The organism is Psychrobacter glacincola, from assembly GCF_904846215.1.
Classification (GTDB): Bacteria; Pseudomonadota; Gammaproteobacteria; order Pseudomonadales; family Moraxellaceae; genus Psychrobacter; species Psychrobacter glacincola.
Map to the genome: position 1 here is coordinate 1 of NZ_CAJGZK010000002.1, position 115,343 is coordinate 115,343.

The window sequence follows — 115,343 nt, forward strand, 5'->3', positions numbered from 1 at the left end:
CCGTTCTTCTTGGTGTGTTTGTCACGACAAAAAGGGCAGTTTTTTGATTCATGACGTTGATTCCTTGCAAATATAGACAGTATATAGCTTCAGAGCCTACACCAGCATGAATTTTGTCCATTACACCTGGGTTTATGATTATGCAGTGTCATGTTTAAAAGTCAGTCCATACTAAAGATATTCTCATTAGACCAATTTTGCCAATACGGCTTGTCCCATTTGCTGACAACCGACTTGTATAAGCCCAGTCTCGCTACGATCCAAGATATCGACCGTGCGTAAGCCATCATCAAGCACCTCACTGACCGCTTGCTCAATCGCTTGTGCTGCCACTTCTTGTTTAAAGGTATAACGTAGCATCATAGCGACAGATAAAATGGTGGCTAGTGGATTGGCTATATCTTGTCCTGCGATATCAGGCGCTGAACCATGACAAGGCTCATACATGCCTTTGCCCGCTTCATCAAGGCTTGCTGATGGTAGCATACCAATAGAGCCTGTCAGCATCGCCGCTTCATCAGATAAGATATCGCCGAATAAATTGCCAGTGACCATAACATCGAACTGTTTAGGGTCTTTAATCAACTGCATACAGGCATTGTCAGCATACATATGCGATAACGCCACATCGCTATATTGCGCCTGCTGTAGCTCAATCATGGTCTGTTTCCAAAGCTCAGTGACTTCTAATACATTTGCTTTGTCGATAGAGCAGACTTTGGCAGAGGTTCCTGCTGCCTGCGCGCGTGTTTGCGCTAACTCAAAAGCAACTTTGCCGATACGATTGATTTCGCTGGTGCTATACACCATGGTGTTATAGCCTTGCTGCTCACCATTTTCTAGCGTACGAATACCGCGCGGCTCACCAAAATAAATACCACCTGTCAGTTCACGCACAATAAGCAAATCTAGACCTGAGATAATCTCAGGTTTAATGCTTGAGGCATTAACAAGCTGCGGATACAGCTTTGCCACACGCAGATTGGCAAACAAACCAAGCTCGCTACGAATTTTTAGCAGACCGCGCTCAGGACGTTTACTACGTTCGATACCATCCCACTTAGGACCACCAACTGCACCCAATAACACCGCATCTGCTGCGCGTGCACGTTGTAGCGTCTCTTCTGGCAAAGGTTCACCCGTTGCATCAACTGCCACACCGCCGATCAATCCAGACTCAAGGGTCAAACCTAACGCAAACTTATCATTGACAGCGTTCAGCACATCAATGGCTTGGGTCATGATTTCAGGGCCGATACCATCGCCCGCTAATGTTAAAATCGTTGCCATACTGGTCCTTGAGGTTAAGTAAGTTTCTGTTATTTATTTTATGTCTGCTTTAGTTATCAGCTCATTAAAGACAGGCTTTTAATGATTATACTTTGGCTTTTACCTTTACCTTTGATGGCACTGATGCCGCCTTAACACTACCAGTTTCTACAAATTCTCCTTGATGCTCAGTGCCAATCTGCTTGCAGAAGCGGCGCTGCACGGTATTGCCTTGATAAAGCTCAACACACAAAGGCTCTGGTGATGCTGAATCTAACAAGCTACCGGAGCTTTGGCCAGACTTTTTTTGATAAGCACGTAGCTGATAGGTACCGGGGCTAGCAAAGTCATGAATCATGGCAAAACGCTCAACGTAGCCCAGATTGTTTTCTGGATAAAAATTAACGTGTACTTCACGTTTAGCAGGTTTGACCCGAGCATAATAGTTAATAAGATTTGGCATAGCAGACGCTGATAATGGCACAATTTTAATGGCATTATTATGAATAAGCGGCGTCATATCCATCGTCACAGCGGCTTGAGAATGCTTAGTGCCCGTGCGAGTTTTATTGTTTTCGCGCGCATCATTCATCGCAACCAGCATAGTAGCATTCATAGGTCTATGGGTTTCAGGCGATATAATCATTGTGCGATCTATCTTTACAATCTCGCAGTGGTAGGTGCCGACACAGGCAATATTTACTTCGTCAGCGATAGGCTTGATAGTACCCGTCCATACCTTTGCGCTTTCTGCTTTATCTATCTGTTGATAGCCTGTCAACGCCTGACAACCAGATAACAATAAGGTTACGGCAATAGCCGTGCTTGTCCATACCGCAAAACATGTTTTATTCATAATGATGGCTACTATTTATCAGATAAAAATATAATAATGTAAAAATAGATTATCGTTCATTTTAGCCACTTAATCACCATAACTCAACGCTGTATTAGCGCTAAGCTCGTTTTTATGGCAATTCATATTTTGTTGTTGATCGTTTACGATTGGCTATATTATTTTACGATGAAAGACTATGCTCTGACTTCATTGAATATCCAAGGCGTTTTTTGCATCATTTTTTGCTCGTAGTTCTTAATAGCGTCGCTCTGCTGTAAAGTCAGTCCGATATCATCAAGACCATTTAACAAGCAATGTTTGCGAAATTCGTCTACTTCAAACGCATACTCTTCACCCGTTGGCGTAATGACTACCTGTCTTTCAAGATCTGCAGTCAGCTCGTAGCCTTCGTTAGCAAACGTGGCTTTCATTAATGTATCAACGATTTCTTCATTTAATACAATCGGTAGCATGCCATTTTTAAAACAGTTGTTATAAAAGATATCGGCAAAGCTTGGCGCAATAACGGTACGAAAGCCATATTCAGACAACGCCCAAGGTGCATGTTCACGGCTAGAGCCACAACCAAAGTTACGACGCGCCAGCAAGATAGTTGCGCCTTGATAACGTGGCTGATTTAGAATAAAGTCAGGATTAATAATACGGGTGCTATTGTCTTGTCCCGGATACCCTTCATCGAGATAACGCCAATCATCAAATAAATTGACGCCAAAGCCAGTACGTTTAATAGACTTTAAAAACTGTTTTGCAATAATCTGGTCGGTATCGACGTTTGCGCGATCAAGTGGGCAAACGATACCCGTTTGGGTGTTATAAGCTTGCATAGTATTTCCTATCAAAGTTGTTCTTATTGTTGAATAAAGCGTGACGATTAAAACGTCCGCACATCCACAAAATGACCCGCCAATGCTGCTGCCGCTGCCATCGCCGGACTCACCAAATGCGTACGACCCCCATTACCTTGACGACCTTCAAAGTTGCGATTGGATGTCGAGGCGCAATGCTCTTGCGGCTCAAGCTTATCGGCATTCATCGCCAAACACATTGAACAACCCGGCTCACGCCATTCAAACCCAGCATCAGTAAATAAAGTATCCAAGCCTTCTGCTTCTGCTTGTAATTTCACTTGCCCAGAGCCCGCAACGACGATGGCTTCTTTAATAGTATCAGCCACTTTACGACCTTTAATGACGGCTGCTGCATCACGCAAATCTTCAATACGTGAATTCGTACAAGAACCAATAAATATACGGTCGAGCTGGATATCGGTGATTTTTTGACCCGCTTGCAAGCCCATATAGGTATAAGCGCGCAACCAACCTTCTTCTTGTGCGGCGTCAATAGCTTGATCAGGCGTTGGCACCGACTGGGTGATATCGACTACCATCTCAGGCGAGGTTCCCCATGACACTTGCGGCGCAATTTGACTGCCATCAATTTCAATCACGCTATCAAATACGGCATCATCATCTGAATAAAAAGTACGCCAGTAAGTTTCTGCTTGCTGCCATTGGTCAGCAGTTGGTGCATAAGGACGACCTTTAACGTAATCGATAGTTGTATCATCGACTGCAACCATGCCCACGCGCGCGCCTGCTTCAATTGCCATATTACAGACGGTCATGCGCCCTTCCATCGTCATGTCTTCGAATACTTGACCAGCAAATTCAATGGCATGTCCTGTCCCGCCAGCGGTGCCGATTTTTGCAATAATGGCAAGCACCACATCTTTTGAGGTTACGCCAGCGCCAAGTTTACCGGTGACGCGGATTTGCATATTTTTTGATTTCTTTTGAATCAAGCACTGAGTTGCCAATACGTGCTCAACCTCAGAGGTGCCAATGCCATGCGCCAAGCAGCCAAGTGCGCCATGTGTCGCCGTGTGTGAATCACCACAAACGACCGTCATGCCAGGCAATACCAAGCCTTGCTCAGGACCGACGACATGTAAGATACCTTGACGGGCATCATTAATGGTAAATTCAGCAATATCAAACTTGCTGCAGTTTTCATCTAACGTCAGTACTTGTAAGCGTGAGACTTTATCCTTAATACCTGCCACACCTTCTGAGCGCTCTTTGGTGACTGTAGGTACATTGTGATCAGGGCTGGCGATATTAGCAGATAGACGCCACGGCGCTCTATTCGCCAGCTGTAATCCTTCAAATGCTTGCGGGCTTGTCACTTCGTGTAGCAAATGGCGGTCGATATAAATTAGGCTCGAACCATCATCACGCTTGGTGACTTCGTGAGCATTCCAAAGTTTGTCATATAACGTTTGACCGGCCATGTTGCTATCCTTTTTAGTGGCTAATGACTTTATTTTTCGTTTATCAAATCGATAATGTGCTAGAGGTTTTATCTATTATTTAATCGTAATCGCAATAATCGATGTATAAAATAAGATTTATGGCGCAGATTATCAAGTAACTACAATAAATATGTCACAATACGTCTTGATGTCTTGTGATTATAGCAGGCTAATCCTATAATAATAATTGATGATTTTTTCATAGTTGCAAACTTTTATTTCTAATACATTATGACTAGGTCAGCCAACTTTTATTTATAGCTTGCTACGTAGCTAAGGACATCGGTGTGAATACCACAAATTTAACGACATTCGTTACTGTTATGCAAACAAGCAGCATTTCAGGTGCAGCAGAAAAACTGTTTATTACTCAGCCTGCAGTCAGTAAACGCATCAAAAACTTAGAAGATGAATTCAATATCACTTTATTCGATACGGTAGGCCGCGGTATTGTACCCACCCAAGCGGCTAGTGAGATGTTACCTCACGCCAAACGCTGGCTTGAAGATTATGAAAACTTCAAAATCAACTTGCAACATTCTAAACATATTGTATCCGGCAAGCTCGTCATCGGCACCAGCCATCACATAGGCTTACATCATCTAGCACCTGTACTCAAGCACTTTATTCAGGCCTATCCTGCCGTGCAGCTAGAAGTACATTTTGTAGATTCAGAAACCGCTCATAAAGCGGTGTTAGATGGCGACTTGTCACTGGCCTTTTTAACATTGCCCCCAGTATACGATAAGCGCTTGAGCTATCATACCCTATGGTCAGATCCCCTATACTTTATGACCGGTACATTATCGCCTTTAGCCACAAAGTCTAATGTGACACTAGAGCAATTGGCACGCTATCCTGCTATTTTGCCCTCTGCCAATACCTTTACCAGTCAGATTACTTTGGCCGAATTTGCGAAGCACAATCTAAAACCTTATGCCACCATGAGCACCAATCCGCTTGAATCTATTCGTATGTTGGTTTCTGTTGGACTCGGCTGGTCAGTATTGCCACAAACGATGCTTAGTCAAGATTTAGAACGTATTGACATGGCCGACAATATCGAATTGCAGCGTTATTTAGGCGTGGTCATCAATCCAAAACTAACACAATCTAACAACGTTACTGCTTTATTAGACTTACTTGCTCCGATCGAGTAATTAGATACAAGCTAAAAGCTTGATAATCGATATTAAAGGCTATTTAACAGAGCCTAGCTACTTAGAAAATTGCCTCATTCGCATTTGTGACTCTCATACGTTATAATACGCCTGACGTTTTTTATAACATAATTTTACCTAAAAAACACTGATAGTCATATATTGAACAGTTCTAGTAATATATGATAGTAAACAATAGGTTTGATGGTCTTAAATGATTGGTTATATAAGCGACTAATATCTATAAGTGATGAGCAGATGGGAGCAGTTAAAATTGCAAACTAGCAAGTATATTTGCAGTAGCCTTTTAATTATTGCTTTATAAGTATTAGTTCTAGAACAGCATTAATCATATAAAACTAACAGAAGATATCGAATCAAAGCCATTATGTCCTACTTAATGGCTTTTTTCGTCTTTAGATATTGTTTCTAAACATCGTCTTGTAATACTTAATTTTTCTCATTAAAAATAATGACAGCCAACAACGTTGGTTAAGGACAATTTATATGAACGGAGTTTCTAGTGGCGTACTGATATCACTTGGCGCCTATTTCTTGGTAATGATTGGGATTGGCATTTACGCTTATTTTAAGCAAGCCAATGACACTGAAGGCTATATGCTTGGCGGTCGTAGTCTCGGTCCTGCGGTAACGGCTCTATCCGCTGGTGCATCAGATATGTCCGGCTGGTTATTACTTGGCTTGCCGGGTTATATGTATGCCGATGGAGTCGTGAGCATATGGATTGCGCTCGGTTTGACCATGGGCGCCTTCTTAAACTATATTATCGTCGCACCGCGTTTGCGGGTTTATACTGAGATTGCAGACAACGCAATCACACTACCTGATTACTTTGCTAACCGCTTTGAAGACAAATCACATATGCTTCGGGTGTTCTCAGCAGTCGTTATTATCTTATTCTTTACGGTTTATACCGCAGCCAGCTTAGTTGGTGGTGGTAAGTTGTTTGAAAGCTCGCTCAACCTTCCTTATAGCACTGGTTTGTGGGTCACTGCTGGTGTGGTCGTCGCTTATACCCTATTCGGTGGTTTCTTAGCGGTCTCAATGACTGACTTTGTGCAAGGCATAATCATGCTATTTGCGATGGTGATCGTTCCTATCGTTGCCTTTACTGATCTTGGTGGTATATCAGCAACCACTGAAGCAGTTCGAAACATTGATCCAAATCTGCTTAATATTACCAGTGGTATGACAATCATGGGTATTATCTCCTTACTAGCATGGGGTTTAGGCTATTTTGGTCAGCCGCATATTATTGTACGTTTCATGGCAATACGTTCTGTTAAAGATATCCCAACGGCACGTAACATTGGTATGAGTTGGATGATTGTTAGTTTAATTGGTGCATTGATGACTGGTTTTGCTGGTCGTGCTTATGTACAAAAAACCGCAATGACCTTAGAGGATCCTGAAACTATCTTCTTAGTATTTACACAGTTTTTATTCACACCACTGGTTTCAGGTTTCTTATTAGCCGCTATTTTAGCAGCGATCATGAGTACTATCTCATCACAGCTCTTGGTCGTATCAAGCTCATTAACCAAAGACGTCTACAAATTATTTTTGGATAGAGATGCGCCAGAAGCTCGTCAAGTACTGGTAGGTCGTATCTCTGTTATATTAGTTGCTGTTGTATCCATCTTATTAGCCTCTGATCCAGAAAGCTCTGTGTTAAGCTTGGTCTCTAATGCTTGGGCTGGATTCGGTGCTGCGTTTGGACCACTAGTCATATTTAGTTTGACATGGCGCGGTATGAACCGTAACGGTGCTGCTGCTGGCATGGTCGTTGGCGCATTAACGGTCATCTTATGGATCTATGGTCCTTTCCAGGTGAATGGCATGGCACTCAATAGTTGGTTATATGCGATTGTCCCGGGCTTTATATTAAGTACTATCGCAATCTTTGCGGTCAGTATTATGACGGGTGGTCCAAAGGATTCAATTAAAGCGAAATTTAAAGAGATGGAAATGAACTTAGATAAGTAAGCACTTTCAACTGCTGTTGTTAAATTAGAAAACCTTGCTATCATGGCGAGGTTTTTTTATTGTCTGATTAAAGATCACTGGATTATTTAAATACTAACTAACCTTGTATAGTTAATCCACTTTTAAAAGGGCACAGAACTACTGGGGTTAATTTCTCTTGGTTGCTGCGCTTACGCAGACAGGGGCTGCAAAAAATTTATACCAGCAGTACCGTAGCGTTTTTAGGGTACTTTGACTATACAAATGAGATTTATCTTAATTCAGACAAGAAAAAGCGACCCATAACATAATGGATCGCTTTTTTATTTATACTTTAGTTATTTATAATAAGGTTTTACTTTCCTTGATAAGAAAGCTTCATACCTAGGATATAGCCGTCATTATCTTGGAAATCACCAACGATTTGTTGTGTTGGTAGCTTACCTTGAGCATCACCGAACCATAAGTATTTGCCACCAGCTGATACCGCCCATTCTGGGGTAACGTTGTATTTAGCGCCTAGACCAACACTGTAGTAACCATCGATAGGTCCTAGTGACGTTGTAGGATCGCCAGCACCACTATCCCAACCAACGGTACCACTAACGGCTAAGGCTGGTGCTAAACGTTTAGCGATACCGACTTCTACTTGGTACTGGTCGTCTTCATACTCAACAATGTTTAGGCCCTTGTCAGCGTATAATGGATTATTCTTACTAACTGCATTATATAATGGTGGCGTAATGACGAAATCACTCCACGGTACCCAACGTACTTTGGCCGTCGCTAATGTCGTTTTATTAAGACCAGTTTGAAAATCGAAGTTGACTGATTTAGGGGTAGTAAGCTCGTAATTGCTAACCTGAGTAGCTGCAGCAGGATTACCTGCTAAAAGTCCAGCTAAAGGATAAGTTTCAGATATCGTTACATCATGGTCAATCTCAGAGCGATACGTTAAAGCTGCTTTTAATGCAATCTCAGGTTTGCTATAAGAGAAGCCTGCTATGTAACCATAATCCATATCAGGATTACTGTTTGAGGTATAGCCAGTAGCAAGACTATAAGCACTACCACGTAGTTTTGTACTTGCTCGAATACGCTGTGCAACGGGGCCACCATAAACTTGGAACTCTTTCTTAGCACCGAACTTTGCGCCAAGAATAGCTGTTAAGTTTTCGCTGCGCACTTCAACCTTAGTATTTTCGGTATTAGAAAGCTGAGCATTGGCATAATTATCAAAACCTACTAATGGAGCTAATTTTGCTTCGCCAGCTGCAATTTGTGCTTGAGCGCCACTAATACGTTGTTGTAAAGCTGCTTGAACTGCTGGAATTGTAGTATTTTGAAGAGCTGCTTGTAATTGTACAACTCCAGCTCTAGCAGCAGCTAGACCTTGTTGAGACTGGTCAACAAAGTTACTTAATTGTTGAGCATTAGTAACTCCTGGCACTAATGGACCTACTCTTGTTGCAATTAGATCATCAATGGCTGCAGTTGGAGCACCAGTAAAATTATTATCGCCAGTGTATTCAGCAGATGCACCAAAAGGTTCATCGTATAAAACACCAACACTAAAAGTATCGTTGATGTCCGTTTTTACACCATAACGAAAGAAGTCATAGGCTTCAGCGATGTCGCCAGTGTCTCTACCTTTTTGGTATTGCTCTGAAGTTGAGCCGACGAGAGCATTATCATTACCACTCACATCAGCATCAATATAAGTATAAACAGCTTCAGCATAGGTGCCATCTTGTAAGAATGCTGTGACATCTTGACCTGAGCGATCAAGGCCTGCAGCATTAGACATACTGGCTATAGAAAGAGTAGCTATCGCTACAGCTAGAGTTTTTAAATGAAAAGTAGCGCGCATTGGGTATCTCCAAACATCCTAGTTGTTTAACCGCTTGCATAGTTAATATTCAGTATTGTTACTTGAAATATAATATTATGTAAACGACGTCCTGAAATGAATAGTAATGAATTTTTGACACTAAAACAACAGTTAAAACACTTTATTTCTTGCTAATGACTGTCCAGTACAACTTTCACAACCGATTATAGTTTATTCATAATAATATCTATGCCGTACATACTTACTATTAACAATATTTAAGTCCGATATTTTCTGATTTTAGATAGTTAATAAAAACATTTAACGAACATATTACATAGCGTTTATTTTGCTTAACATATAAAAAAGCGACCCCTTAAGGGTCGCTTTTTTTGCAGATAATGGCATCAACCTTATGATAAGTTAACCCCATAATCCTCTAGTTAAAATTTTGTTTGGCCTGGTAAGACAGTTTTACACCAACGATGTAACCATCATTGTCTTCAAAGTTACTAACGATCTTTTTGGTTGGTATCTGACCTTCGGCATCACCAAACCATAAGTATTTACCACCTGCTGATACCGCCCATTCAGGGGTAACGTTGTATTTAGCGCCTAGACCTACACTATAATAGCCATCGATAGGGCCTAGAGAAGTTGTAGGGTCACCTGCACCGCTATCCCAACCGATATTACCACTAATCGCAAGTGCTGGAGACAAACGTTTGGCAAGACCCAGCTCTACCAAATATTGATCATCATCGTAGCTGACTAGTGCTAGACCTTTATCATCCATAGTCCTACGTTTGCTAAATTCATTATATAATGGTGGCGTAATTTCAAAGTCGCTCCATGGCACATAACGCATTCTTAAAGTTGCTAGTGTTGTTGGGTTGATACCCGTTTGGAAGTCGAAGTTGACTGATTTAGGCGTGGTAATATCGATAGTACCATTCTGATTTGCAGCAGCTGGATTATTCTCTAAGATACCTACTATAGGATAAGTCTCAGATAACTGGGCGCTGTGATCAATCTCAGAACGATAAGTCAAAGCCGCTTTTAAGGCAATTTCAGGCTTACTATAAGATATACCTGCCAGATAACCATAGTCTTGTTCAGGGCTGATATGTGTCGTATAGCCAGTAGCAGGACCATAAGCGGTACCGCGCAGTTCCACATCAGCTTCGATGCGCTGAGCGACTGGGCCACCGTATATTTGGAAGTTTTTGTTTTCACCGAATTTCATACCTAGGATAGCGGTGATGCTTTCACTACGTACTTCGACGTTGGTTTCTTCCCCTGCAGTACTTGCTTCAGCGCCTGCTATTGCTGCTGCCGTACCAAAAAAAGTAGCTTGTTCACCAAGACTCCGTGCTTCTGCGGCTGATGCGGCGGCTTGAGCGCCAAAAGCTGCCGCTGCTTGTGGCGTTGTCGCTGTCGCTGCTTGTTGTGCAAAGCCTTGTGCTGCTGCACCCGCCGCTCTTGCTTGGGCTCCTAAAGTACCTGCTTGTAGTCTAGCATCGTTAAAATCACTAGCCGCGCCACCAGTTAGGGCCACTGTTGAAGCATTAATATCGCTTTGCGCCACAAAATTATTGTCGCCTCTATAATCAGCCGCTGCACCAAAAGGCTCATCATATAAAACACCAACACTAAAAGTATCGTTGATATCAGCTTTTACACCATAACGAAAGAAGTCGTAAGACTCAGCAATATCATCAATCTTTTTACCTTGCTGATAGCTATTATCATTTGGTAAAGAGTTAGCACTGTCATAACCAGTCACATCGGCATCGATATAAGTATAGACGGCTTCAGCGTATAAACCATCTTGTAAAAATGCCGTTATATCTTGTCCTGAACGATCGAGACCCGCCGCACTTGCGACGCTAGCGATAGAAAGAGCAGCGACAGCTACCGTGAGGGTTTTAAGATTAAAGTTTGCGCCCATTGTGTATCTCCAAACATTCACGTTGTTTACCGTTATACCGAACTTTGTCAGGTAGACGGTACTTAAGGTGAAGGATACTAATGTTTTTAATACACTAAAACAACATTATTTCTCTAATATGACTGGATAGTCACTGCAAGGTAGTTTTATCCGAAAATACACATATAAATTCATTACAAATGATTCAGCTTATTTGCTGTTCATGAACAGCGATTAGTAATGAGGGGGTCTATCTGCCATGACGTCAAATGGTGCTACGCCTCCTTCTTCATCTTGGCTTTCAACTTGTTTATAAATAAATTGTAATTGTCGTTGTAGCGTTTGGATATGTTTGTCTTGCCGAGTAATGACGTCGTCAAGGCGTTCTACCGTGAGCTCAAGATGAGACATATTCATCTGCAGTTCAACCAATTGCAATTGTAAATCAGCTTGTGTGGTTAAGCTGTCGATTTGAGGATTGGATACACTGTTGTTTTTTGGATTTGCTTCATTCATATTTTTCTCAATACTAGATACTATGGCTAACGAGGGCTAACGCCTTGATAAGATGTTCTACATTACTTGATAAATTAATCGTCATAAAATCGTGCTGATAAATCTATTTACGCACGCTACAGTTACGTGGCAGCATGTTATACTGCTGCAAATTTTGCAACAACCCCTACCTCACTATTATATAAGCTTAAGATACTCTATGGCACTGATACATTTAAAAGATATTCACCTTGCCTTTGGCGTCGCTCCTGTCCTTGATGGCATTGACTTTGCTATCGATGCAGGCGAGCGCGTGTGTTTAATTGGTCGTAATGGCGAAGGCAAATCTACCTTATTTAAGCTGATTAATGGCACCTTGTTGCCTGATAGCGGCGAAGTAATTATTAATAATAGCGTGCGCGTCGCTATGCTCGAGCAGGATGTACCTGAGACCAGCGGTAGAATTTTAGATATCGTTATGGGTGGTAGCCGCCGCACTGCCGAGCTACTGATTAACTATAATGCGCAAACTGATTTATGCGCCAATGGTGACATGGATGCCTGCGAGCGTATGGCAGACTTGCAGCATGATATCGATGCGGTACATGGCTGGGATTTAGAGCGTGAAGCTACCCGCCTTATCACGACGATGGGTCTCGATCCAGAAGATGATTTATCGTCTTTATCAGGTGGTCGTAAGCGCCGTGTTTTATTAGCGCGCTCTTTGGTGACTAAGCCTGATGTGCTACTCCTTGATGAACCGACCAACCATTTAGACGTTGATAGTATTGAGTGGCTTGAGCGCTTTTTATTAGATTGGCAAGGTCTGACTTTGTTGTTTGTCACCCATGATAGAGCGTTCGTTAATAAATTATCCACTCGTATCATTGAGCTTGACCGTGGTCAATTGACCAGCTATGACGTCACTCAAGGCGAAGGCGGCTATGCACGCTATCAAGAGCTAAAAGAGCTACAGTTATTAGCTGAAGAAAAGAACAATGCCAACTTTGATAAGAAATTGGCACAAGAAGAAGTATGGATTCGCCAAGGTATCAAAGCGCGCCGTACCCGTAATGAAGGTCGTGTCCGTGAGCTAAAAGCGTTGCGTGAAGAGCGTAGTGACCGCCGTGAGCAAGTCGGTAATGTCAATATTACCATGGGTCAAGGCGAGAAAAGCGGCAAGCTGGTCTGCAAAGTTAAAAATCTACATCTACAATATGATGACCATGTATTGGTCGATAACTTTAGCACCACTATCATGCGCGGTGACAAAATCGGTATCGTCGGTCCTAATGGCGCGGGTAAAACCACGCTTATTAAAGCCCTACTCGATATGTCAGACGATGATGTGATCAAAACTGGCAGTGTTGAATTGGGTACCAACCTAAAAATCGCCTTCTTTGATCAGTTGCGTGATCAATTAGATTTGGAAGCCAGTGTGGCGCAAAACGTCTCAGAAGGCTCTGACTTCGTCGAAGTGGGTGGTCGTAAGACGCATATTATGAGCTATCTACAAGACTTCCTATTTGCCCCAGAGCGTGCACGTACGCCTGTAAAAGCATTATCAGGTGGTGAGCGTAACCGTGTGCTACTTGCCAAGCAACTCTTAAAACCTGCCAACATTCTCGTACTCGATGAGCCAACCAACGACTTGGACATGGCGACCCTTGAGCTACTAGAAGAATCAGTCGCAAGCTTTGGCGGTACGATTTTGCTCATTAGCCATGATCGCTCCTTTATGGACAATGTCGTCACCTCTACTTGGGTATTTGATACGGATGAAGATGGCAAAGGCACAGTCAGCGAGTATGTCGGTGGCTATCAAGAATATTTGGTACAAAAGAATCGCGAAGAAGCTTCTAAGGCAGCCAAATCTTCTAGTAATAATACCGCCAACAGTAAATCTGCTACTAAATCAGCGGCAGTAGCGAAACCTAACAATGCGGCTAAAAAGCTTAATTTCAATGACCAACGTGAGCTTGATGCGTTGCCAAAAGAGATTGCGGCTTTAGAGGTGGAACAAACTCAACTAGAAGATAAGCTAGCCGACGGCACTTGGTTTAATCAAGACTTTGATGCGGCAACGGCTGCTAGTGAGCGACTGCTTGCTATTGAAGATGAGATGATGACTAAGCTTGAACGCTGGAATACGCTCGAGAGCTAATCTAGATCTTTATGCATGCAATTATCCCCATTTTATAATATAAAGTGGTGATAATTGCCTCACAGCGACTTACAGAGTAGTGATGTGCTGAAAGTTAGTGAACATTGTCTTAATTTCAAGTATCATTCCCTATTGCCGAATATCCTTATCATTTATAAGGTCATTATTCATAACATATTTGTTGATATAAAGCAGGTGTTAAACATTGATAATCAAGATGTTATGTCTTGATCGCCTTGTTTAACGCTGAAGTGTGCCCTATGGAGGTTGCTTTATTTTTAACACAATAATTTATTTTATGACCAAAATAGCTTAGAATAGCAACAATTAGCAAAATTAGGCACAGCTAACGTGGCTTGATAATTGTAATTTTCTAAGTCACAAACCCAGTGTGGGATAATCCCATTTCATTCACCTGGAGGAAGTATTAATGAGCCATGCCGAAGGCGTTAACGTACAACGCCGTAGAGTTCTTATTGCCTCGACTGCCGTAATTGGTGCAGCTGGGGTAGCTGCTGTGGCAACACCTTTTGTCCGCTCTTGGACCCCAAGTGCTAAAGCCGAAGCTGCTGGTGCGGCAGTGATGCAAGATATTGGTTCTATCGAAGCAGGACAAATGATCGTTGTCAAATATCGTGGCAAACCCATTTATGTGGTTAAACGTACTGAAGATATGCTAGACAAATTAGAGGATGTTAAGCCATTGCTGGTTGACCCTGATTCTAGCGAGTCTGTTCAGCCTGAATACTGTGCCAATCCTACGCGCTCTTTGGAGCCCTCCGTATTGGTGGTAGAAGGCGTATGTACACATTTAGGCTGTGCGCCAAATTACCGTCCTGATGTTGGTGCAGCCGACCTCGGTGGCAATGACTGGTACGGTGGATTTTTCTGCCCTTGTCATGGCTCTAAATACGATTTAGCGGGTCGTGTTTATAGTGGCGTACCTGCACCGCTTAACTTACCTATCCCAGAGTACAGCATGGATGGTACCATCTTGACGATTGGGGAGGCTTAATATGAGCATGGGTAAAAAGTTAATGCATTGGGTAGACGCGCGCTTTCCTGCGACCGAAACCTATGAATATCATATGTCAAAGTACTATGCACCAAAGAACTTTAACTTTTGGTACTTCTTTGGCGTGTTATCAATGGTCGTGCTGGTCAATCAGTTAGTCACTGGTATTTGGCTTACGATGATGTATAACCCAAGTGCCGAAGGGGCATTTGCGTCTGTTGAGTATATCATGCGTGATGTCAAAGGCGGTTGGCTCATCCGTTATATGCATTCGACTGGCGCGTCAGCGTTCTTCGTAGTGGTATATCTGCATATGTTCCGCGCCTTGCTATATGGTTCATACCAAAAACCGCGTGAGCTGATTTGGCTTATCGGCATGGGTATTTACTTGGCATTGATGGCAGAAGGTTTCTTCGGTTACCTACTTCCTTGGGGCAATATGTCATTTTGGGGTGCTCAGGTTATTCTAAATCTACCTGCAGCTCTACCAGTTATTGGTGACGGTCTTGCTGAATGGGTTCGTGGTGATTACATTATTTCAGGTATCACCTTAAATCGCTTCTTTGCTCTACATGTGGTTGCTATTCCATTAGTGCTCGTCGGCTTAGTCTTTATGCATTTAGTGGCACTGCATCATGTGGGTTCAAACAACCCTGATGGTATTGACATTAAGAAGCTAAAAGATAAAAACGGCGTACCATTAGATGGTATCGAATTCCATCCGTACTATACCGTACATGATATGGTTGGTATCGTTGTCTTCTTTATCTTGTTCTTTGCAGTGGTATTCTTCTTCCCAGAAGGCGGCGGCTTCTTCCTTGAGCCACCAAACTTTGAGACTGCGAACTCACTAAAAACACCAGCGCATATTGCACCGGTATGGTACTACACGCCTTTCTATGCCATCTTACGTGCGGTTCCTGATAAGCTTGGTGGGGTTATTGCGATGGGCGCTGCGATTGCCGTATTATTTTTAATACCTTGGCTTGATAGATCGCCTGTACGCTCGATACGTTATAAAGGCATTTTATCTAAAATTGCTTTAACCGTGTTTGCCATTAGTTTCTTAGTGTTAGGTTATTTAGGTGCGACGCCAACCACACCAACAGCAACGCTTATGGCCCGTATATTCACTGTCTTATATTTCTTGTTTTTCTTACTGATGCCAATTTATACCTCTATTGAGAAGTGTAAACAGCCACCAGAACGCGTTACCGGAGGTCACTAATGAGCACGCTAATTAAATCCTTAGCAGGTTTAGGCTTAGGCGCGGCATTAACTTTGACTGCTGGTAGCGCTCTAGCAGCAGGTAGTGGCTGCGGTACGTTTACCAATGCTGATGGTGTTGAAGAACACTTAGCTTGTAGCACAGCGCCTATTGATTTTACCAATAAAGGCTCACTACAAAATGGTGCCAAGACGTTTATGAACTACTGTGCTGGGTGTCACTCAGCAAAGTACGTTCGTCATTCGCGCATTGCTAAAGATCTAGAGATACCACCTGAGCTGGTCGAAAAATATCTGATGGTGACCACCGATCAAATCGGTGACCATATCAATGCTGAGATTGACCCTGAAGTACAAGCATCATGGTTTGGTGCCGCGCCGCCAGACTTGTCGCTTGAAACCAGACTGCGTGGCGATGACTGGGTTTACACTTACCTCTTGTCTTTTTACGAAGATCCAAGTCGTCCTTGGGGCGCTAACAACTTAGTGCTTGCAAACGCTGCTATGCCGCACGTCTTGCATAATATGCAAGAAGAGCTGAGTCAGGAAGAGTTTGAATCTGAAGTCGGTGACTTGGTTAACTTCATGGCATGGATGGCAGAACCTGTTCGCCATGACCGTAAAGTCATTGGTTTCTTTGTGATTTTATTCTTACTTGTCTTATTGATTCCCGTTTACTTGCTCAATAAAGAATTTTGGAAAGATGTCAAATAAGCGACATTGAGAATCGAGCAATTAAGCAAGATATTGGTATAAAAAAAGCATTACTTCGGTAGTGCTTTTTTATTGGTTTAAGGATTCATAAATTGGTCGCTAAAGATAAGCTCAGGGGCAATGTTTACTTATGTTACCTTGATAAATACAGCAAGTTTGTTTACGATGGCAGGCTTTACTATTAACATTAGGCTTTCATGATTGATGCGAATGACATTCCAAGTAGTCAGCTAATTTTATACGCTGATGACAGCTACGACAGTCATGTGGTACGCCTATTGCTTGAAGAAAAGAAGCTCGCTTATTATTTATCACGTTTGCATTCTGAGCGTCCTGAAGATTTAACAGAGCTAAACCCTTATCATACTTTGCCTGTCCTGCAGCAGCGTGAAATTGCGCTTTATGAGATCAACGTTATCTTTGAGTATTTAGAAGAGCGTTATCATGCCCATAAGCTCCTGCCTGATACGCCACAAGAGCGGGCACAATTTCGTCAGTTAGCATGGCGTATTCAGCGCGATTGGCTAGCACTCGGTAAGCGATTGCTGATGCATCCCGATAGTTTTAATAAAGCCCAAGCGGCTATGGCTAAAAAGCAACTTAGCGATTCGCTCATCACTATATCACCATTATTTGCTCATAAGTCTTACTTTATGGCAGATGAGTTTGGTTGGTGTGATGTGCTGCTAGCGCCTTTATTATGGCGATTAGAAGAAATGGGCATTGAGCTGCCTCGCGCTATCAGTCGTCCCCTATTTGATTATCAAACGCGCATATTTGAACGTCAAAGCTTTAAAAAAAGTGTGAGCTAATTAGACAAAGCGTGATGACTGCCCTAAAATAGACGCTACTAAAAAATGACTTTTTTGCTATAGCTGATCCACTTTTAAAAGAATACAGCAATGCTGGCGTTCCTTGTTCGCAGCCTCTGTCTGCGTAGGCACAGCAAGCAAGAAAAATTAATACCAGTAACGCGTTATAATATTGTATTTCTTTTATTTAGAACAGACTATATTAGGGCGTGTCCTCAATCTGAACGAAAGCGATTAAATGGGCTAAAAATGGCTAAATCTTGCCAAACTGCGTCAAATAGCTGGTCAATATCCTGATATTACCTGCGCTATTTTCCTTATTTGGCTGCAATTTATCTCATTTTTATCACCATTTTCAAAATGAGGACACGCCCTAATCAATAAAAATTGCAAACCAATAAAAATGTGTGGCAAATATCTTATTGACCATTACCTAATACCTTTATGATAGGAAACCAAAAGATGAGCGAAACCACATCCATAACCCCAACTCGTCCTTATATGGTGCGCGCCCTTTACCAATGGATAGAGGACAATGCGCTTACGCCGTATCTGATGGTCGATGCGACTGCTGATAACGTGCAGATTCCAACCGAGCATGTGCAAGATGGTCGCATTGTGCTCAATATTGCCAGCCGCGCCACTGGTAATATGAGTATGGAAAATGACTATATTCATTTTAGTGCGCGCTTTGGCGGTGTATCACAAGAGATTTGGGTACCGCTCACGGCAGTGCTAGGTATCTACGCAAAAGAGAACTCTCAAGGGATGTTTTTTGATCCCAATGAATATGATGACTATGTGCCTGAAGAAGATGCCGTTGCAAGTAGCAGCTCTAAAACGAACGTTGCCGCGCCTAAGCCCAAACGTGACAATAAAGCTGGCTTAAAAGTCTTAAAATAATCAAATCGGACACAAAAATAAGCCAGTCATATAAAGTATGACTGGCTTTTTTATTACTCTTCTAAATAAACCGAATGCTTAAAACAACCATTAAGTTCTTGGCAAAGTCACACCGCGCTGACCTTGGTATTTACCACCGCGGTCTTTGTAACTGGTCTCACAGACGTCATCAGCATCGCTTTGGAAAAACAGCATTTGCGCAACCCCTTCGCCAGCATAGATACGTGCAGGCAAATTGGTGGTGTTACTGAACTCTAAAGTAACATGACCTTCCCACTCAGGCTCAAGTGGCGTGACATTAACGATGATACCACAGCGGGCATAGGTTGATTTACCTAAGCAAATAGTCAATACATCGCGTGGAATACGGAAATATTCCATCGTACGCGCCAATGCAAAAGAGTTTGGCGGAATAATACACTCGTCACCGATGACATCAATAAAGCTTTTTTCATCAAAGTTTTTTGGATCTACAATCACTGAATGCACATTGGTGAAAACTTTAAACTCAGGCGCGCAGCGTACATCATAACCATAGCTTGAAGTACCATAACTGACCAAACGCTCACCGGCATCGTTAAAACGTACTTGACCGGCTTCAAACGGCTCAATCATGCCGTGTTCTTGAGCCATTTTACGAATCCAGCGGTCAGATTTGATAGACATTGTTGTTCCTTAGCAGATACAGAATAGGAGTTATGATACGAATGGTTTTTTGATAGCGACGATTATACGGAATTGAGCGCTCAATTTATAGGCTTGGCTACGTTTAAAATAAATCTATAGTCAATACGATACCTGCCTACCATTTGCAACATGCTCCTCTGCCCGTCCCATCATCTTATCAAGCGTTATAACCTCCTTCCTTTAACCTAGATTTTGATGGTCGCCAATACCAAACAGATTCGATAAGGTATAGTCAGAGAAAAGTAATATCGATACATCAAGTACTGCTGATATTAATTTTTCTTGCTTGCTGTAGCTAGCAGACAGAGGCTGCAAAAAATTTATACCAGCAGCACTGTAGCGTTTTTGAGATATTTTAACTATAACTCAATAATTTGCGTAAAACAGCATTGATTGACTTTTAGATGTTTACGCCAATTGGGGAAAGATTTTTCTAATATAAGAAGGCGATAATAGTCAAGATAGTGGATGTTTTGAGCTTTAGCAAAGACCCAATAGGTAGGTTGACCGTTTTGAACAAGCTAACTGAGAACGATGGGCTTGATACCACTGGATAGGCGCTTCGGATCTTGTCCGTTGCGATTTTGATTCATAGCCATGGCTAACCTAGCCAAATTTACACCTAGGTATTAGCTATTTTTTATAGGACATTAAAATAGTTTGCTACTATTTTATAATAGCAAACCATAGCCCATTAAACATTAAAACGCTGCGACTCTTAGCATTAAAGATTCGTTATTAAAAAATACGCTTATCATCAGCTGGTTTAGCAAACTTGTTAATATTGGTTTCGATATTTTTAGCAATGCTTAGATAGTAGGATGCAAAATCATCATCAACTAAGACGCTTGGCTCACCTTTATCTACCTGTGCACGGATAGCACTTGCCAACGGTAGCTGTCCTAGTAGCGGCACTTGATATTGCTCAGCGATTTTTTCGCCGCCGCCCGTACCAAAGATGGCTTCGGTATGATTGCAATTGCTACAAGTGTGCAGCGCCATGTTTTCAACCACGCCAAGCACAGGGATATTGGTTTTGTTGAACATCTCAATGCCTTTTTGGGCATCAAGTAACGCAATATGCTGCGGTGTCGTCACAATAACAGCGCCCGTCATCGGAATACGCTGAGCAAGCGTGAGCTGGATATCACCGGTACCTGGCGGCATATCAATCACTAAGTAATCTAACTGTGGCCAATTGGTTTGATTGTATAGCTGCATCAACGCACCGGTGGCTTTTGGACCACGCCAGGCGACAGGTGTATTGTCACCACCAAGTAAGCTACCAATCGATAACATCGCCAGTCCATGCGCATTGATAGGCACAAACTGTTCATTTTCAAGCTCAGGTTTGACACCAGCCACACCTAGCATCGCTGGCATACTGGGACCATAGATATCAGCATCCAATACCCCGACACGATTACCGAGCTTTTGTAATGCCAAGGCGATATTGACCGTGGTGGTTGATTTACCCACGCCGCCTTTACCAGAAGCGACGACAATGATATGACGAATACGCGGATGAGCGGACAATGATGCTTGGGTTGGAGCCGGCTTAGTGATGGGTGGTTCAGCATTTACTGCATTATTATTAGTCTTGGCGCCAGGATTACTTTGACTGTTCATCGCATTGGTGGTTTTTGGCATTGCTTTTGGCAAGCTTGAACCCGCACCTTTCATCGGCGCTGGTATCCTTACATTCATATGAATGGTTTGAATGCCATGCGGCTGCAATAGCTGACCAAGCTCTTTCTGAATGGTTTCAGGATCGCTTTCAGGTGGTAGGCGTAAGTCTAATGTGAGCTGATTACCACTGCGCTCAAGACCCGTGACCATCATGGCAATACTGCTATCACCAACCTGATAACCGAGCAATACTATATCAACAGCGGTATCAAGCGCCGCTTTCTGCTCTGGACTTTCCGTTTGTGCGGTGGGTTTTTTATTCATAAAGTTAAACATAGCGACCGTGACTGCCTATACAAGTGGGTTGGTATGCTAAAAAGTATTATTCATACTATAACGTGAATAATTAACGACAGAAGCCATAAACTTTTTAGCCAAACCTTTTATCGTATTAGTGTAGCGCAATTGCAAGTATAAAAAAACCATGATGCCAGTAGGACAGCGTTTTGCGTAACACCTCTAACCTGCGATGCCGTTAATTGATGACTAACTTATGAATCCCTTTAACCAATAAACAAAAACTGAGAAGCAATAAATAAACAAATAGATCAGCACACCTAGCAGCTGACGCGTCTCATCAACCCCATAAGTATGATAAATAGCTTGAGCATCCGGCGCCTCTAATCGCAGAACATCTAGTGCATCAGACACGGTCATCTGAGCCGCTAATATCTCATCATCAGAGCTCATAAGAGCGCCAGCAGTACATTCCTCATAAGCAAATATCCTAGAGCGATTGGGCAGCTGCTCCAATAGCTGCCAAGCAAGTTTGGGCTTAATCAATACTATGATATCGACAATATCAATAGGACGTAATGCCTTTACCGCATCAATTGCTTGCTTAAAATTCTGTTTTTCAATAGCTTAGCTTAACTTTACTGTGCGCCGCAAATAGCCCAGCGAGTGCTCATAAAAAAGAGCCAATATCATTGGCTCTGGTCAATATAAAGCTAAATCCTAATCGATTGGTCTTTTTTAGCAAGCTGATGCCTATGAAGCTATAGTCAAAATACTCTAAAAACGCTACGGTACTGCTGGTACAAATTTTTTGCAGCCTCTGTCTGCATGGGCACAGCAAGCAAGAAAAATTGATACCAGCAGTACATAATGTGTCGATATTACTTTTCACTGACTATAAAAGACCAAGTCATTCCTTAATTCATAAACCAGCCGTGGCTTGCGACAATGGATTGTCCGGTAAAAACATTGCTTGGAAATGCGGCTAAAAATAAAGCCAATTGAGCAATGTCATCGACAGTGGTGAACTCTTTATCCACGGTATTGACCAGCATGATGTCATTTACTACGGACGCTTCACTGATGCCTTTTTCAGCCGCTTGCTGCGGGATTTGTTTTTCGACCAAAGGTGTTTTGACAAACCCTGGGCATATCACATGCGTGCGCACATTGTAGGCAGCGCCCTCTTTTGCTAATACCCGGCATAGACCAAGCAAACCATGTTTGGCAGTGACATAAGGCGCTTTAAACATGGATGCTTCATGCGAGTGCACAGAGCCCATATAAATCACGGTACCACCTTTATCCTCTTTATACATATGCTGTATGGCAGCTTTGGTGGTCAAAAACGCACCATCGAGATGGATAGCGAGCATTTTTTTCCAATCATCAAACGCCATCTTATTGATGGGGTCAATGATTTGGATACCAGCGTTAGACACCAGAATATCAATACCACCAAAGGTATCGACCAATTTTTGAACACCCTCATTAACAGCAGCTTCAGACGTCACATCCATTGCAATTGCAAGGGCACGCCCGCCTGCTGCTTCAATAGCATCAACGGTTTGCTGAGCCGCTTCAATATTGATATCGGCAATACCGACCGCAGCGCCTGCCTTGGCATAAGTTTCAGCGATATCACGTCCGATACCGCTGGCAGCACCGGTGACTAATACCACTTTACCGGTCAAATCCTGTTGTAAGTGGGTCGCCATAAATTGTCCTTAATAATGATAAATTGAGCATCTACTCTTTATTGGTGCGCATACATAGCCATACTTAATGCGCTTTTTATTGATGAATGGTCACTGGCGTTTTCTCTTGTAGCTCATCGAAGCTCACACCATCCGCCAGCTCAACCAACTTTAGACCATTATCAGTCACATCAAGTACCGCAAGCTCAGTAATAATGCGATCAACGACCCCTTTGCCTGTCAATGGCAGCTCGCAATTGGCAAGGATTTTTGGCTCGCCGTGTTTATTTACTTGTTCCATCAATACAATCACACGCTGCACGCCTGCGACCAAATCCATCGCACCGCCCATACCCTTGACCATCTTTTTGGGAATCATCCAGTTCGCCAAATCGCCCTGCTCTGAGACTTCCATCGCGCCCAATATCGCAAGATTGACGTGACCGCCACGAATCATCGCAAACGACTCTGAACTACTAAAATAACTGGCGCCCGATTCGGTAGTGACAGTTTGTTTACCCGCATTAATCAAATCTGCATCGACGTTTTCTTCGGTCGGAAACTCGCCAATACCTAACAAGCCATTTTCTGACTGTAGCCAGACATCGACGTTTTTAGGGATATAATTGGCGACTAGCGTTGGTAGACCGATCCCTAAGTTGACATAATAACCGTCTTGTAGCTCTTGTGCAGCGCGCTGTGCCATCTGCTCTCTTGTCCATGCCATGGTAACTTCCTTAATTTTTACGATATTCTAGTATTATCAATTCGATTATTTATTAGTTCTTTGCAGCTCTAAGCGCCTTCAACTGCTTTAGTGGTGGTTTTTTCGATACGCTTTTCAGGATTGCTGTTCAAGATGATACGCTGCACAAAGATACCCGGCAAATGAATCTCATCAGGGTCAAAGGTACCTGTTTCTACGATTTCTTCAACTTCAACAATGGTTATCTTACCTGCCATCGCACAGTCTGGATTAAAATTACGAGCGGTTTTATTAAAAATTAAGTTACCCGCTTTATCGGCTTTCTGCGCTTTGATCAATGCCACATCAGCACGCAATGAATGTTCAAGCACATAGGTTCGACCATCAAAATCACGCGTCTCTTTACCTTCAGCGACCAGTGTACCGACGCCGGTTGCGGTATAAAATGCCGGAATACCAGCGCCACCCGAACGCAGTTTTTCTGCTAATGTACCTTGCGGGGTCAGCTCAACGTCTAACTCGCCTGCCAAGTATTGGCGCTCAAACTCTTTATTTTCACCCACATAAGATGAGATCATTTTTTTAATCTGACGCGTCTGTAACAGTAGTCCCAAGCCAAAGTCATCGACTCCTGCGTTATTACTGATACAGGTCAAATCTTTAACACCACTATCACGTAATGCTTCGATTAACGCTTCCGGAATGCCGCATAGACCAAAACCACCGATAGCAAGCGTTTGTCCATCGCTAACGATACCTTTTAGCGCCGCTTCAGCGCTGTCATACACTTTTGATTGACTCATGCTTATCTCCTTGCAAGTCTATTTTTTGTTATTAACTTCTATCATTAATAATTATGAATAGGTTATATTACTCAATATCTATATTAATACAATTTCTATCGATATATCATCTATAAGATTCTTATGCTAAGTTAACATATTATTCTCGTAGCGAGAAGAGAATAACAACAAGAACATACAGGCCAGCGCAGTAGTAGCATATACGGTAGGACAATATCGTCTTAAGACAGACTTACGTTTGATTAATTTTATTGACCGATATTGATATGCCGGGCATACTCGCTGCCTTAATTTTGCCAAGGAGGGCGATCATGTTTAGCACCTTTGCTATTGTCATTACTTTATTACTTTTGATGTTCTTTGCGTATCGCGGTTATTCGGTACTGATTTTAGCGCCGATTATGGCTGCTTTAGCCGTACTACTTTCAGGTGATTTTTTAAGCAGTATTCCTGCCTATACCGATGTATTCATGGGCGCATTGAGCGGCTTCCTACTCAAATTCTTTCCCATTTTCTTACTCGGCGCACTCTTTGGGCGTTTGATGGCAGACTCTGGGGCGGCAACAGCGATTGCCAAAACCGTGGTCGAAAAGCTTGGCGCCAGTAAAGCGATTTTGGCGGTTATCTTAGTTTGTGGTATTTTGACCTACGGCGGTGTATCACTGTTCGTTGTGGCATTTGCTATCTATCCAATCGCCAAAGATTTATTCAAAGCCGCTGATATTCCTAAGCGCTTGATTCCAGCAGCGATTGCACTAGGTTCGTTCACCTTTACCATGACTGCATTACCCGGCACGCCTGCCATTCAGAATGCTATTCCGATTCCTTACTATAATACCAACGTATTTGCCGCACCTATCTTGGGTCTTATTGGCGGTACGGTGATGTTTATCGGTGGCTGGCTATGGTTGCAATCACGAGCCAGAAAAGCCAATGCTGCAGGCGAAGGTTATGGTCAACATGACGAAGAGAATGTGGGCAGCGTTGGGGCAGCCAAACAAGAAACTGAAGTATTAAATACGCATCATACCTCATTCACCGTTGCGATGATTCCGCTGATACTGGTCATCAGTTTGAATGCTTTACTGACCTATTTTATCTTCCCATCGATGGATTTTAGTGGTCTACAGACTCAGTTTCCAGATTTGAATATCGCAGGCTCGCTTGGGCTATGGTCGATTATCCTCTCATTGGTTGTAGCTTGTATCGTGCTAATCGTCATGCGTCTCGGTCATTGGACCAACCTACAAAAAACCATTAACCGTGGTACTTATGACTCGATGTTGCCGATTTTTAATACGGCATCAGAAGTTGGCTATGGTGCCGTTATCGCCTCATTAGCAGGCTTTCTGCTCATTCGTGATAGTATCTTGAACCTAACACCAGACAATCCACTCATCTCAGAAGCCGTCGCTATGACCACGCTGGCTGGTATTACTGGCTCATCATCTGGTGGTTTGAGTATCGCCCTATCTACCTTGGGTGAAGACTATCTCAGAATGGCAGTCGCTGCTGGTATTGATCCAGAGCTGATGCACCGAGTGGCTGTGATGGCAGCGGGCGGTTTGGATACCTTACCACATAGTGGCGCGGTCATTACCTTGCTTGCGATTTGTGGTCTGACGCATAAACAGTCCTATTTAAACTTGGCAATGGTCACCATGGTGATTCCACTGATTGCTGTCGTCGTTGTCATTACCTTGGGCACGATATTTGGTTCATTTTAACTGGGTTGAGTTAGTGAAGCCTGTCATGAATTCAATTTAAAAAAGGGACAGTGCTACTGTTTTAAATTGACTATAAAACCCGCTAAGCTTTTGCTTGGCGGGTTTTTTGATGAGCGCTTTATAAGGTTTCAGGGTGTTTAACTTTGATGATATAGTGAGTTTATTACAAAAGTGTTATAGCGCTATTGGTATAAATTTTACTGGCGTGCTGCGTTCCCAGAGGCTGCGCAAAATTCATACCAATAGCGCGTTTAAATTTTCATAACATTTTTATTTTCATCTGAATATACACCGCGATGAATGAAGGGCACTTAAATTATAACGCACTACTGGTATAAATTTTACTGGCGTGCTGCGTTCCCAAAGGCTGCGCAAAATTCATACCAATAGCGCTGTACTCTTCTAAAAGTGAATCAACTATAGCGCTGATTACCGTATTAATTCATAAGGAATATCACAAATTTAGCCGAATTACGGTATCATAGGCACACTTTTTCAATTTCTATTGATAACCAACCCGTTTATACAAAAATATAGGTGATGAAAGTGCGTGAGATTCTAGTAACCAGTGCGCTGCCCTACGCCAATGGTGACATCCATTTGGGGCATCTTGTAGAGTATATCCAAACGGATATTTGGGTGCGATCGATGAAGGCGCAAGGTCATAAGGTGACTTATGTCTGTGCGGATGATGCTCATGGTACTGCAATCATGCTCAAAGCCGAAGACAATGGCGTCACGCCAGAACAGCAAATTGCCAATGTGCAAGCCGCTCATGAAGCCGATTTTGCCAAGTTTTTGATTAATTTTGACAATTATCATTCAACCCATTCAGAAGAGAATCGAGAATTCTCTGAGCTGATTTATCGTCGACTTAGAGATGCCGGTCATATCTCCACCCGTGACGTCGAGCAGCTTTTTGACCCTGAAAAGCAGCTATTTTTAGCCGATCGTTTTGTTAAAGGTACCTGCCCTGAATGCGGCGCTGCTGATCAATATGGGGATAACTGTGAAGTTTGCGGTACGACTTATGACGCGACAGAGCTTAAAGATCCGCACTCTACCTTATCAAATGCGACGCCTATTCTAAAAACCTCAAAGCATTATTTCTTTGATTTACCAGAGTTTGAGCAATTCTTAAAAGACTGGACGCGTAGTGACAATCGTTTGCAAACGTCGGTCGCCAATAAACTGCAAGAATGGTTTGACGCTGGGCTTACCAGCTGGGATATCTCACGCGATGCGCCCTACTTTGGTTTTCAAATCCCTGATACGCCAAGTGATGAGCCAGACAAATACTTCTATGTCTGGCTAGATGCGCCTGTCGGCTATATGGCAAGCTTTAAGAACTTGTGCGATAAGCGCGCTGGTACCGATGATGCGCTTGATTTTGATCATTATTGGGCGCAAGAAAACGAGCATAAAACCGAAGTGTATCACTTCATCGGTAAAGACATTGTTTACTTCCATGCGCTATTTTGGCCGGCAATGCTTGCTGGTAGTGAGCTGCGTACCCCAACTGGCGTCTTTGCTCATGGCTTCTTGATGGTCAATGGCGAGAAGATGAGCAAGTCACGCGGCACCTTTATTAAAGCCGACACTTATGCTGAGCATTTGCATCCTGAGTACTTGCGTTATTACTTCGCCAGTAAGCTGTCTGACAAAGTCGAGGATATCAACCTTGATTTAGAAGACTTTATGCAAAAGGTCAACTCTGACTTGGTCGGTAAAGTGGTCAATATCGCCAGTCGTAGCGCTGGATTTTTGGTCAAAAAATATGATGGTATGCTCACAGAGGTCTGCGCTGAGCCAAGTTTATTAGAAGATATTACCAAAACCGGTGATGAGATTGCTGCCGCTTATGAAAATCGCGAGTTTTCACGTGCCATGCGCCTAATCATGCAATGCGCCGATAAAGCCAATGAATACATTGATGAGAAAAAACCGTGGGCACTTGCCAAGGTTGAAGGGTCAGAGCAAGAAGTTCAAGATGTCTGCTCGGTTGCAATCAATATCTTCCGCCAATTAATGGTATATCTAGCGCCTGTACTGCCTGAGCTGACTGAAAATGCTAGAGAGTTTTTGAACATTGAGAATTTAAGCTTTGCCAGTCGTAATGAGTGGCTACTTGGACATAAAATCAATAAGTTCAAGCCACTCATGCAGCGTATTGAGGAAAAAGACATCGCAGCGATGGTTGATGCCTCAAAAGCGTCGTTAACGCAAACAGAGACGTCAATTACTAATAAAGATAGCAAACTATTCGAAAAAAACGAGCCTGCCGCAGCAACAGATGCTGAGCAAACAGACTATATCGGTATTGATGACTTTGCCAAAGTTGAGATGAAAGTTGCGCACGTTTTAGCCTGTAACCATGTCGAAGGCGCTGATAAATTGCTGCAATTTACCTTAGATGTTGGCGAAGACAAGCCGCGTAACGTATTCAGTGGTATTCGTAAGTTTTATGAGCCTGAGCAACTACAAGGTAAAAAGGTGATTTGCGTGACCAATCTTGCCCCGCGTAAGATGAAATTTGGCATCTCGGAAGGCATGATACTGTCTGCTGGTGACCCAAAAACTGGACTAACGGTCATTACCTTGGCTGATGATGTTAAAATAGGGACGACGTTGGCCTAAAAATATGAGGTGAGGGTTTGTCGAGCCTCTATTTGTGTAAGAAAAACTGTCTTTATCAACATAATGAACGCAGGGATTATCAGAATATTTACCCGTTCATTAGCGCAGATTGAGCCAATTTTTATACGAAAGTTATATAGTCAGGGAAAAGTAATATCGATACATCAAGTACTGCTGATATTACTTTTCCTTGCTTGCTGTAGCTAGCCGACAGAGGCTGCAAAAAATTTATACCAACAGTACTGTAGCGTTTTTGAGATATTTTAACTATAGTGAGTCTAAAGTTCATACCACTACTGTGCTAACGTGGTGAATGTCCAGCAAACCCCAGATAGCCATAAAGAACAACCATAAAAAAACGGTCTGTTTAGACCGTTTTTTTAAAATTGATTTATAAGAGTGGATAAAAAGTAAGCTTTACATTTATCTAGTCAAAATATCGATAATCTGCAACGTATCATTAATCACCGTCACAACTTTATTTTCTGGCGTGCGAATACGAACGTAGCCGTCTTCATTACGGTTTAAAACTACCGAACGATCATAAATGTCTCTGTCTATCTGGCCGACCACTCGGTAATCGTATTTATCAAGACCACGCTTAAATGAAGCGTTAGGATTGGCATGGTGATAAGCGTTAATGTTGGGTTGGGCGTTGCTGCTATAGCCATTTTTGAATTTGTATTTTTCCGACTGGTGACGCTTGAGCTGTACTTGTTCATACTTGTCTTTACTGACATAAGCAGATTTGTCCTTGCCATGCCCATTGCCGTGACCGTTACCTTCTTTTGCAATAGCAGGTAAACAAATCAATGAGGTGGCAGTTATGCCGGCGATGGTTAATAACTTAAGATTAGCAGTGTTCATAATGTCATCCTTAAAATATTCATTTGAGAAAGATTAAGTAGATGTTAGAGTCTGTTAAACATCCACCACGTCAACACAGTAGTGCTATTAACTTTAGACTCACTATAAATTTCGTATTAAAATTAGCTTACGTTAATTATAAAGTGAGTTCGTAATGGCTGCGTTGCTGGTTTGTATGTTTTTTAATCATGATTTCACCAAATAAAACAGTCTTAATAACACCTGCGACGAATACGCTTTAATTTTTTATTGTGATAAGTTACATTTACGACAAGTTATATTACTGTCATTATATGAACATAATGATCAATAGATTGATTACTTTGATGTTAGCCCGTTATCTCAGCATTTACATAACATTGACTTGGGTAACCTGCACTTTCTAACCTATGAGCCACTATAAAATGATTTTTGCTACTACTTTACGCTTTAGCCTATTTGGTGCTGCGATGAGCGCCGTGCTTGGATTATCAGCTTGCTCTAAGCCTGCAGACACGGCGACTACCGCCGATGACAGCGCCAATACTGCTCAAAAACCTGCCAAAACCTTGGCAATCACTCAAATCGTTGAGCACCCATCACTGGATGATATGCGCCGCGGTATCATCGATGAGCTGGCAGATAATGGTTATGTCGAAGGTCAGAATCTAACCGTTAATTTTCAAAGTGCGCAAGGCAATACGGCAACGGCAGGACAAATTGCTAAGCAGTTTGTCGGTGACAATCCTGATGCCATCGTTGCTATCTCAACACCCTCTGCACAATCTATCGTCTCTGCAACCACGACCATACCAATTATATATACTGCAGTCTCAGATCCACTGGGTGCCAAATTGATCACTGCAAATGGTAAACCCTTTCAAAGCAATTTGACCGGATTATCAAGCCAATTACCATTAGAGCCGCAGCTAGATTTGCTACAAAAAATCAAGCCTGACCTCAAAACCATTGGCTATGTATACAGTCCTGGTGAAGCCAACTCTGTATCCTTACGTGATGAGCTGAAAAAAGCGCTGCCAGCACGAGGACTGTCGTTACTAGACATTCCAGCCAACCGCCCTACTGATATCGGTATGGCGACACGCAGCCTACAGGGTCGCGCGGATATCATTTATACCTCATTTGATAATAATGTTGCTTCAGCATTTGAAGCGATGGCACAAGCTGCCAATGAGCTGAAGCTACCTATCGTTGCCTCTGATGAATTCAGTGTCCAACGCGGCGCGACCGCAGCACTTGGCGTCAACGATTATGACTTTGGTCGTACGACAGGTAAGATGGTCTATCGCATCTTAAATGGTGAAGCAGTCAGTAATGTTAAGCCTGAAGTCATGAACGAATTAACGCTTTATGTCAGCCCTAAACACGCTAAAACGCAAGGCGTAGTACTGTCAGATGAGCTGTTGAAAAATGCCATTAATGTCGATGAAAAAGCAAAAACTGCCAGCAAATAATAACTGGCAGATAATAATAAATACGCAGTAGATAGCTTATAATTTATAACAAGCACTGTTTATAACCGCAGTACGCAAGACCCTTTATTTATTTTTTATATAATGTACGGACACATTATTATTTTCAGGAGTCAGACCCATGTTGTATCAGAATCGTTTTGCCAAAGCTCTTTTATGGGGCGGTGTTTGTACCGCTATTTTGACTGGTTGTAATCAGCCGGCAAAAGAAGGTACCGCGACTGATGGTACTGCGGGCGCCGATACCACAACAGAAATGAAAACGGTTGCTATCACTGCGATCGTTGAACATCCAGCCCTTGATGCCGTACGCAAAGGCGTGATCGATGAGCTAAACGAGGCTGGCTTTAAAGATGGCGAGAACTTAAAAATCAACTTCCAAAGTGCTCAAGGTAATACCGCTACTGCCGGTCAGATTGCCAAGCAATTCGTCGCCGACAATTCAGACGTTATCATTGCTATTGGCACCCCATCTGCACAGTCCGTAGCGGCGGCAACCAGTAGTATTCCATTGGTATTCTCAGCAGTTACTGATCCGGTTGAAGCCAAACTGGTCTCAAAGCTTGACGGTTCTGGCACCAATGTCACTGGTGGTTCTGATGCGCTCCCTTATGAGCCACAAATCGACTTGATGCGCCAAATTATTCCTAGTCTCAAAAACGTCGGCTACGTCTATAGCCCAGGTGAAGTCAACTCAACGATTATCCTAAAAAATCTAAAAGAAAAACTGACGCCACTTGGCATCAAAGTACATGAAGCCCCTGCCCAGCGTAGTACTGATATTGCGATGGCAGCACGTAGCCTAGAAGGTAAGGTCGATATGATCTATACCTCAACGGACAATAACGTGGTTTCAGCTTACGAGTCACTATACCAAGCCGCTAAAGAAAGTAAGATTCCGTTAATTGCCTCTGATACCAGCTCAGTTGAGCGCGGCGCCATTGCCGCACTAGGCGTCAACTATTATGATCTTGGTCGTGAAACTGGCAAAATCGTGGTACGTATCTTAAATGGTGAAAAAGCAGGCGCAATTCCCGTATATACGCCAAAAGTTCTTGACTTATATGTCAGCCCAAAACATGCCAAAGAACAAGGTATTACTTTACCGCAAGCGGTTATTGATAAAGCAAAAGAAGTGGTAGAATAACTGCCTTTATATAATCAGTATAAAATAAATAGTAGCCGATAATGTGGATTGAGTAAGACCTCATTATCGGCTACATTGGCTTTACCTTGCTATTTATTGGTACAAATTATTGCTATAGTCAAAATACCCTAAAAACGCTACGGTACTGCTGGTACAAATTTTTTGTAGCCTCTGTCTGCGAAGGCACAGCAAGCAAGAAAAATTGATACCAGCCGTACATAATGTGTCGATATTAATTTTCATTGACTATACAAACAAAACCCAGCTATGTTTCAGTAGGCTGGGCTTGTTGTTTAAAGGCTTTCAATAAGCAAAGATTATGATCATTTATGACCGTGATCGGTTGCGCTTTACCCTAGCTGCAGATTATACAATCTGTTACATTCACCGCCTAAGTGTTTGGCTTGTAGATGACGCTATATACCACTCGTCTCCAGCTTGTAGTATATAGTTCGCTAAACACTTGGTTATGACTTACTGATCTCTTATGTCTTTAATTGCTTTTTTTGGTGCACTTGAAAGTGGTCTGATTTATGGCCTAGTGGCGCTTGGCGTCCTTATCTCATTTCGTACCCTCGATTTCCCTGACTTGACCGCTGACGGTAGTTTTCCGTTAGGCGGCGCTGTCGCTGGTATCTCTATTGTTGCTGGTGTCAATCCTTGGCTTGCTTGCGCCTTTAGTATGCTAGCAGGGTCAATGGCTGGTATCGTCACTGCTTGGTTGCACGTTAAGCTTGGTATCTTGCAGCTCCTTGCCAGTATCTTGGTGATGGTTGCGCTCTATTCTATCAACTTGCGGATTATGGGTGCGCCAAACTTGCCACTGTTGGGTGAAACGACTGTCTTTAGTACTTTGGTCAATGATGGCAATGGCTATTGGATGCGCTGCCTGATCATTGGTATTGTCGTGCTACTGGCCATGTTATTTTTAAATTGGTTTTATAGTACCGAAACTGGTCTTTCGATGCGTGCAACCGGCTCAAACCTACGTATGGCACAAGCACAAGGCATCAACACTTCATGGATGACCATCATTGGTATGGCAATCTCTAACGGTTTGATTGCCTTAGCTGGCGCGCTGTTTGTACAGACCCAAGGTGGCGCTGATATCTCAATTGGTATCGGTACCATTGTTATTGGTTTGGCAGCGGTCATCATCGGTGAGACGATTATTCCAGCTAAACGCATTTGGCTGATTACATTTGCGGTGGTCGTCGGTGCGGTATTGTACAAGCTGTTTATTCAAGTGGCACTATCGAGCGATACCCTGCGCAGTATTGGCTTTGGTCCGCAAGATTTGAACTTGATTACGGCGCTACTCGTGGTATTGGCATTGGTATTGCCAAAAGCTAAAAATAAATTTTTAAGTCGTAAAGTTCGGGCTTAATGTCAATGTGCACCCATAAGGAATCATAATTATGATGCAAGCTACAGATTTGCGGTTGACCTTTAATCCTGGAACGCCTATTGAAAACCCTGCCCTACGTGGTATCAATCTCAATATCGCTGATGGTGAATTTGTCACTGTCATCGGAACCAATGGCGCGGGCAAATCCACCTTTTTAAACGCGGTTAGTGGTACCACTCGCGTCGATAGTGGCTCAATCTTGTTAAATGGCATTGATGTCACCAAAAAGACCGCGCACCAGCGTGCCCATTGGGTGGCTCGTGTATTTCAAGACCCAATGGCGGGAACTTGTGAAGCATTAACCATCGAAGAAAACATGGCGCTTGCCTATAAACGCGGTGGCAAACGTGGTTTAAGTTTTGCTCTAAACCAAAATAACCGTGACTTATTTCGCGAAAAATTGTCAGTATTAAAGTTGGGCTTAGAAAATCGCTTGACTGACCGCATGGGTCTGTTATCTGGTGGTCAGCGCCAAGCCGTTAGCCTATTGATGGCATCACTACAGCCTTCTAAGATTCTATTACTTGATGAACATACTGCGGCGCTTGATCCTAAAACGGCGGCTTTTGTTTTAGAGCTAACAGATAAAATTGTCACTGACAATAAACTTACTACCATGATGGTCACGCACTCGATGCAGCAAGCGCTCGCTCATGGCACGCGTACCGTGATGCTACATCAAGGTCAAGTGGTGCTAGATGTGGCTGGTGATAAACGTCAAGGCATGACAGTGCATGATTTACTCGATATGTTTGAACAAACGCGCGGCGAGAAAGTTGACGATGATAGTTTGATTCTGAGCTAACCGATAACACGTGTTTCTTTGAATATAGATAAAAAACGCCTACGATGAAGTAGGCGTTTTTTAGTTTTGGTTTACTATAAAAATGATCAGCGACGGTTATCCCCATTAAGAATCTAACGTCACCAACTTTTGAATCAACTTACTTTTGATAGATCAAAGCCCTCTATTCATCAGCCACGACTAATTTGCTTTGAGGTTTTTGTTATTGATAAGTAATGATAGCGCCACTTTGCCACTAGCCATTATATAGTAAGCATTTATATATCTACTCTTAGTAAAATAGCCATTATCTATCAGCACTCGCTTATGAGGTTTGTCATGCGCAAAATTCCTGTTTATATCCACCCTGCAGCGGGTTGGCCTGCTCTGATTGCCTCTACGCGTACCTTGATGGATTACAAGGCTTTTTTGCGCGGCAGTATCAGCGTCTTACATAGCAATCAGCCAAAAGATGGCTTTGATTGTCCAGGCTGTGCGTGGCCCGATCACAAATCGCATAAAACCATTGATGTCTGTGAAAACGGTATCAAAGTCATTGCCAGTGAAACGATGAACAGACGAGCAGATGCGGCTTTTTTTGCTAAGAATACGCTCACAGCGCTACGAGGCTGGTCAGGTTATGAGCTTGAACACAGTGGACGCTTATCAGAACCCTTATATTATGATGCAGACCAAGATCGCTATCTGCCGATTTCTTGGCAAGTGGCTTATGAGGTTATCGCGGAGCAATTAAAACAGCTTGATTCGCCAGATGAAGCACTGTTTTATACCTCAGGACGGGTGACCAACGAGCCCGCCTTTATGTTTCAACTATTTGTGCGCTGTTTTGGCACTAACAACCTACCTGATTGCTCAAACATGTGCCATGAGCCAACGTCAGTGATGCTCGGTAAGCAGTTAGGCATCGGTAAAGCCACCGTGATATTGGAAGATTTTGAGCAGGCTAAGCTGATTTTATTGTTTGGGCAAAATCCTGCAACCAATCACCCACGTATGCTTGAGATGCTCGCGCACGCGCATAAGCAAGGCTGCCGCATTATTTCTATTAACCCCATGCGTGAACAGGGTCTAAGCAAGTTTAGAAATCCGCAAAAACCCTCCCATATGGCAGCAGGTCAAAGTGATGAGATGGTCGATGAGGTCATCCAAATACAAATCGGTGGCGATGCGGCTTTACTGACCGGCATCGCTAAATGGCTCACCAAAAACGGTAAAATTAATAATGATTTTATTGAGCAGCACACCTCAGGCTATGACGAACTGGACGCTTGGCTACGTCAGCAATCTTGGACAGATGTAGAGCTTGGCTGCGGTATTAGTAAAGCCGAGATTATTACGCTTGCAAAATTGGTTGCTGACAGCCCAGCGACCATTTGTACATGGGGTATGGGCATCACTCAGCATGTCCAAGGCGAGGATAATGTTGCCATGATTACCAATTTGCTGCTGCTAATGGGTATGATTGGCATTGATGGTGCAGGTGCATCGCCCGTTCGTGGGCACTCAAACGTGCAAGGTGATCGTACAATGGGTATTCATGAACGTCCTAAGCAAAGCCTACTTGACAGCCTTGAGCGCGTTTTTAAGCAGCCGATGCCGCAAGAAGATGGGCTTGATGTGGTCACCGGTGCAAAGGCATTAATAAAAGGCGACATCAAAGCCTTTATCAGTATGGGTGGCAACTATGCGGTTGCAGCACCAGACAAGAGTGCCATTCAAACTGCACTGACCTCTACGCAGCTGAACGTCTTTGTCGCAACCAAACTCAATGAAACCATGCTATATCCGGGTAAAAACAACCTAATCCTACCCTGTATCGGTCGTACTGAACGCTTGATTACTGTAAAAGGTGAGCAATTTGCTACTATTGAGGACTCGATGTGTCAGGTTGTACCGACTAGAGGTCGCCTTGAGCCTATCAGTAACACGCTAAAATCCGAAGCGCAAATCGTTGCAGACATGGCAACTCATGTGCTTGGGGCTGACTCTTCAATTCCTTGGCAAGCAATGAGCGCTGACTTTGATGTGGTTCGTGACTATATTGCGCAAGCGATTGAAGGGTTTGAAAACTTTAATCAGCGTATTCGTGCCGCTGAGCGTGGTTTTCATCTGTATCATTCGGCGCGCCATCGGGTATGGAATACCGAGAGTGGCAAAGCACAGTTTGAAGTGCCGAAATACCCGATTACCTACGTCGCCACGCAAATGCGGCAAACAACATCCAATTATCAAAATAATTCAGTAAACAATCACACCCTTGATATCAGACAGCCTGCTGAGCAAAAAGTATGGCAATTGACCAGCGTCCGTAGTCATGACCAATTTAATACCATGATATTTGGCTTTAAAGATCGCTATCGGCAGACTGATCGTCGTGACGTGCTCTTTATGCATCCAGATGAGATGAGCCGTCTGGGCTGGCAAAAAGGCGATCAGGTCATGGTATCGCGTCAAGACAGCCAGAATGCTAGGCGCACGTTAGGACCTTTGATACTTACTGAGATGGATATTGCGGCTAATGCCGTGGCAACTTACTATCCTGAATGTAATGACCTGCTTGATTTGGACAGTCATGCGCCAGACTCCAAAACGCCTGCTTATAAGTCTGTTACTGTGCTATTGGAGCATCTTGAACAAGGCAGTATAGCAACTGCTGTATGACAGGCATCTCGGCATCAGAACTTTTATTTGATTGACAATAAAGGCTAGTAAGCACTCACAATGGCAAACAAACCTCACTTGGCTGCAGAAGATAGCTTTACGAAAGATGCGCCATTATCACGGCTACATATAGCATATAAGCACAGCTATTTATCAGATACATTTTTGGATACTGCTAAGAAAAATGCGCCGATGAACATTGCTACTAAGTCAGCGATGTTAGCCGTTGAGGCAGCTATAGCCATCGTGATTAATGGCATTCATTACGCTGTTTTGATGGCAAGTCCTTATCAGCTTGAATACCTTGCTATTGGCTTTTTATATAGTGAAGGATTGATTCAGTATAGTCATGAGCTACTGGATTGGAATGTTACCCAACTGACAGACGTTGAAAGTTATCCAAATTTTACGCCTGATTCTTTTATTCAAAATTCTTTTAATGAAGACTCGCTCAGTTCTAGTGTGACTGACGAGCATATGAGCTTAAATCAGCTCACAGAGCAGCTGCAAGACTATGATGTGTATGTGGTTGAGTTGGTATTAAACCAGCGCTGCCATCAGCGTATTCAAGCGCAAAGACGCCAGCTGGCAGGACGCACAGGCTGCGGTATGTGCGGCATCACAGGTCTGAGGCAAGCACTGCCAGATTTAAGTGAATATCAGATAAACAAGCTATTGCTTAGTAGAGCGATGCCCAGTCTTGACGATTTACTGAGCATACAAGTACAAATCAATGCAGCGCAGCATACCCATCAGCTCACAGGCGCCGTCCATGCTGCTGCAACCCTACATAAGCAGAAACTGTACCTATTTGAGGACGTGGGACGTCATAACGCCCTTGATAAGCTCATCGGTTGGCAGTTGCGTCATAAGTCAGAGGTCAATTGCGTGGTGATGACTTCACGTCTATCGATTGAGTTGGTACAAAAATCCATTCGTAGCCGTATACCTTGGCTGATTGGTATGTCTGCACCGACCAGTACGGCGGTACGTGTCGCTGAGCGCTATGGCTTAGGTCTAGGGGGGTTTTTACGTGATAACCGCGTGACTTACTACACAGGTTATGCCGATACTTAAAGCCACCAATTTCTTGCCCAATCTCATGTATAAACACACTCTTTGTCTGACTATTTCTATTAAACTTTATTTTTTAATATCTTCCCCATCTGTCGAACAGACTTTTCAATGGTCAGTTTTATATATCGTTATTTACAAAATTGACAATAAAACTTGTGATTACTAAACTAATAGGTTAGTCTTAAGGCACAAATATGTTACTCATATTTAACATTGCTGTAGTTTTAATTATCAATGCTACGTGTGTCAGGTTAAATATAGTCAAAATACTCTAAAAACGCTACGGTGCTGCGGGTATAAATTTTTTGCAACCTCTGTCTGCTAGCTACAGCAAGCAAGAAAAATTGATACCCGCAGTACATAATGTGTCGATATTACTTTTTACTGACTATAGTTGGACAATTATACCTGCCATCACGATTACGGATTATGTGGATTAGACCATAAGTGAGTAAAACAATACTCGATGCATGGCTAAATACACCTGCTACACGCTATCTAAACCTAGCATAAGTCAAGCACTTACGACTTATCGCTCATCCGTATTATTGCTATAGACGCTTATACCAGCCTTTATGAGCAGCCAGCTATTATAAAATATGCATCATTTGTAGCGTAATGGTTCAGCCATTCACAGACGCATATCGAGCGTTGCCTCTATGATTTAGATGTTTTTCATCAAATCCTAGAGAGACGAATATTGTGCTTTCGCATTCATCTTGTGACGGTTCATATCGTTGCGTGCTACTTACGGTTGACCAATAGGCTGAATAGGTCTTTTTTGCATATCTCATATAATTGATCCACTTTTAAAAGAGTACAGCACTGCTGGGGTTAATTATTCGCAGCCTCTGTCGGCTAGCTACAGCAAGCAAGAAAAATTAGCCCCAGTAGTGCTTTATAATATTTGTATTTCTTTTATTTAGGACTGACTATAGTTTGGGAGAATACGTTTCAATCCAAATATTACTTATAACAATTGCGAGGTAGGAATTTGAAAACTGAGTCATTGTTCCAATTTTCAGCATTAACCATTATTTTGCTATTACTGGCGTTTTATGGTGGTACTTACTTTCTGTCTTTATTAATAAAAAAAGATAAGGAGACGACCTCAGGTTTTATGGTCGCCGGTCACAACGTCGGTTTTGGTATGGGCGCTGCCAGTATGACCGCTACTTGGATTTGGGCGGCATCCTTTTATGCAGCTGCCACGTCCGGCTATAAGTATGGCGTCTCAGGACCACTGCATTATGGTTTTTGGGGTGCCTTAATGATTTTATTCATCTACCCTTTTGGGATGCGATTTCGTGAACTTGCCCCTAATGGACATACCTTGGGTGAGCTTATTCACGCTCGCCATGGCTCATCAAGCCAATTAATTTTAGCCATATCTAACCTTATGGGCAGCTTAATTAGCTTGATGGTCAATTTTACCGCTGCTGGTGCATTGGTGTCAGTATTGTCACCTTTGTCATTCCAAACAGGGGTGATCATCGCCGGTGTCGGGGTGCTAAGCTATACCTTAACCTCTGGATTTCGTGCCTCTGTCTTTACCGATTTTGCTCAATTGGTCGCGTTAATGGCGATTGGTGTCGTCATCATTCCAGCGGTACTGTTTTCCATGGGTGGTCCTTCCGTCATGGTCAGCGGGCTTTCAAATCTAACCTTGCAGCAACAAGATTTTTTTTCGTCTGAAGCCTTTTTTCAGCAAGGTGCGCCTTATTTTGTCGCAGTATTGGCCTATGCTATTGGTAATCAAACCATTACTCAGCGTCTATTTGCCATCGATAAAACCAAGATTAAAGCGACCTTTATTACTGCTACTGTCGGCTATGCCGGTATTGTGATTGGTTTAGGTATGATTGGGCTGATGGCATTAACCATAGGTATTGAGCCGCTCAATGGTAATATGAATAATTTGATTCCGCAAATGGTCAGCACTTATCTGCATCCGGTATTCATCGCCTTATTCTTTATCTTAGTTATTGGTGCCCTGTCCTCAACGGCTGATTCCGATTTATCAGCACTATCTACCATTATGATGGCTGACATTTATGGCAAGAATATTGCCAAAAAAGGCGGCGTAAACCCAAAAACCATGATGCTTGTCGGTCGAGGTACGATGATTGTCGCTACGGCTGCTGGATTGATTTTTGCCAGCTTTAAGCTCGATATTCTCGTGATGTTAGTCTTTGTCGGTGCATTATGGGGTGCGATTGTCTTCCCAGTGATTGCCAGTGTGTTCTGGAATCGCGTGACCAATACTGCCTTTACCTCAGCCGTCATCGTCGGATTATTATTATTCTGTATCGCTCGCTTTGAGCTCATACCTATCATTGGCGTTACGGCGCTGTTTTTTGAAGTATTGGCAAGCGTTGGTGCTGCTGTGGTGATTGGACTGATGGTATTTGGCTTCTTGGGTCGAAAAATGGGTATGGCAGCTGCTGCAATCACTCTGGTACTGATGCTGATATTTGCCACCGGTTTCTTACGTCAATATATGGTGCTGCTTGCTTCACTGACCGCTTATGGTGCCAGTACAATCGTCTGCGTCATTATCAGCCTCATGAGCAACGAGCATTTTGACTTTGACCTTATTAAACAGCGCGTTGGCGACTATGACAATAAACCCAACATACCGCCGACAACCAACGTTCAAAACTAGATTTATATCTTATCGATGTTGTGATTACTTATTTTTCGTCATTTGCTTAATTCATCGTTAATTTTTAATAACTAAAATAAAGGAGTTCACATGGAAACCACATTTTTTTATGGGCTTTATGTCTTAATCTGGCCAGCAATCACGTTAGGTGTGCTGATACTTATTTGTACCGCCACTTATAGAGATGTGAAAAAAGCCGTCCATAACAACAAAAACATCGTTTAGTGATTTTATTGAAATAAGTTTATCGAAATATCGCTGTATTATTAATGAGTGAAAACTTAGCCATAATGCAGTGATAAGTGGTAGATATAGCATTTAAAGGTTATTTATCTATTGATATGGCGATAAATACCCATAACCTGATAAATAATCTGCCTTTATGCGAAAAAGGACTTGTAATTTAACTTAATTTTGCTAATATAGGCATCCTTGATTGGCTGGGTGGCAGAGTGGTCATGCAGCGGACTGCAACTCCGTTAACGCCGGTTCGATTCCGACCTCAGCCTCCAATTATTTAGGTCAAAATTATCTTAGTATCGTATTAATTTTAGCTTGCTTTATTAATATAAATGCTTATAATAGCGACCACTATCTAACAAGTAAAATGCTTATTTATTAGCGCTTACTTAGCAGATAATACAAGTTTTGCCCGGGTGGTGAAATTGGTAGACACAAGGGATTTAAAATCCCTCGCTAGTAATAGCGTGCCGGTTCAAGTCCGGCTCCGGGTACCATTATATAGTCCTATACTACCTTATAGAACAGCTAAAGCCCCTGATATCAGGGGCTTTGTTGTATCTAGCGTTCCATACCGTCCTATGAATCTATTCTAATCCATGCATCTGATGTACACTACTATGTACACTGGTTTTTAAATGTACATTGGGGTATCAGTCATGGAACAGCGTAAACCCATCAGCTCCGATAGGAGCATCAGTAGTCATAAAGCTGAAGACAAAGAATACTTGGTTCCTGTCAAAGGATGTCCCAAGCTGTATCTAATGGTTAGACCAAACAGCACCAAATCTTGGGTCTATCGCTACCTATCCCCTACTTACTCAAAAAACCGAAGGCTTTCCTTTGGTGTTTATCCAAACGTCTCGTTCGCTCGCGCCTGTGATATTTGGCGAGAGAATGAAGACGTCATTACTAAAGGCCTAGATCCAAAAGAGTATCGTGAAGAAATAAAACAAAGTCTTGTTAGAAAAACTAAAAATTCTTTTAATCACTTTGCTTGGGAGTACTTCGATACTCTTGAACAAACTCAAAAAGGTAACACTTTAATTCGTAAGAAAGGGCGCTTAGAGCTTATATGCTCCTACATAGGTAATGAGCCAATTAGTGAAATTGGCTCTCCTAGAATGCTTGAAGTGCTTTTAGATATTCAAGCTAAGTCTTTAAATAAAGACGACAAGCCTACTGATAAGGCTGAACGCTGTGCAGGTATCGCTAGTGACGTATTTGTGTACGCTGGTGCTCGTGGGTTTTGTAGTAGCAACCCTGCGGCGCTTATTAAAAGCCAATTAGCTAAATCTAGTTATGGTCATCGTCCAGCTGTTACCAAGCCGAAAGACTTAGCCAAGTTACTGCGAGCCATTGAAACAGTAGAAGGGGATTTGAATACGATCAACTCCCTTAGGCTATTAGCTTTAATCTTTGTTCGTAATGGCGATCTACGACGGATGAGATGGTCAGATTTGGACCTAGAGACTAGCAGATGGCAGTTTAAACCTTTAAAGGGACAAGGCAAAGTAAACATGGTTAAAGATATGGTTGTCCCCCTACCGAGTCAAGCAGTAGCAATATTACGTAAGCAGCAAAAGATTAATGGTCACACCGAATATGTCTTTTTTAGCGAAACGGCAAAAAAGCATCAGATCATATCAGATGCTACTGCTAATAATCGCTTACACGATTTGGGCTATCAAAATATACATTGTGTACATGGCTTTAGAGCGACTGCAAAGACCATCATGCAAGAGCAGCTCAAGTACCCTCTCTTGCTTGTGGAGATGGCATTAGGACATACCACTAAAGATCCTAACGGAACGGCTTACGGACGATTTGATTACGTTGACGATCGTAGTGATATGATGCAAAAATGGGCGGACTACTTAGATGCTTTACGGGAAGGTAGAGATATGGCAGAGTTTAAAGCAGATGCACAAAGTAAGGCTAATCCTCCTACCCAGCTGCAAGCATTAATTGGCCAGCTTGGAGAGGATAAAGTATTAGAACTATTAAGAAACAAGGAATAGTATTTTCATGTCTAAATAGATTGAAAAACACACTATATTTAAAAAATGCCTTTTTAGTATATATATATTCAGTCTTTTATAAATAAGATACAATACTTTTAAAATAAGCGAAGTGGCAGAAGAATACATGACCTATTCAGCATAAATAAAGACATGAGCATTCGTCAGGCTTATACTTTCTACAATATAAGTAAAACTACATTACAACGCTGGCTGAAAAACCCAAGCATCAAACAAACTCGGGATAAGCCACCAAGTAAAATACCTAATGAAGCATTACTGAAAGATGTGGAGCAGTATCCAGACGATTACATGTATGAACGCGCAAATCGTTTAGGTTGTAGTAAATCAGGTATTGAATCGGCTTTAAAACGACTTGGTATCAGTCAAAAAAAGACATTGGAACATCCAAAAGCTTGCCCAGCAAAGAGAGCTAAATACCTAAGTAAACTTAACGACTTCATCACTCAAAGATTTGCTATTGTATACATGGATGAAAGTGACTTTCGTGATGGATAATGCAAGTTTCCATAAACGAGTGCAGAGGTTGCTGAATAGGCATGGGCATCGACTATTATTTCTACCACCCTATAGTTATAATCTAAATCCCATCGAAAAAAAGTGGGCTCAGGCAAAGTTTCTGCGCCAAGGCTGGATGGAGAATGATTTGCCCAAACTGTTTCGCAATATGGGCTGTTGCAGTTTTATTGTAGATTCACCATATTTTAGTGCTTTAAATTCCGTAAAATACTAAAACATAAGAGAGCCCTCTAGAGGGCTCTCTTATTTCTTTGAATGACTTAATCATCATTTACAATTTTGATTGTATTTAAGATTTAACCTAAATTAATCTTTTTAAATATCACTCAGTACTTTTGGTTTATCTGATGAACTTGTCGGCATTTTGAATTCAATACCAGCCTTTTTAAATAGTTTTGGATATTCCACCAAAGCCATCGTTGAATTTTTAGCAATACCAGTGATATCTCCGACCACACCTTTAGCCTCAACTAAAGACATTCCTGTATTGGTCAAGCTTTTCGGATTTGCTATTAAACTCGTACCTACTTGTTTAGCGCCTATCGCCAATTCACGAGCGGTTAAACTTGCGATTACAAAGTTTCTTGCAGAGTCCAACAAATGCTGCTTCTGCTCCACATTCAATGCTGATAGCTTAGCGACTGTTCCGGCTTCATCTTTTTGAGAGGCTTCTAAAACAGCATTAGACAACACTACAATTTGTTTTTGAATTGCTTGTTGTTCTTTAGGATCAGAGGTCGTTTTCAGACTTTTCTGTTTTGCTTTTAATTCATCTGAATCTTGTTTACTTGCGAGTAACGAAGCTAAAGCAGTACGGCTCTGAGTAAACATTGCATTGGTTGCTTTAGCCTGCGTGAAGAAACCATTGATATCCATATTTGAAGAAGATACGCCAGTAACAGATTCAGATAATGACGATGCCATCTTACTCAGCGACCCAAAACCTGCATAGACGCTTGATGCTCCCATTGAAGCCGCTATTGCTAAAACAATTGCAATTTTTTTCATACCTTGTTATCCCTATTGTGAAGAATCGGCTTTTTGCACGATTTGATTTAAAATTTTTGGTAAAGCCTCAAACATCTGAATGTTATACATTTCGTGACGATGCTGATGATCTATACCCTTTAATGCGATTTCTTGTTGCAAACCATAAGCCCCTATTTTTTCAGACTTTTGGTTGAATATGCGTGCACCACTGGCCATAACCAATGTGGCGTCACAATTACTTTTGTCTGCATTACATTTAATACTGTCTTGTTTCACTTCAATCTTAATTACTGGCTGTAAACATTTATCTGTTGGAATATAAAAGTTAGCTTTCATATCTTTTTTAAACCCAGCATTTTCAGTCATAGCAATGACTGAATCTTTCAGTAGAGTCTGTCCTTTAAAGCCAGAACCTGTCGCATAAAATGGTCGTTTCGACTGACTGGCAAAAGCGTGGTAAATCAAAGGACCAAAACCATAAAATGGCACTTCACCGACTTGCTCGGTATGTAAGCTTGGACATAAAACACGCGATTGCTTCGAGTCACCCACTGGAGCAGAACTATCAAGCAAAATCCTGTCTCCAGAACGCACGGGTAAACGATCACTGCTGTTGACAGGGAAATCTAATTGCGCTGTAACTTTCGCACCTTGACGTTCCAAAATAGTCGCTTCCCATGTCGGAATCAGAATATTACGTCCTGCTGCCTTATCTGAATGATAAACATGGACTTTCATTCCGGTACTTAAGCGTTCCCCCGCATCATCAATGGTAATGTTATGACCACTTGAACTCGAGACTTTTAAATCAGAACGAGTAAATTGAATCCCTTTTTGAAATTGTTGACCTAATTTCAAAAGTGCATTTTTCAATACAACTTCTTTACGTGCCTCTAGAGAAAACCCCATTCCTTCTGAAATCACGTCTTTAATATCATCTGTTGCATGTGCTGAGTAGATCACTCGACCAGAACGATCAATCATTTCAGCAAAAACTTCACTATGGAGAACTTGTTGCTGAGTTATTTTCCCAATCTGCTGTTGATAAGCAATGACAGGAATGACATTAATCCGAATAAAAAATTCAGGTAACTCACGTTGGTTAATGTCTTCACTTTGCGCTAATGCAGTCTGTTCACTAACACTTTGTGCCATAGCACTATAACGTCGATTGACTGGAGTCAAAGTAAATGAGGCTTGCTCACCTACTGCATCAGAAAAGATTTGCTCAATTAAATCTTTTGATTCGCCTTGATAAGTCAGTACATCAACCACTAATGCTTTAGGCTTATTTATAGCCTGACGTGTATTGGTTGATACTTTACTAAAGCGCTTACTACGACCCTGCATCAATATTGGCACTGCCACAGCATAATCACTGTCCGCATGTACCACACGAATCAAATCGCCATCTATTGAACTCAGCTCATCTTGTGCTGCGATCCCTTGCTTAAAGCCTTTATCTAGAACCAAATAAGATTTCCACCGATCAATCACTTGGGTCTCAGTTTCAGAGATTTTAAGTTTCGATTTTAATTCTTCAGTCACTTGCTTAGTCAATGTCAACAAAGTACTTTGAAATTTCTGTTTAATGGCTGTTTTTGTTGTAGTGGAATCAATTTCAGTAGTAAGTACCTGAATCGGTTGCGACAACGTGGCACTGTCACTATAAATGACCTCGCCCGACAACACGTTAGTGAGTTTTAAACTTAAAGTGACTGGCAGAAAAATTTCTGCTGTCGAATCCTTCTTTACAATGTATTCACTCGCGCGTAACACTTCTAGAGATGCTATATAAGTACGATTTTTAGTTTTTTGCGAAATAGTATCGACAACTTGTTCACCGAAACTTTGTTTTAAACCTTGTACAAAAAATTGCTCGGTTTGTTTACGCATGACTTCATTGTCAATCGCTTGACTGAAATCACACACAATAGAAGAACCATTCGCTTCATATTTGCTAGGATCGGTACGACAACCTTGCTCCAATCCAAAAATACCTTTCGATGGGTAGATTTGAATATTCGCATTTGCCCATGCTGAAACAAGCATCGGCATAGCAAAACATAAGACTTTGAATGTTATGTGCACTGTGTACCACCGATGCAGAGTGTGATCGTATTTCCAGCTAGTAATCGCTCGGCGCTTGATAACGTTGGGCTTACTTTACGTAGCGCTTTAGCCAATTCTGCACTAATTGGCTTTTCACTCTTATAGGTCATGGTCATTTCAACCAATTTGCCGTCTTGAGTGCGAATATCGATATTTTCTGCGCCATCCATTTCATCTAAGGCAATATACAGATCATCCCCTAGACGTGAAGAAACATTACCAGAAACACTTTTCACAAAAATGGTAATTTCCTTACCGTACATAGAGCGATTTTTTGCATAACCTAAAATCTGTGGTCCAACTTGGCTAACTGCTAATTCACCTAGTTTCTTTGCTACATTGGTACGGCATGAATCTGTGGTCGCACCTGTCGATGACTCTGTACGAGTTTCCCCGCCCATTAAAGTCGAATCATCTACTGAATAAATTTTAAAACTTACCGCACCATCGCAGACAAATTGACCCGTGGCACTGGAACGACCACGATCATAAATATAAGAGCTACCAGCCATAAACCAGTCCGCTTTTTCTTTACGCGCCGCGATTACTAGCTTATTAAGCTCTACATCACTCATTAGTTGTTGAATCGTCATACTACGACCATTTAAATACTGACTTCTGAAACGGTCAGAGTCGAGCAACCGCAAATCATAACGAGAGGCAGAACTTGCAATTGAATTTAATGTTTGATTATTACGCTCAGCTTTAGTACTTGGTGTTTGATATTCCACATATTTCACAAAACTTTGGATATCCTTCTGACTTTCAGATTGGCTATATTTTGCCGACTCACTGGCATTGTAGCTACTTGAGGATGCTGATTTACCTGAATTATTATGGCTTGATGAGCGGGCAGCAACACCTACACCAGCCCCATAATAATTATCATAGGCATAACCTGCTGCGGCAGCCGAGCGTCCTTTTGATGAATAAGAATCTGACGCACTGGCTTTAGCACTTTCACTAGCTTTGTAACTTGCATCTTCATCATAGCTATAGCTACGATCTGAAAAATAAGAAGTAAATTCTTTAACTGGCTTAGAGTTATCTTTTGGTACGCCGAAGTATTCGTCCATCACAATCATAATCGGACTGGTTCGACTATTTTTCTTTGCCAATCCTAAATCATTAAGAATTGAACGAAATTCTTGGTCATCCATTTCCAGACTAACTTGAGTGACTAATTCATTGTTGCTGTTGGTACTACTGCCTCGGTTTAGCACATAGTTGCTGTCAACTTGTTTTACAATGTCATTTAAGTATTGATTCGCTTCATTCATCGCCTGCGGACCATTAATACGCTTAATGAGAGCAATGACAGCATCAGTTTTTGCATTGTTGTAGGCTTGATTACGTGTGCCATTCAGATCTTTTTTAATAATAGGTGTAGCACCTTCTCCATTCACTTTAATAATTTCAGCATTACTAACTTGAACAGCCAACAAACACAAAAGTGTCAATATAGCCTTTTTCATAACTCACCCTTTTAATTAGAATTTCTAGCTATTTTTATAATTTCTTTACTAAGTTTTAATTTCAGGGCTTACTCGATAATCTCTCTATCAGCAATTAAAGTCGTCTTCTTCAAAGATTACGTAAGTCATAAAGTCAGCACATTATATACAAAAAACACACATCCAGCAAACAAACGTTAGCATTAAATCTAAAAAATAACTCTAATTTTATTGATTTTTAAGAAAGAATCTCTTATAGAAAGCTAATTCAGCGTATTGATGGTACGAGGTTTAATTTACATAGAATGTAAAATATATATACTGAATCGCCCCGACTTTATCGGAAGCTGGTTTACTTGAATCAAGCAGAGATGTCTGACAGGATAAAGTATCTTAATACCGCTTCTCAAACTCAAAGAGGTCATACTAAATTATGTCTGAGTATAACTAAACCACCCTATTCTTCTTAAAGTTCTCAGCCTGCTCGAATATCTCTTTATAGACCTCTTTTGAATCCACAGGTGGATAGCCCCATTCATCGAGCAATATCATCAAATCAAACTGTAGCTCAGCTCTGATGTCGTCGCGTTTGTTCCAGTCGGTGTATTTAGCTTTCTCATCGATAAGCTTTTTCACTTCTTTTGACAGCTCAATCAGCTTGTCTTCAGGATAGGTAAAATCGTACTTATGCGCTAATGACAGCAGAATGTCGTAAAACGCCTTTTCTTCAAAGTCGATACCCATCTCACCAAACGACGCCATCTCTTCGCGCAGCTCGTGATACAGCTTTATGATCTCATCAGAGAAGTCGCCGATGACTTCGGCGCGCAGTACATCTTGCTCATCGCGGTCGTTATACTTTTCAACCAGCGCATTCATTTTCTTACTGAAATCAACGCCCTTAACCTTATTGGTCTTTTTCAGCTCACCAATGGCTTTAGCGAGTAGCTGTTGTAGCAGCTCCAGCTTAGTATTGGGCTGCTTAATCACCTCAAGCTTGGCTAGGTAGTCTTCATCGAAGATATCAATCTCACCGTCGGTGTTATCACCCAGCTTAAAGATCTCTTCAACACCATCACTCAGTAGCGCGTCTTTCACCAAATCCCGTACCTTTTGGTTCATCTGTTCGACGTCAGGAGCGCCACCAGTGGTTATTTTAAAGATGATGGTACGAATGGCTAGGTAGTAATGAATCTTGTCCTTGTGCGCCTTTGTGAGCTCACTGCTACCGACACAAATATCATAGGCAGACTTCAAACGCTTGGCCAAATCCATAAAGCGTTTTTCTAGCTTTTTAGATTGCAGCGCAAAGTCAGCCGCCGCATTTAAGCAGTTAAGTTGCTGCAGTGGCGTGCCATTAAAGTACAGGCTAGAGTCAAACTTATGGTAAACCGTATCCAGTAGGTTTAAATGGTCTTTGACCACCACCACTGACTTTTGGATATCTTCTAGGTTTTGAATCTGACCGCCAGTGTAATGCGAGAGCGCCAGGTTCATCTGCTTTTTGATGCCGATATAATCGACCACTAAGCCGCTATTTTTACCTTCAAACTTACGGTTGACCCGTGAGATGGTTTGAATCAGGCTATGCTTTTGCAAAGGTTTATCAATGTAGATGGTATCGAGAAAAGGTACGTCAAAGCCTGTGAGCCACATATCGACGACGATGGCGATTTTAAAGTTCGATTTGCCGTTTTTAAACTGACGGTCTAGCTCTTTGCGGTAGTCTTTATTACCAAGATTATCCCACATGCCTTTTTCGTCATCCTTGTTACGAGTCATGATCATTTTGACTCGCTCCATCGGTTTGACATTTTTCTTATCACTTTCCGATAAGGTTGAGCCTTCCTCGCACGCTCTTATCTCATCCCATTCAGGACGCAGGTCTATGATGTCTTTATATAACTGATAGGCAGCTTCACGGCTGCTACAGACAAACATCGCCTTGCCTTTTTGTGTGGTGCCCTCAGCGACGCGTGCTTCATAATGCTGAACGAAGTCTTCGGCGATGGCGCGGATACGATCAGGGTCACCAAGAATGGTGGACATGCTCGCCATGGCTTTTTTGCTTTTCTCTATCTGATATTCGTTGGTGCCAGCGTCGGCGCTTTCTTGATAGTATTTTTCTACTTCATCAAGTTGTTTGCTATCGAGTAGCACTTTGGCAGCGCGGCCCTCATAGACGATACGTACGGTGATTTCATCGAATACCGACTCAACCATGGTGTAGCTATCAACGACGGGGCCGAAGACATCAAGGGTGGCATCAATCGGCGTGCCTGTGAAGCCAACGTAAGTGGCATTGGGCAGAGAATCATGCAAGTATTTAGCGAAGCCGTAGGTCTTTTTAACCCCATCTTCGGTAACGGTGATTTTTTGCTGGAGATTGATTTGGCTACGATGCGCTTCATCTGAGATACAGATAACGTTGGTACGCTCTGTCAGTAAGGCTAAGTCTTCGGTGAACTTATGAATGGTGGTTAGGAACACACCGCCACTTTTGCGTCCTTTGAGCTCTTCTCGTAGCTCAGCACGACTCTCGACACTGATGATGTTCTCATCGCCGATATAGGTCTTGGCGTTGGTAAAGGTTTTGGATAACTGATCATCTAAGTCGGTACGGTCAGTGATTAAGATAATGGTTGGACTACCAAGCGCCGCGTCTTTCATTAGCAGACGGGCTAGAAACAGCATGGTAAAGCTTTTACCACAGCCAGTCGCGCCAAAGTACGTACCACCCTTCCCGTCACGTAAGCCATTATTGTTAATTAAATTGCCATGACTATCGAGCTGCTTCATGTGCTGCTTGATATTGTCGTATAGCTTGGTGGCGGCATAATACTGCGGATAGCGACAAACGATTTTTTCTTCCTTGCTTGATTTGTCAGGTACGTAAATAAAATTACGGATGACATCAAGCAAGCGCGCTTTATCGAATAAACCGCTCATCATGGTCAATAAGGAGTGGATACCGTCTTTCTCAAGCTTTTCTTCGCCTGTGACTTTGCGCCAGGAGTAATAGAATTCATAAGGGGCAAAGAATGAGCCCATCTTTGAGTTGACCCCATCACTGATGACGCATAGGGCGTTGTATTTAAACAGCTCTGGAATATCGCGCTTATAGCGAGTGGTCAGCTGGGTATAGGCATCAAACATGGTGGTATCTTCACGGATGCTGCTTTTAAATTCAAACACCACCAGTGGTAAGCCATTGATATAGAGAATGCCATCAGGAATACGCAGCTCAAAGCCTTGTATCTCCATTTGACTCACGATGCGAAAGCGATTGTTATCGAGTGCTTCATAGTCAATCAGCTGGATGTATAAATCTTTTTGAGTATAGTCCTCACGCTTCAAGAAAAATCCATCAGCGACAAACTTCATGATGGCTTTGTTGGTATCGTACAGATCAGACGCCGGAAGATATTCAAGCTTATGGATGATGGACTCAATCTCATACTCTGTGATCAAGTCATCTCTATAACGGGTCGCTAGAAACTGTCGAAGATCAGACTTAATCAGCACATCATTAGGATTGCGGTCGAGTGCTTCGCCTAGCGTATGTGGGTAGCCCTCGGCTGATAGCAACTCAATAATAGCTTGTTCAAGTCTGTCTTCGGTGAATTTCAATGCGTGCGTCCTTTTTATAAACTTAGCGTGTAAATCGAAACCCTAAGTACAATTTAAAGTTTCCTTCAGATAATCAAACAAGCGTTTTCATTTTTATCGCTAACATCAAAGAAATATTCATGCAACTTCTCTTTTTCATTAAATAAATCATAGAACGTTGATAGACCGCCTGAACCTTCTGAGTTCGTTTCAAGTAGGTATATATCCTTCTTATTTGGTGAGGAGAGTTCATAAGCTATTGAATAATTACCTCCCGTCATCTTGTAAAGACATACAGGCTTATAAAGAATATTTTTTTCAATCAAAGAATTAAAGGGTTTAACTTTTTCGTTTTCATCTGTGCTTAACATTCCAGCAGCTTCAGAATGATTTATACTTATCATGTCAACATTTTTAGTATTGTCTCCATAGTAACTAATCCCCCATGCGGCTTCAGCCTTACTATTGGGATTGTTATAAGATGATTCCTGTAAGCTATAGTTATCAAAGTTTATCCGTATATATCCATTTTTCTGGAATTGCCTAGTGTATTCGTTTCTCTCAATGCCTTTGTCCCAGATAATTTTCGAGTCGTTAGTGCTAAAGCTCCATGAATTTGAAGCATTAGCATTAGGCATATAGTCTTTGACGAACTGACCAAACTCATACGAATTCAGGCTATTGGCCTGCTTGGGATATACATCACCTGCATTAGCATTGTGGCTATAGCAAATAAGTATAAATAGTAATGGCAGCGCATAGCTATTTTTCATTTCTGCACCTTATGGCTTAATTTTAAATTCTGTAGGATACTTTCCAAGTATCCAAGTATCCTAAAAAACATCATCGGGAATGCGGAGCTCACCTGACATCAACTTAGGCAAAAGAGTATCGCGGAGTTCAGATAAAGAAATAGCCTGCTTTGAACGAATATTATTTGCTAAGTACATAGGTTTTACTTTATTTGAAAACTCTTCCACCAATATTAGTGGAGGTATTGCTACTGACCAGCTCATGATTGCTGCTTTATCGCCACGTGGCATTTTGGTTCCTTTTGATGTTGCAGTCATATAATCAAAGAAAGAGTCCTGATAAAGAAGGCTAAATAGATATTCATTAGCTACAGCATCATTAGCTTGAAAGCCTAAAACATCATTTGACCGACCACCACTGAAACTAGCAAGCCATATCTTTTTGAAGTACGGACGTATATTAGAAATCAGGGTTTGTCCTACAGAGAACTTTGGAACTTGACTAGTACTCGCGATACTTGCCGCGTAAGAAATACCCGCTTTTTCTTTATTCATATTCTCAGTAGAAACATAATTTTCCAAACTGAGTTCTGAGGTATTTATTTTACCTTTTCCGAAGAAGCAAATATCAGCAAGCGTTCCAGATTCCCACCCCTTTGGAATCCACCCCATTTCCTCAGTAAACTCAAACTCATTAGGAAATAAGTCCTGAATATTTGAGTTGTCTTTTTTCTCAATCGCTTTACGTTGCTCAGCACGCTCTAACAATTCATCAGGAATAGTATTACCAGCGGCTAACGCATTATCAATCACCGGATCAAAATCAACAAACCAGCTTTTAAATAATGCCTGCGCCATCGCTTCTAGCGTTCCATTCATTTGGCGGTTTAGTTCGATTTTATCGTCTAAAGAACCGAGGATATGGGCAATGGCTTTTTGTTCTGGAAGCGGTGGAATTGGGAAGCTGAACTCTCGCATTGATTTAAGCGATACATTTTTTATTGTAGTTCCTGTAGCAAATGCATGTAGATAGCTTTGAAAGTAATGACCTGACAATACATATCTTACATAGCCTTTGTCTATGTCATCCTTTAAGTTGAAATAACACGCACTTTTACCTAGAACAACCTTTTCACCATTATAATAAGCTACATTGCCGATTGTTCCGTTTATCGAAACAAGCAATGTACGTTCATTTAACTCTTTTTTATATTTTAGATATTGTGTGTGGTCGACTCTCTTGGTTTGTTCTTTGAAAACAATTTGACCGTTCTCAAGATTATTACCATTAATAAAATAATATTCTCCATTTTCTGAATATTTTGGCGTTCCATGCAAACCATCGCCTAATTTAGTTACAATATCCTGTAGCTGCACTTCAATCCAATCACTCACCATAACCCAATACCTCCAAGTTCTGACGAATGGTTGCATCTAGCTTTTGCGACTCTTGCATCTGCACATACAGCGTTTGGCTTAGCTCTAGCATTTTAGTCTCAAAAGCAATGCCATCATCTTCGATAGCAGCAGCACCCACATAACGTCCAGGGGTCAGCACATAATCATTGGCTTTGATATCATCTAGCGTCGCTGATTTACAGTAGCCTGCCTCATCGCTATAGGCTTCATAACCGCCTGCTTCTGCTTCACCGCGCCATGCATGATACGTCTTGGCAATCGCTTCGATATCATCTTTGGTGAGTTCTTTATTAGTACGGCTAATCATGCTGCCGATAGCGCGTGCATCGATGAATAAGGTTTCACCGCTACGATTACGCAGCCCTTTTGCTTGACTGTCAGCGGATTTGGCTGCTTTATCTTTACTGATAAACCATAAGCACACCGGAATTTGGGTGGTATAAAACAGCTGACCCGGTAGCGCAATCATACAATCGACCAGATCGTTCTCAATGATTTGCTGGCGTATCTCGCCTTCACCACTGGTGGTGGTAGACATCGAGCCGTTTGCCAGTACGAAACCTGCTGTACCATGCTCAGAGAGCTTAGATATCATGTGCAATATCCATGCGTAGTTGGCATTACCCGTCGGCGGTGTCGGATAACCTGCCCAGCGTGGATCATCGACTAACTCATCAGAGGCGCGCCAATCCTTTTGGTTAAAGGGTGGGTTTGCCATGATGAAGTCCGCTTTGAGGTCTTCATGCTGATCTTTAAAGAACGTATCGGCAGCCACATCACCCAAGTTGCTAGAGATACCGCGAATGGCAAGGTTCATCTTCGCCAGTTTGTACGTGGTGCTGGTGTACTCTTGCCCATAGATAGACACGTCTTTGGTATTGCCGTGGTGACTCTCGATGAACTTGATGGACTGGACAAACATACCGCCTGAGCCGCAGCACGGATCATAGATTTTGCCTTGATATGGCTCTAGCATTTCTGCAATGAGATTGACCACGGACTTGGGCGTATAGAACTCACCACCGCCTTTACCTTCAGTCGCGGCAAACTTACCCAGGAAATACTCATAGACGCGCCCGACGGTGTCTTCTTCAGGATTACCGATAGTATCGATGTTATTGACCACATCAATCAAGGCAGCAAGCTTACTGGCCGTTAAGCCCAGACGTGAGAAGTAGTTATCAGGTAATGCGCCTTTGAGAGATTGGTTGGTCTTCTCAATAGTACTAAGCGCCGTGTCGATTTTAAGGGCGATGTCTTCTTGCTTGGCATTCTGCTGAATGAAGCTCCAACGGCTCTCCTCTGGCAAATAGAAGACGTTATCTTTGGTATAGGCTTGCACCATGTCGATATGCTTTTCATAGCCAGTATCGATGAGCTTTTGGCGCTGCTGCTCAAAGGTATCACTGATGAATTTTAAGAAAATCAGACTAAGGACAATGTGCTTATATTCTGATGATTCGACGCTGCCTCGTAGCTTGTTGGCGGCATCCCAAAGGGCTTCTTCAAAATTACCATTGTCTGTTTTATCTTTTTTGTTCGCAGGTGTTTTAGCCATGTTTTTTATTCTCTATGTTCTGATGGTTAACCATGCAATGAATGCATGATTAACCGTACAAGAAAGTGATTTGTTTTGTGGTAACAATTTTAGCTAGATTGTGCTTTTAAGCAAGCACGTCTATTAACTCATTTTTGGAATGGCTTATTGTTTTATGATGATTATAGATTGAAAATAGTAATTAACGCTGATTTTACATGAGGTTATAGATAATTATAAATGTGCTAATAGATATAAAAAATTATACTCAAATAAACATTTGATAAATATTTTTAGCAAATAAAAGTTTATCAAATTGTTTTAGGTACGCACTAATGTTAATATTCATTACTGATTATTACTGTTATGTAAACCTCAATCATTATCGCATTTGCCCTAAGTAATACTGGCAATTGTAAGCATTTGAGCTAATTAATGATCCAACACTGCTTTATCAAGCCCTAATATTACTAGGCATTCAGGAGAGATGTTTTGAAAAAGTTTTTACCTTGGGTAATTGGGTTATTGGTTATATTTGTAATTTATCTTTATGCATCACCCTATCTCGTTTTAAATAATATTAAAAATGCCGCTGAGCAAGGAGATGCCGATAAACTTTCAGGTTATATTGATTTCCCTAGTGTTAAGCAAAGCATGAAAGATCAAGTCAAAGCCGTTATGGTCAAAGAGCTTGCTTCCATTAAGGAGCAAGATGGTTTTGAGGCGTTAGGCACCATGTTAGGCGCTGCAATGATAGATCCACTCATTGATGGTTTAGTAACGCCAGATGGTGTTGCATTAATGCTCCAAGGGCAAAAACTAGATTTTGACTTAAATAATGACACGCCTGAAGATAAGCCTAAAGCCAAAAATGAAGATATCGATTATAAAGCCGGCTACCTGTCCTTTAATCGGTTCAAAGTTCAGATTATTGATGCTAATGATCCGAATGAGTCCATAGATGTGATCATGCATAGAGACTGGCTTAGCTGGAAGGTGACAAGGATTAACTTTTCTTTAGACTCAAAAGATAAGAAGATCGAAGAATCATCTGCCGCTGACTTAGAGTGGGCTAATGAAGAGGATACAAGTGCAGCCTATGACGATGCATTACAAGATCTAAATGAGCAGCAAGATCCTGACATGACATCAATATCAGACGTAAGTGAGGGTACTTCTGATACTGTGAATGATGAGGACTACTACAATAATGGAACAGGTGCTAATGCTGTAGAAATAACCGGACCACTAACACCAGCGCAAGCGGCACACATTGATTATCTCATTGACAATGATATTGAGATATCACAAGACATGATAGATTTATTAAATGATTTTACACTTGGTGGTGGTACAGAGTCTGATTTACGTAAATTCATTATTGAACGTTCAGATTATGACGATGGGTATGATGGATTGAAAGACTGTCGTAACCCAGACTTAACCGAAGCACAGTATGTGAGCAACTGTACTTAATGAATAGTGGGTAGGTAGTACTTGTATAAAAAAGCCACATTACCGTGTGCTAAGGTGGCTTTTTTATTGATAGCTATAGGATTATAAGCAATGACTCCTCAATCTGACTGAACCGCCCCGACTTTATCGGAGGTTTGATTTACTTGAGTCAGGAAGCGATATCTGACAGAGTCAAATTACCATAATACCGTTTTTCAAACTCAAAAGCTGACACATAACCAATCGTGCTATGTAGACGAGTCTTATTGAACCAATCCACCCATTCAAGGTAGAACTCTACAGATCGGCTCAATCCCATATTCCTGCTTGTTAATATCAATAAACTGAACCATTATTTGGGTGGACGACCCGTCTCTGCCTGGGCTTCAATACCAGCAGCCTTACGTATAATCTCGTTGGCTTGCTTAAGCTCTCTATTTTCGCGTACAAGCTCTTTAATACGCTGCTCTTGGCTTTGCACTTGTGCTGAGGCAGGAATGGTTTGGTCTATGTGCTTCTTATGCCACGATCGCAGGGTCTCAGGTGTGCAGCCAATCTTAGAGGCGATAGCTTGAATGGGTGACTATGTGGAGGGATAATCATTCGCAGCTTCAATTGGCATGTGAACAGCTCGCACTTTCATCTCAGGGTGTAGTTTCGTGTTTTCATTGTGGTATTCTCTCAGATTGTTAATCCTCTGACAATCCTGGGGCGGTTCAATCCTTACTCTCCATATTTATTAAGTAGTCTGGCACACCCAAAAAGTACCCTTTCATCGTCATTCGATCAAAGCTATAGACATGTGCATGAGGCGCTTCCTTACAGCGCCCTACTAGGGGCGGCTTTTGATCTGGCTTACCATTAGCAAGCTCTATTACTCCAGAGCAAATAGGACAGACTGCAGTAAACTCTGTAATCCTTGCTATGTTGAGCTTATCTTTGTTTCGGTACATCTCAATATCAGCATTATCATCATTAATATTAGCAAAGAACATAGGTGCTTTAATCACACGATGTTGAGGTAACGACTGTAAGGGCATAAGAAAATATCGCCAGTTAAGATAAGCCACAGGAATAAATACCAAAAAAACCATAGCTTGCCAAAGTTTAAAGCTGGGTAAATCACTCAATAACAAAAGGACTAGTATTGAGTATATGACAATAAGAATATCCACCAGAGCGCTTAGCATTAGTAATAACATAAGTGAGATTCCGCTCACACTCAGCATCTTGAGCTCACCTTTTTTGAAGAAAAGCCGAACAAGTAAAGAGAGCTTAATATCAGAAGTAGCTTTACGCTCATAGGTAACACTGCTTAAGTCCTCATCGTCACTGTCTTCGTCAGTCTCTAACAAGCTGACTTCATCTATATGTTCTTGCTCTACGTTCGCACTGTTAATAGCCTGAATGTCCATCCATAACAATGCTTTGTTCTTCGAACCACCGTCTGATGTCGTAGCAACTATTATTGGTTTATAGCCCAATTGCAAAAACGCTTTTTTGCAGTCTGGTTGCGAGTCAATAAATGCGGTCAGAGTTGACTTTAATTTTGAAGTCTTAACTGCATTTTTAGCAGTCTGACTGTCTACTCTATTCTCATCAGTTTTTTTTGCTCTAGCATAAATTTGTTGTCTTGATAGTTTCTCAGGTTCAAAACCACTATCAGAATACTTAAACTGTTTGAGTTGTTCTCGAACAATAACTTTCAAATATTCATCCCATAGCGTATTACGAGGATAGTTTAATAACTGATCATGCAGCTCCTCAAATACATCTAAGTGTTTGTTTTCCATAATAATGCACCGGTTAAACCCCTATTAAGACCCCAATAGCAGTCTGTTTTAGAGGCAGAATTCTTCTCATAATTACCTCACTCCTAACCAACTAATAAAAGGATGGTAACTATGTCAATGTCAATCGCTGTTAATGAGCAAAAGCAAATCGTCAATGTTAAGCAAGTCGAGCGAGGGCTGGCTTGTATGTGTTTTTGCTTTGAATGTGGTGAGCCTGTGGTAGCTCGTAAAGGTGAAAAAAATGAGCATCATTTTGCGCATCTCAACAATAAAGAAAGCTGCACTATTCATCTTGAAAGCATCCTACACAAGTTTGCTAAACAAGTCATTATGCAAGAGAGGTATTTAACGCTACCATCCCTACCTGATGATGAAGATAGCGAGGATAAAACTTGGCAGTTTAATCAGCTGATTGAGGAGCAAGCTGTTGGCTGTATTCGACCGGATATAGTCGCAACGGTAGACGGGGAAATGATGTTTATTGAAGTTGCCGTGACTTCTTTCATCGATACTGATAAAGCAGATTTTATTAAGCAATTAGGTATTAAGACCGTTGAAATCGACTTGAGAGAAATCATCACGCAAGGTATTGAATTGCCAAGTGAGGAAGCCAAAGATTACATTTTAGACTGTGTCAGTAATAAGGAATGGATATTCCCAGCACCGAAGTCGATCACAATACCAGTAGCCCCTACACCATTACCTGAGCCTATCTATAATTGCCAGAGCAGCACTGATGAGAATAGCAATGGAAGCTTTGATAAAGGCTATACCATCTATCGCTTTACCATCAATCATGCTTGGGTCGACGTCAGAGTCTTTAATTCAGGCATGGTATCTATTAAGTGTGTGACCTACAACCATGATGTTATTGAAATACTAAAGCAATGGCGTAACGAAGGCGGTGGTCAGTACAATCAAAAATATAAGTCATGGAATTACTTCAAACCATTTTCAGACACCGTCTTTCAGCGACTGCAAGAAATGGACATGACCCCTACTGCTTAAATATGATTCTATTTGATAATACGGAGAATAAAACTATGACACTCACTACTATGCTACTAATTACAATACTGCTGATATTAGCCATGCTTGTATGGGCTATACAACGGATACAATTACAAAATAAGGCTTTGCTACAAAGTGAACGAGATGTTGCGCAAATTAGGAACGATATGCTCGAAAGAGAAGCAGGCTTTCAACAGCAATTAGCAAAAGACATTAAAGAGGCTCAAAAGCGTTCCAACAATATGCAGCGCAATGTGCTAAAAGGTCAAATTGGCGAACAGTTCACGCCCTTTATTACTGACTTTCCTTACAACCCTTCAGACTGCCGATTCATGGGTGAACCGATTGACTACGTCATCTTCCAAAACTTACACGAATGCGCCGATGGCAACGTGCCTATCGAGGACGTGCATCTCATTATTGCAGAAGTTAAAACAGGGAATGCTAGGCTAAACCAACGACAGAAAATCATTAAGCAAGCTATCCAAAATGGTCAGGTGAGCTTTAAAGAGTTAAGGGTAAAATACTGTGAAGATACGGAAGAAATGCGTGTGAATGTTAGTGCCTAGTTCAGTCTTTCTATTCACTCCAACCTTTATATATACAGTCTCTATAATTTTCTTAAAACATATTTACTGGAAAAATAAAGACCATTCATTAATCTCTAGAGAGACACTTAAGTAATTGTTTTATATATATATTTAATGATAAAAATTCCATTAATAGTCTTTTTTAATAAAAAGACTGCTTTTGCAACAGCATTAATCCTAAATAAAACACGATACATTTTTAGTAAAACGTCATTATTAATGGAAGCATGACAGTTGCAAGTATATGACATTCATTACCAGCAAATTCAATTTCATATAAAGGGGATTTTCATCAATGATATATATAGGGGCTATTTAAATAGTACAAACAATCGTATAAAGTTATCCAAGGTAGAAGCTGAAAATTTATCATACTTCAATAAAATTAAACGACCAGCGCTAGATCTTATATCAAATCAAATACATGTTGAGTTGTTGGAAAAACCAGCACGTGAACAGTTATCTATAGTCAGTTCAAAATAAAAGTGTTATGACCAGGGCAAATATCATAAAACAATTTGGATAAGTCGTTTTCCATCCAGCCTTGGCGTAGAAACTTCACTTGAGCCCATTTCTTTTCGATAGGGTTCAGATCAGGGCTGTAAGGTGGCAACCAAAGAATACGATGCTCGTGCCTGTTTAGTAGCTTTTGAATGCGTCTACTTTTGTGAAATCTGGCGTTGTCCATCACAATTACGCATTTGGTTTTAAGACTTGGGATTAGCGTGTGTTTACACCAGTCGTAGAATATGCTGCTATTAATGTTCTGTTTAAAGTAATCAAGTGCAAACAACATCTTTTCATACAGAGCACCAATGACATTGGTGCGCTTTTTTGCTTGCCAGTTGTAGCTATCGATACAAGGCTTACCAATAGGCGCGTAACCATGAGAGCGGATGGTCTCGTTCTCAAAGCCGCTTTCGTCCATATAGACGATGGGATAGCCTTGATGCGTAAAGCTATCAAGCTTACTGTGATACGCTGCTCTTCTGATCAGACATGCTTTTGGGTGCTCTAAGGTCTTTTTTTTGACTGATACCAAGGCGCTTTAGGGCATGATAAATGCCTGTTTTACTACAACTTAAACGACGTGCTCGCTCATACTGGTAATCATCAGGATGTTCTTTGACGTCATTAAGTAGCACGTCATCTGGTATTTTATAGGGTTTGGTTTGCCTGGTTGTTTTACTATGAACACGCCGCTTCCAGTTCTGTATGGTGGTGGGGCTGAGATTATAGAACTCAGCCGCCCCGGCAAAGGTCATACCCTCGTCTAAGCTTTTAAGAACTTGCATACGAAAATCTAGTGAGTAAGTCATGGTCTTTATAATAACAATTGGGTTTGATAATTAGTTTATAACACTTTTAAGTGGGCTTTACTATATCTCAAAGTCAGCTTAGTGACCTAATACTCAGGATTTCTATCTAACTCCGAGCATTCTACTATTAACTTGTCAGATTCTTATCTACAAGTTAATACATCTGAAACACCCTACAAAAACTCTTTCCAAGATTATATTGAGCTATTGCAAGTATTATAACAAAGTGAACCTTAATACACTCAATAATACTACATGTACATTAATATGCTATATTATCAGGGAAACCACAATATTTTGTTAAAAGTGACCTAATATGATTACTTATATTCGCTTTAATAATTTTTACTCTTACTCAGAGTCTACTGAGGTGTCATTCTCTTTGGGTAAGCAACCTACTAAGACTGACTATGATTTTTATGTTGATACCACGCAAGACCAGTATCGACTAAATAAAGTCACAGCTGTTCTTGGCGCGAATGGCTCCGGTAAAACGCAGCTATTAAAAGCCATTGCTTTTCTTCGTTGGTTTATGTGTGAATCTACTAGCAGCCTTGACTCAGAGCAACCTATTTCTTTTAGCCAATTTGCGCTAAGTAATGATGAATTTTCTGAATTTGAATTTGGTTTTTTACTTAAAAATGCTGATGGCATTTATGATGAGTATCGCTATGAGCTAACGTTGACACAGCATAGCGTGGTTAAAGAGGCATTATACAAAAAGACCAGTAGCCAATTTAGCTATGTATTTATACGTCATCATGACGGTGACGAGCTTAACTATAAACATCGTAACTTTGTCATTCCCTCTTTAGCTGATGATGTGAAGAAAAACGCCTCACTTATCAGCTATGCCAATTTGCTCGATGAGCCATTGGCAGAAGCCGTTTTTGATATGTTCAATCACTATAAAACTAATGTAGTCTCAATGGGTAGGCTTGGTAGCCTTAGCCAATCTATACCTGAAATGACAGAATTATTTGCTAAGGATGATGGTTTAAAACAAACTGCTGAAAAGCTACTTTGTCAGTTCGATACGGGCATAGATGAGATTAATATAAAAAGCGTGATGATGGTAAACGAGGGTAAGCAGCAAGAAGTACTACTACCTTTTGGTGTACATAAAGTGGGTGATGAATCATTTGAGCTTATGATTTATGAAGAATCCAATGGTACACAATCTGCCTATAGTTTGCTTGGGCTCATACTACCAGTGCTTAAGAATGGTGGCGTAGCTATTATCGATGAGCTTGATAATGACCTACACCCACTGCTGTTGCCTGCCATTTTTGATTTGTTTCGCTCATCGCATCACAACCCTTATAATGCGCAGCTCATTTTTAGTTGCCATACCCCTGAGGTGTTTAACTTATTGAACAAGCATCAAATATATTTGGTCGAAAAATACGAGCAGGCTTCAGAAGCTTGGCGGCTTGATGAGATGGAAGGGATTCGTAATGATGATAACCTTTATGCAAAATATATGGCTGGCGCATTTGACGCGATACCAAATCTATAAGGGGTTAGATTATGGCAAAGCGCAAACTTACTAGGTCAGTCAACAAAACCACCCTACTCGTTATGGGTGAAGGCGAGCATGACAAGGCCTTTTTAAGCCATATGAAAGGCATTTATCACGAAAGACGCTCTGGCAGTAAAATCACACTTGATTTTTCTAGTGGTGGCTCACCGCACGATATCATCAAAGACACAGTTAAAAAGAGTCGTCATGTTGATTATGACCAGAAGTTTATTTTGATGGATAGCGATGTTCCTGTTAAGCAACAAGATATTGAAGCAGCTAAAGATTCAGGTATCACCATCTTATACTCAACACCACTATGCCTAGAAGGCATGTTGCTTAGCGTACTGAAACAGAATATTCCTCATACCGCGCAAAAGTGTAAGAGTCTGTTGCATCTACAATTGTCCGATAATCCAGCGTTACCGAAAAGCTATGATCCCTTATTCGCTAAGCCAGTACTTGATGAGACCAATCATGCCACAGTCGTAACGTTACGCTCATTATTAGGCATTAAACAAAAAAAATAGCCGACTCACTTTTGAGTGAATCGGCCGATCTATTAACTAAGCTGATCTTGCTTCAATTTTGTCATTAATCCAATTAGCGATCTCGCTCGCTACCCACACTACCCTTACCTGTGTCAGCTTTACCTTCTTGGGGAACGTTGGATCGTAACGATCAGATTTTTCATTGACCATTTCATAAATCGTAGAACGACTAAGACCAGTATAGCTACTAACGTCTTTGATACTCAGTAGCTGAGGAATATGGTTGCATTGCTCAATAACTGGTTGTGCTATATTTAAGTTTTCCATGATTAGCTCCTTGTAAGTGAATGAGAGCGTTTTCTCTCATACACTTACGGAGTCCCATATTTATTTACGGCGTCCTATGCAGTCCTACCGCTTCACTTATTTAAAGCAATAAAAAAAGAGCTGAATCATCCAGCTCTCTCTTATGTCGCTTATGAGCATTAACTATTTCAGCTCACTGTTGTCACACTTTTCCGTAGACCTTGTTCGATGCTAGTCACGTTATGAGTGGCTAACCCGTTCTGATAATTCCCCTGCTGGTTATTACTAACAGCATCTATTTCCATCGGATAAAACTCCTCAGCAACTTCTGCTAAATCATCGCCATCAATCTCAAAGCATGAATTCACATAGCCTTGTCTTGCAGCCTGCTCTAATGCTGCTTGATCAAAGCCGTGTTCGCTCAGCTCACTATCTATCGCTTGTGCATCCTGCACCGCTTGCTTAAGTGTCACACCATCACGCAGGGTTAAATCCACAAAGTAAATTGGTGTGCGATAGCTTTGCGTCGTGCTTTTACCTCTAAGCGTTAATTGCAGCGGTAAGCAAGACAGCTTATTACCTGATACCGCGGCAAAGTAGCTTAAGCGTGCAGCAAGCGTCCTAATACTATTAAAGCCCGTTGTCCGAAAGATAAACGTGCCCAGCTCATCGTCCTCAGACAGATTGACGTATAGTCTGCCATAAGGCTTACACGCGCCGCCTTGCGCCAATGGACAGCGATCAGGTGATGGGCAAGGATGGCTTTCAACGCCTTTACTGGTTCGACGCTGACACTGCTCACCGTCACCGACGCATAGTGGGCGTCCGGTTTGTCTATCAAACAAGGTGTACTCAGCTCGTAGGTTTAATTCAGGATCATTGAACAGCATACGTACCGGTATTTGCCGCAGCTTGCCTTCATTATTTGCGCGTAGCTTTTCATCAAGTGGATGATTAATCCATCCGTCTTTATTCTGCACTTGGCTGGTAATGGTAAATTGATCGTCTTTAGCAGGTAGACGCTTGCCGTCTTTTTGAATGACACGTCCAATGCTGATACGACCTAGTACGGGCGGGGTTATCGTTAGACCTTTAATCATGGTGATATTCCTTATGGATTTAATAGAATGTGTTTGGCCATAAAAAAGCCCACCTGTGATAGGTGGGCAGTTATGTGCTTGTTTTAATTGGTTAGCTTTGATTGGTGGATGAATATATTGATGGTTAAGTGACTAATAGCTTAGTCATTAAGGATGACAAAGCGACGACTGCCTTGACGGGTTTTACTAAACTGCTCAAGCAACTCAGGATGCGCTTTGGTTAGTGCTTTACTATCAAGACTGACACTGTCTTTAGAGCGTTTCCATGAAATAGCGCCTTTATCAAATACAGCGACCTCATTATCGGCAATCAGCGTTTGTAGCTGGTGCTTCACCTGATCATGACGTTCTTCTAGCTCTTGCATATAGTCACGGTAGCTAATTAATTGCTCAAACAGTTTATTAGCGCCGTCATCATCACGTAGATCGACTTTGCTGGATGGCTTAGCGGTTGGATACAGCTTCTTTAATGCTCTTGCTGCGGATTCACTATGATCAGGGGTTGGTGGCGTGTCTGTTGCTACATATTGCCAGAACAGACGCTCATGTTCGATGATGGATGCAATCAAGCGCTCGTCACGCTCAACTTTATATATCTTGGCTTCATGACCACAAAGCAGCACGCAAATATGCGCAGCAGTTTTACCCGTGACTGCCAATTGGTGCTGCACTTGGCAAGTGACATACAAAGGCACACCATTTTTCCAGAGCTTGGCACCATGTTCACCTGCGGTCTTACACTCTAATATCTGTACTTCATCGCTACCAGTGATTGCATAGTCTAAATTAGCGAGCATAAAGTGATTATCAGGATCAGGGTGCTGCAAGATGGCATTGACACGCCTGACCTTATTACCTGTGTGCTGTTGATAATATTTAGCCACCATCGGCTCTAGTATATTGCCCCAGTACAATGGTGAGTAGCCATCAATATCGTCGTCTAAGTGTGAGTGCAGACGACCGGTCTTAATCATCCACAGCTCAAGCATCGATAAGTAAGGGTGTATTCCACAGGCAGCAGCAGCGTCACTACTGCCAATGCCTTGTTTGCGTACCTCAAGCCAGTCCTCATGACTGAGGGTTTTGGTATTGACCAGACGTTTTGCAGTGGTTGATTGAGTGGTAGACGGCTTTACTGTTTCGCTATCTATATTGGCTTTTGTGGTGATGGGCGCTTTTACCTTAACGGTTGAACGCTTGGTTTGTCTTAGCTGAGCGATATGGTTCAATGCGATTGTGTTCATAATGAACTCCTTCGTTAGATTTGTTGTTGGTTAGTACCATTTATTAAAAAGACGGCATAAAAAAACCACGCTCAAAGGCGTGGTTGATTGTGTTGGACTTCTTAAAACGTAGCTGATCAGGCAAGCATTAGCAGCGATTGCTCTAAACCTTTTTGCTTAAGCTTAGCCCCAGCACCGAACCATGCTGAGTTCAGGCGATTGTCCGTATTCATCGCACGCCTTTCATGATCAACGTACTCCGTAATGCTGCACAGCAAACCGTAAGCGGTATCACGAGCGGCGTCGAGTGTGGCACCGCGTCCTTGACCGTTAAACATCTGCATCACCTGATTCATCGCTTTAGCATTGGGCACAGCGTCTTTCTCTTTCTTAGCGCTGTTAAATAAAATGATGTCATTGTCCTGATCGTTGAATACACGGCTAAGATAATTGGCTGCTTCTGCTTGGGTGACACGGCGCTCTGACAATTGCTTCATCTCATAGCTGTGTTCATCCCACTGCTTCACCGACACGCCCAATTGCTGCTTGACCTTATCGGCATCAAACGAGGTGGAATGTGGCACTTTCACCATATCGCTATTGCCGTTCGCAAGGCTGATCGCTAGAGTGTTATTACACACCACCCGGATCGAGGTGAACTGAGCAGTAGTCGCTAACGTCCCATCACAAGCCGTTGCCAGCAAGAGATAGCCATTACTGACATCTTTACCTTTAAGCGTTGCTGACTGGCCTGTACGTGCTAATGCCCATAGCTTACGCCCGCCCTTTAGAACACCTGCGGTCTCAAGCTCAAAGTCCGATTGCTCGGTAAGATCACGATAGAACTCTAGAATCTCACGAGGCTGAACTTCTTGATAGCGTTGACTGACCACCGATAACGGCTCAAAGTTATCACTGCGGTACAAGACCTTCTGCTCAGCAAAGGGCAGAATCAGGTTATGACCTTTGTCATTATTAGCCATGTAGCTGACGTCCGAGGACTCAATACGCCAGTCCATACCTGCTTGTTTGGCCCAGACCTCAATAGGCTGCTTGGGTGCAAGCTCATTGCCCAAGCCATGCCAAGGGGTTTCGCCAACGTATGCCATACTTTCTATTAAATGTGCCATGAGAATATTCCTTTTAGATTTGATTATGAGTATTGGCTATAGGGGTGCTTTAGATGGTGAAGGTTCTTGAGCAGGTATTGCAGGTATAACTGGGCCTTGCTGCTAGGGTGATCAAAGGTGGCTGTTGTAGCTTGTCTTTGGCCAAGCTGATTGCTGAGGCAAGGGCCGTACCTACCACCACACCGATAGCTGAATTGATTTTGTAGTACCTACAGATGCTTACACCAAGCCCTGATAGGGCAGATTGTGAGCACAGCTGCTCGAAGATATTAAAGGGACTGTCAGTAACCGTATTACTTATGACGTTGGCTGAATGACAGTGGGGGCAGATCGGTCTCATAGAGAACTCCATAAGTTAAGCGCATAAAAAAGGCCTGCAATTAAGCAGACCTTTGACTAGGATGAATTAGTGTTAAACAGACAGGTAGCTAGGCTTCCTGTCTTATCACATGAAAATAATATATATCTAAAAATATTTTGTTATTCAGGCAAGCCTCTACGTTTGTGATTCTCGTAAATACAATTGCTAAGTTTATATAACCATACTTTGCCCAAACGTATTCATATTCGGTAAAGACACCTTAAGACGTTGATAACTTTTATCACGCTTATCAGGACGGGTTAAATACAAGGCAGCATTAACCGCATTCTCGACTTCCTGTAAGTTATCACGATGAATCATGCCGATACCAAGTATGCCGCGGCGTGCAAGACCTTCTTTATACTCTCTAGTATTTAAGATAAAGCAATAGCCAACGCCTTCAGTAATATCTCGCCATTTTTGTCCAACTTGATCAGCCAAATAGCTGTCCTTGTAATGCTTTGCGCCATCAAAGATCAATAGCAAATGACAGTGAAAGCCACCATTGTCTTCACCATGTTCTAATGACCAAGCATGGCTAAGTAAATGCTTAAAACAAGTATCGCCATTATGAATGGCGTCTCTTAGTTTTTTCATATGAAAGTCAAAATCACGAATGGTAATGTGATGACTGAGTTCTGGTATGTATTTTAAATCCACTCTCACAAACAATAATCTTGGGTAATCCGAAATCAATGTTCTGATATTAGACTCTAAGTTTCTGCAGTTTTTATTACTCTGATAACGCCACGCGCTGTAGTCTTTTTTTATCGCCTTCTCATAATCTGACAGTAAGTTAATAAACTGCATCGTCTTTTCTTCATCCCAAAAGACGTTATAAGCATACGCGTTACCGATAATCATATTGGTGCTTTCTATAAATGCCTGGATTGGTTTTGAATATCTGAATTCAGAATCAAGGCTAATCATGAACGAGTAATAGAACTCGTTCAATTGACTTTTGATTTGTTGAAAATTGATCGTACCAAATAATACATCTCTAACCAGTCTGTCGACGTTAGAGATAAGCTGTGAGTGATTAACAGGTGAGTAGAGCATGGCTTGTTTTCCTATGAATATAAAGTTGAATGGGTGCTACATATATTCATAGGGTTGTATATTTATTTACTACTAAGTGCGGATAGAATCCGCCTTGGTTAAGTAGTACTTAATATAACTTATATTATCGTACCGTCCTTCCATGAGCATCCAAAGGCAAGCTTTTTGTAAGCCAGCCTTAGGTTTATGAAAATCGCAACACAGCAAATTACTGTGTTTTAAGGAAGAGGGTGAAGATGGAGTTAGCTGAACGGCACTACCAACTAGTCTGAACAATTTTTCGCTGTAATATCTTAAAATAGGTTGAGATCGCAAATTTCTAAAGCTATCTACTGTGACTTAGAACTAGGTTTGATAAGTATGTTTTCGCTATTAAACTAGCACTTTCGATTAAAGCTGCTAGTTATTATATCTAGCAAATTTTAACTCAATAGTTGCTTAGCTTCGTCTGCGCCAATTTAGTATAGACTCGCAACATCCATCGCTGTAGTTAACCAGCCCGTCGTTTAATACGTAATAAAAATATAGACTCTCATCGTAAGCTAGTATATATTAGCTATAGGTAAATTATATCGCCTAATAATAAGGTCTGTATGGATTTGTTGCTAGAAATAAACTATAAAAAACACAGTATAAAACCTAATAAAAACTAGGTTTTATACTGTGTTTTTCTATAATCTTTTATGAGGAAATGACACGGTGGATGGACAATTAACTAGGCTTCCTGACAACCAGAACTATCCATTTGATCAAGAATCGATGATTTACAGTCAATCGCAATTTTTAAAATTAATGACAGATGAACACATCAAAGATGTAAAATTTGGTAGGAGGTGTATTGAAGATTTTTATAAGAATCTGCAAAAACTGAGGTCAGCGGATGCAAGATCTCTACTATATATAGATAACCATTTATTAGGCAAAAGTCAGGAAAATATAACTTACAATGATGATGATTATAAAGAATTACTGATTAGTCAGCTTAAAAGTTATCCTAGTTCTATGGATAGATATAACTTGTTGGTAAATTATAAAGCCAAAAATGTCTTACCAGATAGCTATCTTGATTGGTTTAAAAACGATCTGCGATGCTCACTTTTTTTAATGAGCTTGATTCAGAGTGCAGTTAGTGACTATGCTTACAAAGGTAAAAAAGAGTTGATTACTGGAATATCGAATTTACTACGCTATCATATATCAATTCTAAACTGCACTTCATATAACCTCGATTACAAAGACGAAATACTCAGAGATGGTGACTGGAAAACTGCAGTTTTACTGTCAATTAAATCAACATACTTAAAAGGTCGTACCGAGGACAAAGAGCTAAAATGGCTTGATATTTCTAACTATGAACAGATAGAGTGGGCGTGTGATTATCTTGAGAAGAATAAATATACTATTCTCAAAGGTGTTTTTTTTCCTGAGACCATTGAGGAAAAATATGAGCTTATATTAGCCAGTTTAGATAGGCTTTCTAATATTGAAAGTGACAATATTGGAACTGAAAAGAATAAGGGTTATTCTCCACGAAGCTATGTTTTATTTAGTATTAAGAAGGCATGGGATGGGCAAAAGCAATATGATTCTAAGAGTAAAACGAGCGATGGTATTATAAAAATATATAAGAAAAATCAGCCTAAGTTAGACAAACTTATAGCTTTTAGTGGCTTTACCGCTCAGAAAATTATAAACCATTCTATCGAACAAATGTATGCTCAGCTTATTGATGATGATACTGAAGCAGTAGATAAGGACGATACTTCAGGCTAACCTCATACTTTTTGCAAGTCTATCAACAGCTTCTGCCTCACCATATTACGTTCATAGCTTGTATTATACTAAAACCTGTTCAAGCAATAATATTTAGTTACTATTGAATTATAAAATTGAAAATTGAATCTTAAGTATACTCATGAGTGTACTAAATTATATTATTGAAAACTTAACTATATATATCAAATACTTAATCCCATAATTCTGTTCCGGCTCCGGGTACCATTATATTGAAAGGCTTCCAAGTAATTGGAAGCCTTTTTCTTATTGTGTATTATTAACTTTATGTAGCAACCTCTTACCTCTACTATCAATAGATGATGCTGTAATTCTAATGAAAAATTCAGGCATAAAAGCTATCAATCGCTCTGATGCTATCACATCAGCTATTCTCTATCGTTATTTTTTCCATGAATAAACATAGATATATCGTATAAATTATTAATCGATTGAAATAGCATCGCTTTATTTATTTAGGATACATTAGCTAATGATAGCCGTTAGATAACATAAGTCCTTATTCAACCTGCTTGTTTCATACAAGTTTTTTAGCTACAGTTAAAAATCTTCTATTAAATAATGACGATGAATCGTCAAATAAAAACAAACTTTAATAAGCTGGAGTACATTATGGAGCTAAAGCTGAATGAGCTTTCCGATAAAAACAATATAAATAGTCATCATGGCGAGCATATTATACTGCGTCTAACTTATGTTAGCCGTTATAACACTGAAAATTCAAATATCGAAGTAGCACGTATTCTTGAGCAGGCACAGCGTAACAATGAGCGTAATGGTATTACTGGTGCATTAGTGATTAATGAAAAATATTTTCTCCAAGTTATTGAAGGCGCAAGACCGGTTATTAACAATCTGTTAAAAAAATTGATTGAGGACAAGCGACATTTTTCTTTGCAAATTATTGAATGCCGTGAAATTGAGGAAAGGCATTGGAATAAATGGTCAATGAAATATTTAACTGCTAATGATCAGAATAAAGAATATGTTCTGAAATACTCAGCTAGCAATGAATTCAACCCTTACCTAATGAGTACTTCTCAAATTACAATGTTTATAGACAAGTTATCAAAACTTCAACAACGACAAGAAAAACGCGAGTCTAAGATGAAAAAATCTTAGTTTCTGGCCAGACGATTAGAACAAGTATAGTTTATAGGAAAGAATGACTTGATCCTCTATTGTATATAGTCAGCGAACTTAAAAACTGTCACATAGCCAGAGGAAATAAAAGAACAAAATATCAATACAATCTAGACGCCAATCTTTACGTTTGCGTTTCACCCAAGCCCAGACTTGCTCAATAGGGTTTAAATCTGGGCTATAAGGTGGAAGCCATAAAATGGTATGTTCTGCATCTTCGATAAGCTCTTGTATGTCTTGTCTTTTATGGAAAGTAGCATTATCCATAACGATAACACTGTTCTTAGGAAGATTAGGCAGTAGTAACTGGCTTACCCAACTATGAAAAACGTCACTGTTAACGCTACAATCATAAAGTCCGACAGCAAATAATTGATTGTTATAAATTGCCCCTATAGCATTAGTCTGGTTCTTTAACTGCCAATTATACTCACCAAAGCATTTTTGTCCTTTGTTGGAGTAACCGTGAGGCCTGTTATCATGAGATTTAAAGCCACTTTCATCTAAGAATACAATGGGTCTATTATCTGTCTCGAACTGGTGCAATTGCTCAAGAAACACGCCTCTTAGTTCAGCGTCTGCCTTAGGATGGTTTAGTGTCTTTTTTTTGGGTAATACCAAGACGCTTTAATGCTTTAGATATACCTCTATCGCTACAGTTGAAACGTCTTGCGCGCTCATAGTGATAGTCATCAGGATGTAATTCAACGTCTGCTATGAGTGTTTTATTATCTATCTTTGTCGGTTTAAACTGACGCTCTACACCATCAATGTTTTTACACCAGCTTTGTATGGTGCTGGTGCTTATTTGATACTCCAGAGCAAGTTGACGATAGGTGTGACCGTCTTCTAGTTTCCTTAATATCATTTGTCGGTAATCTTTTGAATATGCCATAATGGTTATTGTATCGGCTTTATTGTTCGTTGGCTATAGCTTACTATATAGGACGCTATACCCCTATATAAACCTCAATACCTGAAAAACGCCCAAAATAAAGGGCTAACAGTCTATGACGGTCAGCCCTTTATCGTTGTTTGGTGGAGATGGCGGAAACTAAACTATATATAAGTCATTGATAATAAACGTTATTAATAATTTTAAAATAGACGATACCAACCATAATACCAACAATAATTTTTTATTTTACTGTTATTCAGTGCCTACCCTATCAACTAAAGATTACTTTGTAATTATTTTCACTGTTTACCGTTTCAACATCTCTCAACATGCAGACATCTCTATAATCAGTATTCTTTAGTATTAACCAATGGGCTATTTACTCTTAGGTACATTCTATATATTCGGTTATCCAGTTATTACCTAATCGATACTATTATGAGCTTGCTATTTTCTTTCATGGGGTTAAATTGCTATTGGCTGCACGCGCTCAAATAATGGTATTTTAAGCGTGCGTTTATCATGCGTTTTCTGTGCGTTTACTCGCATCAATTCGTATAGCCTTACGATACCTGTCCGAAAAGTCCCTTATGCTGCCTCACGATACCTGTTAAGAAACTATCCAGCATGGGCAAAATATGCCCCGTGCGCGTACTGTTCCATAAACTACCCCCTAACGTGTCCAACAACTCAATTTTAGCCCTTGCTTAAGATGTCCGAAAAGTCCCTTACGATACCTGTGCATAAAGCCCCCTTTTTATGGAGTCCAATTATTATTTTAATCTCGCTCTAACGTGTCCAAAAACTAGCAGAATTGGCATAAGCTGCACCTGTACGCGTACTGTGCCCATAACTCTAACGTGTGTGATAACCTGCCTCGTACTTGTTAAGAAACTACCCTTTTTTATGGACTCGCAAAAGTCGCTTGTATGCATGCGTACTATTCGTAAAAGTCCTTTTAAAGCAGTCCGAAAAACTACCCCTTTATGGACTCCGAAAATCCCTTTTTATAATGTGTAAAAACCCCCGTAATTTGGTTTTGAATGTAAGATTTTATAAGGTTTTGGCATTGGTTAATTCGCATTTGAATGTTAAGTTTAGTTAAGTCGGCGGCTGTATTAATCAGCTTTAAATGTACGGTTTTATCAGGTTCTAATCTTGGGGTTCGTCATGATGTCGAGGGTGTGAAGTTCTTAATGTCCAACTTTGGATAGTGGATTATTTGCGAGTCATTAACACTGATTTGAATGTAAGGTTTTATAAGGTTCTAACGTGTCCGAAAACTAGCCGTAATCTTACCGTTATTCCTACCCTTTGATATGTGATACGTCCAAAACTGGACTTATCTATAATCCGCTACAGCCCTCCTATAATTTACCCCTAAAATCGCCCTGTAATCCATGCCTAGCAATCGTTCGCGGCTCATTCACTTTTTGGCAATCCGTAAACAAATAGTTAACTTAAACCACGTTTAATACGCTCGATTTTGAGCCTATCTATTTTTTAATACGGCTATTGCGGTGCATATCAGCTATAAGCCTTGCCTGGGCTGCCATTGGGTCATTTATCTAGTGTTATGAAATGGTCATTTCGTATCATGTGGTATAACAAAATCACGTTTAATACGCGCAAAACTGCTCACATCAATTTAGGTTTACAGCCCCTTGCTGATTTGACTATAAAATCACCTTATAGCCCATGACTAGCCAGCGTTTGCTCTCCATTGGAGTTTTGGCAATCCGTAAACCCACGTCAACCTAAATCATGCTCAATACCCCCAGCTTTGGGGTTATCTATTTTGTTTGACGGCTCTATGCTGTTTTAGTGAGGTTATAACGCTGTAGGCTAATGATGGTCATACTTTGGGCTAACACTTACCCCATTGGGGATTAGGCAATCGGTAAAACGTGGTAAAAGTAATTATGCTTTTAAACCTTAACATTTATTAACATGCTGGCAGTCGGCAAACTGGTTTGAATGTTAACAAATGACAACATGCAGCCCGTGATTTTAAAGTGAATATTGAGCGCTTAACCTTAGGTTTCCCCTAGGTTTTTGCAGTCCATAAAAAAAGGCATACGCTTAACGTACACCTCTTATAGTAATAATCAAAAATAACTAAACGATCAAGCCTCTAGAAAAGGTTCTGCCTTAGGGGTTAGGGTAACTTGTAAGCCCATGCCGTCAATAATCTTTAGCATAGTGTCAAAACGTGGCTTTTCTGATCGCAATGTCTTGTAAAGGCTTTCACGTCTTATACCCGTCTTTTCTGCAAGCTCATTCATACCTTTTGCTTTTGCCACATCATTTAAGGCTTCGATAAACTCACTAGGTGCGCCATCGGTCAATATTTCGTTCAAGTAAGCATTAATAAGGGTTTCATCTGTCAGGTATTCCGCTACATCAAATCGGCTAGTTTTAATATTAGTCATTGGGGTGTTCCTTTTCTTGATCCTTAGCTTGCTGCCATAAGGTGCAAGCCTTGGTAATGTCGTTTGTTTGGCTGTCTTTACTGCCACCTATCAACAATAGGTAGAGTGTATCGCCTTGCTGGGCATAATAGACACGGTAACCATTGCCTTTGAATATACGCATTTCATAGATACCGTTCGTATTGGCTAATGGCTTATGGTCACCAAAGTTACCGCCTTGCGCTCGCTTAATACGTGCCAATATGCCAACTTTGCCTAACGGGTCTTTGAGCTTATGCAACCAACGTTCAAACTGCTCTGTTTGGTCAATATTAATCATAGGGTTAGATTATTAGTAAACTTATAATTTATTGTAAACTTTTGGATAATATATAACAAGCTATGACTGTGCTTACTGTGTTGTTTATTGTTGATCCATAAAGAAAGGCAGACAATAAATGCCTACCTTTGATTATTTTTTCTGTACCTTGCTTTTTAGCATGGGACACTTGGGACAGCGGGACAACGCCCGTAGTTAATAGCTTGTAGCTGTCCCAGCCCGTTTTTAGCCTTTGGGACACTTGGGACAGATTAATAAATTGAGCTACTTTGTCCCATCTGTCCCAGTGGTGTTTTAATGCTTAGGACAGTGTCTAGCCCTTGCTGTGTATGGTTTGTCCCAGTTGTCCCATCTGTCCCAGTGCTTTTATTAGTTTCATAACTTTGTATGTCGTTTTTGACTGCATAAACGCGTGTACGGTTTTTCCTGAATGGCAGAGATACTCTGCATGTTTTGCGATCGCTTTCAGTCACATTCAATAATCCAGCTTCATCTAATACTTGCAATACTTTGCTTTTATTAAATGGTGAACACACTTCATCAAACGTGCTGGTAGTAAAATAATATTCCCCTGTGTCGTAGTTATGATAGCCAACACGGTTAGTTATCTTGGCTTCAAAGTCTTGATAGGCAGTGCTGTGACAAGGTTGAAAACGACTACTACCATGCTGTTCAATAAACGCCTTGATATGCTCTATGATTTGACGCTGCTCATGCTCACCATCACGCCCATAGTTATCAAGCCAATTATCTAAGCATGTCATAACGGCTGTGGTTGCTTGTCCTGCTTGCCAGCCTGTTATATCTGCCTGTGTTGCCATTTCACCAGCAGCAGCCACAATAGCAAACCGTTTAGCCACTCTATGCGCTTGCGGTGCAAGGTCGCTATACTTACTCATAAAGTCATTTACAAGCTGCTTTGCTGTTGCTGTGGTTGCTGTTTTATCAGTAGTGATATGTTCTAACCATGCCATGCCAGCCACACCATAGTATCTATAATATAGCTCTTTGATTTTATCTGCTTGTGCTGCGCCAGTGTCTGCCAGTACCAAACTATCAAACGTCCTTAAGTCATTACCAGCCCCAGCATCAGCATCTATATGTGCTACTCGAATCTCAATACCTGCATTGGTTTTCTGTCCTGCTTGCGCCATAAAGTTCTGCAGTGACTCCTCACCATTAGACAAAAAGATAATGCGCCATGTTTTAGTGGTTCGGTTGTGTCCCGTAACAGTGCTACGCCCTTTGCCAGTACCATTACCTAACATGTAAATAGTTCTGCCTACTGCTTTTGCATCGGAATCGCTAATTTCATCGAGTGGTAAAAAACTGTCATTGCATTCACTTGCTGTGCCCTCTAATGCGTTATCTGTACTGCGCCATGTCTTAACATACCTGTCAGGGTTGCCCCATACACTAGCAGCCGCTTTAAGCGATAAAGACTTACCCATAGTTGACGAGCCTACAATATGAAAACCACCCCCATCATCATCGAGTAATTCCATTAATTGACCAGCAAACGCGCAAGCAATAGAGAAAACAAAACGGCTTTGTTCTGCTAGTGGTTTGCATAGCTCATCACGCCATTGTTCTAGCGTGCCTTGCTGGGCTATGGTGCTATTGATTGCATGGGCAGACTGATAAACGATTAACTGCTTACTATCACTGCCTATTGCACCATCAGGTAATATATATTGCTCACCATGCCAGCCTAGCTTATCAACACATAACGCCCGTTTGTGAATAGGGTAGTTTTGAATATAAGTGTCTAAGTAGCTGCGCTGTTTGCCATTGGTGGTAATGTTCAAGCCTTGACTGGCAAGCTCCTTGCGATACTCACGGGCATCACCTTGTAGCAGTGATAACGGCATTGACCACGTATGTGGCACGTTATCATCATCACGCCATTGCAGTAACCGCCCCCATGTTCCGCTGCTTATGTCCCGTGTTTTAGCGATAACCTCAATCGGTGAACAAATAAAGGCCTTAAACTTAAAGGTTATGTTTGCTGGGTCGTCATCGTTATATTTCACGAAAAATAGCCCATCATGGTATAGCTCAAAACGCCCATCAGCATAAATCATCGGCTCATTCAGCTGTGGATCATCGCGCCATTCAGGATAGTAAGCGGTATCTTGTAAATTGATTAGCTGGGTTTCATCAGCTGCCAGTATCGCCTCATAACTATGGTTAGCATGTAGCATTGTGAGAATATCAGCTATGGTAACCAATGCCCTAGCATTCACACCTGCCAATAGATTTATCATGCCTTTGTTATCTATGGTCATTGGTACGGTTAGCAGTGATCCGCTACTCCAATGCTGCACCATCTTTTTAAAGGATTGCTTTGTCTTTTGAGGGCTGATAATAAAAGTTATTTTGTCGTCTGCCATACACTGATAGGCATCAATGCCATATTCTGCATCATCAAAAGCAATTATCTCATTAGCTTTGTTTAAGTCACCAATGACGATAGCGCCATACCCTGTAGGATCAATAACAATAGGCTTGGCTTTGCTGTTTGGTGTGTAGAATACTGCGCCTACAATATCGCCTTGTTTATCGGTCAATCGTAAGGCTATCGTGCCAGCTGTCGGTACTATTGATGCGTCATCTGTAGTAAGATTGTCGGTGACGTTGAGCAAGCTATTGGGCGGTAGTAGGTCAAATAGTTTAATCAATAGCTTATCGTCTGCCAGCCCTTGCCGTGTGGCTGCATCAAAACTATTCATTACCACTGTAAAGCCTGTGCTAAATGCACGGGCTTTTTGATGGGTGTTTGTTGGTGTGGTAGTCATCTAGTCCCCCTTACTTGTGACTGGTTCGGCTTGCGCTGCTCTCTATATTTTTTATAGTAGCTTTTGCGCTTAGCGTACTTACGGCTTTGCTTTGGTGGGTAGGTTTTCACTGGCTGCCCTCCTTGCCGTAGCGAGTCATTGCTAGGGTTTCTTTGATTGAATTTACTTGTCTTTGTAATAGGTCATACCACGTTACGGTAGCGTCATGCGTTAATCGTGCCATTGATATAGCGGTGTGAGTGTCTATTTTCTCGTAGTGAATAAGTCCTAGTAACTGACCAATATCACTTATGACAATAGCTGCGCTTTCAATGTCGCAAGCAATATCTGATAAATCAAAAGCAGATATTAATATCACTTCTTTGTCGTCTGCTTCGGTAGTGTCTATTATTGTGCGTTGGCTGATATGTATGCCACTGTATAGAGTAGCTATTGCTTGGCGGTTGGCTAGCGTGTCATGGAATAGTGAGGGCAATACGTAGCAGTCCTCATGATAGGCTCTACCATCAGCACGATATAAGCACTCAACATTGCCAATATTGATAGTTAGGCAGTCTTTTGATTTGTTGAATAGCTTATAAGTACCATCGCCCACAGACGGGCATAGCACGTTGTCACCTGCCTTAAATGTGGCTGGTATGCTGTTAGTAGTGGTTTGAGTGTTTGAGGTCGTACGGATTGATTTACCCATGATGGATAGCTCCTAGTGATTTATGAGTTAATGCCACGCTATACGGTAAAAGTATAGGGTGACGGGTCTTACTCTCGGCATCACTAGAAGCCGCCCCGCATATTCGCCTTTCGGCTATTGTATTTTGCAGCGTCAACCCGTCATAGTCGGTTAGCAAGTGACTTGCTATAGATATGAGGGAATGCCCCCTTGTTACGCTTAAATGCGCGTTTGGGGCTGTGCTTGATGGCATAGTGACAGCTTGAGAGGCTGCGCTATTATCAGGCACAAAAAAAGCCAATAAGTAACGGCTGGCTTGTCCGCTAGTGATTTTCGAGAGGTCTATATAGTAACCATTGTTGGTATTGGTTGCAATCGGTTTTGGTTGTACTGGTTGGCAAGCGATTAATGATAGTAGCAAGCCAATACCTGCCACCCATGCCATGAATATAATAAAGCTAAGTAGTAAGCCTCGCTTAGGTGGCTGTTTGCAATCGTGTGCCCCGTGGCTGGCTTGTGGATTGGTTTTGTTATGATTATCACTCATGGCTTGTTACCTCCACTGTTGGCAAGGTTATAAGCCCGTCCATCATTTCACTAACAATGCTTGCGAGCTCGCTATTAGCAAGTAAGGCGCTTCTAACTGCCACTACCACGCCCTTGCTTGCGTCATCATTGGTATTGATAGCACTAAGTACTAAGTGCCATTGCTAGGCTTTCAGCATCGTTTGATAGGTCTTGTATGCGGTCATTAATGACAGACAAGTAATAACTATCTACTGCCACTAGGCGCGGTTCTAAGCGTTCGCTGTCATTACCCATTGTTAGCACCTCCTATAAGGTTAAGATTAGGCTGCATTTGCTTGATCGTGCTATCAATATGCTGTTTTAGCTGTGGCTTGATCTGTTTGCCACCAATGCAAAGAAAACGCCCTGCGCTAGTCAATCCAGCATCAACAATGCTTAACTCATTACATAGCTTATTAAGTCGTTCGCTAAGCTCTACCTGTTGGCTTACCATCGAGTCAAAAGCACGTATTACCAACAGTTGAAAACGTGGGCTAATCCACATGGCATAGCTGTAAACAAGCTCACGGCATACAAACGTGCCTTGTTGTTCTGAATGACCACCTTGAATAACTTTATAAGCTATTGAATTTGTTCCGTTCCTCACATCTGAGGAACGCTCTATTTCATCAATTAAGTTCTTAGTGTTTTCTAATCGCATGAAGTTATTAGCTTGATGTTTTTTACTGCTACCACTAACTTTGTGTAAGTCATTAAGTGAGTAAAGCCCGTCCATCATTCGTATAGTGTTATTTAATATAGTAAGCATGATTAAACCCCTTCTACTGTTTGCGGTGCTGGCGTGTCTATCCAATATGTCTTATAGGTCTTACCGTTGCGTTTGACGGTCTTATCTTGGATAACCACACCTTGCGCCCTTAGCTCGCTCACCCTTTGTAAAAAGCATGTTATTTGCCATAGGTCGAACGCTTCATAAGTCGATAGGCTGTTACCTGTCAGCATGTAGTCATGGATAATCTGCTTATAGCTCTGTTTGGTTTGCCGTGTCTGCATAACCTACACCTCGCTAGTGTTTGAGGTGTGTTTATTGATCCACTCGTTAACCGCTGCATATGACCACGCTGTCATGGTAGGGGATAACTTAACAGGTGCTACAAAACGCCCATCTTTTGACCATTCAAAAAGGGTGGTTTTGCTAAAGGGTAGAAATGGCAGAATATCTTTAGCTCTACCTAATCCAGTGGTAGGCAGTTGCCTAGCGTGTAGGCTATCGGATATTTTCTGAATGTCGTTCGCGGTGTTATCACTGAATGCAATAGCAGAGGTTTGGTTTGTTTGTTGCTTGTCCATTTGTATAGCTCCATAAAATGCTTTGGCGTTACGCTTCGGCTTATGGAACTATTCTAGGGGTAGGTTTTTCTTAAAAATAGACGGAAAGGTAGGGTTATCGCTACCCCTCTAAAACTTCCTTTTTATTATAAATAATGAGTGTTCCTGTTGCTTAGGTCAATAAAATAGAAGTTTGAAAACATAGGGGTATTAGAAAGGTATATCGAAATCTATATCTGCTTTAGGTAGATTATCAGGCAAATTAACAGTAAGTTTTTTTTGTACTTCAATAGCTAAACGTTTATCTGCACTTTTACCTACTTTTAGGGGGGTAGGATTGGCTTTAGCTCTACCACCTGTAGTGTCCCAGTTTGGAATAGCGGCAAGCTCTTTAAAAAACTTCTCACCTGTATTAGTCACACCAAAAGCTTTGGCATTATCTTTCATCCAATCTTCTATAAATCCCTTTACTCTTTTCCCATTTAGGTTGTCTGTTTGAGCTGCTTCCCATGCTCTAACGCATAAAGCCAATTTAGCAGAATAATTCAAGTGCTTTTGGTTCATGTAGTCATCTTTTTTACCATTAGGGAATAACAAATGCGGATAAACGCCCCTATCTGATAACCATTCTTTTAGATCTTCTCTATCTATTGTAGTTTTAGCTGTGTTAATATCTGATATAGCTATCCAGTCTTTGTTTAAGTCATTTTGAATAAGACTTTCAGTGTATGGGGTAACAACTATATAAGCGTTTAACTTACCTGCCTTGATAGCATGCACCAACGTTTTTAAACTAATTGAAAAAACATCCTCTGCATTATGTGGATCACCGTCTTTATTGCGTACTGACACATAATCACTATTACCATAGTTATCATGATAAACATTGTTCGGACTTACACCAGCAATCAATGCTGCTGCATCCTCAATACTTATAACATCCATAAGCTTGTATAAATCGGCATCACTTAAAGCGTTTACAAATTCATCAAAGAAACTATTTCTTTCAGCCATATCCACACCCCTACACCCTTAAATCATAATAGGTGCAAGGCAGTGACAGCATAAGGGTGTGAATAGCTGTCGTTCGGGTAATTAGTCCTAGCCTTGCATGGTCGTTACAGCATGATGTTAGCCATGCTTTGTTTTTGTTGTTTAAAGCTGGTATGTATGACATTGTCCAATTTGCCAGCATAAGCATCATCAATGAAGTTTGCCCACTGGTTCATCATGTCTATTCTGTATGGTAGGTGCTGCGCCCCGTTGTAGGCTGCACTGATCTTATTTTCCCTATCATGTGCCAGCTGTAGCTCTATCGCTTCGTGCATGTATTCCTGCTCATGCAATGTGGTACTGGCAAGCCCTCTAAACCCGTGCCCTGTCATCTTGCCTTTATAGCCCATGTTCCATAGGGCATTGATAAATGCGCTTTGACTGTATGGCTTACGTGTTGAGGTATTAAAGAAAACATACTGATCCGAAAAGCCTAATTCTTTGATCTGCTTTAATATCGCTACTGCTTGCGGTGCTAGTGGCACGATATGCAAGCGCCTAGCTTTCATCTTTTCAGCTGGGACAGTCCATAAGCCGCGATTAAAATCTATGTCCTGCCATTCCATAAATCTAATCTCATTGGTACGTACAAACGTATAGCATAAAAACCATAAGCCTAGTTTCACCAATAGATCACCATCATAAGCATTAATATCTTTTAATAGCTTGGGTAATTGCTGGCTAGTGATACGGCTATGATTGACGGTTTTGTGTGGCTTGATGGCTTCGGCTAAATCGGTAGCTGGGTTATGCGTGGCTAGTCCATTGCGGATAGCGTGCTTAAATATCTGCCCTATCTCTCTAATAGTCCGCCTTGCCATTTCATTAGCGCCGCGGCTCTCCACTGCTTTACCGATAGCCAATACATCAGGTGCGGTAATGTCGTTTATGTTCTTTTGACCAATAGAGGGCTTAACATCACGCATGTATGCAGAATAGTTACGGGAAAAGGTGCTTTCTGCTAGGTAGGTTTTGCGCTCTGCGTACCATGACTGGGCTATGTTATCGAAAACATTTAAACCGTCTTGGCTGGCTTGCTGCTCTCTCTTATGGTCTTTAGGGTTAACACCATCAGCTATTAAGCGTTTGATCTCAATATTGCGCTGGCGTGCATTCTGTAGGCTCATTACTGGATAAGTGCCAATAGTGAGGGTTTGCTGTTTGCCTTGCCAGCGGTAGGCGCTGATCCATGACTTAACGCCAGTGTAACGCACCCATAACTGCAGCCCGTTACCATCACTATGTTTGTCAGGTCGCTTTGTATCAATCGAGGTGCTACTGGGCTATAGCTTATTGATAACGGTATGAGTTAAGGGCATTGGACTATCCTTTGTTGGTATTGAGCATGTGTATAAACTCTAATACCAACAATAATACCAACATTCTATATAGGACGCCATACCCCTATATAACCCTCAATCCTTGAAAAACGCCCAAAATAAAGGGCTAACAGTCTATGACGGTCAGCCCTTTATCGTTGTTTGGTGGAGATGGCGGGAGTTGAACCCGCGTCCGCCAGCATTACGCTCATGAATCTACATGTTTAGTTTCTGTCTTTGGTTTTAGTCCGCACCGATCCGACAGTCAGGATGGATAGGACGATTCTCTACTTTTAAACCCAAGCAATTGAGACAATCGCTTGTGGCGCTTCTACATGCGGACGCTTCAACTTAGTTGACCAACTGTAGATGATCAGCAACTAAGTAAACAGGATTTAAACCATGTAAACAGGGTTTAAGCTGCTAGAGCGTAATTTTCGTCGTTTGCGACTATAACAATATATGTTTGATTAACGAGAGGACATATACTCTCGACATGCATCATTGAGTTTCATCACCAGCGTCGAAGCCAGAACATCCCCAATAAGGTCGAGGATTATATAGCACTTGTACCTCTGCTTGCAACCTATTAGAAGTCCGTATTACATTAAGTTACAGCTTAAGCATCTAAGCCAATACCTTATTTAACCATTTACCCATATTTTGAATTTGCGGCATACATACTTGATGTGCCATTGGATACGTATGGTACGCAACATTGTATCCTTTCTCTGATAATAACTGCTTTGCTTGCTCGCCTAAAATCGCTGGAACGACTGGATCATGCGTACCATGTTCAATTAATATCGGCATATCTTTATTAGCGTCGCTATAGCTAATATTGTCATTGGTTGCTAGATAGGTAGAGAGCGTCATCAAGCCAGCCAAACGCTCTGGATAGCCAAGTGCCACATGATAAGCGACTGCCCCGCCCTGCGAAAATCCTGCAATCACAATATGCTCAGGTTTCACACCTCGCTCTACTTCACGAGCAATCAAATCCTCTATCTGCTGCGCAGACTCTTCAATCTGATTCACATCAACCTTACGCTCAAGACTCATCTCTAATATGTCATACCATGCTGGCATAACCATACCGCCATTTATAGTCACTGGACGATTGGGCGCATGCGGAAAGATAAAACGTACAGCCATATCAGCATCTAATCCTAGCTGCGGCACTACTGGTTCAAAATCGTGCCCGCTCGCGCCCAAACCATGCAGCCAAATCACCGCTCTATTAATCGCTTTGTTTGCAGGATTGTGTTCGACAATAACGGCATCTAAATACTTACTCATTGGTTATCCTTAATGATATTCAAAAACTTAAAAGGAATTACTATAAAACTGCTTCGGTTGTCATCATTCCTTAAACATAACCCTATAGTTTAGGTGCTAAGTCAGTGACAGTAAAATTGATAATGATAATTTATGCACATTTATGAGGACAGTTTACATGACAATTTTGAAAAATTCAGCGAATGAGCGGGCGCAGCTGCACAAATCTGCCCTGCACAAACTCAGATGCCAATGTCTTACGCTACCTTTAGCCATTATCAGCACCTTTTTATTATTGGGCTGTAATGAAGATGACGGCTCATTGGCGGTCATACTGCCGACTCTACCCCCAACGACTGACCCTATACAGTCGCTAGCCTATACCTATGGCGTTCGACCATTTTATCTGGTCAACGATATGGATGAGAGCCCGCTAAAAGATGAATTATTGGCCTGTAAAGGGCAATTGCCTAGCAAAACTGACTTCTCTCTCGCCCATCGCGGCGCGCCTCTACAATTTCCTGAGCATACTTATGACGGTTATGTAGCGTCAGCACAAATGGGCGCAGGCATCTTAGAGTGCGATGTGGCCTTTACCAACGATGGTGAGCTGGTATGTCGCCATGCCCAAAACGATTTGCATACCACTACCAATATTGTTGCTACGCCACTAGCTGACCAATGTAGCGTACCGCCTATAATAGATGCTAATGGAACACTCACCAATGCGGCCGATATTGAATGCCGAACTTCAGATATTAGCGTAACAGACTTTAAAAGTCTGACGGGGAAAATGGACGCCGTCAATACCCAAGCGACCAGTATTAGCGCCTACATGGATGCGACAGCGCCATGGCGAACAGACTTATATTCACAAAATGGTGAAGTGTTGACCTTAAAAGAACATATTGCGCTTGCTAGCAGTTTGGATATGAAGCATACACCTGAGCTCAAAGAGCCCGTAGTCACCATGCCATTTAATGGCTATAGTTTAGATAATTATCGTCAACAGTTGATTGACACTTATAAAAGTGCAGGCGTGCCCGCCAGTGATGTATATCCGCAGTCGTTCAATCTTGAAGATATTGACTATTGGATTAGTAACGAACCGAACTATGCTACCAATGCCATCTATCTCATCGATGATAGCAACGAGACCGCAGCGGGTAAGATATTTGATAAAAATGACCCGACGACGTGGAAGCATTCATTGGCTGAGATTAAAGCGCGCGGCGTTAATACTATTGCCCCAGCGTCTTGGCTATTGGTTACCAGCGATGGCGATGGCAAGCTGCTACCGTCGACATACGCCTTGCAAGCCAAAGCCAATGGCCTCGACATTGTCACGTGGTCGCTTGAACGCTCAGGGCCATTAAAAAATGGTGGTGGCTGGTATTATAGCGGGCTTGGCGACGCCATTAACAACGATGGCGACATCATGAATGTCATTGATGTGCTGGCGCAAGACGTTGGGGTTAAAGGTATCTTCTCAGATTGGCCAGCAACCATCAGTTACTATGCCAACTGTAAAGGTTTAAAGTGAGGTAAAGGGTCAACCCTCCTCATATCATAAAGACATTAAGTAATCGATTGAACTGGTTGCTCTACATCAGCATTTTGACCACGGTGGCGCAGATAATGATCCAATAATACAATCGCTAGCATGGCTTCGGCTATAGGTGTTGCGCGTACACCCACGCAAGGGTCATGACGACCTTTGGTCAGCATATCGACCGACTCGCCTTGAGTATTGATACTTTTGCCAGCAGTGGTAATACTAGACGTTGGCTTGAGCGCAATACTGACACGGATATCCTGCCCTGACGAGATACCACCCAAGATGCCGCCAGCATGATTGGCGGTAAAACCGACTGGCGTCATCTCATCACGTGAGCTATGACCAAACTGCCCAGCCACTGCCATACCATCACCAATTTCGATACCTTTTACCGCATTGATACTCATCATGGCATGGGCAATATCCGCATCTAGACGGTCAAATACTGGTTCACCAAGTCCAACCGGTACACCACTGGCGATAACTTCGAGGCGGGCACCACAACTCGTCCCTTCACGGCGCAAATTGTCTATCAAGGTCTCAAAGCGACTGACTGCGTCTTTATCTGCACAAAAAAACGGATTGCTATTCACAAAATCCCAATCAATTTGGCTCGGCTCTACTATATTACTGTACTCATTACCGATTTGGGTCACATGCCCACGGATTTGCACCCCTAAGCGCTCTAGCAAGTATTTCTTGGCGATAGCACCAGCAGCGACACGCATGGCAGTCTCACGCGCCGATGATCGACCACCGCCACGATAGTCACGAAAGCCATACTTCATACTATAAGTATAATCGGCATGACCGGGGCGAAAGGTATCTTTAATTTCACCATAGTCTTTAGATTTTTGATTGGTATTACGAATCAGTAGACCGATAGAAGTACCTGTCGTTTTACCTTCAAAGACGCCAGAGATAATCTCGACTTCATCAGATTCACGGCGCTGGGTCGAGTACTTAGAAGTACCCGGTTTACGGCGGTCCAAATCTATTTGTAAATCGGCTTCGGATAAGGCCAAACCTGGTGGCACGCCATCGACGATTGCCAACAAACCTGCCCCATGCGATTCACCGCAGGTGGTGACGGTAAAGATTTGTCCAATACTATTGCCTGCCATACTTATCCTTAAACAAATGAAGTCGATTTTTGACTGTTTTAATTATAGTATCAATTTTAATTATAGTATCAATCTTGATTTATTGATTGCTATCCAATAGCTTTACGTAAGCGGCAAACAGTTGACGGTAGCTCATAAGCTCATCATAAGTCATCGCAAAGATACCATGACCGCCGTGAGCAAATCTTAGCCAATCAAACTGAATCTCAGGATAAGCTTGCTTCAATGCCCACTCGCTATCGCCCACTTCACAGACGAGCAAACCTTCTGGGCTAAGATAATCTGGTGCCTCAAACAAGATACGATGTACCAAATCCAACCCATCTTGACCAGCAGCGAGTGCATGTTCAGGCTCATACAAAAACTCAGGTGGCAAGTCGGCCATAATGGCAGCATCGACGTACGGAGGATTGGTAACAATCAGCTCATATTGATGTTCAGCAGGAATCTTAGCAAACAAGTCAGATTCAATCACATTGACTTGATGACCAAGATCATGATGATCGACGTTTACCATCGCCACTTCAAGCGCGCTTTTATCGATATCTACGGCATCAACCAAAGCATCAACAAAACGGGTTGCAAGCGCAATAGCGATACAACCAGAACCGGTACATAGATCTAAAATACGCTCAGGTTGTGACAGCTGCTTAATATCTAAACCATGATCATAAAAAGTGGCTGCTTGATTATTGACACTAACCCCAAGCGGTTTTGCCAATTCAGTCACATCAAAATATGGATGGAACTGCTGACGAATCAATTCAGCGATAGGTGAGCGCGGGATTAGAACACGTTCATCGACATAGAACGGCAAGTCGCAGAAATAAGACAGATTAATCAGATAACTTAATGGCTTACGCTCAGCGATACGCTCTTCTAATAAGCTCAATACCAGCTGCTTCTCTGAGGTGGTCAAGCGGCAGTCAAGAATCTGATCATTGGCTGACCAATCTAAAGACAAAGAATGCAATACAATAGCAGACGCTTCAGCAAATTCATCGGTCGTTCCTTGAGCGACAACCACATCGTAATTGCGTAATTGCGTCACTGAAAAACGAATAAAGTCGCGGATAGTGACCAGTTGCTCACGTGCCTCTTCAAGCTCAGCACGCAAAGTCGCAAATTCATCGTGCTCACCGACAAGCCCTGTCTCTAAATCGTATTCCATATCATCATTGATACCTTGTGACTCATCATCATTAAAGTATTGATTTTGAAATTCTTCTGCGCTCATTACTTGGTCTTCTGACATATCGCACCTTACTGATTACATGCTTACTGACTACATGCGGATGGGTTAAATCGCTTTCAATGATTTCACTGAATAGCCGATTTATTAAATAAAAATCTCGTTCCACATTATAGACGGAAACAAGATGATGCGCCAACGACTGTGTTTTTTACTTCAACAGAATGTACATCAGTGTTCAGAAGTAAGTAGCGCAGGGCTTTAACAGAACGGTAAAAAGGATGATTTAGCATAGCCATATATCACTACCTTAAAGCTCATAACGTATTGTGGTAACTGTTGATTGAGTGGAAAAGGGAGCCCTAGCCTGACTCAACTCTTGCTTAATTGTATTGAATACGTCAACCGTTGACGTTTGGCAAGTCTTAAACAAAAAAATATGTGTCAAAAGTTTGCGAAGCATCTAAATTATGCGCATAATAGCTCCATTAGCAGCCACCACAAGTGTTCAAAAATTATGAAAATAAAGCCTCTTATCACCGCTATATCTATCGCTGTTGTTAGTGCCAGTGTCAGCACGTTTGCCGCTCCCACTGATAATACACGCACCTTGCCTGTACGCTCAGCTGACGCGCTTCCTAGTATTGCTCAGAAAGTTAGCCTTAATGTACAGGAAAGTCGCAGTAGCTCAATTGATTCTCGTGCGAGCGTTAAGCTAGATGCTAATACAGCCAAGCCAGCTGATCGTATGACTCAGCTGATTGACGAAAAGCAGCAAGCAGAAGAAAATACAGCCCCAGCGGCAGTCAATGCTGATAACATGACCGTAGAAGAGCTGTCTCGTAAAGATGAGCAATCTGATAGTACTGACGATATTAGCGAAGGTCAAGCGGTCTCAGCACCTAGCTCTAGCGCAGCTGATAGCGCAGCGGATGCTTCTATCAAAAGTATCGCCGATATTGATGGTAAAAAACACACCACGCTTAACTTATCCAATTATGCCAAGCAAGTAAACGGTGCCACATGGACACCGAATATGAAAGTTAACTCAGCGATGACCATCAGAATGCAGGCATTATTGGATTGGAACCACGCCTCTCCTGGCGCTATTGATGGCGGCTGGGGCATGAACAGTAAAAAAGCGCTTATCAATTTCCAAACCATGAAAGGCTTGCCAGCAAACGGTAAAATGGATCAAAAAACATGGGATGCTTTAAATAAAAATATCCCAGCCAATAAGCCGGTGCTCGTGACTTATACTATTACTGAAGATGACGTTAATACTAACTTTGCCACCACGCCTGCAGGCTCAGAAGCAAAGTCAAAAATGAAAGGCTTGTATTATCAAGATATCAAAGAGCTGTTTGGTGAACGCTTCCATATGGATGTGCGTTACCTAGATAAGCTTAATAAAAATAAGCAATATAAAGCCGGTGAAACCATCACCGTCTTGAATACACGCGCACCACTCAAGCAGCGTATTAACCGTGTGGTCGCTAACAAGGCCGATAAAACCCTATATGCTTATAACGATGATAAGCTGGTTGCCACCTATCCAACGACCATAGGTAGTGACAGCACGCCATCACCACAAGGCACGTTTAAAATCGTTAATAAAGTAAAAATGCCGTGGTATAAAGCGACCGTCGGTGAAGGCGCAGATAAAAAAGTACATATGTTGCCGCCAGGACCAAACAGTCCCGTAGGTGTGGTATGGATGGGCTTATCAAAACCTTCTTATGGTCTACATGGCTCACCGAAGCCTGAAGGTATCAGCCGTCAAGCATCTGCTGGCTGTGTACGTTTGACCAACTGGGACGTATTAGAGGTTTATGCCAATATCGAAAATGGCGCAACCGTTGAGCTAAAATAGTTCATTGGAATGAATAAAAAAAGACCTTGATCATTGCATCAAGGTCTTTTTTTTGCCAAATTTAAATCCTTTTTCTGCTTAAACAACTGCTATTAAGACCCAATAAAAAAACAGTGCTTCTTTAGGCACTGTTTTTTTTATGACAGATTTTCATAGCATGCAAGGTTATCACGTTAAGCAACATTTATTATTATCATTAGCGCTATCGTCTTATCTCAAAATTATACTTTATATCCTTCTTCATTACCTGTAATGCTACCGACTTTTTTGGTGAAGAATAATGCTGAAGGGACAGACAGTATGATACCTGCTATTACCGCTATTTGAATGTGCAGGATTTGGTTGTGTCCGGTTACCAATGCTGCAATCATAAACACACCGATAGTGACCGTTGCTGCTATTGAATAGATGACAGAGAATAGTGGCCAGTTCATGATATATTCCTTAATTTTTTTGTGGGTATAGCTATTTTATACACTAAATCCACACAAATAGTAAGTATTTTCATATAGACGCTCAGCCCATTTATAGCAAGTGATTGATAATTAAAACCCTGTTATAGTTATTGATTTATATTGCGACCTTTTATCCTTTACAAATTGACGTTTTTTGGTCAATTTTATGCTTATAGTCAGATGAAAATAAAAATGTTATGACAATTTAAACGCGCTATTGGTATAAATTTTACTGGCGTGCTGCGTTCCCAGAGGCTGCGTAAAATTCATACCAATAGCGCTATAACACTTTTGTAATACACTCACTATTCACTATATTAACTTCTGAATTTCATTAGAATAAACCTATAATTTTGACTCAAAAAACTTCATTGTTACCGTCATAATCAAAGTACTCAACTATTAAAATCAATCGACTATTAAGAATGATAGAAGTAATTTACTCAAAACCAATGAGCTGCCTTTACCATTCGTTTATTCATGAATCTTCAACACCCTTGGCACGTTTGTGCTAAAATCGCTTGCAAAATTATTTTACTTATTCTATTAAATATTATCCGTCAGTAAGGAGCCGCTGTGAGCCAGCCATTTCGCTCAGCCGATATTCGTCAAGCTTTTATCGATTTTTTCATAAGCAAGCAGCACACCCCCGTCGCCTCATCGAGTCTGATTCCGCACAATGACCCGACATTGCTATTTACCAATGCCGGTATGAATCAATTTAAAGAGACCTTTTTGGGTATGGAGCCACGCGACTATAGCCGCGCAGTGTCTTCACAAAAATGCGTGCGTGCTGGCGGCAAGCATAATGATTTGGATAACGTTGGCTATACCGCGCGCCATCATACTTTCTTTGAGATGCTTGGTAACTTCTCTTTTGGCGATTACTTTAAGCAAGCAGGTATTGGCTATATTTGGGAGTTTTTGACATCTGATGAGTGGCTGGCGATTGATAAAGACCGCTTGTATGTGACCATTTATGAAACCGATGACGAAGCTTTTGATATTTGGCATAAAGATATCGGTATCCCTAGCGATCGTATTATCCGTATTGGTGATAATAAAGGCGCACCTTACGCCTCAGACAACTTTTGGACGATGGGTGATACCGGCCCTTGTGGTCCTTGTACTGAAGTCTTTTATGACCATGGCGCTCATATCGAAGGCGGCCTACCGGGCACGCCAGAAGAAGATGGTGACCGTTATATCGAGATTTGGAACTGCGTCTTTATGCAGTTTAACCGTCAAAAAGACGGCACTATGCTACCGCTACCGGCACCAAGCGTTGACACTGGCATGGGTCTTGAGCGTATCAGTGCCATCATGCAGGGCGTACACGGTAACTATGAGATAGATTTATTTGTTCATCTTATGGATGCAGCCGCTGAAATTTTAGGTATTGAAAATCAGCAACAATCATCGCTAAAAGTCATTGCTGACCATATTCGTGCTGTTTCATTTTTGATTGCTGATGGTGTCACGCCAAGTAATGAAGGTCGTGGTTATGTACTACGCCGCGTGATTCGCCGTGCCGTACGTCATGGCAACAAGCTTGGCGCGGATAGTGATTTCTTTTATAAGATGGTTGCGCCTTTAGTTGCTGAGATGGGCGTCGCCTATCCTGAGCTAAAAGACAAACAAAGCGTAATTGAAAACGCCATTCAAAAAGAAGAAACACAGTTTGCCAAAACGCTAGCGCAAGGTTTACGCTTGCTTGCTAGCGAACTTGAAGGTCTAAAAGAAGGCAATGTGCTCTCTGGTGAGGCAGCCTTTAAGCTTTATGATACTTACGGCTTCCCGCTTGATCTGACCGCTGATATCACTCGTGAGCGCGGTATTGTGATTGATGAAGCTGAGTTTGATGAGCATATGCAAGCACAGCGTGAACGCGCCCGTGATGCGGGCAAATTCGATGTCGATTATAGCAGTGTCATTCAAGTACAGAACCCAACGACCTTTATCGGTTATGAGCAGCTTGAACAAGAAGGCGTAACGATTGATGCCCTTTATCAAGATGGCAATTCTATCGATGGCTTAGTTGAGGGTATGGAAGGTGTGGTTGTCCTTGACCGTACGCCGTTTTATGCTGAAGGTGGTGGTCAAGTTGGTGAGCTGGGTGAAATTCGCACTGCTACTGGCGTCTTTGAAGTGCAAGACACCAAAAAATCTGGGCAAGCCATTATTCATTATGGCGTGGTCACCATGGGTGAGATTAATAGCAAGCAAACAGCTGACGCACAAGTGCTCTCTAGCATCCGTGCTGCCAGTGCCAAAAATCACTCTGCTACTCACTTATTACATGCGGCATTGAGAGAAGTATTGGGTGATGAGGTCGCGCAAAAAGGCTCATTGGTATCAAGCGACGTCTTACGTTTCGACTTCTCGTATGACAAGCCAGTCAATGCCGCTGAAATCAGCCGTATCGAGCGCTTAGTCAATGAGCAAATTCAAGCCAATACTCCTGCCCGCATCGAAAATATGTCTATTGATGAAGCGATGAAGCAAGGCGCCATGGCATTGTTTGGTGAAAAGTATGGCAATGACGTTCGCGTGCTTACCATGGGCACAGACAACATCATAGATGGTCAGCGTAAGCCCTTCTCTATTGAGCTATGCGGTGGCCTACATGTACAGCGTACGGGTGATATTGGTGTCTTAAAAATCACTAGCGAATCTGGTATTGCCGCTGGTATCCGCCGTATTGAAGCTGTCACTGGCATGAATGCGATTAAAAACATTCAGCAAAGCGAGCAGCAACTGAGCGAGCTTGCCAGTCAGCTAAAAGTGAAACGCCCAGAGGTTGCACAGCGTGTCCGTACCATGGCTGATAAGCAGCGTGAGTTAGAGAAGCAGTTAGAACGCTTAGAGCAAAAAATCGCCAGCGCCCAAGCAGCCAATTTACTTGATGAGGTACAAACCATCGCTGGTACGCCGGTACTTATCAGCACCTTAAGCGGTGTCGATGGTAAATCTATCCGTACGTTGATGGACGATATAAAATCCAAACTACCAGATAGCGTGATTATCTTGATTGGCGATAAAGATGAGCAGTTGGCACTAGCCGCAAACGTCGCCAAATCGGTGACTGATCGCATAAAAGCCGGCGACATCATTCGTCATTTGGCAGGCGAGCTTGGCGGTAAAGGTGGCGGTAAACCTGACTATGCACAGGGCGGCGCGCCAAAGTCTAATAATAGCGCTGCTGTTATCGCCGCTATACCTGCTTGGGTTGCAGCTCAGCTTGATTAAGCATTAAGCTGAGTACAATACAGCTTTGTCGTACGTAGAGTCTGTGATTGGTTATAATAGTTATAACCAATTGCCATGTATCTAACGTCTACTGATACTTAAAGTTATGACGCTAATATGATATAAAGGTCAACGCTTAGGCTTATCTCAGCATACGAAGTCTATTGGTATAATCAGACAGTAAACCATCAAAAAGTAAAACAAAGGGCGCAGTTCTTATAATCCGGCTTTATCGTTATTAAAATTAATCTGGCACTGAATTTATAAATAGTGCCATGACAGATTGATGTCTCTAAATAACAGATAACCATTGGTGAATAATAGGTAGATTTTTATGGCGTTAATAGTACAAAAATACGGCGGCACCTCGATGGGTAGTATAGACCGCATCAAAAACGTCGCCAAACGAGTCAAACGCTGGCATGATAATGGTCATCAAGTGGTCGTTGTCGTCTCTGCCATGAGCGGTGAAACCAACCGTTTGATTGATTTAGCACGCCAAATCAGCAGCCAGCCCGATGCTCGCGAATATGACCAGATGGTCTCAACTGGTGAGCAGGTTTCTATCTCACTGCTTGCCATGGCGATTAAAGAGCTTGGCATTGGTGCCCGCTCATTCACCGGTCGTCAGGTCGCTATTAAAACCGATAGCGCCCACAATAAAGCGCGTATCGAAAGCATCGATGATAAAAACATCCGCGCGCAGCTAGATGCAGGCAACGTCGTTATAGTCGCAGGCTTTCAAGGTATTGATGAAGAAGGCAATGCGACGACGTTAGGGCGCGGCGGCTCTGATACGACAGGCGTAGCGATTGCCGCGGCTTTAGGCGCTGATGAATGCCAAATCTATACCGATGTCGATGGCGTCTATACCACTGACCCTCGCGTCACCTCAAAAGCCAAAAAACTTGAAAAGATTACCTTTGAAGAGATGCTCGAGATGGCAAGTCTTGGCTCTAAGATTTTGCAGATTCGCTCAGTAGAATTCGCTGGCAAATACGGCGTACCGCTGCGCGTATTATCTAGCTTTGATGAAAACAACGATGGTAGTTTCGACCAAGAATTTCAAGACAATGTCGGCACCCTAATTACGATAGACGAAGGAGACAATATGGAACAGGCAATCATCTCAGGTATCGCTTTTAATCGAGACGAAGCAAAAATCGTCGTACGTGGTGTCCCTGATCACCCTGGTATCGCTTCTGCTATCCTCAGCCCTATTGGCCGCGCGAATATCGAAATTGACATGATAGTACAAAACCTATCAACCAATGGCATGACCGATTTTACCTTTACCGTCAATCGTACTGACATGGAAAAAACCATGAAAGTATTAGAAAACGAAGTCAAAGATGAGATCGGTGCCAAGGAAATATTGTCTAATGATGAAGTCGTTAAAGTCTCTTTAGTCGGCGTCGGTATGCGCTCGCACGCGGGTGTTGCAAGCCTCATGTTTCAAACCCTTGCCGAAAACAACATCAATATTCAAATGATCTCAACCAGTGAAATCAAAGTGTCTGTTCTTATCCAAGAGCAGTATCTGGAAAAAGCGGTAAGATCACTGCATACTGCCTTTGGTCTTGATCGCGCGGACGGTGAAAGCAAAATCGCTGGTTTATAAGAATGCGCTGATAAAAACTTTGCTAAAGCCGTATAAAAATAACAGGCTTTAATACTTGTTCAATAAATGGCGATTTATCATTTTCAATAATGCTTTCTTAATCAGTAATACTTTTTTAATCAATAGTGCTTATTTAAATAGGGTCTTAATAAGACCCTATTTTGTTTTTTTATTATTGCTGAGGTTATTATAAAACCAATAGTTTTGTGAAAACCCGTGACAGTATCTATTATGCCCCCTATAATGAAGCTTTCATTTGGGCTAAATGAATTTATCTATCATTATCGCTATTAGCATCCTATTTTAGGTAACATTTATAAAGCAATGTTTATCGCATTTACTTTATAACCGCTGCCTATTTTGTGCGGCGATAATGTCCGTAATTGAGACGCAATCTGATGAGTAATAATCTGTTGACGCGACATAAGGAGTGTGACGCATGTTAATTTTGACACGCCGCGTGGGCGAAACGCTAATGATTGGCGACGAGGTCAGTGTGACTGTCCTAGGTGTCAAAGGCAATCAAGTACGTATCGGCGTTGATGCGCCTAAAGATATTGCCGTACACCGCGAAGAAATTTATCAGCGCATTCAACATGAGCGCACGGTACAGTCGCAAATGCAGCATCTTGAGCAAGGCAGCTTTGCGCCATCCTTTGATGACGAAGACTATTTTAATCGCTAATCTGTTAGCTTCATATCTAACTATCAATAATCATTAAGCGTGTATCAAGCACGCTAGTTTTGTCTTTTAAACAGCTTTGAGGTCATTTATTTATGAGTATCCGCCAATCAGACGTATCGGCTCTACTTAATGGTTTGAATAAAAAAGCCATTGGATTCAATGATGTCATCAGCTTTATTGATGATTTTTATCGTTATGCGCCAGCGCCTTTTGTTAATGGCATGGCACATAATGCTGCTGGTGAAAACGAAGGCAGCGCAAAGATTTTTGGTTTTGCAAAGCACCATGGCTTAAATCAATTAGATACCCTAAAGTTATTTGGTGAACATTACCACACAGTCCAAGCAACCCCTAAAGGGATTGATCATCCCAATATTCGTAATTTTTTACATTGGGGCTGGCAAGGGTTTTTGATGGAAAAGAATCCATTAACACTGCGCCCTAGCGTAGATACCAGTACGCTTTAATGGTTTATGATTGACGATTATAAAAAAGCCACGCTATGCTGATAGCGTGGCTTTTTTTATGCTTCATTTTTTATCAGTGACTTTAGGCATCAGCCTATTTATCGCGAAACTTAACAGGCTGTACCGCGCCTTTGGGGTTTGGCATATTGGGATAGTGATGCTCATGTTCGACATCACATTCAGTGCCAACGACAGAACCATCGTCTCTGATCGGCTTATGAATATAGCCTGTCCGCTCAGCAGGTGCTAGATGCTCGTGCTCCCATACCATCACGGCTTGCATACAGGTCTCGCGCTGTTCAGCAGTCAGCTTACGACCGTCTTGCCATTTGCCAAGCTCAATCGCCATACGAAACTTATCGACTACTTCAGGTGTTAGGCTTGCTAATATCGTTTGTTTATCCATCGTACCTACTCTCCACTACTATTTTTTTATATCACATTTTTGTCTAACAAAGACGTTTATTCGTCGTCCATAATATCATCATCAACATCGAGACTGAATTCCTCAGTATGCACATTCCAGTGCAACTTCGTCCGGCACGCTTCATAAAAATCAAACCCTGGCGGATGTAACAAGGTTAATTTATCAGGATGTTTACGAATATATAGGCGCTGCTCTTGCTCAAGCGGTGTGCTTGGTTTACCGTCAGCACTGACCATCGGCTGAGTGCGGTTATCCTCGTGGATACGGATACAAATCTCGCTGGTGCCACTGACCACAATAGGGCGACTAGACAGCGTATGCGGGTGCATAGGCACCAAACATATTGCATCCATGCTCGGATGGATGATAGGACCACCACCAGAAAGCGCATAAGCCGTCGAGCCCGTCGGTGTTGCGACAATAAGACCATCACTGTGCTGCCGATAAACATCATGCCCATCGATTTTCATCTGAAAATCAATCATATGGACAGACTTACCAGCATGCAACACCACATCATTGAGTGCCATATCTTCATGAATAATCTTACGACCTTCACGAATCTCCATCGTCAGCAAAAACCTGTGATCTAACTGATAATCACCCATCAGTACCTGGCGTAACTTGAAGGCGGCTTCATCAGGTTTGACATCGGCTAAAAAACCAAGGCGACCACGGTTGACGCCCAATACAGGAACACGATAGCGTGCCAGTGCTTCAGCGGCATGCAATATAGAGCCATCACCACCAACCACGATAACCAAATCGCAAATCTCGCCAATAAGGCTACGCTTCACGATTTTAACCCTTTCGATTTCAGCGAGATTCAATGTTGGCAAGTTCGCAGTTTGCACATCCATAATCAACGTGAGATTCAAATCGTTGACGGTCTGAGCAATCTGTACAAGGCTCTGGATCACGCTACGCTTTCCGGCACGACCCATCAAGCCAATACGGCGAAAGGCAGGGTTTTTGATAGCGTGGAACAGCTCTGACTCATGTAAGTGCGGCAATCTTGCTGACTGCGCTGAGTTTTCCATAAATTGACTCGTCATGACGGTAAATTACAGAGCAATGATAGCGAGAAATAAGCGCTTAGACTAGCCTGTTTGTGAATTATCGTTGTTAACGGTCGTAATTGACCCCATATAAAAACCAATATACGCTGTTTTAGCCGTGTCTATTTAGCTACTTAATATCCGTCTATAGTCAGTCCTAAATAAAAGAAATACAAATGTTATCAATCATTACTGGGGTTCATTTTTCTTGCTTGCTGTGGCTACGCAGACAGAGGATGCGAATAATTAACCCCAGTAGCTCTGTACTCTTTTAAAAGTGGATCAACTATATTGAAGGCTTGCATGCAATTTAGTGATCGCGTAACGCCTTTTAAGCGGTCACGTAAACACAATTGACAATAATCGTGGTTTTGTTAAAGTAGCTGACATCTCTATTATTGTTATTTTATTGAGGACAACTTTATGGCCAATCCTATTGTCAGTCGTGCAGAGCTTGCCGTCGGTGGCGCGCCGATGACGGTTAAGGGCGTGATTCAAAAAACCAGTTTATTGCTTGGGTTATCCGCTATTACGGGTATTGGATTTTTCTTTTATGCACTAATGGCAGGTTTATCGCAAGGTTTTATCACGATGGCCGCCTTTGGTAGTATGTTTGCTGCTTTTGGCTTGGCAATTTTTATCACCTTTAAACCACAAAAAGCCAAAACCTTCGCCGTTCCTTATGCACTTTTGGAAGGTATATTTTTAGGTGGTATCTCTCTGTTCTTTATGAGAATGTACCCAAGCGTACCAGTCACTGCGATGTGTGCAACGTTTGTGACAGCAGCGGTTATGCTGGGGCTATATCGCTCAGGTTTGGTAAAAGTTACAGAAAAATTCCGCTCAATTGTGACCTCAGCATTGATTGCCATCATGCTGGTTTATGTGGTGCAGTGGGTGCTTTCTTTAGCATTTGGTTCAAGCCTACCTTTCTTATTTGAAGGGGGCGCTATTGCTATTGGTTTTAGCTTGTTTGTGATTATTATCGCCTCTTTTACGCTGTTATTAGACTTTGATAATATCGAGCGCGGTGTTGCGATGGGTGTCTCAGAAGACTACGAATGGTTATTCAGTATTGGTCTTCTTGCAACGCTAGTATGGATGTATATCGAGTTTATGCGTCTGCTAAGCTATCTACAAGACTAATCTAAACACTGTTTAAAACTTACTCATAAAAAAACCGTCTTTTATAAAGGTGGTTTTTTTATGGGGCAAACTAATGACTTATTTAAATTAAGCTCGCTTGAGACGCAGCGCATTTAATACCACAAACAGTGAGCTTAATGACATACCAATAGCAGCCAACCAAGGTGGCACATAACCCAAAGCCGCTGGTATCAAGACACTACTGTTATAAATAAGTGCCCAACGCAAATTTTGCTTGATAATACGTTTCGTTTTATCAGCGATACGTTTTGCAGCAATAATAGCTTCGATTTGTCCGTTTAAGATAATACTATCGCTCGATACCTGCGCTAAATCTGCTGCACCGGCAATCGAGGTTGAAACGTCTGCCGCTGCCAATACTGGGGCGTCATTGATACCATCACCAACCATCAATACCACTGCCCCTTGAGCTTGTAGCTGCTGAATATGATTGACCTTGTCCATTGGCGATAAACCGTTATAGGCTGACTGCATGCCCAAATTCTTAGCCATCTCCAATGCTTGCGAACTTGGGTCACCTGTGAGCATGATAGGCTCAATACCTAGTGCTTTAAGGCTATCGAGCATCGACTGTGCGCTATCACGTACCTTATCATTAAAATAAAAACATGCCAGTGCTTGCCACGTTATTGATTCATCCTTTTGACAAGACAAGACCACTGCTGAGCTGGCTCGCTCGGCAACTAGATCAATCATTAAGTCGTTATCCACATTGGCAACATTATTCATTTTGTCTAAAGCAAAATCCACATGACCAATGCGATATAACACGCCATCAATCATAGCTTCTACGCCACCTACCGGATAATGCTGCAACACTTGCGTCGCTGGCAGATGCAGTTGATAGGCAGCGGTCAGTAACGCATGCGCAATAGGATGACGACTGCCCACCTCTAACGCCGCCGCAATGGCTAATAGACTGTCCTTTTCATCATTTGTGTCTGTTGTCATATCATTTGCTGCTAATAGCTCAATATTTAATAAATTGGGTTTACCATAGGTCAATGTTCCCGTTTTATCAAAAGCCACATGGGTAATCTCAGCGAGCGTTTGCAGCGTATGCCCGCGCGTGGTTAAAAAGCCATAACTTGCTAATCGGTTGGTCGATACAGTGAGCGCAATTGGTGTCGCTAAGGAGAGCGCACAAGGACATGTCGCGACCAATACCGCAACCGTTGCCCAAACCGCTTGGCTTGGGTCAACGATATACCAGCCAATAAATACCAAAACAGACAACACTAAAATGCGCGCAACAAACCAACGTGCCAGCTTATCTGCTTGCTGCGCCAGTTTTGGCTTTTCACTCATTGCCCGATTCATCAGCCTGTCAATCAGACCGATTTGGCTATCCTCTGGCAGCGCTGTGACCAGCATCTCAAACGGCTGACTGTCGTTTTGTGCGCCGCCAACGATATAATCGCCCTGAGCCTTACTGATTAAATCGCCTTCACCCGTTAGTAAACTTTGCGATATAGTTGCGCTTGGACTAAGTAAAATACCATCACTGATAATCTCAGAACCTGCCTCAACCATGATGATGTCACCCACTTGCAAGCTATGAGCGGTCACCATCTGCTTTTCTTTTGCCTCATCTTTTGTATTTGTGATAGTTAATCGTTGCTGGCGAGTCTGCTGCCAATCTTGAGCAATACGCGATGTTAATGTAAAGATATTAGCATCCATACTTTGCGTAAAGTTGGGCGTAGCGCTCGCTGTATTTTGACTGTTTGGCTTATTACTAATCCCGTTAACAGCCCCACTCACAGATACATCGCCAAGCTGATTAGTGGACTCTGCGCTTTCTTGTTTAAGCGCATTTCTATGAGCACTGTTTTGCTCCAATAACTGCAAAATACTTTCAGCTGCGTCTTTATCTTCAGCGATTTTCTGTACCAAAACCGGCTCAACGACCACCAAATCATTTGCCATGGTTGCCGCTTTTAGCCGCGCATTGTGCTCAATATAACGCCCTGCGAGCAAGAAGAAAATAAACATACTGACTGAGTCGTAGTACGTCTCCCCTTGCCCAGTAATGGTGGCAAACAGACTGGCAGAGAAAGTGACAATCAAGGCAATACTAACGGGCACATCCATATTGACTTGGCGGGCACGAATCGCTGACCATGCTGACGTAAAAAACGGCATACCGGCATAAAAGAATACTGGCGTACTGACGAATAAAGACACCCAGCGCAGAAAATCGCGCTGAAATATCAGCATATCGCTGTATTCACCAAAATAAATAGCCACGGCATACATCATTGCTTGCATAGAGCCAAGCGCCGCAATGCCAAGCCGGATAAGCATCTGATTATTATGACGTGCTAGCATAGCCTCGTGAGTGTCTTGCCGATAAGGCTTGGCTTCATAACCGATTTCATTAATGACGGCTAAAATACGGCTAATCGGTAGCTTGCTCTCATCCCATATCACGCGCATACGTTGATTGGTCAAATTGACCTGACATTTATCAATACCCTCTAACTCATCAAGCCGCGATTCAATCAGCCACGTACAAGCGGCGCAGCGCAAATTATTGACCGACAACTCTGCCACTGACATACCGTCTTGGACGTAGACGAACTGTGATTTTATTTCATCATGGTCGTAAGCCTCAAGGCGGGTCATTTGCGTTGGCAGGCTTGCCGTACGGTTAATCTCTGAGCGATCAAGATAATATTGCTCAAGCCCCGCCTCAACGATGCTTTGTGAGGCCAACTGACAACCCATACAGCACATCTCACGCGATTGACCCAATATATTGCTATAAAATGGCGGCTGCGGCACGGGATCACCGCAATGAAAACAGTGACCTGCTAGCGGTAGTACTAGACCGTCAATAATAGAGTTGTCCTGATAATGAGTGTTTGTATTTAATGGCGGTATTGGTGACATAGGAGATGGCATACTGGACATAATCGCACTTATTTCCTTTAGACAAAACATTGAGTGAATGACTTCAAATCAAAGCTCTATCATCTGATCTACTCGATAGCGAGGAAACCACTATATTGAATGGCTATTGTATTAGGATATGTGGCACTAATCTTTATTCTTATTTAAAAAATATACCGCTACGGTGATAAAAAGTGGCGGATACTTTCAAATAACCATCATTGCTTTTATAAAGATTATACTATAAGCACAGGCTCTCAGCAGTATAACTCCTTAGTGCTGAGAGCAAATGAATGCCTGCGTTGACGATGATAGATTGAAAAATTTGTCAATTTGCGTCATTATGAGGCAGTTTTTTATCCCAAAATGGTGTGTCATCAGTGCAAAAATCTCATTCTAAGCAACCACAGTCCTCTAAGCCTGCTATCAATACGCTACCTTCCCAGCAGCGCGGCATGGTGTTTAGTAGTATTTTATTAATTGTTGTCATCGCTGGTATGGTGCTATTGGCACTGTATTTGGTCAAACTTGATCGCACCATTACTCACAAGTTTGAGGGGAAACGCTGGGATATTCCTGCCAAGGTTTATTCGCAGCCGCTTGAATTGTATCAAGGTGCCAACGTCGATAAAGACACGATGAAGAAGTGGCTTGAATTACTCAATTATCAAAGCGATAAAGCCTATGATCGCACAGGTACTTATCATAAATCTGGCAATACCTATTTTATTCATACGCGTGGGTTTACTTATAGCGCCAACGATATAGACCAAGAGCAAGTCATCAAAATGACTATTGCTGGTGATAAGATTGAGTCAGTACAAAGTACTGTGGCGGCGAAAACCGGTATTATCCGTCTTGAGCCGGTGAATATCGGCGGTATTTACCCTGATAGCAATGAAGACCGTATGGTTGTCTCGTTAGATGAGGTACCGCAGCCGCTTATTGATGCATTGATCGCGACAGAAGATCGGGGTTTTTATGAGCATAAAGGGGTATCGATACGCGGTATTGCTCGTGCGGTGATCAATAACTTCTCTGGTGGCTCACGTCAAGGTGGCTCGACCATCACCCAGCAGCTGATTAAAAACTTTTATCTCAATTCAGACCGTACGATGAAGCGCAAAGCCAATGAAGCCTTGATGGCAGTACTACTTGAGCTGCATTATAGTAAAGATGAGATTTTGCAGGCCTATCTCAACGAGATTTATTTGGGTCAAAACGGCAAACGCTCTATCAATGGTTTTGGTTTGGCATCACAATTTTATTTTGATAAGCCGCTCAATGAGCTGCGCCTAGATCAACAAGCGCTGCTTGTCGGTATGGCAAAAGGACCGAGCGTTTATAACCCACGCCGTCATCCAAACGATTCAAAAGCGCGCCGTGACGTTGTACTTAGCAATATGTTGGCCGTCGGCTCCCTGAGTCAAGAAGACTACGATAAGGCATTAAAAAACTCACTTGGGGTGGTTGATAAGCCGGTTGAAGGTAAAAGCCAGTTCCCCGACTTTTTAGACATCGTTAAGCGTGAATTAAATAAAGTTTATTACTCTGATGACCTCAAAAACGAAGGTCTAATTATCATCAGTACGATGGACCCTATTGCCCAGCTGGCAGCGGACAAAGCAGTTGAGAGAAAACTTGGCGAGCTACGCCGTAGTGGTAGCAAAACCAAGGATTTACAAGGGGCGCTGGTCAGTGCCAATCCTGAAACCGGTGAGCTGGTTTCTGTTGTCGGTAGCGGCAGCGAGTTTACTGGCTTTAACCGTGCGGTCGATGCCAAACGCCAAGTAGGCTCATTATTAAAGCCGATTATTTATATGACCGCTCTCGAAAGTGGTCGCTATAATTTGGCAAGCTCAGTCGATGACTCCCCGATTACGGTCAGTCTGAGTGATGGTACCGAGTGGAATCCTAAAAACTATGACAATCGTGACCATGGCTACATACCTTTTACCACCGCCCTGTCGCAATCGTATAACCATAGTGCCGTACGCTTAGGCATGGAATTTGGAGTCGACACCTTTGCCAAGCAATTAAAACGCATGGGTGTGAAAGAAAAAATACCCCCTTATCCTGCGGCATTATTGGGCTCAGTCAATCTAAGCCCGATGGACATGCTTGGTGTCTATCAAATCTTTGCAACGGGCGGTTTCCGTACGCCTATTCATAGTATCCGTAGTGTGATTGATGAGCGCGGTAGTATCCTACAGCGCACGGGGTTAAATACTCAGCGCAGTATTCCGCCTGAGACCAACTTTCTGATTAACTATGCGCTGCAAGACGTCGTCAAAAACGGTACAGCTAGACGCGTGCAATCGCTTGGTAGCCATCTAAATCTTGCGGGCAAAACAGGTACCACCAATGATTACCGCGATGCGTGGTTTGCCGGTTATAGTGGTAACTATGTCAGCGTGGTTTGGGTTGGACGTGATGACAATAAGCCTATTGGGCTTAGCGGCGGTAGCGGTGCTTTGCCAGTTTGGGTCGATTATATGAATCGTCTAAAACTGACACCTGTTGCATTGCCCGAGCCAGAAGGTATCGAATGGCTGTGGTTAGAGAACAACTCAGGCAAGCTGTCAAATGAGCGCTGTGCCAGCGCACGCTACTTGCCTGTTATGTCAGCATATTTGCCACAAGAAGCCAGCAGTTGTGCGATTGGCTTATACCAACAGGATCGTGCGCGCGAGCAAATGCAGTGGCAAAATCAGCAAGGCGACATCAATAAGCAACGTCGCCGTGAAGGATTAGACATTCCAGATGGTGAAGCCATTGATAATGGCAGCAATGATGCCGAGCAAGACGGTGATACACCCAATCGTGTAGATACTTGGTACGACCGTGCCGTTGAATGGTTTTAGTGAACTGCTTCTATTTCAGTCGTAATAGCTAAATGTTTGACTTTACATGGTAGTAGCTGAACGATTTTAATATTTTTAAAACTTAAAAAGGGTTTTAATATGGCGTTACCTATATTGCAAGCGTTCTTGACTCGGCAGACGCGCGGAACTCACTCCAAAAAACGGTCAAATTATAGCTATAAAGCACTTTTAATCAGTGCTTGTTTTGGCATGCTGAGCTTAAGTGCTTGCCAGACCACACCGACTTCGATGAAAACGCCTTCTACTCAAACCTTACCAGCAAGCAGTAGCCAAAAGCCTACACAACCCACAACAGTGACGCAAACCCCTAGCATTGATCACAGTGGTTATGAAAGTATTGAGAGCACTGACGTTGCTAAGACGGATGACCATTATCCTGTCGAGCCTTATCGACCACCTGTATCGCTAGAGTCACCAACGGAATTGGTAAAAGAAAACCCCACTGTAATCGTGGTACCTAATCAAAGCACAAGTCAAACTCCGATAGTCACTCAGCCTGATACGGTGATACTCGCGCCTACTCGTGAAGATGACGTGATATATGCGCCATCCATCCCGTCGCACAATGAGCTATTGGAACGTGCGCGCCATAACTCGCAGCGCAGTCAGAGAACCACCACCAATAATAACAACTTGCCCGCCTTTCGTAACCTCATGCAAGTGGGTACTGAGCAATTAAAGGCAGGCAATTTAAATGGCGCTGAGAGTAGCTTTACCCGAGCTCAGCGCCTAGCGCCCAAATCATCAGCGGTATACTTTTATCTTGCGCAAGTGGCGCTCAAAAAAAACCAGCCGCGTAAGGCTGAAGCAATGGGACGGCGTGGTCTTAGTGTTTCTCAAGACAGTAGTCGCCGCCGTGCGCTATGGCAAATTATCCTGCAATCAGGACAAGCTCAAGGTAATGCACGGGTGATAAGAGAAGCCAAACAAGCATTACGCTAATATAGTCAGTGAAAAGTAATATCGACACATTATGTACTGCTGGTATCAATTTTTCTTGCTTGCTGTGCCCATGCAGACAGAGGCTGCAAAAAATTTGTACCAGCAGTACCGTAGCGTTTTTAGAGTATTTTAACTATAGCACTATCTTTTTGATTGACCATGACGACTGACTGTATAAGCGCTAAAATGGGCTTATACAGTCAGTCGTTCATTTTTATTATCCATTTTTTATTTTGAAATAAGGTTACTTTTATGGCATGGCAACAACTGCACTTACAGTGTGAAAAAGACAATGTCGATCTCGCTGAAGCGCTATTATTAGAAGCAGGCGCGCTATCTATTGCACTTGATGATGCAGGCGACCAACCTTTATTTGAGCCACTTCCTGGTGAATCACCACTATGGGATGAGGTAATTTTAACAGGGCTCTTCGATGCCACGACAGAGACTGGAACTCGTGATGTTATCGAGCAGCTCAGTCATGAGATTGCAGCGCAAGTACACGCAAGCCGTGCTTGGGTAAGCTCTGTCGATGACAAAGATTGGGAACGTGAATGGATGTCTAATTACAAGCCTATTGAGTGCGCCAATGACTTATGGATTGTGCCTAATTGGCTGACACCGCCCAAGCCTGAAGCGACCAATATCATCATGGATCCAGGCTTGGCATTTGGTACTGGCTACCATGCGACCACTCGACTATGTCTTGATTGGCTGACGGAACAAAACCTTAAAGATAAAGTCGTGATAGATTATGGCTGCGGCTCAGGAATATTGGGTATTGCTGCCTTATTATTAGGCGCGCGCCATGTTTATGCGGTGGATATTGACCCGCAAGCGATACTGGCAACCAATCAAAATGCGGCACGTAACTCGGTCGATAATCGTTTGCAAGCTTTTTTACCAGAGGACTTTAAAACCTTTTGGCAACAGCAAAATATAGCACCTGTAGAAGTGATGGTTGCCAATATTTTAGCCAAGCCTCTGATAGGTCTAGCGCCTTATTTTGTCACCTTAATGGCACCAAAAAGCCGAATCGTGCTTGCCGGTTTAATTGAGTCACAAACTGAGCAAGTGACTGTAGCCTATCAGCCTTATTTTGCGCTTGATCCTAAACATGCCTTTACTGCACAAGAAGATCAGCATTGGCAGCGATTGTCTGGTACATTTACAGGCTAGCAACATTAAATTACATCTGTTACGATAGAGTAGTAGTTAAATGTTGTATATTTGACGCTACTCTAGAGTTGCCTGTGGGTTATGATCTAAAAATACTTTGATGATATTGAAGTAATTGGCAGCGGTTGGTGAGTGGCTATACGGTATTCCTATTTATACCTTTTTGGATTCGACCCTATGACCACACCCATCAAAACCCAATGTCCCCATTGTCATACTATTTTTAATATAAAACATACTCAGCTCAATCAAAAAACCGCGACTGTCTGCTGTGAACATTGTCAGCAAATTTTTTTGGTGAATAACAATCTTATTGTCACGGCTGATATAGACAATAATCGAAAATTGACAGGTGCAGAAGCCTATAGCGATCATGATGAGCGAACTAATACCACAACCTCTCATACCACACACTCTACCTTATCTACTGCAAACGCAGATGATGCAGATATCCTAATTCATGACGATATGATTCATGACGACATGGATATTGAGGCGCCTTATGATAAGAGTCTAGAATACGATTCACTAGACAGTATGGATGCTTGGCTCACTCAAGCTACTGATAACAATAATAATGCCACTCCAAGCGAGATATCACAAAAAAACACTGCTAAAAAATTAGACAAACATTCAGATGTGTCCACTGATTTATTTGAAACAACCTCTACCTCGGCTACCGCTTCAAACCGATCTCATTCATCGGCAAAAATCGCTTTAAGCTCAACGGCGGCTAACAGTATTCATGCCAATATTGATGATAAGGCGGATGAATCGTGGCTCGAAAAACTGCTTAAAGAACAAAATTCCAGCGAAGATACCCCAACCAATGATACTGATTTATCGCAGTTACTCCTCAGTATGGGCGTCGATTTCAAAGAGGAAGACCGTAGTAAGGCGGCGCATGCCAAAAGGCTACAAGCACAAGCCAAATTTTCACCAATGCCGTCCCGTCGTTCAGCTGCCTCTTTGTTGTGGATATTTGGCTGTCTGGTATTAACACTGCTCCTTTTCGCTCAGTATGTTATTTTCAACTTAAATAACTTGGTCAAAAATCCTGCCTATGCTGAACGCTTGCAGACGATATGTACGATTGCTGCTTGTAGTCTGCCTAGTGCTGACTTAACGGCTTTGACCATGAGCGACATCAGGTACCGAGCCAGTCGAATAAACAGTGCAGCCGATTCTAGTGATATTAGCGCTACTCTAAACAACCAAAGCCTACAAGCGCAGTTATATCCTCATATAAAGGTCAGTGTTTATGGTGCAAATGCGCTTATTGGCGAGTTTATTGCATCGCCAGATGAATATCTAGCGAGTACGCAAAGCCAACTTGCTGCCAGTGGTGAGAAACAGCTACTCTTTACGATACCGGTTACTAATACTCAAATCACCAAAGTCGTCATCCATCCTATTTACTGATGTTCGCTGATTGATATTAAGAAGATGATCGCTGCTGACTTTGATATAATAGCTGACAAGAGCCTCATGGTTTTACTCTTTAACCCCAAGGACATTATCTTATGGCACCACAGGCACAGTATAATGCCAGTCATGTTAACAAAAGCGCTGGTAATCCTGATTATTATAGAGAGGACTACCATCACTCAATCCGCAATGTGGAATCTGCTTTAGATCACACAGGTCATGCACATGAGCCGTTACGGATACATGTTGAACGCGTGGTGCGTCAATATTTTGCGATGTTAGGTGACGAGATACCAACCGACTTATATGAGCTAATTTTAAAAGAGATAGAACAGCCTCTCATATCTGTTGTGCTTGAAAAAAGCCGCGGCAACCAAACCAAGTGTGCGCAGATTTTAGGTCTAAATCGCGGTACACTACGCAAAAAGCTCAAAATATATGGTTTAATGTAATACTATAAATAGTACTTTTAATAAGTCTCATTCATTAATAAGTACCGACAATCCTATTTATGACACGCTCACCTACCCTAACTGATACTATGTATGGCAGTTTATAGTTTATGATCTTATCACTCACGATATGCTCTATACTGATTGTCATTGTTACCTTGCCAGACGTTTACGTCAGGCTTTTTTTATGGAAGTTTTTTTATGAGTAAAGCCCCACTTGCACTATTGTCAGTCTCCGATAAATCTAATATCGTTGAATTCGCTCAAGGCTTAATTCAAGCAGGTTTTGGTCTGTTATCGACTGGCGGTACTTTCCGTCTGCTCACCGAGCACAATGTCGCTGTCACCGAAGTATCAGATTACACCAGCTTTCCTGAGATGATGGATGGTCGGGTTAAAACACTACATCCTAAGATTCATGGTGGCATTTTGGGACGCCGCGGTACAGATGATGCGGTGATGGGTGAGCACGCGATTGAGCGCATTGATTTGGTTGTTGTCAATCTCTATCCATTTGCAGAAACGATTGCACGTAGTGACGTTACCATGAATGATGCCATCGAAAATATCGATATTGGCGGACCTACGATGGTACGTTCAGCGGCGAAAAATCATGCGCATGTTGGTATTGTGACTGATCCAGCTGATTACACGCGCGTACTTGATGCCTTGGATGGCACTAAGCTGACCCATGCCTTACGCTATGACTTAGCGGTTAAAGCCTTTGAGCATACGGCACAATACGACGGGATGATTGCCAACTTCTTAGGCAGCCGTGTTAATGAGAATCAAGAGCCAGAAGATTTTTCACGCACCTTTAACGTTCAGCTAGAAAAAGTGCAAGACCTGCGCTATGGTGAAAACCCGCATCAAAAGGCGGCGTTCTATGTTGAAAATAATTCTTCAAAAAGCAAGCAAGCCTCTATTGCGACCGCTCAGCAATTACAAGGCAAAGCATTATCTTATAACAATATCGCTGATACCGATGCCGCGCTTGAGTGTGTTAAAGCTTTTAGCACCCCTGCCTGCGTGATTGTTAAGCATGCCAATCCTTGTGGCGTTGCTGTCGATGCCGATCAAGTAGCGGCATACCTTACTGCCTTTAGTACTGATCCTGAGTCTTCTTTTGGCGGTATCATTGCGTTTAACCGTCCGTTGACACTGGCTGCTGCTAAAGCTATTATCGATAATCAATTTGTTGAAGTCATCATTGCCCCAAGTATTGAAGACGGTGTACTTGAGGCAACAGCCAGCAAGAAAAACGTGCGCGTCTTGGTTTGCGGTGACTTGCCAGCACCTGAGCTACGTGACCGTCAGCTTGACTATAAGCGTGTCAATGGTGGCTTACTAGTGCAAGAGCAAGATCTAGGTTTAATTACCGCTAATGACTTAAAAATCGTCACAGACGTACAACCAACCGAAGCACAAATTGCTGACTTACTGTTTAGCTGGAATGTTGCCAAATACGTCAAATCTAACGCCATCGTTTACGCCAAAGATCAGCGTACCATCGGTGTTGGCGCAGGTCAGATGAGCCGCGTTAACTCAGCCCGTATCGCTGCTATTAAAGCGGAGCACGCTGGACTTGCGACCGAAGGCGCGGTTATGGCATCTGATGCCTTCTTCCCGTTCCGTGACGGTATCGACAATGCGGCACAAGTAGGGATTGCAGCGATTATCCAGCCGGGTGGCTCTATGCGTGATGATGAAACCATTGCCGCGGCAAATGAGCATGGTATCGCCATGGTCTTCACCGGTATGCGTCATTTCCGCCATTAATTCGTTATAGTCAAAATACTCTAGAAACGCTACGGTACTGCTGGTACAAATTTTTTGTAGCCTCTGTCTGCGTAGGCACAGCAAGCAAGAAAAATTGATACCAGCAGTACATAATGTGTCGATATTACTTTTCGTTGACTATATCAAGCACGTTCAGTATTAAAAATGCTTACCCTTAAATCAAAAAAAGCCACTGTATGATGACAGTGGCTTTTTTTATATTTCAAAATAGATGTATTTAGAATGGAGAGCTTATAAAGTGCTTATCGCCCTTGTGCATTTTCCATATTGGCCTTATTAATCTCAACCTTGTAAACCATACGCAAATAGTCTAAGTAATCTTGCAGCTGATCTTGACCTAGATTATCACGAATAATAGCCGCAGTTTGCGCTCTTTGTTCTGCAGATAATGGCGATTGCTGGTCTGTTTTGATACGATCACCAACCAATACGGTTGCACCCATCTCTGTTTTGCTTGCCACGGCAACCACAGCCTTCTCAGATGCTTGCTTACTAAACGCTAAGCCGCGCTCTTTTTCCGTCAATTGCGTGGTCTGACGGTTGACTTCACCAAGTGCCTGAAACGTTACTGCCTGCTTATTGATATCGGCAGTCGTTTTGATGCCGGCGGCAAGTTTTTTCGCATCATTTAATGCTAAATCACTGGCTTTTTGCTGACGCAGTAGCTGCGTAATTCTAGGGGTTGCAGCAGATAAAGACAGTGTTTTGGTCGGACGATAGTTACTTGGCTGTACCCAGACTGTGCCGTTACCAACCTCGATACCTGCTGTGACCGCTTGATCTTGAATGGTGAACTCATCAAACGCTTGCTTAATCACGGCTGGCTGCGCTAGAACAGATTTATTGTTCTCTTTGCGGTAATCTTTAAGACGTTTTAATGACACATTTTCTTGCTGAGCGATATCTTCAATACTAAACCCATCTGCAGCCAAATCGTTAATTGCCGTTACTTTGTCAGCGTAGATTTCTTGACGCTTGTACTCTTTTGCTTTGGCAGTTAACTCATCACGCATACTCTCAAGGCTTGGTATTTTTTTACCATTATCTTCAGTCACCGTAAATATCTGATAACCAAAGCTGGTCTTCACCGGTACGCTGACATCACCTACACTCAAGCCTTCTAACGCTTTCTCTACCGCAGCAGCGTCATTGCCAAATACCGACGGATTAAAGCGTCCGATATCACCGCCTGTTTCCCCTGATGGGTCATCTGACTCTGTCTTAGCAACCTTTGCAAAAGCTTCACCTTTGGCAAGACGCGCTTTGATCTTATCAGCACGCGCTTTGGCATCGTTACCAGTCAATAAGATTTGGCTGATCTTACGCTCATCGACGACGGCAAGGCTTTGCTTATAGGCTTCATATTGCTGCTGCAAATCCTCTTTAGTGACCTCGTTTACTTGGATAGTCTGAGGGCTAAGCTGCAAGTAAGCCAAATCGACCATAGCAGCACTTTTTAGCGTGTCCTTATTGGCATCATAATACGCTTGGATGTCGTTTTTACTCAATTTAACTTTTGACACATAATCTTGCCAGTTAAAACGATGTAGCCAAATATTGCGCGACTCTAGCTGTAAATCAATCAGCTGGCTGACCGCTTTCATCGGATAGGCAGCAGTACCAACGATACTGGCATTCAGCTGATCTAAGCTCAACTGATTGCGGAACTCATCAAACAGCTGGGTTTTTGTCATATTACGTTGACGTAAAAAGCTTGCAAACTGATCATTTGAAAACTCACCATCTGCACCTTTAAAGATCTCTTCTTGGCGCAAAAGACGATTGATGGTGTCATCAGAGACGGTCATGCCAAGCTTGCCAGCCTGCTGCTCTAGCAAGGTGCGATCAATCAGACCTTTTAACACCTGCTCATGTAGCACATCTTCATTTAATAAACTGGCATCATCAACTTGGTCCAAAAGCTCAGTACGGCGATTGTTTACCGCAGTCTGATACTCTGATAGGCCGATACTCGCGTCCCCTACCTGAGCGATCTGATTGGGATCGACATTACCCCCAAAGTAGCTCTCGACGCCCAATAGAGCGAGCGGCGATAGGCATAAAATCAATAAAATGCGACCCGGCCAGCTTTTTAAAAAATCGCGCAATTTATCCATAGTTATCTCTGCTTTATTAACCTATATTGATGAAAAACCATTGTAATACTATTAATAATATCAACGCTCTACAAGCTGGCAATGGTAAGAAAATGGTAAAACTAACAAGGGGTGCATTTTATTATGGTCGCTCAAGGTGGATAACACCGTCTTGATTCGAACAACATCTCTATCGCGCGCCCTATGATACGTGATTTTTGATGCAGACTCAAAATATTCAGGCGATATAATACAAACTATAGCACTAAAAAAAGCACCTAATATCTAGGTGCTTTTTTGATGAGTCGCTCATAGCTGTTATGAGGTGTCACCTTTTATTGCTTTATCATCAACAAACGCAGTTTTTATTCGTGTATCACGTCATAAGCTGCGACTGTCTTTAAATAGATACAGCTTAGTTCAAGCGCTCTTTTAGGTTTTTACCAGCTTTAAAGCTTGGTACTTTGCTGGCTGGGATGCTTAGCTCTTCACCAGTCTTAGGGTTACGGCCAGTACGTGCTTTACGATCTTTTACGCTAAAAGTACCAAAACCAACCAGTGAGATGCTATCGCCTGCTTCTAGAGCTTCGCCAACGCTTTCCATAACGGCATTCAATGCTTCGCCAGCTTGGGTTTTATTTAGACCACTTTTCTCAGCAATGCTATCAATTAATTCTGACTTATTCATAAAATTTCCTTCAAGTTTTAGGGGGTAAAAAAATGCTCACGCCAAGCATTGTATCGCTCTCAGAGTACTTAAGCAATAAAAACCACTTGGCTCATATATAAACAGGTTTTGCTTTGTTATCGTCTTTATAGCAAGGCAACATAAGGAGCGCAAGCAATTTTACATATTTTTGTGCACTCTACAACCTATTTGACACCCAATGTTACCTAAACCTGCTGCAATATTTTAATAATAGCGCTATTTTATCTTTTGATTTATCTCTGAGCTTTTCTAGATTGGAGGCGTATCTAGATATTGGTTTTTATCCACGATAAATACTACTAGCAAGGGTTAACACAGTAAATAAAAGAATTATTGTCAGGTAATAATTTTGCAACTGACAGAAACCCGCGTTACTTTTTATCATAAAGGCGTTACTATAAGCGCAATGTCATTGCATACTTTGGATCAGTTTTGATCCTTACTTATCTTTTTATGTTTCATTCGAACAATAAAAACGGATTATTTACATGAAGCGTTCTACGTTGTCTCACTCTTTTCTTAATGTCATTTTGGTGTTTATCGAATCGGCGCTGACCCTATTGTTACGTTTAGATCCAGAACTCCGTAAAGCCGCTTATCCGCTTGCTAAGCAAGAAACTGTCGTTGCGCTTAGATTATATCTGCCACACGTAGAGGTGTTCGCCACCTTTAGTACCAAAGGCGTGTTATTGGACGACAGGCTACCTATTGGTCGCAGTGAGCCTGACGTCGTTATCAACGCTTACAGCATTCAGGTCATTAATGCCATCACCACTCACGATAGCGAAAGCACTGAAAAGCTGCAAATGCGCGGTGAAACAGTACAGGTTCAGCTGGTTAAGCAATTTATCATGCAACTTGGTTTCGGCAGCTTGATTCAAGGCTTGATTAAAAAGATTAAAGGCGGTAAAAGCAAGCCTAAGCCAACCGAAGCGGAAAAGGCGGATAAAAAAGAAAGCTATAAGCTACGTATTAAAGAACAGCAAGTCGAAATTACCACTTTGACCATCAAAAATCGTGAGCTCGAAACCGCTGTCAAAGAGCTACAAAGCAAACAAAAAACTTTTATTATTACAACGATCATCGCTTCAATCATTGCTCTTGCTGCCATTATTGCACTGTTTGTGATGAATTAATGTTCAAAAAATAATCTGATGTATCAATAAATTTTCAAAACATCTTTTAATAATGTCTCTTAATAGCGTTTGATATGACATATCGTCTATCAAGCGCTTTTTTCGTTGTATCTCCAGCCATTGTTTTTATCAATCACCGTCATTAATATCACTAACCATTCAACCACACTTTAATCTTGACTAAATTACTCGGGATTGAGTATAATTACCTTATCGTTGCACACATCGGGTAAACCATCTGTTGTTTAATAACGATAAAACATACTTGGTCGATAGATGATTTTTCTTATTAGCAGCACAGCTCTTTATATGTGATTGTCTGCCTCTTAAACATCTGACAGAACTAAGATCGTTGTTAAATAAAATTGTCCTTAAAAAGTTTGGAGATA

Annotated in this window: 94 protein-coding genes, 2 tRNA genes, 1 other RNA gene and 1 pseudogene; 44 read left to right on the forward strand and 54 right to left on the reverse strand. The window is 42.1% G+C overall.

Annotation, left to right across the window (positions count from 1 at the left end):
• Window positions 1-186: 186 nt before the first annotated feature.
• The 4 genes from leuB to leuC all read right to left on the reverse strand — a co-directional run bounded on the left by leuB (window position 187) and on the right by leuC (window position 4,418).
• Entirely contained in the window at window positions 187-1,290 is a 1,104-nt protein-coding gene (gene leuB, locus JMW90_RS01150) for a 3-isopropylmalate dehydrogenase (protein ID WP_201561299.1), read from the reverse strand.
• Between the two features lie 85 nt (window positions 1,291-1,375).
• Window positions 1,376-2,125, reverse strand: coding sequence for a hypothetical protein (locus JMW90_RS01155; RefSeq protein ID WP_201561300.1), 750 nt, complete (start codon window positions 2,123-2,125; stop codon window positions 1,376-1,378).
• 176 nt (window positions 2,126-2,301) lie between these two features.
• Window positions 2,302-2,952, reverse strand: coding sequence for a 3-isopropylmalate dehydratase small subunit (gene leuD / locus JMW90_RS01160; RefSeq protein ID WP_201561301.1), 651 nt, complete (start codon window positions 2,950-2,952; stop codon window positions 2,302-2,304).
• A gap of 47 nt (window positions 2,953-2,999) precedes the next feature.
• A complete protein-coding gene (gene leuC, locus JMW90_RS01165) occupies window positions 3,000-4,418 on the reverse strand; it encodes a 3-isopropylmalate dehydratase large subunit (RefSeq protein WP_201561302.1) in 1,419 nt (472 codons plus the stop codon).
• 308 nt (window positions 4,419-4,726) lie between these two features.
• Here leuC and JMW90_RS01170 point away from each other — a divergent pair, with 308 nt between their 5' ends.
• Both JMW90_RS01170 and putP read left to right on the forward strand, forming a co-directional pair.
• Window positions 4,727-5,599, forward strand: a complete 873-nt coding sequence (locus JMW90_RS01170) for a LysR family transcriptional regulator (RefSeq protein WP_201561303.1) — start codon at window positions 4,727-4,729, stop codon at window positions 5,597-5,599.
• A 507-nt stretch (window positions 5,600-6,106) separates the two neighbouring features.
• Entirely contained in the window at window positions 6,107-7,606 is a 1,500-nt protein-coding gene (gene putP, locus JMW90_RS01175; protein WP_201561304.1) for a sodium/proline symporter PutP, read from the forward strand.
• Window positions 7,607-7,940: 334 nt separating this feature from the next.
• Here the strand turns inward: putP and JMW90_RS01180 are convergent, their stop codons facing one another.
• The 3 genes from JMW90_RS01180 to JMW90_RS01190 all read right to left on the reverse strand — a co-directional run bounded on the left by JMW90_RS01180 (window position 7,941) and on the right by JMW90_RS01190 (window position 11,862).
• Window positions 7,941-9,455, reverse strand: coding sequence for an outer membrane protein transport protein (locus JMW90_RS01180; protein ID WP_201561305.1), 1,515 nt, complete (start codon window positions 9,453-9,455; stop codon window positions 7,941-7,943).
• A gap of 400 nt (window positions 9,456-9,855) precedes the next feature.
• Window positions 9,856-11,367, reverse strand: a complete 1,512-nt coding sequence (locus tag JMW90_RS01185) for an outer membrane protein transport protein (RefSeq protein ID WP_201561306.1) — start codon at window positions 11,365-11,367, stop codon at window positions 9,856-9,858.
• Window positions 11,368-11,580: 213 nt separating this feature from the next.
• Window positions 11,581-11,862 (reverse strand): SlyX family protein, encoded by a 282-nt coding sequence (locus JMW90_RS01190; RefSeq protein WP_201561307.1) that lies wholly within the window; start codon window positions 11,860-11,862, stop codon window positions 11,581-11,583.
• A gap of 199 nt (window positions 11,863-12,061) precedes the next feature.
• Here JMW90_RS01190 and JMW90_RS01195 point away from each other — a divergent pair, with 199 nt between their 5' ends.
• The 6 genes from JMW90_RS01195 to JMW90_RS01220 all read left to right on the forward strand — a co-directional run bounded on the left by JMW90_RS01195 (window position 12,062) and on the right by JMW90_RS01220 (window position 18,676).
• The gene (locus JMW90_RS01195; protein WP_201561308.1) at window positions 12,062-14,005 is read left to right on the forward strand and encodes an ATP-binding cassette domain-containing protein; all 1,944 of its coding nucleotides are present in this window, start codon (window positions 12,062-12,064) and stop codon (window positions 14,003-14,005) included.
• Between the two features lie 430 nt (window positions 14,006-14,435).
• Window positions 14,436-15,020: a ubiquinol-cytochrome c reductase iron-sulfur subunit gene (gene petA / locus JMW90_RS01200; protein WP_201561309.1), complete on the forward strand. Its 585-nt coding sequence runs from the start codon at window positions 14,436-14,438 to the stop codon at window positions 15,018-15,020.
• A gap of 22 nt (window positions 15,021-15,042) precedes the next feature.
• On the forward strand, window positions 15,043-16,248 hold the full coding sequence (locus tag JMW90_RS01205; RefSeq protein ID WP_201561481.1) for a cytochrome b: 1,206 nt from the start codon (window positions 15,043-15,045) through the stop codon (window positions 16,246-16,248).
• Window positions 16,248-16,961, forward strand: coding sequence for a cytochrome c1 (locus tag JMW90_RS01210; protein WP_201561310.1), 714 nt, complete (start codon window positions 16,248-16,250; stop codon window positions 16,959-16,961). The genes JMW90_RS01205 and JMW90_RS01210 overlap by 1 nt, the downstream gene beginning before the upstream one ends.
• Window positions 16,962-17,158: 197 nt before the next feature.
• Window positions 17,159-17,773, forward strand: a complete 615-nt coding sequence (locus tag JMW90_RS01215; protein ID WP_201531281.1) for a glutathione S-transferase N-terminal domain-containing protein — start codon at window positions 17,159-17,161, stop codon at window positions 17,771-17,773.
• 462 nt (window positions 17,774-18,235) lie between these two features.
• The gene (locus tag JMW90_RS01220; protein ID WP_201531280.1) at window positions 18,236-18,676 is read left to right on the forward strand and encodes a ClpXP protease specificity-enhancing factor; all 441 of its coding nucleotides are present in this window, start codon (window positions 18,236-18,238) and stop codon (window positions 18,674-18,676) included.
• 90 nt (window positions 18,677-18,766) lie between these two features.
• Here JMW90_RS01220 and dcd read toward each other — a convergent pair whose 3' ends face one another.
• The 6 genes from dcd to JMW90_RS01250 form a co-directional block, all read right to left on the reverse strand.
• The gene (dcd, locus tag JMW90_RS01225) at window positions 18,767-19,342 is read right to left on the reverse strand and encodes a dCTP deaminase (protein ID WP_020443725.1); all 576 of its coding nucleotides are present in this window, start codon (window positions 19,340-19,342) and stop codon (window positions 18,767-18,769) included.
• Between the two features lie 759 nt (window positions 19,343-20,101).
• On the reverse strand, window positions 20,102-21,328 hold the full coding sequence (gene apbC / locus JMW90_RS01230) for an iron-sulfur cluster carrier protein ApbC (protein ID WP_201561311.1): 1,227 nt from the start codon (window positions 21,326-21,328) through the stop codon (window positions 20,102-20,104).
• A 210-nt stretch (window positions 21,329-21,538) separates the two neighbouring features.
• Complete coding sequence (locus JMW90_RS01235; RefSeq protein ID WP_201561312.1) at window positions 21,539-21,835, reverse strand: CBS domain-containing protein; 297 nt, start codon at window positions 21,833-21,835, stop codon at window positions 21,539-21,541.
• A 371-nt stretch (window positions 21,836-22,206) separates the two neighbouring features.
• Entirely contained in the window at window positions 22,207-23,007 is an 801-nt protein-coding gene (locus JMW90_RS01240; RefSeq protein ID WP_201561313.1) for a 3-hydroxybutyrate dehydrogenase, read from the reverse strand.
• Window positions 23,008-23,083: 76 nt separating this feature from the next.
• On the reverse strand, window positions 23,084-23,713 hold the full coding sequence (locus tag JMW90_RS01245; RefSeq protein WP_201561314.1) for a CoA transferase subunit B: 630 nt from the start codon (window positions 23,711-23,713) through the stop codon (window positions 23,084-23,086).
• A 68-nt stretch (window positions 23,714-23,781) separates the two neighbouring features.
• Window positions 23,782-24,495 carry a CoA transferase subunit A gene (locus JMW90_RS01250; RefSeq protein ID WP_201561315.1) on the reverse strand — a complete coding sequence of 238 codons (714 nt, stop codon included), beginning with the start codon at window positions 24,493-24,495 and terminating at the stop codon, window positions 23,782-23,784.
• A gap of 311 nt (window positions 24,496-24,806) precedes the next feature.
• Here JMW90_RS01250 and JMW90_RS01255 point away from each other — a divergent pair, with 311 nt between their 5' ends.
• Both JMW90_RS01255 and metG read left to right on the forward strand, forming a co-directional pair.
• Entirely contained in the window at window positions 24,807-26,222 is a 1,416-nt protein-coding gene (locus tag JMW90_RS01255) for a GntP family permease (protein ID WP_201561316.1), read from the forward strand.
• A gap of 540 nt (window positions 26,223-26,762) precedes the next feature.
• The gene (gene metG / locus JMW90_RS01260) at window positions 26,763-28,859 is read left to right on the forward strand and encodes a methionine--tRNA ligase (protein WP_201561317.1); all 2,097 of its coding nucleotides are present in this window, start codon (window positions 26,763-26,765) and stop codon (window positions 28,857-28,859) included.
• Window positions 28,860-29,282: 423 nt separating this feature from the next.
• Here metG and JMW90_RS01265 read toward each other — a convergent pair whose 3' ends face one another.
• Window positions 29,283-29,726 (reverse strand): hypothetical protein, encoded by a 444-nt coding sequence (locus JMW90_RS01265; RefSeq protein WP_201561318.1) that lies wholly within the window; start codon window positions 29,724-29,726, stop codon window positions 29,283-29,285.
• A 404-nt stretch (window positions 29,727-30,130) separates the two neighbouring features.
• Here JMW90_RS01265 and JMW90_RS01270 point away from each other — a divergent pair, with 404 nt between their 5' ends.
• The 13 genes from JMW90_RS01270 to JMW90_RS14030 all read left to right on the forward strand — a co-directional run bounded on the left by JMW90_RS01270 (window position 30,131) and on the right by JMW90_RS14030 (window position 43,976).
• On the forward strand, window positions 30,131-31,180 hold the full coding sequence (locus JMW90_RS01270; protein WP_201561319.1) for an ABC transporter substrate-binding protein: 1,050 nt from the start codon (window positions 30,131-30,133) through the stop codon (window positions 31,178-31,180).
• Window positions 31,181-31,319: 139 nt separating this feature from the next.
• Window positions 31,320-32,345, forward strand: coding sequence for an ABC transporter substrate-binding protein (locus JMW90_RS01275; RefSeq protein ID WP_201561320.1), 1,026 nt, complete (start codon window positions 31,320-31,322; stop codon window positions 32,343-32,345).
• A 487-nt stretch (window positions 32,346-32,832) separates the two neighbouring features.
• Window positions 32,833-33,732 (forward strand): ABC transporter permease, encoded by a 900-nt coding sequence (locus tag JMW90_RS01280; RefSeq protein ID WP_201561321.1) that lies wholly within the window; start codon window positions 32,833-32,835, stop codon window positions 33,730-33,732.
• 31 nt (window positions 33,733-33,763) lie between these two features.
• Window positions 33,764-34,558 carry an ABC transporter ATP-binding protein gene (locus JMW90_RS01285; protein WP_201561322.1) on the forward strand — a complete coding sequence of 265 codons (795 nt, stop codon included), beginning with the start codon at window positions 33,764-33,766 and terminating at the stop codon, window positions 34,556-34,558.
• Window positions 34,559-34,876: 318 nt separating this feature from the next.
• Entirely contained in the window at window positions 34,877-37,219 is a 2,343-nt protein-coding gene (locus JMW90_RS01290; protein ID WP_201561323.1) for an FdhF/YdeP family oxidoreductase, read from the forward strand.
• 60 nt (window positions 37,220-37,279) lie between these two features.
• Window positions 37,280-38,296, forward strand: a complete 1,017-nt coding sequence (locus JMW90_RS01295) for a formate dehydrogenase accessory sulfurtransferase FdhD (protein WP_201561324.1) — start codon at window positions 37,280-37,282, stop codon at window positions 38,294-38,296.
• A gap of 1,009 nt (window positions 38,297-39,305) precedes the next feature.
• The gene (locus JMW90_RS01300; protein ID WP_201561482.1) at window positions 39,306-40,961 is read left to right on the forward strand and encodes a sodium:solute symporter family transporter; all 1,656 of its coding nucleotides are present in this window, start codon (window positions 39,306-39,308) and stop codon (window positions 40,959-40,961) included.
• 90 nt (window positions 40,962-41,051) lie between these two features.
• Entirely contained in the window at window positions 41,052-41,186 is a 135-nt protein-coding gene (locus tag JMW90_RS13705) for a putative transporter small subunit (protein ID WP_227691821.1), read from the forward strand.
• 213 nt (window positions 41,187-41,399) lie between these two features.
• A tRNA-Cys gene (locus JMW90_RS01305) sits at window positions 41,400-41,473 on the forward strand.
• A gap of 138 nt (window positions 41,474-41,611) precedes the next feature.
• Window positions 41,612-41,698, forward strand: a tRNA-Leu gene (locus JMW90_RS01310).
• A 162-nt stretch (window positions 41,699-41,860) separates the two neighbouring features.
• The gene (locus JMW90_RS01315) at window positions 41,861-43,222 is read left to right on the forward strand and encodes a tyrosine-type recombinase/integrase (protein WP_201561325.1); all 1,362 of its coding nucleotides are present in this window, start codon (window positions 41,861-41,863) and stop codon (window positions 43,220-43,222) included.
• A 153-nt stretch (window positions 43,223-43,375) separates the two neighbouring features.
• Window positions 43,376-43,741 (forward strand): IS630 transposase-related protein, encoded by a 366-nt coding sequence (locus JMW90_RS01320; protein ID WP_227691822.1) that lies wholly within the window; start codon window positions 43,376-43,378, stop codon window positions 43,739-43,741.
• Window positions 43,734-43,976, forward strand: a complete 243-nt coding sequence (locus JMW90_RS14030; protein WP_379607451.1) for a transposase — start codon at window positions 43,734-43,736, stop codon at window positions 43,974-43,976. Before JMW90_RS01320 ends, JMW90_RS14030 begins: the two co-directional genes overlap by 8 nt.
• Window positions 43,977-44,077: 101 nt before the next feature.
• Here the strand turns inward: JMW90_RS14030 and JMW90_RS01330 are convergent, their stop codons facing one another.
• The 7 genes from JMW90_RS01330 to JMW90_RS01360 form a co-directional block, all read right to left on the reverse strand.
• Window positions 44,078-44,770, reverse strand: coding sequence for a hypothetical protein (locus tag JMW90_RS01330; RefSeq protein ID WP_201561327.1), 693 nt, complete (start codon window positions 44,768-44,770; stop codon window positions 44,078-44,080).
• Window positions 44,771-44,782: 12 nt separating this feature from the next.
• On the reverse strand, window positions 44,783-46,810 hold the full coding sequence (locus JMW90_RS01335; RefSeq protein ID WP_201561328.1) for a hypothetical protein: 2,028 nt from the start codon (window positions 46,808-46,810) through the stop codon (window positions 44,783-44,785).
• A gap of 23 nt (window positions 46,811-46,833) precedes the next feature.
• Window positions 46,834-48,339 carry a hypothetical protein gene (locus JMW90_RS01340; RefSeq protein ID WP_201561329.1) on the reverse strand — a complete coding sequence of 502 codons (1,506 nt, stop codon included), beginning with the start codon at window positions 48,337-48,339 and terminating at the stop codon, window positions 46,834-46,836.
• Window positions 48,340-48,765: 426 nt separating this feature from the next.
• Window positions 48,766-51,948 (reverse strand): type I restriction endonuclease subunit R, encoded by a 3,183-nt coding sequence (locus JMW90_RS01345; RefSeq protein ID WP_201561330.1) that lies wholly within the window; start codon window positions 51,946-51,948, stop codon window positions 48,766-48,768.
• Window positions 51,949-52,013: 65 nt separating this feature from the next.
• Entirely contained in the window at window positions 52,014-52,700 is a 687-nt protein-coding gene (locus tag JMW90_RS01350) for a hypothetical protein (RefSeq protein ID WP_201561331.1), read from the reverse strand.
• A 60-nt stretch (window positions 52,701-52,760) separates the two neighbouring features.
• Window positions 52,761-54,077 (reverse strand): restriction endonuclease subunit S, encoded by a 1,317-nt coding sequence (locus JMW90_RS01355; protein WP_201561332.1) that lies wholly within the window; start codon window positions 54,075-54,077, stop codon window positions 52,761-52,763.
• Window positions 54,067-55,656, reverse strand: coding sequence for a class I SAM-dependent DNA methyltransferase (locus JMW90_RS01360; protein WP_201561333.1), 1,590 nt, complete (start codon window positions 55,654-55,656; stop codon window positions 54,067-54,069). The genes JMW90_RS01355 and JMW90_RS01360 overlap by 11 nt, the downstream gene beginning before the upstream one ends.
• Before the next feature lie 471 nt (window positions 55,657-56,127).
• Between JMW90_RS01360 and JMW90_RS01365 the strand changes: the two genes are divergently transcribed.
• The gene (locus tag JMW90_RS01365) at window positions 56,128-57,111 is read left to right on the forward strand and encodes a DUF2939 domain-containing protein (RefSeq protein WP_201561334.1); all 984 of its coding nucleotides are present in this window, start codon (window positions 56,128-56,130) and stop codon (window positions 57,109-57,111) included.
• A gap of 331 nt (window positions 57,112-57,442) precedes the next feature.
• Here JMW90_RS01365 and JMW90_RS13870 read toward each other — a convergent pair whose 3' ends face one another.
• Both JMW90_RS13870 and JMW90_RS01370 read right to left on the reverse strand, forming a co-directional pair.
• Window positions 57,443-57,571, reverse strand: coding sequence for a hypothetical protein (locus tag JMW90_RS13870; RefSeq protein WP_265089209.1), 129 nt, complete (start codon window positions 57,569-57,571; stop codon window positions 57,443-57,445).
• 235 nt (window positions 57,572-57,806) lie between these two features.
• Window positions 57,807-58,883, reverse strand: a complete 1,077-nt coding sequence (locus tag JMW90_RS01370) for a hypothetical protein (RefSeq protein ID WP_201561335.1) — start codon at window positions 58,881-58,883, stop codon at window positions 57,807-57,809.
• A gap of 111 nt (window positions 58,884-58,994) precedes the next feature.
• On the opposite strand from JMW90_RS01370, the gene JMW90_RS01375 reads away from it, so the two are divergent.
• Entirely contained in the window at window positions 58,995-59,891 is an 897-nt protein-coding gene (locus JMW90_RS01375; RefSeq protein WP_201561336.1) for a competence protein CoiA family protein, read from the forward strand.
• 83 nt (window positions 59,892-59,974) lie between these two features.
• Complete coding sequence (locus JMW90_RS01380) at window positions 59,975-60,463, forward strand: Holliday junction resolvase-like protein (RefSeq protein ID WP_227691830.1); 489 nt, start codon at window positions 59,975-59,977, stop codon at window positions 60,461-60,463.
• A 490-nt stretch (window positions 60,464-60,953) separates the two neighbouring features.
• On the opposite strand, the gene JMW90_RS01385 is transcribed toward JMW90_RS01380, so the two are convergent.
• Together JMW90_RS01385 and JMW90_RS01390 are read right to left on the reverse strand one after the other, a co-directional pair.
• Window positions 60,954-61,526 (reverse strand): IS630 family transposase, encoded by a 573-nt coding sequence (locus JMW90_RS01385; RefSeq protein ID WP_201561338.1) that lies wholly within the window; start codon window positions 61,524-61,526, stop codon window positions 60,954-60,956.
• Complete coding sequence (locus JMW90_RS01390; RefSeq protein WP_201561339.1) at window positions 61,453-61,803, reverse strand: IS630 transposase-related protein; 351 nt, start codon at window positions 61,801-61,803, stop codon at window positions 61,453-61,455. The genes JMW90_RS01385 and JMW90_RS01390 overlap by 74 nt, the downstream gene beginning before the upstream one ends.
• A gap of 316 nt (window positions 61,804-62,119) precedes the next feature.
• Between JMW90_RS01390 and JMW90_RS01395 the strand changes: the two genes are divergently transcribed.
• Entirely contained in the window at window positions 62,120-63,322 is a 1,203-nt protein-coding gene (locus JMW90_RS01395; protein ID WP_201561340.1) for an AAA family ATPase, read from the forward strand.
• An 11-nt stretch (window positions 63,323-63,333) separates the two neighbouring features.
• Window positions 63,334-63,855, forward strand: a complete 522-nt coding sequence (locus JMW90_RS01400) for a hypothetical protein (RefSeq protein WP_201561341.1) — start codon at window positions 63,334-63,336, stop codon at window positions 63,853-63,855.
• 36 nt (window positions 63,856-63,891) lie between these two features.
• On the opposite strand, the gene JMW90_RS01405 is transcribed toward JMW90_RS01400, so the two are convergent.
• From JMW90_RS01405 to JMW90_RS01430, 6 genes are all read right to left on the reverse strand, one after another.
• Window positions 63,892-64,143: a helix-turn-helix transcriptional regulator gene (locus JMW90_RS01405; RefSeq protein WP_201561342.1), complete on the reverse strand. Its 252-nt coding sequence runs from the start codon at window positions 64,141-64,143 to the stop codon at window positions 63,892-63,894.
• Between the two features lie 167 nt (window positions 64,144-64,310).
• Complete coding sequence (locus JMW90_RS01410) at window positions 64,311-65,222, reverse strand: recombination directionality factor (RefSeq protein ID WP_201561343.1); 912 nt, start codon at window positions 65,220-65,222, stop codon at window positions 64,311-64,313.
• Window positions 65,223-65,362: 140 nt separating this feature from the next.
• Complete coding sequence (locus JMW90_RS01415; RefSeq protein ID WP_201561344.1) at window positions 65,363-66,466, reverse strand: YqaJ viral recombinase family nuclease; 1,104 nt, start codon at window positions 66,464-66,466, stop codon at window positions 65,363-65,365.
• Window positions 66,467-66,582: 116 nt separating this feature from the next.
• On the reverse strand, window positions 66,583-67,575 hold the full coding sequence (locus JMW90_RS01420) for a DUF932 domain-containing protein (protein ID WP_201561345.1): 993 nt from the start codon (window positions 67,573-67,575) through the stop codon (window positions 66,583-66,585).
• Window positions 67,576-67,624: 49 nt separating this feature from the next.
• A complete protein-coding gene (locus tag JMW90_RS01425; protein ID WP_201561346.1) occupies window positions 67,625-67,915 on the reverse strand; it encodes a hypothetical protein in 291 nt (96 codons plus the stop codon).
• 192 nt (window positions 67,916-68,107) lie between these two features.
• Window positions 68,108-68,995, reverse strand: a complete 888-nt coding sequence (locus JMW90_RS01430) for a YagK/YfjJ domain-containing protein (protein WP_201561347.1) — start codon at window positions 68,993-68,995, stop codon at window positions 68,108-68,110.
• A 699-nt stretch (window positions 68,996-69,694) separates the two neighbouring features.
• Here JMW90_RS01430 and JMW90_RS01435 point away from each other — a divergent pair.
• Together JMW90_RS01435 and JMW90_RS01440 are read left to right on the forward strand one after the other, a co-directional pair.
• Window positions 69,695-70,768, forward strand: coding sequence for a hypothetical protein (locus JMW90_RS01435; RefSeq protein ID WP_201561348.1), 1,074 nt, complete (start codon window positions 69,695-69,697; stop codon window positions 70,766-70,768).
• A gap of 633 nt (window positions 70,769-71,401) precedes the next feature.
• The gene (locus JMW90_RS01440; RefSeq protein WP_201561349.1) at window positions 71,402-71,911 is read left to right on the forward strand and encodes a BLUF domain-containing protein; all 510 of its coding nucleotides are present in this window, start codon (window positions 71,402-71,404) and stop codon (window positions 71,909-71,911) included.
• A 78-nt stretch (window positions 71,912-71,989) separates the two neighbouring features.
• On the opposite strand, the gene JMW90_RS01445 is transcribed toward JMW90_RS01440, so the two are convergent.
• The 15 genes from JMW90_RS01445 to JMW90_RS01515 all read right to left on the reverse strand — a co-directional run bounded on the left by JMW90_RS01445 (window position 71,990) and on the right by JMW90_RS01515 (window position 84,577).
• A complete protein-coding gene (locus JMW90_RS01445) occupies window positions 71,990-72,553 on the reverse strand; it encodes an IS630 family transposase (protein ID WP_201561350.1) in 564 nt (187 codons plus the stop codon).
• A complete protein-coding gene (locus JMW90_RS01450) occupies window positions 72,516-72,827 on the reverse strand; it encodes an IS630 transposase-related protein (protein WP_201561351.1) in 312 nt (103 codons plus the stop codon). Before JMW90_RS01450 ends, JMW90_RS01445 begins: the two co-directional genes overlap by 38 nt.
• A 2,129-nt stretch (window positions 72,828-74,956) precedes the next feature.
• Complete coding sequence (locus JMW90_RS01455) at window positions 74,957-75,262, reverse strand: addiction module antidote protein (protein WP_201561352.1); 306 nt, start codon at window positions 75,260-75,262, stop codon at window positions 74,957-74,959.
• Window positions 75,255-75,581 carry a type II toxin-antitoxin system RelE/ParE family toxin gene (locus JMW90_RS01460; RefSeq protein WP_201561353.1) on the reverse strand — a complete coding sequence of 109 codons (327 nt, stop codon included), beginning with the start codon at window positions 75,579-75,581 and terminating at the stop codon, window positions 75,255-75,257. The genes JMW90_RS01455 and JMW90_RS01460 overlap by 8 nt, the downstream gene beginning before the upstream one ends.
• Before the next feature lie 251 nt (window positions 75,582-75,832).
• Entirely contained in the window at window positions 75,833-78,379 is a 2,547-nt protein-coding gene (locus JMW90_RS01465) for a DUF927 domain-containing protein (protein WP_201561354.1), read from the reverse strand.
• Window positions 78,380-78,485: 106 nt separating this feature from the next.
• Complete coding sequence (locus tag JMW90_RS01470; RefSeq protein WP_201561355.1) at window positions 78,486-79,070, reverse strand: hypothetical protein; 585 nt, start codon at window positions 79,068-79,070, stop codon at window positions 78,486-78,488.
• Window positions 79,063-79,596: a hypothetical protein gene (locus JMW90_RS01475; protein WP_201561356.1), complete on the reverse strand. Its 534-nt coding sequence runs from the start codon at window positions 79,594-79,596 to the stop codon at window positions 79,063-79,065. Before JMW90_RS01475 ends, JMW90_RS01470 begins: the two co-directional genes overlap by 8 nt.
• 143 nt (window positions 79,597-79,739) lie before the next feature.
• The gene (locus JMW90_RS13875) at window positions 79,740-79,871 is read right to left on the reverse strand and encodes a hypothetical protein (protein WP_265089210.1); all 132 of its coding nucleotides are present in this window, start codon (window positions 79,869-79,871) and stop codon (window positions 79,740-79,742) included.
• Window positions 79,864-80,385, reverse strand: coding sequence for a KilA-N domain-containing protein (locus JMW90_RS01485; protein ID WP_201561357.1), 522 nt, complete (start codon window positions 80,383-80,385; stop codon window positions 79,864-79,866). The genes JMW90_RS13875 and JMW90_RS01485 overlap by 8 nt, the downstream gene beginning before the upstream one ends.
• 2 nt (window positions 80,386-80,387) lie before the next feature.
• On the reverse strand, window positions 80,388-80,630 hold the full coding sequence (locus tag JMW90_RS01490) for a helix-turn-helix domain-containing protein (protein ID WP_201561358.1): 243 nt from the start codon (window positions 80,628-80,630) through the stop codon (window positions 80,388-80,390).
• A gap of 3 nt (window positions 80,631-80,633) precedes the next feature.
• Complete coding sequence (locus JMW90_RS01495; RefSeq protein ID WP_201561359.1) at window positions 80,634-80,927, reverse strand: helix-turn-helix transcriptional regulator; 294 nt, start codon at window positions 80,925-80,927, stop codon at window positions 80,634-80,636.
• A 189-nt stretch (window positions 80,928-81,116) separates the two neighbouring features.
• A complete protein-coding gene (locus JMW90_RS01500) occupies window positions 81,117-81,920 on the reverse strand; it encodes a cysteine peptidase family C39 domain-containing protein (protein ID WP_201561360.1) in 804 nt (267 codons plus the stop codon).
• Between the two features lie 104 nt (window positions 81,921-82,024).
• Window positions 82,025-83,227, reverse strand: a complete 1,203-nt coding sequence (locus JMW90_RS01505; protein WP_227691831.1) for a tyrosine-type recombinase/integrase — start codon at window positions 83,225-83,227, stop codon at window positions 82,025-82,027.
• A 214-nt stretch (window positions 83,228-83,441) separates the two neighbouring features.
• Window positions 83,442-83,820, reverse strand: a transfer-messenger RNA (tmRNA) gene (ssrA, locus tag JMW90_RS01510).
• An 85-nt stretch (window positions 83,821-83,905) separates the two neighbouring features.
• The gene (locus tag JMW90_RS01515) at window positions 83,906-84,577 is read right to left on the reverse strand and encodes an alpha/beta hydrolase (protein ID WP_201561361.1); all 672 of its coding nucleotides are present in this window, start codon (window positions 84,575-84,577) and stop codon (window positions 83,906-83,908) included.
• A gap of 157 nt (window positions 84,578-84,734) precedes the next feature.
• On the opposite strand from JMW90_RS01515, the gene JMW90_RS01520 reads away from it, so the two are divergent.
• The gene (locus JMW90_RS01520; protein WP_201561362.1) at window positions 84,735-86,099 is read left to right on the forward strand and encodes a glycerophosphodiester phosphodiesterase family protein; all 1,365 of its coding nucleotides are present in this window, start codon (window positions 84,735-84,737) and stop codon (window positions 86,097-86,099) included.
• Window positions 86,100-86,134: 35 nt separating this feature from the next.
• Here the strand turns inward: JMW90_RS01520 and aroC are convergent, their stop codons facing one another.
• Together aroC and prmB are read right to left on the reverse strand one after the other, a co-directional pair.
• A complete protein-coding gene (aroC, locus tag JMW90_RS01525; protein WP_201561363.1) occupies window positions 86,135-87,238 on the reverse strand; it encodes a chorismate synthase in 1,104 nt (367 codons plus the stop codon).
• Window positions 87,239-87,317: 79 nt separating this feature from the next.
• Window positions 87,318-88,493, reverse strand: coding sequence for a 50S ribosomal protein L3 N(5)-glutamine methyltransferase (gene prmB, locus JMW90_RS01530; protein ID WP_201561364.1), 1,176 nt, complete (start codon window positions 88,491-88,493; stop codon window positions 87,318-87,320).
• A gap of 376 nt (window positions 88,494-88,869) precedes the next feature.
• Between prmB and JMW90_RS01535 the strand changes: the two genes are divergently transcribed.
• Entirely contained in the window at window positions 88,870-90,303 is a 1,434-nt protein-coding gene (locus JMW90_RS01535) for a L,D-transpeptidase family protein (RefSeq protein WP_201561365.1), read from the forward strand.
• A gap of 221 nt (window positions 90,304-90,524) precedes the next feature.
• On the opposite strand, the gene JMW90_RS01540 is transcribed toward JMW90_RS01535, so the two are convergent.
• A complete protein-coding gene (locus JMW90_RS01540) occupies window positions 90,525-90,737 on the reverse strand; it encodes a hypothetical protein (RefSeq protein ID WP_201561366.1) in 213 nt (70 codons plus the stop codon).
• A 597-nt stretch (window positions 90,738-91,334) separates the two neighbouring features.
• Between JMW90_RS01540 and alaS the strand changes: the two genes are divergently transcribed.
• The 4 genes and pseudogenes from alaS (at window position 91,335) to JMW90_RS01560 (ending at window position 96,780) form a co-directional block, all read left to right on the forward strand.
• Window positions 91,335-94,007 carry an alanine--tRNA ligase gene (gene alaS, locus JMW90_RS01545; RefSeq protein ID WP_201561367.1) on the forward strand — a complete coding sequence of 891 codons (2,673 nt, stop codon included), beginning with the start codon at window positions 91,335-91,337 and terminating at the stop codon, window positions 94,005-94,007.
• Window positions 94,008-94,341: 334 nt separating this feature from the next.
• Entirely contained in the window at window positions 94,342-95,628 is a 1,287-nt protein-coding gene (locus tag JMW90_RS01550; RefSeq protein WP_201561368.1) for an aspartate kinase, read from the forward strand.
• Between the two features lie 439 nt (window positions 95,629-96,067).
• Window positions 96,068-96,235, forward strand: a pseudogene (csrA, locus tag JMW90_RS01555) (carbon storage regulator CsrA); the annotation flags it as partial.
• A 170-nt stretch (window positions 96,236-96,405) separates the two neighbouring features.
• Window positions 96,406-96,780 carry a HopJ type III effector protein gene (locus JMW90_RS01560; protein ID WP_201561369.1) on the forward strand — a complete coding sequence of 125 codons (375 nt, stop codon included), beginning with the start codon at window positions 96,406-96,408 and terminating at the stop codon, window positions 96,778-96,780.
• Window positions 96,781-96,874: 94 nt separating this feature from the next.
• On the opposite strand, the gene JMW90_RS01565 is transcribed toward JMW90_RS01560, so the two are convergent.
• Entirely contained in the window at window positions 96,875-97,186 is a 312-nt protein-coding gene (locus JMW90_RS01565) for a YeaC family protein (RefSeq protein WP_201561370.1), read from the reverse strand.
• A 56-nt stretch (window positions 97,187-97,242) separates the two neighbouring features.
• The gene (locus tag JMW90_RS01570) at window positions 97,243-98,247 is read right to left on the reverse strand and encodes an NAD(+) kinase (RefSeq protein ID WP_227691824.1); all 1,005 of its coding nucleotides are present in this window, start codon (window positions 98,245-98,247) and stop codon (window positions 97,243-97,245) included.
• A gap of 441 nt (window positions 98,248-98,688) precedes the next feature.
• Between JMW90_RS01570 and JMW90_RS01575 the strand changes: the two genes are divergently transcribed.
• The gene (locus tag JMW90_RS01575; RefSeq protein WP_201561372.1) at window positions 98,689-99,411 is read left to right on the forward strand and encodes a Bax inhibitor-1/YccA family protein; all 723 of its coding nucleotides are present in this window, start codon (window positions 98,689-98,691) and stop codon (window positions 99,409-99,411) included.
• A gap of 87 nt (window positions 99,412-99,498) precedes the next feature.
• Here JMW90_RS01575 and JMW90_RS01580 read toward each other — a convergent pair whose 3' ends face one another.
• Window positions 99,499-102,348 carry a heavy metal translocating P-type ATPase gene (locus tag JMW90_RS01580; protein WP_201561373.1) on the reverse strand — a complete coding sequence of 950 codons (2,850 nt, stop codon included), beginning with the start codon at window positions 102,346-102,348 and terminating at the stop codon, window positions 99,499-99,501.
• Between the two features lie 359 nt (window positions 102,349-102,707).
• On the opposite strand from JMW90_RS01580, the gene mrcB reads away from it, so the two are divergent.
• From mrcB to purH, 6 genes are all read left to right on the forward strand, one after another.
• The gene (gene mrcB, locus JMW90_RS01585; RefSeq protein WP_201561374.1) at window positions 102,708-105,191 is read left to right on the forward strand and encodes a penicillin-binding protein 1B; all 2,484 of its coding nucleotides are present in this window, start codon (window positions 102,708-102,710) and stop codon (window positions 105,189-105,191) included.
• A gap of 99 nt (window positions 105,192-105,290) precedes the next feature.
• Complete coding sequence (locus tag JMW90_RS01590) at window positions 105,291-106,154, forward strand: tetratricopeptide repeat protein (protein ID WP_201561375.1); 864 nt, start codon at window positions 105,291-105,293, stop codon at window positions 106,152-106,154.
• A 252-nt stretch (window positions 106,155-106,406) separates the two neighbouring features.
• Window positions 106,407-107,333 carry a 50S ribosomal protein L11 methyltransferase gene (prmA, locus tag JMW90_RS01595; RefSeq protein ID WP_201561376.1) on the forward strand — a complete coding sequence of 309 codons (927 nt, stop codon included), beginning with the start codon at window positions 106,407-106,409 and terminating at the stop codon, window positions 107,331-107,333.
• Window positions 107,334-107,510: 177 nt separating this feature from the next.
• Complete coding sequence (locus JMW90_RS01600; RefSeq protein WP_201561377.1) at window positions 107,511-108,755, forward strand: zinc-ribbon and DUF3426 domain-containing protein; 1,245 nt, start codon at window positions 107,511-107,513, stop codon at window positions 108,753-108,755.
• Window positions 108,756-108,952: 197 nt separating this feature from the next.
• Window positions 108,953-109,213 carry a helix-turn-helix domain-containing protein gene (locus tag JMW90_RS01605; protein WP_201561483.1) on the forward strand — a complete coding sequence of 87 codons (261 nt, stop codon included), beginning with the start codon at window positions 108,953-108,955 and terminating at the stop codon, window positions 109,211-109,213.
• A 201-nt stretch (window positions 109,214-109,414) separates the two neighbouring features.
• A complete protein-coding gene (purH, locus tag JMW90_RS01610; protein WP_201561378.1) occupies window positions 109,415-110,992 on the forward strand; it encodes a bifunctional phosphoribosylaminoimidazolecarboxamide formyltransferase/IMP cyclohydrolase in 1,578 nt (525 codons plus the stop codon).
• Between the two features lie 263 nt (window positions 110,993-111,255).
• On the opposite strand, the gene JMW90_RS01615 is transcribed toward purH, so the two are convergent.
• Window positions 111,256-113,130: a SurA N-terminal domain-containing protein gene (locus JMW90_RS01615; protein WP_201561379.1), complete on the reverse strand. Its 1,875-nt coding sequence runs from the start codon at window positions 113,128-113,130 to the stop codon at window positions 111,256-111,258.
• A gap of 394 nt (window positions 113,131-113,524) precedes the next feature.
• Window positions 113,525-113,797 (reverse strand): HU family DNA-binding protein, encoded by a 273-nt coding sequence (locus JMW90_RS01620; RefSeq protein WP_068404475.1) that lies wholly within the window; start codon window positions 113,795-113,797, stop codon window positions 113,525-113,527.
• Between the two features lie 509 nt (window positions 113,798-114,306).
• Here JMW90_RS01620 and JMW90_RS01625 point away from each other — a divergent pair.
• Window positions 114,307-114,954: a hypothetical protein gene (locus JMW90_RS01625; protein ID WP_201561380.1), complete on the forward strand. Its 648-nt coding sequence runs from the start codon at window positions 114,307-114,309 to the stop codon at window positions 114,952-114,954.
• Window positions 114,955-115,343: the final 389 nt, after the last annotated feature.

Coding starts and splice junctions, on each gene's coding strand:
- JMW90_RS01540 (WP_201561366.1), bottom strand. CDS start 90,737: ATGAACTGGCCACTATTCTCTGTCATCTATTCAATAGCAGCAACGGTC.
- purH (WP_201561378.1), top strand. CDS start 109,415: ATGAGTAAAGCCCCACTTGCACTATTGTCAGTCTCCGATAAATCTAAT.
- JMW90_RS01415 (WP_201561344.1), bottom strand. CDS start 66,466: ATGAACACAATCGCATTGAACCATATCGCTCAGCTAAGACAAACCAAG.
- JMW90_RS13875 (WP_265089210.1), bottom strand. CDS start 79,871: ATGGGTAATGACAGCGAACGCTTAGAACCGCGCCTAGTGGCAGTAGAT.
- leuC (WP_201561302.1), bottom strand. CDS start 4,418: ATGGCCGGTCAAACGTTATATGACAAACTTTGGAATGCTCACGAAGTC.
- JMW90_RS01360 (WP_201561333.1), bottom strand. CDS start 55,656: ATGGCTAAAACACCTGCGAACAAAAAAGATAAAACAGACAATGGTAAT.
- JMW90_RS01575 (WP_201561372.1), top strand. CDS start 98,689: ATGGCCAATCCTATTGTCAGTCGTGCAGAGCTTGCCGTCGGTGGCGCG.
- JMW90_RS01620 (WP_068404475.1), bottom strand. CDS start 113,797: ATGAATAAGTCAGAATTAATTGATAGCATTGCTGAGAAAAGTGGTCTA.
- JMW90_RS01340 (WP_201561329.1), bottom strand. CDS start 48,339: ATGAAAAAGGCTATATTGACACTTTTGTGTTTGTTGGCTGTTCAAGTT.
- JMW90_RS01535 (WP_201561365.1), top strand. CDS start 88,870: ATGTGTCAAAAGTTTGCGAAGCATCTAAATTATGCGCATAATAGCTCC.
- JMW90_RS01285 (WP_201561322.1), top strand. CDS start 33,764: ATGATGCAAGCTACAGATTTGCGGTTGACCTTTAATCCTGGAACGCCT.
- apbC (WP_201561311.1), bottom strand. CDS start 21,328: ATGTTTAACTTTATGAATAAAAAACCCACCGCACAAACGGAAAGTCCA.
- JMW90_RS01290 (WP_201561323.1), top strand. CDS start 34,877: ATGCGCAAAATTCCTGTTTATATCCACCCTGCAGCGGGTTGGCCTGCT.
- prmB (WP_201561364.1), bottom strand. CDS start 88,493: ATGTCAGAAGACCAAGTAATGAGCGCAGAAGAATTTCAAAATCAATAC.
- JMW90_RS01450 (WP_201561351.1), bottom strand. CDS start 72,827: ATGGCATATTCAAAAGATTACCGACAAATGATATTAAGGAAACTAGAA.
- JMW90_RS01355 (WP_201561332.1), bottom strand. CDS start 54,077: ATGGTGAGTGATTGGATTGAAGTGCAGCTACAGGATATTGTAACTAAA.
- JMW90_RS01550 (WP_201561368.1), top strand. CDS start 94,342: ATGGCGTTAATAGTACAAAAATACGGCGGCACCTCGATGGGTAGTATA.
- JMW90_RS01500 (WP_201561360.1), bottom strand. CDS start 81,920: ATGGCTGAAAGAAATAGTTTCTTTGATGAATTTGTAAACGCTTTAAGT.
- JMW90_RS01615 (WP_201561379.1), bottom strand. CDS start 113,130: ATGGATAAATTGCGCGATTTTTTAAAAAGCTGGCCGGGTCGCATTTTA.
- JMW90_RS01210 (WP_201561310.1), top strand. CDS start 16,248: ATGAGCACGCTAATTAAATCCTTAGCAGGTTTAGGCTTAGGCGCGGCA.
- JMW90_RS01320 (WP_227691822.1), top strand. CDS start 43,376: ATGAGCATTCGTCAGGCTTATACTTTCTACAATATAAGTAAAACTACA.
- JMW90_RS01240 (WP_201561313.1), bottom strand. CDS start 23,007: ATGGCGACCCACTTACAACAGGATTTGACCGGTAAAGTGGTATTAGTC.
- JMW90_RS01580 (WP_201561373.1), bottom strand. CDS start 102,348: ATGTCCAGTATGCCATCTCCTATGTCACCAATACCGCCATTAAATACA.
- JMW90_RS01565 (WP_201561370.1), bottom strand. CDS start 97,186: ATGGATAAACAAACGATATTAGCAAGCCTAACACCTGAAGTAGTCGAT.
- JMW90_RS13705 (WP_227691821.1), top strand. CDS start 41,052: ATGGAAACCACATTTTTTTATGGGCTTTATGTCTTAATCTGGCCAGCA.
- JMW90_RS01420 (WP_201561345.1), bottom strand. CDS start 67,575: ATGGCACATTTAATAGAAAGTATGGCATACGTTGGCGAAACCCCTTGG.
- JMW90_RS01430 (WP_201561347.1), bottom strand. CDS start 68,995: ATGCTCTACTCACCTGTTAATCACTCACAGCTTATCTCTAACGTCGAC.
- JMW90_RS01330 (WP_201561327.1), bottom strand. CDS start 44,770: ATGAAAAAAATTGCAATTGTTTTAGCAATAGCGGCTTCAATGGGAGCA.
- JMW90_RS01405 (WP_201561342.1), bottom strand. CDS start 64,143: ATGGAAAACTTAAATATAGCACAACCAGTTATTGAGCAATGCAACCAT.
- JMW90_RS01185 (WP_201561306.1), bottom strand. CDS start 11,367: ATGGGCGCAAACTTTAATCTTAAAACCCTCACGGTAGCTGTCGCTGCT.
- JMW90_RS01460 (WP_201561353.1), bottom strand. CDS start 75,581: ATGATTAATATTGACCAAACAGAGCAGTTTGAACGTTGGTTGCATAAG.
- JMW90_RS01315 (WP_201561325.1), top strand. CDS start 41,861: ATGGAACAGCGTAAACCCATCAGCTCCGATAGGAGCATCAGTAGTCAT.
- JMW90_RS01560 (WP_201561369.1), top strand. CDS start 96,406: ATGAGTATCCGCCAATCAGACGTATCGGCTCTACTTAATGGTTTGAAT.
- dcd (WP_020443725.1), bottom strand. CDS start 19,342: ATGTCTATCAAATCTGACCGCTGGATTCGTAAAATGGCTCAAGAACAC.
- metG (WP_201561317.1), top strand. CDS start 26,763: ATGAAAGTGCGTGAGATTCTAGTAACCAGTGCGCTGCCCTACGCCAAT.
- JMW90_RS01390 (WP_201561339.1), bottom strand. CDS start 61,803: ATGACTTACTCACTAGATTTTCGTATGCAAGTTCTTAAAAGCTTAGAC.
- JMW90_RS01220 (WP_201531280.1), top strand. CDS start 18,236: ATGAGCGAAACCACATCCATAACCCCAACTCGTCCTTATATGGTGCGC.
- JMW90_RS01250 (WP_201561315.1), bottom strand. CDS start 24,495: ATGAGTCAATCAAAAGTGTATGACAGCGCTGAAGCGGCGCTAAAAGGT.
- JMW90_RS01495 (WP_201561359.1), bottom strand. CDS start 80,927: ATGGACAAGCAACAAACAAACCAAACCTCTGCTATTGCATTCAGTGAT.
- JMW90_RS01205 (WP_201561481.1), top strand. CDS start 15,043: ATGCATTGGGTAGACGCGCGCTTTCCTGCGACCGAAACCTATGAATAT.
- JMW90_RS01470 (WP_201561355.1), bottom strand. CDS start 79,070: ATGGGTAAATCAATCCGTACGACCTCAAACACTCAAACCACTACTAAC.
- JMW90_RS01350 (WP_201561331.1), bottom strand. CDS start 52,700: ATGAAAAATAGCTATGCGCTGCCATTACTATTTATACTTATTTGCTAT.
- JMW90_RS01400 (WP_201561341.1), top strand. CDS start 63,334: ATGGCAAAGCGCAAACTTACTAGGTCAGTCAACAAAACCACCCTACTC.
- JMW90_RS01425 (WP_201561346.1), bottom strand. CDS start 67,915: ATGAGACCGATCTGCCCCCACTGTCATTCAGCCAACGTCATAAGTAAT.
- JMW90_RS01265 (WP_201561318.1), bottom strand. CDS start 29,726: ATGAACACTGCTAATCTTAAGTTATTAACCATCGCCGGCATAACTGCC.
- JMW90_RS01155 (WP_201561300.1), bottom strand. CDS start 2,125: ATGAATAAAACATGTTTTGCGGTATGGACAAGCACGGCTATTGCCGTA.
- JMW90_RS01465 (WP_201561354.1), bottom strand. CDS start 78,379: ATGACTACCACACCAACAAACACCCATCAAAAAGCCCGTGCATTTAGC.
- JMW90_RS01370 (WP_201561335.1), bottom strand. CDS start 58,883: ATGGAAAACAAACACTTAGATGTATTTGAGGAGCTGCATGATCAGTTA.
- JMW90_RS01380 (WP_227691830.1), top strand. CDS start 59,975: ATGCTTGTATGGGCTATACAACGGATACAATTACAAAATAAGGCTTTG.
- JMW90_RS01570 (WP_227691824.1), bottom strand. CDS start 98,247: ATGGAAAACTCAGCGCAGTCAGCAAGATTGCCGCACTTACATGAGTCA.
- JMW90_RS01275 (WP_201561320.1), top strand. CDS start 31,320: ATGTTGTATCAGAATCGTTTTGCCAAAGCTCTTTTATGGGGCGGTGTT.
- JMW90_RS14030 (WP_379607451.1), top strand. CDS start 43,734: ATGGATAATGCAAGTTTCCATAAACGAGTGCAGAGGTTGCTGAATAGG.
- JMW90_RS01255 (WP_201561316.1), top strand. CDS start 24,807: ATGTTTAGCACCTTTGCTATTGTCATTACTTTATTACTTTTGATGTTC.
- JMW90_RS01335 (WP_201561328.1), bottom strand. CDS start 46,810: ATGCCGATGCTTGTTTCAGCATGGGCAAATGCGAATATTCAAATCTAC.
- JMW90_RS01375 (WP_201561336.1), top strand. CDS start 58,995: ATGTCAATGTCAATCGCTGTTAATGAGCAAAAGCAAATCGTCAATGTT.
- JMW90_RS01190 (WP_201561307.1), bottom strand. CDS start 11,862: ATGAATGAAGCAAATCCAAAAAACAACAGTGTATCCAATCCTCAAATC.
- leuB (WP_201561299.1), bottom strand. CDS start 1,290: ATGGCAACGATTTTAACATTAGCGGGCGATGGTATCGGCCCTGAAATC.
- prmA (WP_201561376.1), top strand. CDS start 106,407: ATGGCATGGCAACAACTGCACTTACAGTGTGAAAAAGACAATGTCGAT.
- JMW90_RS01520 (WP_201561362.1), top strand. CDS start 84,735: ATGACAATTTTGAAAAATTCAGCGAATGAGCGGGCGCAGCTGCACAAA.
- JMW90_RS01475 (WP_201561356.1), bottom strand. CDS start 79,596: ATGAGTGATAATCATAACAAAACCAATCCACAAGCCAGCCACGGGGCA.
- JMW90_RS01485 (WP_201561357.1), bottom strand. CDS start 80,385: ATGCTTACTATATTAAATAACACTATACGAATGATGGACGGGCTTTAC.
- JMW90_RS01270 (WP_201561319.1), top strand. CDS start 30,131: ATGATTTTTGCTACTACTTTACGCTTTAGCCTATTTGGTGCTGCGATG.
- JMW90_RS01215 (WP_201531281.1), top strand. CDS start 17,159: ATGATTGATGCGAATGACATTCCAAGTAGTCAGCTAATTTTATACGCT.
- JMW90_RS01515 (WP_201561361.1), bottom strand. CDS start 84,577: ATGAGTAAGTATTTAGATGCCGTTATTGTCGAACACAATCCTGCAAAC.
- JMW90_RS01625 (WP_201561380.1), top strand. CDS start 114,307: ATGAAGCGTTCTACGTTGTCTCACTCTTTTCTTAATGTCATTTTGGTG.
- JMW90_RS01490 (WP_201561358.1), bottom strand. CDS start 80,630: ATGCAGACACGGCAAACCAAACAGAGCTATAAGCAGATTATCCATGAC.
- JMW90_RS01600 (WP_201561377.1), top strand. CDS start 107,511: ATGACCACACCCATCAAAACCCAATGTCCCCATTGTCATACTATTTTT.
- JMW90_RS01440 (WP_201561349.1), top strand. CDS start 71,402: ATGGAGCTAAAGCTGAATGAGCTTTCCGATAAAAACAATATAAATAGT.
- putP (WP_201561304.1), top strand. CDS start 6,107: ATGAACGGAGTTTCTAGTGGCGTACTGATATCACTTGGCGCCTATTTC.
- JMW90_RS01180 (WP_201561305.1), bottom strand. CDS start 9,455: ATGCGCGCTACTTTTCATTTAAAAACTCTAGCTGTAGCGATAGCTACT.
- JMW90_RS01280 (WP_201561321.1), top strand. CDS start 32,833: ATGTCTTTAATTGCTTTTTTTGGTGCACTTGAAAGTGGTCTGATTTAT.
- leuD (WP_201561301.1), bottom strand. CDS start 2,952: ATGCAAGCTTATAACACCCAAACGGGTATCGTTTGCCCACTTGATCGC.
- aroC (WP_201561363.1), bottom strand. CDS start 87,238: ATGGCAGGCAATAGTATTGGACAAATCTTTACCGTCACCACCTGCGGT.
- JMW90_RS01245 (WP_201561314.1), bottom strand. CDS start 23,713: ATGGCATGGACAAGAGAGCAGATGGCACAGCGCGCTGCACAAGAGCTA.
- JMW90_RS01590 (WP_201561375.1), top strand. CDS start 105,291: ATGGCGTTACCTATATTGCAAGCGTTCTTGACTCGGCAGACGCGCGGA.
- JMW90_RS01195 (WP_201561308.1), top strand. CDS start 12,062: ATGGCACTGATACATTTAAAAGATATTCACCTTGCCTTTGGCGTCGCT.
- petA (WP_201561309.1), top strand. CDS start 14,436: ATGAGCCATGCCGAAGGCGTTAACGTACAACGCCGTAGAGTTCTTATT.
- JMW90_RS01410 (WP_201561343.1), bottom strand. CDS start 65,222: ATGATTAAAGGTCTAACGATAACCCCGCCCGTACTAGGTCGTATCAGC.
- JMW90_RS01295 (WP_201561324.1), top strand. CDS start 37,280: ATGGCAAACAAACCTCACTTGGCTGCAGAAGATAGCTTTACGAAAGAT.
- JMW90_RS01395 (WP_201561340.1), top strand. CDS start 62,120: ATGATTACTTATATTCGCTTTAATAATTTTTACTCTTACTCAGAGTCT.
- JMW90_RS01455 (WP_201561352.1), bottom strand. CDS start 75,262: ATGACTAATATTAAAACTAGCCGATTTGATGTAGCGGAATACCTGACA.